The sequence below is a fragment of the Pseudomonas sp. 1912-s genome (assembly GCF_029269205.1).
In the GTDB taxonomy this organism is placed as follows: domain Bacteria; phylum Pseudomonadota; class Gammaproteobacteria; order Pseudomonadales; family Pseudomonadaceae; genus Aquipseudomonas.
The window spans coordinates 1-84,703 of the sequence record NZ_JARIXR010000028.1 but is presented as its reverse complement, the minus strand read 5'-3'; the positions used below and the strand labels follow the sequence as shown (position 1 = coordinate 84,703).

Genomic DNA, 84,703 nt, shown 5'->3' with positions numbered 1-84,703 from the left:
CAGCGGCCTACAGGCCGGCTTGAGTGGTGTGAAGCAAAGGCAACATCAAGATCAAAATCTACAGCGGGCACGGTCAAATGTGGGAGCTGGCTTGCCTGCGATGGCATCAACTGGGTGTACCTGAAAAACCGAGGTGTCTGCATCGCAGGCAAGCCAGCTCCCACAGAAAAGCAGAGCTGCATCCGTTTCAGATTTCGTTTTCGCTCTGGCTTTTGATCTAGCTTCTACCACTCAAGCCGGCCTGTAGGCCGCTGTGCTCTTGCTTTTGATTTTGATCTGGCTCTGACTGCCCCAATAAGCCCGAGGCCGAACGCAGGTGGTGCGGAGCGGGTAAACCGGCAGGACGCCGGTTTAGCCGCGCTGGGCCAAGGATGGCCCATCGCGGCGGCCCGCGGAGCATCGCCGGAGTGAGGGAACACCGAGCCTAGGCGAGGTGCCGACAGGCGGGGCAGAGCCCTTTGCTTACTTTGGGGTTTTTCCAAAGTGAGTCGCTGTAAGAGCGAAACCCTAAGCCGCCGTTACCGCAGCAACGGATATGTACACAGAGTGCTTCACCCCCAACACCCACTGCTGACCCAGTGTTGCTACAGACGCACCCCACCCACCCAGAAAACCCAAAACCCCCGCCCCCATTGGCCCAAGCCCCCATGGCATGCCCGTTGCAGTCCCAATACCAAAAGGTCCCCGCACCTCACGCGACTGACTCCGGAGCACCCATGACCACTGAATTCTTCTGGCGCCTGCCACTGGGCACCGACGGCCCCCAACTCACCACCGACAAACACAACCGGGGCAACCCGGACTACCGCCCCGGCAATATCGCCCCGGGCCGCCTGCCCAACGGCCAACCCGACGACTTCACCTACATCGACTACATCGCCCAGGTCGCCAAGGCCGCCGAACTCGCCGGTTTCGAAGGCGCCCTGCTGCCCACCGGCCCCGAGCCGTGGATCGTCGCCGCCGCCCTGGCCCGGGAAACCCGGCGCATCAAGTTCCTGATCGCCTTCCAGGCCACCTGGACCCTGCCCGCCTACGCAGCCCAACAAGCCGCGATCCTGCAAAACCTCAGCCGCGGCCGCGTGGAATGGAACATCATCACCGGCGGCAACCCCGCCAGCCAGCGCGCCAACGGTGACTTCCTCGAACACGACCTGCGCTACAAGCGCACCGGCGAATTCCTCGACATCATCCAGGGCCTCTGGGAGAACGAAAAATTCTCCTACGACGGCGATATCTACCAACTGGAAAACGGCGCCCTGCCCCACGGCCTGCACCACGAACGCAAGCCCGGCGTGTACTTCTCCGGTTTCTCCGACGCCGCCCTCGACGTCGCCGCCAAGCACGCCGACGTGTACCTGAACTGGGCCGAACCCATCGACAAGCTCAAGCCACACATCGAGCGCGTACGCGAATTGGCCGACAAACAAGGCCGCACCGTGCGTTTCGGCCTGCGGGTCGATCTGTTCGCCCGGGAGACCGAGGAGCAAGCCTGGAAGGACCTGCGCCGCCAGTTCGACAAGCTCGAAGGCAAGAGCAGCCAGGTCGCCAAGGGCTTTACCAGCGGCTCGGATTCGGTCGGCGGCGCGCGCCAGACCGCGTACCACCAGAACGTCGACCGGTTCGACGACCTGATCATCGGCCCCAACCTGTGGGCCGGGTTTGCCAAGGCCAAGCCAGGCCCCACCGTGGGCCTGGTCGGCAGCCACCAGAACATCGCCGAGCGCCTGGTGGAGTACCGCGACGCCGGTTTCTCGACCTTTATCCTCGCCGGCAATCCACACCTGGAAGAAGCGTTGCGCATTGGCCAGGAAGTCCTGCCGCTGGTGCACCAACGCCCGGCCATCCAACCTTTGAAAGCCAGCGCCTGAACGCTGTGGGAGAACCCCTGATGACCCAACCTCTCGATACGCTCTGGTACACCCGCTGCCCCGTGCCCACCGGCCTGGGCATTGCGGTGCAAAAAGGCTGGCTGCAAGACACCGTAGGTGCCCTGGGCACCGAGGTGCAGTCGCTGCGTGAGTCCGATGACAAAGCGGTGCGCGAATCGCACTTCGATCACACCCTGCGCAATTCGGTACGCCATGGCGGGAATATCCCGGCGATCTGGGCCCGCGCCCAAGGCCGGGAAACCCGGGTGATCGGGCTCTCGTGGGCAGATGAAGTGCAACTGATCCTGACCCGCCAGGACAGCGGCATCAAAACCGTCAAGGACCTCAAGGGCCGCACCTTCGGCCTGCCGGACTGGGCCGGCGCACAGATCGACTTCACCCGCGCCCAGGCCCTGCGCGGGCTGGAAAATGCGCTGTCACTGGAAGGCCTGAAGGTCGGCGACGTGAAGCTGAAGAACTTCCGCTACGGCGGCACCTTCAGCGATACCCCGGTGCGCAATATCGCCGGTACGCCGGTCACGCAGAAAGTCAGCGAACGCAACCTGGAGCTGATCGGCCTGCTGCGGGGTGAGGTCGATGCGATCTTCCTCAAGGGCGCCCACGCCGCCCAGCAGGCTCATGATTTCGGCCTGCACACGGTGATCGACACCGGCTCCCACCCGGACCCGCTGATCCGCAGCAACAACGGCACGCCACGCACCCTGGCGGTGGACCTGAACCTGCTGGAAAATCACTTTGACGTGGCCACCGGCATCCTCGATTCGGTACTGCGCGCCGAGCAATGGGCCCACACCCACCCGGAGGAAACCCGGCGCTACCTGGCCCAGGAAACCAACAGCAGTGAGTATTGGGTCACCGCCGCCTATGGCAACGACGCCCACTTGCGCCTGCGCACCGAACTCGATGAACAGGCGATTGCCGCGCTGCAGGACTTCACGCATTTCCTGCACCGCTGGCGCTTTATCCCGAAAAGTTATGATGTGCGTGAATGGATTGATGCACGGCCGCTGGAAGCACTCTTGAACGGCAAAACCGCGCTGGCAGGCTAACCCGTGCAGGAGCCGGCTTGCCGGCGATGACGGCCTTGAATGCGGCAATGACCTTTCGGGCCTCATCGCCGGCAAGCCGGGCTCCTGCAAAGGTTTCCTATTTCATGGATTTGAACGAAGACCCTTATGAGCAAACCACTCGATACTCTCTGGTACACCCACAGTCCGGTTCCCACCGGCCTCGGCATTGCGGTGCAGTCCGGCCGCCTGGCGGAGGCTTTCCTGCCTTTTGGCACCAATATCCAGTCGTTGCGCGAGTCCACGGAGCGCGAAGTTCGCGAAGCGCATTACGACCATCACCTGAAAAACTCGGTGCGTCATGGCGGTAACATCCCGGCGATCTGGGCCTATGCCAGTGGCGTGGAAACCCGGGTGCTGGGGCTGTCGTGGAGCGACGAGGTGCAGTTGATCCTGACCACCGCCGAGAGCGGTGTGCGCAGCGTGCGCGACTTGAAAAACCGGCGCTTCGGCCTGCCGAAATGGGCCAACGTGCAGATCGACTTCACCCGCGCCCAGGCCCTGCGCGGCCTGGAAAATGCCCTCAAGCTCGAAGGCCTGGAAGTCTCGGACGTGGAGCTGGTGGACTATCCCTACGGCGGCACCTACAGCGACAACCAGGTGCAATACGTCTACGGTTCTCCGGCCAGCCTTGGGGTGAGCCGCTTCAGCCGGCGCAACAACGAGCTGATCGGCCTGCTGCGCGGTGATATCGACGCGATCTTCCTCAAGGGTGCCCACGCCGTGCACCTGGCCAACGAGTTTGGCTTGCATGTGGTGGTGGACACCGGCTCGCACCCGGACCCGCTGATCCGTTCCAACAACGGTACGCCGCGTACCCTGACGGTGGACATCAACCTGTTGCAGGAGCACTTCGACGCCAGCGTGAAAATCGTCGACACCGTGCTGCGTACCGAGCAATGGGCCTGGGCGAATCCGGACGAAACCCGGCGTTTCCTGGCCCAGGAACTCAACACCAGCGAGTACTGGGTGACCGCGGCCTATGGCGAAGATGCCCATCGCCGGCTGCGTACCACACTGGACTCACGCTCCATCGAAGCCTTGCAGGACTTCACCGATTTCCTGCATCGCTGGAACTTCATTCCACGGCGCTTCGATGTACGCGACTGGATTGATTTCAGCGTGCTGGAAAAGGTCATCGGCTCCACCTCTCGCGTGGCCGTCTAACCCCTCTGCAGGAGCCGGCTTGCCGGCTCCTGCGGTGCTTGCCTGGCAACACTTCCCCTGCTGCTCCAGCAGCACCCTCCAAGCAACTTCTGCTGAATCTTCGACACGCTTTTCAAGCGGCCTTCGGCTGCGCTTTCAATTGGTCGAAAACGCCCGCTTATTTATTTTTTTAATCGTTATATATCAATACCTTACAATCATGTATCGACCCTGAAATCTGCTTGGCACGATCTCTGCTCTAGCCCCTTCAAGGAAACTTTTCCGGGGGAGATTTCATGCACACACTTAATCCGATCACCAAGGGCCTGTGGCTCGCTTTACTGCTGGCAGGCGGCACCGCCAGTGAACCTTTATTGGCCGCCGAAGCAGCCGAAAACGACGCCAGCAACACCGAGCCGTCGCTCAAGACCGTGACCGTCACCGCACAACACCGGGAAGAAACCCTGCAAGAGGTTCCAGTGGCGGTATCGGCGGTCCAGGGCACCAGTATCATTGCCGACGGCGTACGCTCGATGGGCGACATCACCACCTTTATTCCCAACGCCTCGGCGAAGAACCCCGACGGCGACGGTCGACCACGCTGGTACATCCGTGGCCTGGGCACCGGCGACACCGGCGCGGCCACCGTGTACCCGGTGGGCATCTACGCCGATGACGTGTACCTGAACGCACCGATTGCCGGTGGCGGCCCGCTGTTTGACCTCGAACGCATCGAGATTCTGCGCGGCCCCCAGGGCACGCTGTATGGCAAGAACACCACCGCGGGCGCGGTCAATATCATCTCGAAGAAGCCGACCTTCGACACCGATGGCTACGGCACGATCGGCTTTGGCAGCAAGAACGAGCGCATCGTGAACGGAGCCATCGGTGGCACCCTGGTGCCGGAAAAACTCGCGGCACGGATCTCGCTGTACTCCGAGGAGCGCGACGGCTTCCAGAAAAACCTGATCGACGATCACACCTACGGAGACGTCAACAAGAAGGCCGTGCGCCTGCAATTCTTCGCCCAGCTCAACCCGGACCTGGATGCGCTGTGGAAGATCCACAGCCGCGAGTTCAAGGGCGACGGCGCCAACGGTGCGCTGACCCTCGGGCGTTACTACAACGTGGGCTACACGCGCCCCGCCGGACGCAATATTGCGCTGAACGTGGACGACGACTCCAAGCTCAACCACGACGGCACGTCGCTGACCCTCAACTGGCACCTGGGCGACTACACCCTGACGTCCATCAGCGCCTACGACTACATCCGTGGCCAGTCCAGCGGTGATGCCGACTACACACCTTACGAGGTCAACGGCACCTCCACCGCCGACAACAAATACACCCAGTACTCCCAGGAAATCCGCCTGGCCTCGCCCCAGCAGGAAACCCTGCGCTGGCTGGCCGGTGCGCACTATTTCCATGAAGACCTGGACAGCAGCGCCGGACGCTTTATCGCCCCGGGCCCGACACCCAATGGCACCGGCTCCAACCAAATCAACGGCGCGACAGATTTTCGTGACCTGAACTACAACCACACCACCGACAGCTACGCGCTGTTTGGCAACCTGACCTACGACCTCACCGACAATTTCAGCGTGACCGGTGGCCTGCGCTGGACCCAGGAAAAGAAAGACATCGACCTCAACCTCACCCAGTTGACCCGCGCCACCGCCAACGGCCCGCTGATTCCCCTGGCGGGCGTCGGCACCAACGGCAACCGTCAGGAAGACAAGACCTGGGAAGCCTGGACCTATGACCTGACCCCGGAATACCGGATCAACGACAACGTGCGGGTGTTCTTCCGCTATGCCCACGGCTTCCGTTCGGGCGGCTTCAACACCGGGCTGTCCACCAGCCTGTCGCAACTGACCACGGTGGACCCGGAACAACTCGACGCCTACGAATTCGGCGTCAAGTCCGAGTGGTTCAACCACCGCCTGACGGCCAACGCGAACATCTTCTACTACGACTACTCGGACATTCAGGTCAACCTGCTGACCGTCAACAACGGCGTACTGACCACCGCGCTGACCAACGGCGCCAAAGGCAAGGTCAAGGGTGCCGAGCTGGAACTGGAAGGCCAGCCCACCGACTACCTGCACCTGCGGGCGGCGATTTCGTTCCTTGACTCCGAATACACCGACTTCAAGAACACCAACCCCAACACCGGTGCGGTCACCGGTGACTACAGCGGCAACAGCTTCGTGCGCTCGCCGCGCAACGTGGTGTCCCTGGGTGGCGACTACACCATCCCGCTGGAGATCGGCGGCAAGCTGGTGGCCGGTGCCGACGTGAGTTTCCGCGACAAGGAGTACTTCCTCGCCGACCGCCAGAGCAGCGCCGACAAGGACTTGAGCCAACCGCACTACACCTTGGCCAACAGCCGCCTGACCTGGTACAGCGCCGACGAAAAACTCAGCGTCACCGGGTTTGTGAACAACCTCACCGATCGCCGCTACCAGGTGCATGGCCGGCCAAACGGTGGATTGGGGCAGTACGTGATCACCTATGGCGACCCGCGCACCGTGGGGCTGAGCGTGACCAGCCGCTTCTAACTTCAGCCGCCGGACACTATTCACCAAACGCCGGAGATCAAATGTGGGAGCTGGCTTGCCTGCGATAGCGGTGGGTCAGCCAACCACTATGTGGCTGTGCCGCCATCATCGCAGGCAAGCCAGCTCCCACAGTTGACCTTCTTTGTTTGAACCATAGCGTCCGGCCCGCCATCGCCAATACTCTTCGAAAGGACCTTTCTATGTTCCAACGTACTCCGTTGGCCGGCGCCATCGCGCTGGTCATGGGCAGCCTTGCCGTGCCCGCTGTAGCCGCCGATACGCAGCCCACCGCCAAGAACGACAGCCTCGACACCGTGGTGGTACTCGGTACCCGTCGCAGCGATGTCACCGCCCTGCAAAGCGCCGCGCCGGTGGATGTGCTGAGCGGCGAGCAGTTGCAGCAAACCGGCGCTGCCGACCTGTCCGGCGCCCTGACCGCGCTGTCGCCGTCCTTCAGCTTCCCGCAGTCGCCTCAAGGCGCGTTCGCCGGGTCCATCGCCCAAGGCGCCTCGCTGCGCGGCCTGGCGTCCGATCAGGTGCTGGTGCTGGTGGATGGCAAGCGCCGCCACACCAGCGCCAACATCACCCGCCAAAGCCTCGCCAACGGCCGGGGCGCGGCGGCGGTGGACTTGAGCCTGATCCCGTTGAGCGCGATCGACCACGTGGAGATCCTGCGCGACGGCGCCGCCGCCCAATATGGCTCCGATGCCATCGCCGGGGTGATCAACATCGTGCTCAAGCAAAAGGACGACGGCGGCAACGTCGGCTATCGCTTCGGTGGCTACAACAAGGGCGACGGCATGCAACGCAAGTACAGCGGCTGGAAAGGCTTCGAGCTGCCCAACGACGGCTTCCTGACCCTGAGTTTCGATGCCGGCAGCCAGGACCCGGCCAGCGACACCAACCCGGACAACCGGATCTTTTATCGCGGCGATACCAGCGTCAACACACCGCGCGAACAGAACAACCGCTACCGCACCTGGAACTGGGGCTCCAACAGTGTCTCCGACCAGTACAACTTCCTGGCCAACAGCGAGATGGGCGTTGGCGAGGGGCTGACCGCCTACGGCTTTGCCACCTACTCCCACAAGAACACCGACTCCACCGGTTTCTTCGACCCGCCCACCGCGCTGTACAACAACTACGGCAGCGTTTCCTTGCAGCGCTACCCGGACGGGCGTTTGCCGATCACCCGCTACACCCTGGAAGACTATGCTGCCACCGGCGGCCTGCGTTATGAAAACGAGCAGTTGGGCAAGTTCGACCTGGCGCTGAACCACGGCACCAACATCGTCAAGTCCACCGACTACAACGCGATCAACCCCAGCTGGGGTACCAACAGCCCGGCGACGATCTACACCGGCGAGCGCAAGAACGACCAGACCAACGTGACCCTGGACTGGGTACGGAATTTCCCCACCGACTTGCTGTTCAAGCCATTGACCGTTTCCGCAGGCCTTGCCTGGCGCCAGGAGAACTACCAATTGAGCGCAGGCGCGCCGGCGGCGTCGCAAAATGGCCCGCTGTTCAACACCATCGACCCGGTGACCGGGCGCCGGCTTGCCGGGTATTACTCGGGGATCACCCCGGTGGATGCCGCCTCGCTGCAACGCAAGGTGCTGGGCGCATATGTGGATGTCGAAGGCCAGGTCACCGAGAAGTTCCAGGCCGGCGTTGCAGTGCGCACCGAACACTATTCGGACTTTGGTGACACCACCAACGGCAAGCTGTCGCTGCGCTACGATTTCACCCCGCAGATCGCCGCACGGGCCAGCGCCAGCACCGGCTATCGTGCGCCGTCCCTGGCCCAGAGCGGCATGTCGTCGTTCAGTGTGCAGGTGGTGGAGCAGCCGCCGGGCAGCGGCAACTACGTCGAGGTGCAACAGCGCACGCTGCGCGCCAACAGCCCGGAAGCCCAGGCCCTGGGCGGCACGCAGCTCAAGCCTGAAGAGTCGACCAACTACTCGCTGGGCCTGGTCTGGCAACCGCTGGATAACGCATCGGTAACGGTGGATGCCTACCGCATCAACATCAATAACCGCATCACGCTCTCCGACCAATTACCCGCCTCGGTGGTCTCGCCGATCTTCGCCGGCACGCCTTACGCCAATATCCAGAGCGCGGCGTTCTACACCAACATCGCCGACACCCGCACCGACGGTATCGAGCTGACCGGCAACTACAAACTCAATCTGCAGCAATGGGGCCGGGTGAACTTCAATGCCGGCTACGCGCGTAACCGCACGCAAATCACCGACCTGCGCAACGTCGGCAACATCGCCGGCAACCAGATCATCGGCCGCACCACCCAAGGCCTGATCGAACACGGTACACCGGACTACAAGCTGACCCTCAGCGCCAACTGGGCCTATGAACAATGGGGCGTCACCGTGGCCCAGCGCCGTTATGGCGAATGGAAAAGCCTCAACGCCGCCAACCCCAACCTCGACCAGACCTTCAGCCCGCAATGGGTCACCGACCTGGACGTGTCCTACAACCTCGGCAAGGGGATCAAGCTTTCCGCCGGCGCGACCAACCTGTTCAATACCCACCCGGACAAGGCTTCCGGCGCGCAGTTGTACGGTGTGCCGATCTACTCGATCACCAGTCCTGAAGGTGCGCAGGGTGCGTTTTACTACACCAGTGTGAGCTACGACTTCTGAGGGGATTGCTGATGGGGTGTTGCTGGAGCAGCACCCCATTGTTGGCCAGGCATCATTCGGGCATTCGGATGTACACCCATCCATTGTGGGAGCTGGCTTGCCTGCGATGACGGTGGATCAGCCAGCCTCAATGTTTACTGGCCCACCGTCATCGCAGGCAAGCCAGCTCCCACCTTTGGCCTTCATTGTTCTCCCCTGTTGTGTTCACTGGCACATGTCTTGCGATGCTCACCCAGTACTTCGCTGAAATAAGACCCGCCATGCGCCCCTACCGATTACTGACTGCCCTGACCTGGCTCATCTCGCCCCTGGCCCTGCTCGCCACCTGGACGCTGGTGGCGCACCTCGGGATCTTCCCGCGCAACCTGCTGGTACCGCCGGCCCAGGTCCTGCACACCTTCGAAGAACTGCTCGCCAGCGGCGAACTCGCGGAACACCTGGGCAACAGCCTGTCGCGCCTCGGCCTGGGCTTTGGCATCGGTTCGCTGTGCGGCCTGGCCTTTGGCGTGCTGATGGCCTTGTCCAAGAACGTCGAGGTGTATTGCGCGCCGCTGTTCCACACCCTGCGCCAGATCCCCAGCATCGCGCTGATCCCGATGTTTGTGCTGCTGTTCGGCATTGATGAAACCTTCAAGATCATCATCGTCGCCAAGACCGCGTTTTTCCCGGTGGCCCTGGCCGCCAGCGAGGGGGTCAAGGGCATTCCCCGCAGCTACTTCGAAGTGGCCGACGTGTACCGCCTGCGCTGGCCGACCTTCGTCTGGCGCATCGCCCTGCCCGCTGCCGCGCCGCCGATCATCACCGGTTTTCGCATCAGCCTGACCCGCGCCTGGGTGGTGCTGGTGGCCACCGAGTTGCTGGCGGCCGACAGCGGCCTGGGGCAAATGATCGAGATGGCCCGGCAGATGCTGCGCATCGACGTGGTGATGGTGGGCGTGGTGGTCACCGGGGTGATCGGTTTTGCCCTCGACTTTGGCTTTCGCTCACTGGAACAGCGGCTGTTTCGCTGGCAAACCCGCTAGGAGCCCGGCATGAACCTCTTGAAAAAGTCCCGCGGCCTGTTGCTGCCACTGTTGTTGATCCTCGCCTGGGAATACGCCTCGCGCCAGGACGCGGCCGGCGCGTATGCCTTCGTGCCGCTGTCGGCGATTGGCTCGGCGTTGCTGGAGATGCTCGGCAACGGCGAGCTGCTGGTCAACCTGCTGGCCAGCCTGGCCCGCACCAGCAGTGGCCTGGCCCTGGGCATCCTGTTCGGCGTGGTGCTGGGGGTGCTGATGGCGCTGTCCGGCGTGGCCAACCGTTTGATCGGCCCGTTGTTCCATTCGATCCGCCAAGTGCCGATGCTGGGCTGGATTCCGCTGATTGCCATGTGGTTCGGCAATGGCGAATTTTCCAAGGTGCTGATCGTCAGCCTCGCGGCCTTCTACCCGATGGTGCTCAACACCTACCAGGGCTTCAGCCATGTGGAGCGGCGTTATCGTGAAGTCGGCCAGGTGCTGGTGCTCAGCCCGGTGCAGCAGTTCGTGCATGTGCTGCTGCCGGCGGCGCTGCCGAGTATCGCCACCGGCGTGCTGCATGCCCTCGCCTTCGCCTGGGTCACCGCCATCGGGAGCGAACTGTTCCTGTCCTCCGGCGCCGGCCTGGGCAACCTGATGATGAACGCCGAGGCCGGCTCGCGCATGGAAGTGATCGTGCTCAGCGTGCTGTGCATCGGCCTGCTGGGCTACCTGATGAACCTGCTGTTTACCCGCCTCAGCCGCCACGTGCTGCGCTGGCGCAATCTTCGTTGAAGGCCATGAACATGAACGCAATCGCCCACCACGCCCTCCACACCGCCGTGCAGACCGGCGCCCTGCAGATTCGCGGCCTGACCAAGGCCTACCGGATCGAAGGCAAGCCGCTGCCGGTGTTGCACAACATCAACCTCGACGTGCGCCCCGGGGAGTTTGTCAGCATCGTCGGCGCCAGCGGCTGCGGAAAATCCACCTTGCTGCGGCTGATTGTCGGGCTGGAGGCCGAGTACGAAGGCGACATCCTGCTGGACGGCCAACGCATTGCCGCCACCAGCCTGGAGCGCGGCATTGTGTTCCAGGACCACCGCCTGTTCCCGTGGATGACCGTCAGCCAGAACATCGCCCTGGCCCTGAAAAATCACAAACTGGCCCAGGCCGAAAAGGATCGGCAGGTGGCCGAACACATCGCCCTGGTCAACCTCACCGGCTTCGAAAACGCCTACCCCCACCAGCTCTCCGGCGGCATGGCGCAACGTGCGGCGATCGCCCGGGCGCTGATCAACACACCCAAGGTGCTGTTGCTCGATGAACCACTGGGCGCCCTCGATGCCCTGACCCGGGTGCATTTGCAGCGCGAACTGCAACGGATCTGGGTGCAGCAGCGCTGCACGGTGATCATGGTCACCCATGACATCGAAGAGGCGTTGTACCTGGGGGACCGGGTGATCGTGATGGATGCCCACCCAGGACGAATCAAACATGAAATCCGGGTGGACTTGCCGCATCCGAGGGAGCGCAGCTCATCGGTATTGCAAGGCTACAAAGAGCAGTTGCTGGAGGAGCTGGTCGGGCACTGAAAACCCTGGGCATGCAGCGCTTTACATTTTGTATAGTTCTGGATATTTTATCCAGACAGCAAATGCAATGCGCCCGTGCCCGGTTCATTTTCAGAGGTCCTTTCCATGCAACTGTCTTCGTACCATGACGTGATCAAAGCCGCCGGACGCCTGGAGGGCTTCGCCAACCGCACGCCGGTGTTCACCTCGCGCACCCTCGACGCCGAGACCGGGGCCCAGGTGTTCATCAAGTGCGAAAACCTGCAACGCACCGGTTCGTTCAAGTTTCGCGGCGCGTTCAATGCGCTTTCACGGTTTGACGAGGCGCAGCGCAAAGCCGGTGTGGTGGCGTTTTCCTCGGGCAATCACGCCCAGGGCATCGCGCTGGCCGCGCGCCTGTTGCAGATGCCGGCCACCCTCGTAATGCCCACCGACGCACCGGCCGCCAAGGTCGCCGCCACCCGGGAGTACGGCGCGACCGTGGTGTTCTACGACCGCATCACCGAAGACCGCGAACAGATCGGCCGCACCCTGGCCGAGCAGCACGGCATGACCCTGATTCCTTCCTACGACCACCCGGACGTACTCGCCGGCCAGGGCACTGCCGCCAAGGAGCTGCTGGAATTCACCGGCCCCCTGAACGCCTTGTTTGTTGGCCTGGGCGGTGGCGGCATGCTCTCCGGCACGGCATTGGCCACCCGCGCGCTGTCGCCCGATTGCCTACTGTACGGGGTCGAGCCCGAAGCCGGAAATGACGGCCAGCGCTCCTTCCAGACCGGCAGCATCGTGCACATCGACACTCCCGCCACCATCGCCGACGGCGCCCAGACCCAGCATCTGGGCAACCACACCTTTCCGATCATTCGCGAGCAGGTCACTGACATCCTCACCGTCTCCGACGCCGAGTTGGTGGCGGCGATGAAGTTCTTCATGCAGCGCATGAAAATGGTGGTGGAGCCCACCGGCTGCCTGGGTCTCGCGGCGTTGCGCAACGTGAAGGATCAATTCAAGGGCCAGCGCGTGGGCATCATCGTGACGGGCGGCAACGTCGATATCGAGAAGTACGCGAGCCTGCTACAGGGCTAAGCCTTCCAACAAAAAACAATGAACCCGACTGTGGCGAGCGTGCTTGCCACACGGTTTCCTGCTGCCTGCCATTGCCTGAGCACTGCCGATCATGAAGATTCACCACACACCCACTGCCTCCCAGCCTGCCGGTCACTACGCCCAGGCCGTCAGCCATCAGGGCACGCTCTACATCTCCGGGCAATTGCCGGTGAGCCCGGATGGGCGCCACAACATTGATGCGTCGTTTGCCGAACAGGCTCAAGTGGCGCTGGACAATCTGTTGGCGATTTTGAAGGCCGCAGGCGGCTCACCCGCAGACCTGGTGAAAGTCACGGTGTATGTGGTGGGGGTAAAACACTGGCCTGAATTTGACGGTTTGTACGCCGCCGCGCTGGGGGATCACCGCCCTGCCCGAGCCGTGGTGCCGGTGCCGGAACTGCACCACGGCTACCTGATTGAAATCGAAGCCGTGGCGCGTTCGGCGTAGGTCATTTGGCGTAGGTGTAGACCGCCGCCCGCGAGACACCAAGGTGCGAGGCAACCGTTTCCATGGCCCGTCGAATGTCCATCACGCCGGCGTCCTTGAGTTCTTGCATCAGCAAGCGGCGGTCGGCGGCCTTCAGCGCACGTGGCGTGGTCGCCAGGCGTGCGGCGAACTGGTCGATACGCGCACGAATGGCATCGGCACCGGACGGATCGAGAGACTCGGCGGGCCGGTCGCCGCTGACCGAGCCGAACTGTTCCAGCATGCCCTGCAAGCCACGGAACAACGAGAGGTCGACGTTCATGCACAAAGCCGCGACGTACTTGCCGGTGGAGTCCTTGATACCGATGGAAGTGCTCTTGACCTGGCGGCCATCGGCGAACTGGTTCTGGTAGTTGGCGATCACCTGCGGGTACTCGGGATCGGCAATCCGCGCCAGGCCCAGCTCGGTCGCAGGGTCTCCCGGCTGGCGCCCGGAGAGGTTGTTGTGGATGGCCATGATTGCGTGCTGCGGGTCGCGCAGGTCGTGCAGCACGACCTCGCAAAACGGGCTGAAGGTCTTGCTCAGGCCTTCGGCAATCTGTTCGAGTTGGCTGATCAGGGCCGCTTGTTCGGGAGTGTGTTTTTTCATTCAGACAACATATCCAGTACTGGATAGACCGTCAATTTACCTTTTGGAGTGTGCACGATGGATACCCCGACCGCTTTGCTGGATGTGAGCCGGATGCAGCGCAATATCCTGCATATGCAGCGGCGCGCCGACGACTTGGGGGTGAGCTTGCGGCCCCATGTGAAGACCCATAAATGCGCCGGGGTGGTGGCGGCGCAAATCGCTGCAGGGGCCACGGGGATTACGGTTTCGACGTTGAAGGAGGCCGAGTATTTTTTCGACCTCGGCATTCGCGACGTTCTGTATGCGGTGGCAATGGCGCCGCATAAATTGCCCCAGGCGTTGGCGTTGCGTCGTCAGGGGTGTGCGCTGACGCTGATCACCGACAGCCTTGCCGGGGCCCGGGCGATTGTCGAGTTTGGCGCGCTGCGGGGTGAGGTTTTTGCGGTGCTGGTTGAGATTGACTGTGATGGGCACCGGTCCGGGGTGAAGCCTCAGGATCCGCTGTTGCTGGAGATCGCCAGGCTGCTGCATGGCGGCGGGATGCTTGCCGGGGTGTTGACCCATGCCGGGGAAAGCTACGGGCTGGATACGCCTGAGGCGTTGCGGGCGATTGCCGAGCAGGAACGGGCGCGCTGTGTGGCGGCGGCCGAGGTGATTCGGGGGGCGGGTTTGCCTTGTTCGCAGGTGAGTGTGGGTTCGACGCCGACGGCGCTGTCGGCGGTCAGCCTGGAGGGTGTGACTGAGCTACGGGCCGGGGTTTATGCGTTTTTTGATTTGGTGATGCATAACGTTGGGGTGTGCCGCGTTGATGAGCTGGCGTTGAGTGTGCTGACTACGGTGATCGGCCATCAGCCGGAGAAAGGCTGGATCATTACCGATGCGGGGTGGATGGCGATGAGTCGGGACCGTGGGACGCAGTCGCAGAAGCGGGATTTTGGGTACGGGCAGGTGTGTACCGAGGGCGGTGAGGTGATTGAGGGGTTGGTGGTGGGCAGCGCGAATCAGGAGCATGGGGTGGCTTGGTTCGACGGCGTTTCGGTGGATGTGGTTGAGCGGTTTCCGCTGGGGACGCGGCTGAGGGTTTTGCCTAACCATGCGTGTGCTACGGGGACGCAGTTCGGCAGCTACAGCGCGTTGTTGGAGAACGGGGATGTGCAGGTTTGGGAGCGGTTGCGGGGGTGGTAGATCGGGGGCATATCCGTTATTTGGGTGATGGCTGATATGGGTTCCGCTCTTACAGCGGCTCACTTTTGAAAAGCGCAAAAGTAAGCAAAACGCTCTTGCCCCACCACTCGGCACCTCGCTCAGGCTCGGTGTGCCCTCTCTCCGGTACTACTGCGCGGGCCGCCGCGACGGGGCGTCCCTGCCCCGTCGCGGCTAAACCGGCGTCCTGCCGGTTTACCCGCTCCGTACTACCTGCGTTCGGCCAGCGTGGTTTAACGGGGCGCCCAAGATCAAGATCAAAAGCAGATCAACAGCACAGCGGCCTACAGGCCGGCTTGAGTGGTGTGAAGCAAAGGCAACATCAAGATCAAAAGCTACAGCGGGCACGGTCAAAAATGTGGGAGCTGGCTTGCCTGCGATAGCATCAACTGGGTGTACCTGAAAAACCGAGGTGTCTGCATCGCAGGCAAGCCAGCTCCCACAGAAAAGCAGAGCCGCAGCAGTTTCAGATTTGGTTTTCGCTTTGGCTTTTGCTCTGGCTTCTACCACTCAAGCCGGCCTGTAGGCCGCTGTGCTCTTGCTCTTGCTTTTGATCTTGATCTTGCTCTGACTGCCCCAATAAGCCCGAGGCCGAACGCAGGGATTGAGGAGCGGGTAAACCGGCAGGACGCCGGTTTAGCCGCGACGGGCCAGGGACGGGCCGTCGCGGCGGCCCGCGGAGCAATGCCGGAGTGAGGGAACACCGAGCCTGGGCGAGGTGCCGACAGGCGGGGCAGAGCCCTTTGGTTACTTTGGGGCTTTTCCAAAGTGACCCGCTGTAAGAGCGGAACCATAAGCCGCCATGACCTAACCAACGGATATTCACCCATACCAAAAGAGTATCAAACCATACCAACCCGATATTAGACGAAAGCAAAACCACCAGAGGAAACTACCCGCAATTACAAAAATACCTAAAGAGTATAAAAAATGCCCACCCACTCCTCCTGGATCGTGCTGTCCATCACCGGCCTCTACATGCTGAGCCTGGCACTGATCAGCTACGGCGTCCGCCGCCATTCCCGCAGCGCCAACAACTACACCACCGGCGGTGGCCACTTCCCGGCGTTCCTGATCGGCTTCCTGATGCTCTCCGAATTTATCGGCACCGCAGTCAGCATCGGCACCGCCCAAACCGGTTTCAAGGTCGGCATCTCCGCCGCATGGAACCTGTTCGCCCTGGCCCTCGGCTTCGTACTCTTCGCCTGGCTGCTGGCGCGCAAATACAAGGACCTGGGCGACAACACCATCTCCGGCGTGCTGGCGCGCAACTACGGCCAGCGCACCCGTTTCGCCACCTCGATCATCACGATCTTTGCCCTGGAGATCGTCGCCGTCTCGATCTACGCCAGCGGCGGCGCGGTATTGGCCAGTGTGATGCAAGTGGACCGAACCCTCGCGATCGTGATCGTCGGCGTGGTCTCGGTGCTGTACGTGAGCATCGGCGGCATGCGCTCAGTGATCTACACCAACTTCGTCCACGCCGCCTTGAAGTACCTGGGCGTCGGCCTGGCCCTGTGGTTTGGCTTGAAGCAAGTGGGCGGCATCGGCCAGTTGCAGGCGCAGTTGCCCGCCAGCATGTTTGACTGGACCACCGTCGGCTGGGGCCAGATCGTCGCCTGGATGATCGCCGGTATCGGTTCGATCTTCTCCACCCAATACGTGATCCAGGCGGTGAACACCGTCAGCCATGCGGGCAAGGCCCAGCGTGCGTGTTTCTACGTGGCAGTGCTGATGGTGCCGTTCGGCATCGGCGCGGCATTGATCGGGATGTGCAGCGCGGTGCTGTTTCCCAATGTGGATTCGCTGCAAGCCTTTCCAACTCTGATCGCCAGCATGGACCAACTGACGGCCGGGCTGGTGGTAGCAGGCCTTGCCGGCTCCCTGTTCGGCACCATCTCGGCGGTAAGCATGGGCTCGGCGACGTTGTTGCTGCGGGACTTCTACGAACCCTGGTTCAACCCGGAAAAAAGCGACGCCAAGTCCCTGCGCTTCGTGCGTCTGGCGACCATCGCCGTCGGCCTGTTGCCGATTGCCCTGGCGCTGACTTCTGACAAGGTGCTGATGATCGCCTTCCTCGGCAAGGCGTTACGCGCCTCCCTGGCCGTGCTGGTGTTGATGGTGTTCTACGCGCCGAAATTCGGCACGGCGGCCGGGGCATTCCTGAGCATCATTGCTTCGTTGCTGGCGACCGTGGGCTGGTTCCTCGCCGGTAATCCGTGGGGCATCGACAACGCGTACATCGCCCTGTTTACGCCGCTGATCATCATGGGCATCAGCCATTTGACGCGCCGCAAGACACCGGCCGAACCCCTGGCGGCGGCCGCTCACTGAGGTAGGATGGCAGCCCACCCAATAAGGAAGTTGCGCAATGCTGCCCATCCGCACCCCGTTGATCCTGCACCCCGGCCTGTCCACCCCTACCCGGCGCATCTGGCTGAAGCTTGAGAACCTGCAACCCTGTGGCTCGTTCAAGTTGCGCGGGATGACCACGCTGTGCGCCTACGCGGCCAGCCAGGGCAAGACCACGGTGGTGTGTCCTTCCGGCGGCAATGCCGGGTTGGCCACGGCCTTTGCAGCAAGAGGCCTGGGGTTGCAGGCGCGGATCGTGGTGCCCTCCACCACCCCCGAAGCCACCCGCGCGCGTATCCGCCAGGCGGGCGCCGAGGTGGTGGTGCACGGTGATCTGTGGGATCAATCCAACGAGCTGGCGCTGCAACTCGCCGAAGCGCCGGACGCGTTGTATGTACCGGCTTTTGATCACCCGCTGTTGTGGGAAGGTCACAGCCGCATGATCGATGAGATTCTTGAGGATTGCCCGCAGGTGGGCGCCATCGTGACCTCCGTGGGCGGCGGTGGATTGCTCGCGGGGGTGCTGACGGGGCTGGAGCGCCATGGACGGTTCGACTGCAAGGTGATTGCCTGTGAAACGGCGGGCGCAGCTTCGTTTGCGGCCGCTGTGGAGGCTGGAAAGCCGGTGCGCCTGGCGAAGATCGATACCGTGGCCAAGTCGTTGGCCGCGACCCAGGTGGCGGCGTGGCCGGTTGAACATATCGGCCAGTTTGCCCATCAGTGCGTGGTGCTGAGTGACGCCGAGGCGATGATGGGCGTGGCGCGGTATGCAGATGATTTACGCCAGTTGGTGGAGCCGGCGTGTGGGGTTTCGTTGGCCGTGGCGTATCTGGAGCATGGGGCGATTGCCGGGGTTGAGGATGTGGTGGTGATTGTGTGTGGTGGGGTGAGTATCAGCGCAGAAACGGTTGCTCAGTGGCAAAACACCGCCTCTCTATGATCGTTCCCACGCTCTGCGTGGGAACGATCGGTTCAGGCATCCTGCAGGATAAGATCCGCGCCCTTCTCCGCCACCATCAACACCGCTGCATGGGTATTCCCTGACGTCACGTTCGGGAAAATCGACGCATCGACAATCCGCAACCCTTGCATCCCGTGCACCTTCAGGCGCTTGTCCACCACCGACACCAACGGGTCCGAGCCCATGGCACACGACCCGCACAGGTGATAGATCGAGCCGCTGTTCTCGCGGAAGTACTGCAGCATCTGTTCATCGGTTTCCACCTCTGCCCCCGGCAACACCTCGGCCACGGTCACGCCCTTGAGCGCCGGGGCCTGCATGATCGTGCGCATCAGCCGACTGCCCTGGATCACCTCGTCGATGTCCTTCTGGGTGCTCAGGTAGTTGGGGTCGATCAAAGCCGCATCCCGTGGGTTTTTCGAGGCGATGCGAATCGTCCCGCGGCTGGTGGGCCGGCACGGGTTGAAGCACAGCAGGAAGCCTGAATACGGCTCGGGCTTGAGGCTGGCCTTGTTGTTTTTCGGGATCTGGTACGACAGCGGGTTGAAGTACAGCTGCAGGTTGGGGTGCGCCTGTTCCGCGTTGCCACGGAAGAACCCGCCGGCCTGGTTGACGCTCATGGCCAGCGCGCCCTTGCGGGTCAGCAGGTATTTGAGGCCCAGCTTGAACTGGCCGAACAGCGAGCTGAGCTGGTCGTTCAGGGTCGGGATATTGGCCTTGTAGTAATAGCTGGCGCACAGGTGATCCTGCAGGTTCTGCCCCACCGCCGGCAGGTCCTTGACCAGCGGGATGTTGTGTTCGGCGAGCAGTTGCTTGTCCGCCACGCCCGACAGTTGCAGGATCTTTGGCGTATCCACCGCCCCCGCGCACAGGATCACCTCCTTGCGCGCGGTGAAGGTGCGGACCACGCCGTGCTGGGTCACGCTGATGCCGGTGGCCCGCTGTTGGTCGTCGAACAGCACGCGGTCTACCAGCGCATGCAGTTCCACCGTGAGGTTCGGTCGCCCCAACGCCGGGTGCAGGTGCGCAAAGCTGCTGGAGCAGCGCTCGCCGTTGCGGGTGTTGACGTCGTAGAGGCCCGCACCTTCGAAGTCCGGCCCGTTGAAGTCATCGCTCAGGCCGTAGCCCAACTGCTCGCAGCCCTTGAGGAACACATCACAGATAGCGTGGGTCTGGCCCTTCATCGGGGTGATGCTGATGGGGCCGCTGCTGCCGTGGTATTCGGTGTCGCCCAACGGGTGATTTTCCAGCTTGCGGAAGTACGGCAGCACGTCCTGGAAACCCCAGCCGTCGTTGCCATTGGCCGCCCAGTCATTGAAGTCATGGGCCTGGCCGCGCACGTAGATCATGGCGTTGATCGAGCCGGAACCGCCCTGCACTTTGCCGCGTGGGGCATAGATGGCGCGGTCGGCCAGCTGTTTTTGCGGCTGGCTGTAGTACATCCAGTTGAAGGTCGGGTTGTAGTACATCTTGGCAAAACCGACCGGGATCTTGAACCACCAGGAGCTGTCCTTGCCGCCGGCTTCCAGCAGCAACACCGAATGCTCGCCCGAGGCGGAGAGTCGGTTGGCCAGGACGCAACCTGCGGCGCCGGCACCGGCGATGATGTAGTCGTATGTCATTCACAGTTACCGCATCAGTCGTTTTTTTTAGCCCTTGGCGGGCGAAGTGTCTTTCACGTCAGCCGGCGTAGGCGCCATTTGCAGGTGCAGGCGTTCGCCGGTGTACGGCGTGTGCTTGCGCACCACGTCCATGTTCAGCTCCACCCCAAGGCCCGGCTCGGTGGACGGGATGATGTAGCCGTCCTCCCATTGCAGCGGCTTGGTCAGCACTTCGGCGTGGAAGCCGCCCCAGGTCATGATGCTTTCCTGGATCAGGAAGTTCGGCGTGCACGTGGCCAGCTGGAAACTCGCCGCTGCGCCAATCGGCCCGTTGTACAGGTGCGGGGCGATTTGCGCGTAGTAGGCCTCGGCCATGCTCGCGATTTTCTTGGCTTCCAGCAGGCCGCCGCAGCGCGCCACGTTCATTTGCAGGATCGATGCACCACCGGCCTGCAAGAGCTTGAAGAACTCGTACTTGGTGGTCAGCCGCTCGCCGGTGGCGATGGGGATGGTGGTCTTGGCCGCGACCTGGGCCATGGCCTCTTCCTGGCCCGGTGGCACGGGCTCTTCGAACCACAGCGGGTCGTACTTCTCCAGGCGCTTGGCCAGGCGGATGGCCGACGACGGCACCATCTGCCCGTGGGTGCCGAACAGCAGGTCGCACTTGTCACCCACCGCTTCGCGGATCTTACGGCAGAAGGTTTCGCAGCGCTCCAGCACTTCCAGGGAAATCTGGTGGCCGGAGTACGCGGTGTAGGGGCCTGCCGGGTCGAATTTGACTGCGGTGAAGCCCTTGTTCATGTTCTCGACGGCGCACTCGGCGGCCAGGTCCGGGTCGTCGTAGTCGTACTCGCCCTTGCTGTTGACCGGGTACAGGTAGGTGTAGGAGCGCAGGCGCTCGTTGACCTTGCCGCCCAGCAACTCATAGACCGGCTTGTTGGCGGCTTTGCCGATGATGTCCCAGCAGGCCATTTCCAGGCCGCTGACCACGCCCATCATGGTCAGGTCGGGACGCTGGGTGAACCCGCTGGAATACGCCTGGCGGAAGAAACGCTCGATGTGGTGCGGGTCGTGGTTGAGCAGGTAGCGCTCGAACACGTCCTCGATGATCGGCAGCATGGCTTTGGGGCCGAAGGTAGCGGCGTAGATCTCGCCCACGCCTTCGATGCCGCAGTCGGTTTTGAGTTTGACGAACAGCCAGTACATGCCGCCGATGTGGGGTGGCGGTACGGCGACAATATGGGTTTCAAGGGCGACGATTTTCATCTCAGGCACCTGTCTGGTTGAATTTTTTACGATTGATCCGGGCGCGCAAGGTCAGGGCCGCGAGGGTCCCGAGCACGCCGATGAAGGCGATGTAGCCGAAGTACAGGTTGTAGCCGACCTGCCCCGGGTACGTGTCGGTGAGGTAGCCATTGATCAGCGGGATAAAGGTGTCAGGCAGGTAACCCACCACCGAGACAATGCCGATGGCCAGGCCGGTGATGCGCAGCGGGATATCGCAGCTGTCGAGGATCGCCCAGTACAGGCCGCGAATCGCATAGGTCATCAGGCCGATAAAGATCACCGTGCCGATCAGCAAGCCGAGGCTGCCAATGGCCGGGAACACGATCAGGCCGACCATCGCCAGGGTCACCAGCACCAACGCGACGATGAGCACCGAGATATTCGAAAACTTGTCCCCCAGCCAGCCGCCGCCGATCCCGCCGATAGGCCGCATCCACAGCTTGATGGTGGTGATGGTGCCGGCCATCACGGCGGTCATGCCGCTGCCTTGCAGGTAGTCAGAGAAGCTGTAGGTGGCCCAGAACATGTGATAACCGCAGAACACAATGGCAGTCACCAGCCACAGCTCGGGGATTTTCACCAGGGTGGTGAGGTCGGCGATCAGGTTGAACTTGCCCTTCTCCACCGCCGCGGTTTCCGCCATGGACTTGGGGTCCTTGAGCAGCACCAGCACACAACCAATCGCGATACACACGAACGAATACAGGTACACCACGTGCTTGAAGCCTTCGGCGGCCGTCTGGCTGCGGGTTTCGGTGGCATACGCGAACAGCCCCAGGGCCACGGTGGCCAGCAAGGCTTCCACCAGGCCACGGCCGCCGTCGAGGATGCCGAAGAACCGGCCTTGCTCACTGTGATGGGCAATCATCTTCACCCGCTTGAGCACCGAGGCCCAGAAGGTCAGGCCGGTGGTCAGGCCCCAGCAGCCGAAGATAATCATCAGGCCGGTCATCGACGGCACGGTGGAGTACCAGATGCCCAGGGCACCGGTGGCCACCAGCGAAAAAAAGATCAGGAAGCGCGGCGGCAGGCGATCCGCCAACCAGCCGCTGGGCAGGTAGCTGAGGAGGAAGATCGTGCCGAGCATTGAATACAGATAACCCAGCTGGCTGTGGTTGATCTGGAACACGTCGAGCATGGTGGTCTGGTAGACCTGGCGCAGGTAGAGGATCGGGTAGATCGCCCCGGCGGCCAGCACCAGCAACATCAATTGGAAGTAGCGACTGGCTTTGTCGCTTTTGGCCGCGGACACGGCATCGAAACCCTGGGCAACGGGTGCAGGCTTGGACATCTTGTAGACCTCGGGCACCCGATGCGCGGGTGCCCCGATAATTGTTTTTATTGAGGTAAAGCCGGTGGTCGGTGACTCAGTACTTCATGACCACCAAACGGGTCTGGGTGAACTCAAGCATCCCGTGCTTGCCGTCATCGCCGCCCAGCCCTGAGCGTTTCCAGCCGGCGTGGAAGCCCTGGTAAGGGTCCGCCGGGGTGCGATTGACGTACAACTCGCCGGCCTCAATGGCATTGGCGACTTTCATGGCCGTGCGGTAGTTCTCGGTATAGAGCACCGACGACAGGCCGAACTGGTGGTCGTTGGCCATGGCCAGGGCTTCGTCGATGTCGCGGTACTTGAGCACCGGCAGTACCGGGCCGAAGATTTCTTCCTGGATGATTTCCATGGCCTGGCGGCAGCCACTGAGCAGGGTCGGCGGGTAGAAATGGCCCGGACCTTCGGGGAGTACGCCGCCTGTTTCCAGTACAGCACCGTCGGCGACGGCGCGCTCGACCATGGCGTGAATATTCTGCCGGGAGCTGGCGTTGACCAGCGGGCCCATCAGGCCGGCGTCCGTGGCGCGATCGCCAAATTTTACGGCGCTGATCTTGGCCTTGAGCAGGGCCAGGAATCGGTCGTAGACGCTTTCCTGCACGTACACGCGCTCGACCGCCGTGCACAACTGGCCGCAGTGAGTGGTCTTGGAGGCGATGATGTCGCTGGCGGCCTTTTCCAGGTCGGCGTCGGCCTCGATGATTGCCGGGGTCTTGCCGCCGAGTTCCAGGGACGGCTTGGCGATGTTGGCCTTGCAGTAATCCAGCACGATGCGCCCGGCGTTGACGCTGCCTGTCAGCGTGATCAAGCCCACGGCCTTGTGGGTGCACAGGGCGGCGGCGGTGGCGTGGTCCATGGTCAGGATGTTGATCACGCCGGCCGGCATGCCCGACTGCTCAACCGCGCGGGCGATTTCGAAGGCGGACAACGGGGTGTTATTGCTCGGGCGCACCACCACGGTGTTGCCGGCAATCAGCGCCGGTGCGATTTTGCGCAACAGGGTGTAGACCGGGTAGTTGAACGGGATCAGGCACGCCACGACGCCAATCGGCTCGCGTTGCAGGAACAGGTTTTCGTCCGGGGTGTCGCTGGGGATGATTTCGCCTTCAATGCGGCGAGCCCATTCGGCGTGGTAACGGGTGATTTGTGCGGCGTAGCGGGCTTCGTTGCTGGCGTCGTCGAGGCTTTTGCCGGACTCACTGGCCAGCGCCTTGCCTATGCTTTCAGCGCAGGTTTCGAGGGCGTCGGCGAAAGCCCGCAGGTGTTCGGCGCGCTGGATGCTGGTGAGCTTGCCCCAGGTTTTCTGTGCGGTTGCGGCGGCGTCGACGGCGGCAATGGCCTCGTCGGGGGTGGCGGCGGACACCTGGCCCACTTGAGCCTCGGTCGCAGGGTTATAGACCGCGATCCGTGCGGTGGTGGCAGGTTCGGCAAACTGGCCGTTGAAAAAGTTGCGCTCGATTTGCATGTGGTTTTTGCCCAATCGTTGTTGTTTTGCGAGTGACTTGCAGTTTTGTCATTGGGCGGGGGTTGGACAAATGATTTATTGACGGGGGTAACGTGCGAAAAATGCAGGTTAGTGGCTGATCCGTATTAATGACCCGGGTCTGAGTCTGTATTGTTCCGCCCATCCTTCCTACAGTGCCGCCCACTTGGAACCGTGGGAGGACTAAGCATGCAACCACCATCAACCGCACAGGCCTACAACTACAAGGTCGTGCGTCAATTCGTCATTGCAACCATCGTTTGGGGCGTGGTCGGCATGGCCATGGGCGTGTGGATCGCCTCGCAACTGGTCTGGCCCGAGATGAACCTCGACCTGCCCTGGACCACCTTCGGGCGCCTGCGCCCGCTGCACACCAGCCTTGTGATCTTCGGCTTTGCCGGCAGCGCGCAATTCGCCGCCAGCTACTACGCAGTACAGCGCACCTGCCAGGTACGGCTGTACTCGGACAAGCTCGCAGCCTTCACATTCTGGGGCTGGCAATCGGTGATCGTGATCATGTTGGTCAGCCTGCCGCTGGGCTACACCACCACCAAGGAATACGCCGAGATCGAGTTCAGCGGCGCCGTGTGGATGACCGTGGTGTGGGTCGCCTATGCGATCGTGTTTTTCACCACTGTGGTGCAGCGCAAGACCCAGCACATCTACGTCGGCAACTGGTTCTTTGGTGCGTTTATCGTGGTGATCGCCATGCTGCACGTGGTCAATCACCTGTCGATCCCGGTGGACTGGTTCAAATCCTACCCGGTGTATTCCGGTGCCACCGACGCCATGGTGCAGTGGTGGTACGGGCACAACGCCGTGGGTTTCTTCCTGACCACGGGCTTTCTGGGGATGATGTACTACTTCGTGCCCAAGCAAGTCGGGCGGCCGGTGTATTCCTATCGCCTGTCCATCGTGCACTTTTGGGCGTTGATCACCCTGTATATCTGGGCCGGCCCGCATCACTTGCACTACACCGCGCTGCCGGACTGGGCACAGTCGCTGGGCATGGCGATGTCGCTGATCCTGCTGGCGCCCAGCTGGGGCGGGATGATCAACGGCATGATGACGCTCTCGGGGGCCTGGCATAAATTGCGCACCGACCCGATCCTGCGCTTTCTGGTGCTGTCGCTGGCGTTCTACGGCATGTCGACGTTTGAAGGGCCGATGATGGCGATCAAGACCGTCAACGCCCTCTCCCACTACACCGACTGGACCATCGGCCACGTCCACGCCGGCGCGCTGGGCTGGGTGGCGATGATCACGTTTGGCTCGCTGTACCACATGATCCCGAAGGTCTTCGGGCGCACGCAGATGCACAGCGTGGGGCTGATCAATATGCACTTCTGGCTGGCGACCATTGGCACGGTGCTGTACATCGCCTCGATGTGGGTCAACGGCATCACCCAGGGCCTGATGTGGCGGGCGGTGAACGATGACGGCACCCTCACCTATTCCTTTGTGGAAGCCTTGCAGGCCAGCCATCCGGGGTTTGTGGTGCGCTTTGTCGGCGGGGTGTTTTTCCTCAGCGGCATGTTGCTGATGGCGTACAACACCTGGCGCACGGTGCGGGTGGCGGACTTGAAGGTGGCGCAGCTTGACGCGCAGATCGCCTGATGTGGGAGATCGTGCTGAACCTGGCGGCGGTGATCGGCCTGTATGGTGCGGTGGAGCATTGCTTGCGGGGTGAGTCGAGGGAGAGCCTGGATGAGGCCAGCCTGATGCCGTTCGCCGACGACCCGGAAGTGGCACGGCGGGTGGAGTTGGCCACGGGCAAGCGGGTCAACGCGGTGGCGCCTGAAGAGGCAAAGCCGGGTTGGGGCAATGTCGATATCTGAGAAAGGAATGCACCACCTGTAGGAGCTGGCTTGCCGGCGATGGCATCACCTCGGTTTAGCGGACAGACCGAGTTGCCTGCATCGCCGGCAAGCCAGCTCCTGCAATCATCCGCGTTCGCGGGGAATCAGGCTCTGCAACTGCAAGGCCAGGAAGTTGGCATCGAAGCCGAAGGTGTCCGGGTCTTTCAGGCCGTTGGTTTTCTTCCACAACCAGTCGTTTTTCCCCGGCAGCAGCACCAGGGAAATGCTGCCGTAGCGGGCGGCGGTCAAGCCCATCACCGACAGCGAAATCAGGCCGCCGGCGCCCATTACATCCGGCACGAACTCCACGGGTTTGCCGGCAATATGGATGGTCAGTTTCTCGGTTTTAAAGGTGGAGGTCTCCACCGGTACGCTCGGGCCGGAAGCCACATACGCTTCGCGCTGCACTTCCAGCAAACCGACGGTTTTCACCGGCTCCAGCCACTGCTCGATCTGGCCGAACAGCTCGCCGATCTTCTGCGCCCAATGGGCCGACTGCACGTCGAACTGCTGCTTCTTGTGGGCTTCGCTGTCGGCGTAATGACGAAGCATCTCGCCCAGTTGTTGTACATCGTCCATTGCCGTGTTCCTTGGGTGACCCAGGTTGCGAGCCTTGATCATGGCAGATGCGGCACACCGGCGTATGACTAAAGCACCGCGCTTGGGTAATGTGGTGCCCTCGCCCGTCCATTTCAGGAGCATCGAATGCGCACCATCGGCCTTATCGGCGGCATGAGCTGGGAGTCCAGCGCCGAGTATTACCGCATCATCAACCAGAGCGTGCGCGACCAACTCGGGCCGCTGCGCTCGGCGCAACTGTTGATGTACAGCGTCGACTTCGGCCCGGTGGAGCAGGCCCAGCATGCAGGCCGCTGGGATGACGCAGCGCTGATCCTCGAAGACGCCGCCCGTCGCCTGCAAGCCGGTGGCGCCGAATGCATCGTGCTGTGTACCAACACCATGCATCTGGTGGCACCGCGTATTGAAGCAGCGGTGTCCATACCGTTTCTGCATATTGCAGACGCGGCCGGCGCGGCGGCGGTAGAGGCCGGCACCCTCACCGTCGGCCTGCTGGGCACCGCGTTTACCATGGAACAGGAATTTCTCAAGTCACGCCTGGCGGCCCAGGGGCTGACCGTGCTGGTGCCGGACGCAGAAGAGCGCCAGGCCGTGCACCGGATCATCTATGAGGAGTTGTGTGTCGGGGTGATCAGCGACGCATCGCGCGAGGTGTACCAACGGGTGATCGGGTCCCTGGCGGCACGCGGCGCCCAGGCCATCATCCTCGGTTGCACGGAAATCAGCCTGTTGATCAAACCGCAGCACAGCGACCTGCCACTGCTGGACACCACCGAGCTGCATGCGCAGGCTGCGGTGGCGTTTGCGTTGCAGGACGACTAGGCAGGCTTGCGGATGCGCGCCATGGTCAGGGTGTCGACGAATACGCCGTCACGCACGGCGTAATCCCGCAGCCGGCCTTCGGTCTCGAAGCCGAACTTGTGGTACAGGCGGTGGGCGGCTTCGTTGTCGGCGTACACCGTCAGTTCCACCCGGTGCAGGTTCATCCAGTTGTCCGCCACCTCCAGCGCGGCGCCCAGCAACCGGGAGCCCACGCCCTTGCCCTGCCAGGCGGTGGCCACGCCCATGCCGAACGAACCGACATGGCTTTGGCGCACCCGCAAGTACTGTTCAAGGCCGAGCTGGCCGATCACCTCGCCGGCATGCAGCGCCACCAGCTGTAGCCGCCGCTCGTTGTCCTGCACCAGGCGTTTGCGCCAGGCCTCAACCGACTGGAAAGGCATTTGCAGCACCTGACGGCAGACAGCCGGATCGTTGTAGAGCGCAGTGACGCCTTCAAGATGGGCCTCGGTGAAGCGCGTGATAACGATTTTGGGTTCAGGTGTGTGCATGGTGTTTCGTCCTGTGAAAAACACGTGGCCGACCAGTGTAGGCGGCACAGCGGCTTTTTGGCGAGCACAAATCCAGCCGCACATCGTGCATCTGTAGGATAGCGATCGCCCCTCGCAGCGCCGATACTTCACCCAGGCCCTGCCCCGTTTCGGCCTTCAAACCCTGTGACTAAAACAATAAAAAAGTCCCACAGAGGAACGCCCATGAGCCGCCTTGATCTTCCTGGCCTGTTACAGGCTTTCAGCACCCTGACGCTTGATCTGCAACGCCTGGCCCAACACCAGGACATTGAACAGTTTCATGGCCATGCCCTGACGCGCATCAGCCAGTTGCTGCCTTTCGACAGCGCCTGGTGGGGCCGTGCGGCGATCATTGATGGCCTGCCGGAGGAACACAGCAGCTACCTGCATCACCTGCCCGCCACGTACCTGGCGGACTGGCAATCGATCCGCCATGTGGACGTGACGGTCGGGCTGGTGCACGAAGCGCTCGGCCAGGCGGTGATTGTCGACATGCTCGACCCCGCCAACGGCCCGGGCCAAAACTGGTTGGGGCAGCGCTATGGCATTGGCGAGTTGTTGTGCGTGATTCACGTCGACCCGCAAACCCGCCTCAGCGATCACTTGAGCCTGTACCGCAAGCCCGGCGCGCCCCGCTACAACCAGGACGACTGCCAACTGCTGAACAACCTGATGCTGCACCTGGTGGCGTCGGTTTCGGCGAATCAGATCCGAACCCTGGTGGCCATGCGCGAAACCCTCACCAGCCCGCGCAACCTGGCCCTGGCGGTATGCGACCAGCGTGGGGTGTTGCAGTGTGCCGAACGCGGGTTTGTCGACCTGTTGCTCAGTGAGTGGCCGCAGTGGAGCGGTCCCGCCCTGCCGCTGCCGTTGGATGAACGCGGGCATGAGGGCAAGCACATCCACATCGAGGCCTCGGCCGTGGGTGACCAGTTTCTGTTGGCGGCGCGCATCAACCGCGCGCTGCCCCAACTGAGCCCGCGGGAAAACGACGTGGCCCAGGGCTTTGGCGAAGGCAAGACCTACAAGGAAGTCGCCCGCGACCTGGGCTTGTCGCCGAACACCGTGCGTCATCACATCCGCGCCATCTACAGCAAGCTTGGGGTCAAGGACAAGGCGCGCATCGCGCACTTGCTGCACGCCCCGCCCGACTGATCTCAGCCCTTTATCCATTGCTTTTTTGCGCTGTCGTTTTGACGGCCACGGGCGCCCTTTGCCCATTTTCCGCTGCCATCCATAACAGTCCATAAGAGATGCCTTGCGATGAATCACCCTACCTTGCGTCACCTGGCCATGCTGCTGGGCGGTACCCTGCTGAGCCTCGACAGCCAGGCTGCCGACCTCAACGCCCGGGATTTTTTCGGCGCGCCGTCCGGCACCAGCCTCGGCGTGCTGTACTTGCCCGCCTCACGCTACGATGATTTCCACGGCCCGGCCGACACCACGGGCAAGGCCGACTTGAAGGTCAACGCCGTGGCGTACCGCCAGGTGTTTTTCACTGACGTCTGCGGCACGCTGTGCACCCCGCAATTTATCCTGCCCTTCGCCGACATCAACGCACGCTTGCCCGGCGCCAGCCAGCACACCGGCGAGAGCGGCTTTGGTGATCCGCAGGTCGGCGGCACGCTGTTTTTCATCAACGACCCGGCCTCGCGCACTTACAGCGGGCTGTTGAGCCTGATCACCGTGCCGGTGGGCGAGTACCACAGCAAAAACCCCGACGTGTCCCCCGGCGCCAATCGCTGGGGCGCGACCTTCGTTTACAACTACACCCAGGGCATGGGCGAGAAATGGGTGCTGGAAGCCAACCTCGAAGCCCAGCTGTACGGCACCAATGACGACTATTTCGGCAGCGACCTCAAGCAAGACCCCCTGTACCGCCTGCAAGCCTTCGCCTCCTACGACTTCAGCCCCGCCACCTACGGCGCACTGCGCCTGATCCATGCCGATGGCGGCGCCCTGCGCATCAACGACCAGCGCATCGACGACACCCATAAACGCTACACCCAGGTGGGTTTCGAGGTGGGTCACTGGCTCGACCGGCAGAACCAGCTGATGTTCAGCCTTTCGCAAAACGTCGCGGCGTCCAACGGCTACGCGGGCACCGACGCCCTGCTGCGGCTGGTCCATGTGTTCTGAATCACTTTCCCGGAGCTTGCCCATGAACACTCAGACCCACGCTGCAACCGCCGGCTATTCGGCGCGTTCCTGGCCCTTGCTGGCGGCGATCATCCTGTTCGCCGCCATCACCCCGACCATCCTGATGACCGCACCGGCGGTGGCCGCGCAACTGGCCAGCCAATGGCAACTGAGCCCGTCACACATCGGCGACCTGTTCTCCACCGAGCTGGGGGCGATGAGCCTGGCCACCTTGCCTGCGTTCTGGTGGCTCAAGCGGGTGGACTGGCGCCTGGCAGCGCTGGTGGCCGCCATTGCGTTCATTGCCGCCAACCTGCTGTCGATGCTCGCCGACACCTACGCCACCTTGCTTGCCTTGCGCTTTATGAGTGCCCTGGCGGGCGGGTCGCTGATGATCATCTGCCTGGCCAGCGCGGCCGCCACCGCCAACCCCAGCCGGATCTACGGCTTGTGGGTGATGGGGCAACTGGTGGTCGGCGCCGTCGGCCTCGGGGTGTTGCCCGGGTTGTTTGCGCGCTATGGGCTCGGCGCCTGCTACTTGATTCTTGCGGGGTTGATGACGCTGCTGCTGCCCCTGGCCCGCTGCTTTCCATCCGGCAGCCCGCCGCGCCAGCCAACCGACGCCGCGCCATTGCCGGGCTCCCGGGTTAAGGCTGCGCTGGGCATCGCCGGGATACTGACTTTCTATATCAGCCTCGGCGGCGTCTGGACCTTTATCGGCGCCATCGGCAGCAGCGCGGGGATCTCCGCACAACACAGCGGTGAAGTGCTGGCCCTGGCCACGGTGATGGGAATCGTCGGCGCCGGGTGTGCCTCAGTCATCGGTACGCGGCTGCCGCGCCTGCTGCTGTTGCTGGCCGGCTACGCCCTGATGGCGGGTGCCGTGCTGTTGCTGAGCGGCACGCCGATGCTGATGCGCTTTGCCCTGGCGGCGCTGCTGTTCAAGTTCACCTGGACCTTCATCCTGCCGCTGATTCTCGCCTGCCTGGCTGACCTCGACCGCAGCGGCAAGCTGATGAACACCTCCAACCTGGTGATCGGCGCCGGCCTGGCCATCGGGCCGGCGATTGCCGGGCGGCTGATCGAGGCCAGCGGCGGGTTTACCTCGCTACTGGTGGGCGGCGCCGCCATCACCTTGTTGTCCCTGGCGCTGATGCTCGGCAGCCGCACCCCGCCTGACGCTGTTTTAACCCGCTGAACTGGAGACTCTGATGAACCGATCCACTGCGTTTTTCTTTGATGAACTAAGCCTCTGGCACAGCGCCGGCCCCCACGCCCTGACCTTGCCGGTGGGCGGCTGGGTGCAGCCGCCTGCCGGCACCGGGCATGCCGAGTCACCGGAGACCAAGCGGCGTTTGAAAAGCCTGCTGGACGTGTCCGGGCTGAGCCGTCACCTGCAACAGCACAGTGCCGCCCCGGCCACGGAGGAGGATTTGCGGCGAGTACACGGCGCCGACTACCTGCAACGCTTCAAGGCTCTGAGCGATGCCGGCGGCGGCGAGCTGGGGCCCCAGGCGCCGATTGGCCCGGGCAGCTACGAGATCGCCAAACTCTCCGCCGGGTTGAGCATCGCTGCGGTGGACGCGGTGCTGAGCGGGCACGTCGGGAATGCCTACTCGCTGTCGCGGCCACCGGGGCATCATTGCCTGGCAGACGGCGCCATGGGCTTTTGCTTCCTGGCCAATATCGCCATCGCCATCGAGGCGGCCAAGGCGCGCCGTGGGCTGGGCAAGGTCGCGGTGATCGACTGGGATGTGCACCATGGCAACGGTACCCAGTCCATCTTCGAAGCACGCGGCGATGTATTGACGATCTCCCTGCACCAGGACGGTTGCTATCCGCCGGGTTACAGCGGTGAACAGGATCGTGGCCACGGCGCGGGCCTGGGTGCGAATATCAATATCCCGTTGCCACCCGGCAGCGGCCACGCGGCGTACCTGCATGCGATGGAACGCATCGTGGTGCCGGCCCTGGAGCGGTTCGAGCCCGAACTGATCATCGTCGCCTGCGGTTACGACGCCAACGCCGTCGACCCGCTGGCGCGGATGCTGCTGCACAGCGAGTCGTTCCGCCTGATGACCCGCACGGTGCGTGAGGCTGCCGAGCGGCTGTGCCAGGGCCGCCTGGTACTGGTGCATGAAGGCGGCTACAGCGAGGCCTACGTGCCGTTTTGCGGGCTGGCGGCGCTGGAGGAATTGGCCGGCGTGCGCACGGCGGTGGAAGACCCGATGCTGGAGTTTGTCCAGCTGCAGCAGCCCAAGGAAGCGCTGCTGGGCTTTCAGCGCCAGTGGGTCGACCAACTGGCGCAGGGCTTTGAGGCTTAAACCGCCGAGGCCGCCAGGCGCCAGACCCGGGCGATGTCCGAGGCGCGTTCGCGCAACAGGCGCGGCGCCTCGCTGCAGGCCTGCTCCAGGGTAGTCGGGCCGGACGGCAAGGCGAACGCGGCATCCACACCGTGGGCGTACATCTGCTCATAACCCTCACCCAACGTGCCGGCGATCACGATCACCGGCACGTTGTGCTGTTTGGCAATCCGCGCCACGCCAAACGGGGTTTTGCCCCGCAGGGTCTGGGCGTCGAAACGGCCTTCGCCGGTGATCACCAGGTCGGCGCCGCGCACGGCGTATTCAAGTCCCACCAGTTCAGCGACGACTTCAACCCCGGCACGAAATTGCGCGCCCAGGAACGCCTTGGCGGCGAACCCCAAGCCACCGGCGGCGCCGCTGCCGGGCTCTTCACGCACGTCTTTCGGCAAGACTTTCGCGCAGTGATCGGCGAAATGGCCGAGGGCGGCGTCCAACTGCTCGACTTGTTGGGGATTGGCACCTTTTTGCGGGCCGAAAATCGCGGAGGCACCGTGGGAGCCGCACAGCGGGTTATTCACGTCGGCAGCGATTTCGAAGCTCACCTCGGCCAGGCGTGGGTCCAGTTGTTCCAGGCTGATGCGCGACAGCTTGGCCAGTGACAGTCCGCCCAAGGGCAATGCGGCACCTTCGGCATCAAACAATTGCACACCGAGGGCCAGCATCGCGCCGGCGCCGCCGTCGTTGGTGGCGCTACCGCCAATCGCCAGGATGATGCGCCGGGCGCCGGCATCCAGTGCCGCGCGGATCAGTTCGCCAGTGCCAAAGGTGCTGCTGGAACAGGCATCCCGCTTACCCGGCGGCACCAACTGCAAGCCGCTGGCCTCGGCCATTTCGATGATTGCAGTGTGGCTTTCGGCCAACCAGCCCCAATGCGCATCAATGCGGGCGCCCAACGGCCCTTGCACGTTGGTGCTACGCAGCTCGCCCTGGCAGGCGGCGAGTACCGACTCCACCGTGCCCTCACCACCGTCCGCCATCGGGCACTTGATCAGCTCGGCGTCGGGCCACACCGTGGCCAACCCCTCGGCAATGGCATTCGCCACGCCTTCGGCACTCAGGCTGTCCTTGAACGAGTCGGGGGCGATGATGATTTTCATGGGCTTTCTCCGGTTTTTATAACGCCCATGCTGCCAGTTGGCTCAGGCAATAACGCCGGTCCATTGCACAAGAGTGGCTGGGGTTTGTTGTTCATTTCGACAAAGCCTGGGGCAAGAGCTGCACGCCGAGGTACAACGCGAGCATGCCGTCGAGGGTCAGCGGGTCAACGCCGCTCAGCTCGGCAATGCGCTCCATGCGGTAGCGCAGGCTGTTGCGGTGGATGCCCAGCGCATCGGCGCAGGCCTGGCTTTGCCCGTCGTGGTCGCACCAACTGCGCAGGGTCGCCAGCAACTGGCCGTTGCCGTCCTTGGCCAGCACCTTGCGCAGCGGGTTGAGGAGTTCGTCGAGGGCATCGTCGTTGCGGTGGCGCCAGAGCATCACCGGCAGTCGGTAACGGGTCAGGGTCAGCAAACGTGATTCGGGCAACACATCGCGGCCATAGGCGAGCAGATCGCCGACACGCCGGTAACAACGGCGCAGCCCGGCCAGGCCGTCCGCTTGCCCGCCAACGGCAACCCGCAGGATGTTCCAGCCCAGGCCTTCGAGCTTTTCCAGCAGGCGCGGGTTGTCGACTTGCACTGACGCCGGCCGGCACCACAACAGGGAAAACTGCGCGGAGCTGACGCACCAGCTGTCGGGGTAGCGCGAGGTCAGCCAGGCGCTCAAGGCCTCGGCCGACTGGCCGCTACCCAGTTCAAACAGGTACGGCGTGCGCGCCAATTGCGGCTTGAGGCCCAGTTGCTGCGCTTCGTCCACCAGGCGCGGCGAATCGCCGGTCTCGGCCAGCAGCAGCGCCAACAGATCATCGCAACGCTGGCGGCGCCATTGCTGCTCGGCTTGCTGGTGGCGCTGGCTCACCAGCATTTCGGCGGTCATGCGCACCAGCTGGGCATAGGTACGCAGCACTTCCGGCTCGCCGGTAATGCCCAGTACGCCGATCAGGCGCTGATCGTGCAACAACGGCAGGTTGATCCCGGGCTGCACGCCCTTGAGGTGCTTGGCAGTCTGGCTGTCGATTTCCACCACGCGCACGTTCGCCAGCACCAGTTGCGCGCCTTCGTGGCGGGTGTTGATACGCTCCGGTTCGCCACTGCCCAGAATCAGGCCCTGGCTGTCCATGACGTTGACGTTGTAGGGCAGGATCGCCATGGTGCGATTGACGATATCCTGCGCCAGGTCATGATCCAGCTCGAACATGGGGCTAAATTCCTGAAAAAACGGGTTGTTCATAGGCACAGCGCAAACCATGCCTGACTGTGCGCGAGCACAAAGACATCACCCCTTGAGGTGGCCGAGACTCATTGGGCGATCAACGTTACCCTCGCATCGCGAAAAATCATAATAAAGAGAGACTGCCATGTCACAGAGCGCCGCTGTCACCCAGGCCACCGATGACGATAAAAACGCCGTATACAAGCGCATTACCCTGCGCCTGATCCCCTTCATTTTCATCTGCTACCTGTTCAACTACCTCGACCGCGTCAACGTCGGCTTTGCCAAGTTGCAGATGCTCGACGACCTGAAATTCAGCGAGACCGTGTACGGCCTCGGTGCCGGGATCTTTTTTATCGGCTACGTGCTGTGCGGCGTACCGAGCAACCTGGCGTTGACCCGGTTTGGTCCACGGCGCTGGATTGCGCTGATGATGATCGTCTGGGGTACCCTGTCCACCTGCCTGCTGTTCGTCACCACTCCCACCCATTTCTACGGCTTGCGCCTGTTGACCGGCGCCGCTGAAGCCGGTTTCTTCCCGGGTGTGGTGCTGTACCTCTCGCAGTGGTTCCCGACCTTCCGCCGTGGGCGGATCATGGCGCTGTTCATGTCGGCGATCCCGGTGTCCGGCTTGCTCGGCAGCCCGTTCTCCGGCTGGATCCTCAACCACTTCGCCGCAGGCCAGGGCGGGCTGGCAGGCTGGCAGTGGATGTTCCTGCTGCAAGGCATCCCGACGGTGATCCTCGGCGCCCTCGCCTACTTCCTGCTCAGCGACAGCTTTGCCAACGCCAAATGGCTCACGGCCCATGAACGCGCAGTACTCGAAGCCGACCAGGCGACCGACCTGGCCAACAAGCCGAAAACCACCAGCGACTCGCTGCTGGAAGTGTTCAAGAACCCGGCCATCTGGGCGTTCGGCCTGATCTACTTCTGCATCCAGAGCGGCGTGTACGCCATCAACTTCTGGCTGCCGTCGATCATCAAGAACATGGGTTTCAGCGATAACCTGGTGATTGGCTGGTTGAGTGCAATCCCGTATTTGCTGGCGGCGGTGTTCATGCTGCTGGTGGGCCGCTCTGCCGACTTGCGCAAGGAGCGTCGCTGGCACTTGGTGGTGCCGATGCTGATGGGCGCGATCGGGTTGGTGATTGCGGTCAACTTTGCAACCACGCCGGCGATTGCGATCCTCGGCCTGACCATCGCCACCATGGGCGCCCTCACCGGTCTGCCGATGTTCTGGCCGGTACCGACCGCCATGCTCAGCGCAGGCGCTGCGGCGGGTGGCTTGGCACTGATCAACTCCATGGGCCAGATGGCCGGGTTCCTCAGCCCGTATATCGTCGGGTTTGTGAAGGATGCCACCGGATCTACCGACATGGCGCTGTACTTGTTGGCGGCGGTGATTGTGGCGGGCAGTGTGCTGGCGTTGCGGATGACGCGGACACTCAACGCCTGACATCAGGGTACACCGACGCTGTCGACATCCATGGCGGCGCCGGTGTTTTTATATTCAGAACACCGCCGGACACCCGTATTCACTTCAACGCCAGAGCCAGGTAACAAACAGGCTACAAACCTTACCTAACCTTTACTCTGGCGCCGCGTAATCCCCTCAAAAAGCACTGTCTGAAACGTATGCCCGGGAATATGATTAAAACCGGTTCGATGCATAAGTAGAGGACTTGTCATGATCAGTCGACTCTCAAAAGTGAAAGTAGCCCTCGTGCTGATTGCCACCCTCGCCATCGCGGGGCAGGCAGAAGCCCGTGGCGGGTACGGCTATGGATGGGGTCACGGTGGCTACCGTGGTGGTTGGGGCTGGGGGGGCCCGGCGTTGCTGGGGGCCGTGGTCGGCGGGCTCGTCGTAGGCTCGGTCGTCGCCAACTCCCAGCCGCCGGTCTACGTGCAACAGCCGGTTTACGTCCAGCCGCAGCCGGTGTACATCCAGCAACCTCCGCCGGTGTACTACCAGGCGCCGCCGCCTCCAGGCTACTACTACCCGCCACAACCGGTTCCGGCGCCGCGGTACTAATTCTGCAGGTTCGTATACGACCTCGGGCGTTTCGTATGACGCGCTCTTTGCAGAATTATCAGCTCTATCCAGATGCCCTCTCAGGGAGGGCATCTTGCCAACCTGTCAGTTGGCTATATAAAAACCCCGTTTAACACCTGTCAACTTTGACAGTATCTCGCCTCCTTGGCATTCATTAGGATCGAGTCATCAGATTTCCAATCTGACAGACGAGGACAATCACAATGAATCGGCCCACTCCCTCCCCTGTTATCCCCTTTGCGAAGGGCTCCTTTACTGCCGAGATCAGGGGCTATTTTGCACATGAATTTGATGGCCAGGTTTTTGAGCTGCACCAAGAGCCCTATGCCTGGACCCTCACCGCACGCCAGGTCATCGAGCACCCTTATCAATCGTATACATTCACAATTATATTGCCGCTGGACCTTCCCCAGGATGGGAGCAAACACACCTATCGCTTTGGCGCCTCCGGCGCGGGCGCGATTCTGTTTTCTCAAGGCATTAATTTTCAGGCGACGGAAGGCGAAATAACCGTTTCCCTGAAGAACAACAGGATGAATGCGACTTTCAACTTTTTCGCAACCACCACCCAAAACGGGCAGACCTATACCGTCAACGTTTCCAGGGGCGTTTTTGACGTACATAACGGAACTGGCGAATTTCTCGTGGCGCTGAGCGGCGCGTCCCCTCCCTTTGCTGAATTTCGCGCGAAAGACGTCACTATTGTTTATGAAGATCCTGTAGTTATCCCACCCTACTACCAGGTCATAGGCAGGGAGTTCATCGACTGGCCGCCCGATCAGCACTTCTTTACGGTCTACGTAGAGCAAGGCGTTGCTCCGGGAGAATATAGCCTCGGCGACAATGACGCGAAGGTAAGAGTCATCATCGGCCAGCGCGCAGGCATCGGCATTTACAACGCGTACAGCGGCAAAATCAGCCTGGAATCTTTGCCGGAAACGGGTCATGCCAAAGGCGATTTCAAAGCACAATTCAGGACCGCAGACGATCGCGAGTTTTACGCAGAAGGCACGTTCGATGTCGTTGACCGATAAAGCATGTTGAGCACCCTTGCGGGAGAAAAACACCCAGCCTCAGACGGCTGGGTGCAATAACGCTGGCGACTTTTTTCGACTTACAACAAGCCGCCACCATCCACATCAATCACGCTACCCGTGATAAACCCGTTCTCCATCGCCAGCACATACCCGGCAGCCACTTCTTCGGCCTGCCCCACTCGCCCTACCGGCAACGCCCCGCCGGCCTTGGCAAACATCGCCAGCCGCTGTTCCTCGGACAACCCGGCATACGCATCGGTGTCGATCACCCCCGGGCTGATCACGTTGACCCGACGTGGCGCCAGCTCCTTGGCCAACTGCTTGCCCAGCGCTTCAGTCGCCGCATTGATCCCGGTCTTGATGAACTGCCCCGCCACCGCTCGACGACCCAGTTGGCCCGAGGTCAGGGTGATGCTGCCGTGCTCGCCGAGAAATGGCAGCGCCGCCTGGATCGCCCGCAGCGAACCCCAGAGCTTCACGTTGTAGTTGTCTTGCGCCAGGTTCAGGTCAGTCTCGATCAACGTCTTGGCCTGCACCGCAGGGCCGGCGGTATAGACCAGATGGTCAAAACGCCCCACTGTTTCAAACAGGCGCTGCAACGAGGCGACGTGGGTCACATCCACCTGCTCGCTGCGCACACCGTTCTCCACGGTTGAAGACAAGCGCCGTCCGGCCAGCACCACGTGGGCCCCGCGTGCCACAGCCTGTTTGGCCACGGCTGCACCAATGCCGCTGCTGCCACCGATGACGATGACGGTTTTGCCGTTGAGGGGAGAAGTCATGGAGAAATACCTGGTTGGGAAAATGAGGTTTCATCTTCCCAGCTTGGCAATCGTTGAAAAATCCCGGTAAAACGACAAGATCTTTAAAGGATTTTTACAGATGAGTTCGATCCTCGACCTTGAAGTCTTCGTGCGTACGGCCGATACGGGCAGCCTGTCCGCTGCGGCTCGTAGCCTCAGCCTGACTCCGGCCGCAGCCAGTATCGCCCTCAAGCGCCTGGAAACCCGACTGGGCATCCGGCTGCTGGCGCGCTCCACCCGCAGCATGCGGCTGACCGAAGAAGGCCGGCGCTACCTCGACAGCGTGCGCGTGGCCCTGGAGGCGTTGTCGGAAGGTGAACAGGCGATCAAGCAGCAAGGCCAGAGCTTGAGTGGCTTGCTGCAATTGGCGGCACCCTCGGATTTCGGGCGCAATGTGCTGCTGGGCTGGCTGGACGAGTTCAAGCTCGAACACCCGAACGTGCGCCTTCAGTTGCTGCTCAACGACAGCAATGCCGACCTGTTCCGCGAGACCGTCGACATTGCCCTGCGCTTTGGCGTGCCACGGGATTCCAGCCTGGTGGCACTGCCGGTGGTGCCCGATCACCAGCGCGTGGCGTGTGCCAGTCCTGAGTATCTGGCACGCCATGGCACACCGCGCACGCCCCAGGACTTGGCGCAACACAGCACCCTGCGCTACATGCGCCAGGGCCGTGCGAACAACACCTGGTACTTTCGCCAGGGCGCCCTGCTCCAGGAAGTCGAGGTGACAGGCGACTACCTGAGCGATGACGGCGAGATTGTGCGGCGCTGGGCGCTGGCCGGCCATGGCATCGCCTACAAAGCGCGGCTGGATGTGGCCCGCGATATCAAGGCCGGGCGCCTGGTGCCGCTGCTCACCGATTGGCAAGGCGAGCCGACGCCGTTCAATTTGATGTGCCCGCACCGGCTGCAAGTGTCGGAACGGGTCAAGGTCCTGCACCGCTTCCTGCAACAGCGCTGCGCCGAACTATTACCGCAATAACCGTCGCAGGGCTTGTTCCAGAGCCTTGCTCTCTGGTATTGGGTAAGTACTGTCTCCCCCTTTTGAGGTGTTCACGATGATTTACCGCACACTGGGCCAGTCCGGGTTGAAAGTCAGCGCGCTGACCCTGGGCAGCATGATGTTTGGCGAGCAGACCAACACTGAGGATTCGCTGCGCATCATCGACAAGGCCTGGGACCAAGGCATCAATTTTATCGACACCGCCGACGTCTACACCGGCGGGCGCTCCGAGGAAATCGTCGGTGAAGCCATCGCTCGCCAGCGCCAGGATTGGGTGCTGGCCTCCAAGGTGGGCATCGGCCCGGTGGATGGCCTGCCAAACCGCAGCGGCTTGAACCGCAAACGGATCTTCAATGCGCTCGAAGCCAGCCTGACGCGCCTCGACACCGATTACCTGGACATCTACTACCTGCACCGTGAAGACCACAACACGCCGCTGGAGGTGACGGTTTCGGCCATCGGCGACTTGATCCGCGAGGGCAAGATCCGCCATTGGGGCCTGTCCAACTACCGCGGCTGGCGCATCGCTGAAGTGATCCGCGTGGCCGAGCGCCTGGGGGTGGACAAGCCGATCATCAGCCAGCCGCTGTACAACATCGTCAACCGCCAGGCCGAGGTGGAGCAGATCACCGCCGCTGCCGCGTATGGCCTCGGTGTGGTGCCTTACAGCCCGCTGGCCCGTGGCGTGCTCAGTGGCAAATATGCGCCGGACGTGACACCTGAAGCCGGCAGCCGCGCCGGGCGCCAGGACAAGCGCATCCTGGAAACCGAATGGCGCGTCGAGTCCCTGCGCATTGCCCAGCAGATCCAGCAATACACCCAGGGCCGCGGCGTAGGGATTGTCGAGTTCGCGATTGCCTGGGTGCTGAATAACTCGGCGGTCAGCTCGGCGATTGTCGGGCCGCGCACCGAGGCGCAGTGGGACGCCTACACCGGCGCGCTGGAGGTGAAGATCACGGCGGAGGATGAGGCGTTTATTGATTCGCTGGTGACACCGGGGCATGCCTCGACGCCGGGATTCAATGATGTGAGCCATTTCGTGTCGGGTCGGATTGCACGATAGCCGAGCGGCCTACACCTGCCCTGTGGTGAGGGGGCTTGTCCCCTCACCACAAAACAGCGCAAACATCTCGCCGCAAAAGCACTATATTCCCTCCCTGAAATCTCCCCTCTTTTGTAGCCATCGGTTTTCGCGAGGACAGCGTGTCTAAAGGTGTTGTGTTATCGGTATTGGCCTCGGTGTTGTTTGCCGTGATGTATTACTTCACGTCGCTGCTCACGCCCTTGAGCGGCCTGGAGATCTTCGGCTGGCGGATGCTGCTGACAGTGCCCTGCATGACTGTGTTCATGATCGTCAGCGGCGAGTGGCGCCGCGCCTGGGAGTTGGTTCGGCTGGCCGCAGCCAAACCCGGTTTGATCGGCGGGCTGGTGTTGTCTTCGGCCTTGCTGGGGGTGCAGTTGTGGCTGTTCATGTGGGCGCCGCTCAACGGTCGCAGCCTGGATGTATCGCTGGGGTATTTCCTGCTGCCGTTGACCATGGTGCTCACCGGGCGCCTGGTGTATGGCGAACAGCTGTCACGCCTGCAAAAGGTCGCGGTGTTTTTTGCAGCCTGCGGCGTGCTTAACGAGTTGTACCAGGTAGGCGGTTTCTCCTGGGCCACGCTGGTGGTGATCATCGGTTACCCGATCTACTTCATCGTGCGCAAACGCCTGAAGACCGACCACCTTGGCGGGCTGTGGCTCGATATGGCGCTGATGTTGCCGGTGGCGTTGTGGTTCGTCCAAAGCGGCGAACAGGGCTTTGCGGTGCTCGATGCCCACAAGGGGTTGTACGCCTTGATCCCGATGCTGGGCGTGATCAGTGCATCGGCACTCGTGTGTTACATCGTCGCCAGCCGCTTGTTGGCCTTCAGCCTGTTCGGGCTGCTCAGCTATGTGGAGCCGGTGCTGTTGCTCGGGGTGGCGTTGCTGCTGGGAGAAAGCATCAAGGCCGGAGAGTGGCTGACCTATATACCCATCTGGCTGGCGGTGATGGTGCTGGTGTACGAAGGTTTCAAACACCTGGTTCGCCAGCGCAAAGCCTGATTGCAGGCAAAAAAAAGCCCGGTCGCGGATATCCACGACCGGGCTTTTTTACATCAACCATCAGTCAGCGGTGAGCACACCGCGACGTACCTGGTCGCGCTCGATGGATTCGAACAGTGCCTTGAAGTTACCTTCGCCGAAACCGTCATCACCTTTACGCTGGATGAACTCGAAGAACACCGGCCCCATCAGGGTTTCCGAGAAGATCTGCAGCAGCAGGCGCTTGTCGCCCGCCACCGACGAGCCGTCCAGCAGGATGCCCCGCGCTTGCAGTTGGTCCACCGGCTCACCGTGGTTCGGCAGGCGGCCTTCGAGCATTTCGTAGTAGGTGTCTGGCGGCGCGGTCATGAAGCGCATGCCGATCTTCTTCAGCTCGTCCCAGGTCTTGACCAGGTCGTCGGTGAGGAACGCCACGTGCTGAATGCCCTCGCCATTGAACTGCATCAGGAACTCTTCGATCTGGCCGGCGCCTTTGGACGATTCTTCGTTCAGCGGGATACGGATCATGCCGTCCGGGGCGCTCATGGCCTTGGAGGTCAGGCCGGTGTACTCGCCTTTGATGTCGAAGTAACGCGCCTCACGGAAGTTGAACAGCTTCTCGTAGAAGTTCGCCCAGTAGACCATGCGCCCGCGGTACACGTTGTGGGTCAGGTGGTCGATGACTTTCAGGCCGGCACCCACCGGGTTGCGCTCGACGCCTTCGAGGTACACGAAGTCGATGTCATAGATCGAGCTGCCTTCGCCGAAGCGGTCGATCAGGTACAGCGGCGCGCCGCCGATACCCTTGATCGCCGGCAGGTTCAGTTCCATCGGGCCGGTTTCGATATGGATAGGCTGGGCGCCCAGTTCCAGGGCCCGGTTATAGGCCTGTTGCGAGTCCTTGACGCGAAACGCCATGCCGCACACCGACGGGCCGTGCTCGGCCGCAAAGTAGGAGGCGATGCTGTTGGGTTCGTTGTTGAGGATCAGGTTGATCTCGCCCTGGCGGTACAGGTGCACGTTCTTGGAACGGTGAGTCGCCACTTTGGTGAAGCCCATGATCTCGAAGATCGGCTCCAGGGTGCCCGGGGTTGGCGATGCGAATTCGATGAACTCAAAGCCCATCAGGCCCATTGGGTTTTCGTACAGGTCTGTCATTTTCGGTGCCTCATCATTCTTTTCATTAACGGATGTCGTTAGTTGCCAGCAAGGATGAGGTGGGCAGGCGGCGCACAGGAGATACCCCGCACGCTGCGGGCGAGGAAGTCACCAAAGATGAGGGCGGACCCGAGTAGCTTCATGATTACATCAGTCTCTTACGGGCGAGGCTTGCGTTAGCGCAAGTCCTTATTCTTGTATGCGTAAATCGATTCTACACAGCGTAAACAGATTTGTCCGTACTCTTATCAAATCCCCATTGCCCGGGCGCGCGCAAGGGGTTTGTTGCACAGGTAGATGCCCAGCAGGATCACGACCCCGCCCATCAGCATCGGTGCGGTCAGTTGCTCACCGAGCAGCAAAGCGCCGCAGATGACCGCCGTCAGCGGATTGAGAGCGATGAAAACGCCCGCGCGGGTGGCGCCGATACGGCGCAGGCCATCGTAATAGCCGATATAGGCCAGCGCCGAGCCCAGTACACCGAGGTACAACAAACTCGTCAGTTGGGGCAGATCGATGGCGCCCAGCGCGGCCACCGTCAACCGGCCCGTCGCCAGCGTGGTGATCGTCAGCATCAGCGTGCCCAACAGGATCGACCAGGTCACGGTTTGCAGCGGGCCCAGGCTCTGGTTGAGGTTGCGGGAAAACAGCGAATACACGCCCCACCCCACCACACAGCCAAAAATCAGCAGGTCACCGATCCAGGCGTTCGCGGCGCCCTGCAATAGCTGCGGGTTGCGACTGACGATCACCAGCCCTGCACCGCCCAGGCACAGCGCGATACCCAGCAGTTTGAGCGGCCCCAGGCGCTCCTTGAACAACACCCACGAAGCCAGGCTAATCACCGCCGGGTTCAGCGCCACGATCAGCGATGCACGGGACGCGTTGATGTACTGCAGGCCGAAGAAAAAGCACAGGTTGTAGAAAAAGATCCCGAAAAAGCCGAGGACGGTCAGTTGCGCAAGCTGTGCGTTGGTCGGGCGCACCAGTCGAATTCGCGCCGCGCCCAGGAAGACCAGCAACGCCAGGCTGGCCAGCACAAAACGCACGGTCGCCGCCAGCAGCGGGTCCAGGCCAGCGGCCAGATAACGCCCGGCAACGAAGGTGCCCCCCCAGATCATGGTCACGGCCGCCAGTTTCAGATACGTGAGACGGTCGGAGGTCGGTGTCATCGGATTTCTACTCAAACATTCAGGATTGGCTTATTGTTTGGCTAATCCTTTGTCATCGTAAAATGAGTAAATACTCATGACCCTTACCCAGCTGGAAATCTTCTCCCTGGTGGCCGAGCTGCAAGGTTTCACCAGCGCTGCCAATCGCCTGGGCATCAGCCAGTCGGCGGTGTCCCACGCAATCAAATCCCTGGAGCAGGAGTTGGGAGTGGAGTTGATCCGCCGCCATCAATCCCAGGTCGAACTCAGTGATATCGGCCAACAACTGCTGTTGCGCGCCCGGGCCATGCTCGGGCTGGCCAACACACTGCAACAGGAAGCCGTCGACGCCCGCGGCATGAAACGCGGCACGCTGCGCATCGGGTCGTTCGGGCCCACTTCGTCGATTCGATTGTTACCCAGGATTCTGCAGCGCTTTCGCCAGTTGCATCCGGGCATTGAGGTGCATGTGGATGAAGGGCCGGATCGGCAGGTAATGCAGTGGCTGGAAGAGCGGCGCGTCGACGTGGCGTTCGTGGTCATGCCCGAGGAACGTTTCGATACGTTCCCGTTGATCGAGGATCAACTGGTGGCCCTTCTGCCCGTAAACCATCCTTCAGCCCATCAGCCCTGGATCAGCTTGAAGCAGCTATGCAACACCCCGTTTATCCTGACCCAGGCCGGGTCTGCCGAGCTGGTGTCGCGCCTGTTCCTCGGGGCCGGGCTCAAACCGGACATCCGCTACCGCTGCTCGCAGTTGCTGAGCACGCTGGACACTGTCCGGCGCGGGGATGGCGTGACCATCGTTGCCGAGTTGTCACTGCCGCAGACGAACGATCCAGGTTATTTGAAAAAGCCACTGGCACCTGCCGTCAAGCGCCAGGTGGGGCTGGCGGTGCTGGATCAACGCCAATCGTCTCCCGCCACCCTGGCGTTTATAAAGCTGGCAACCCAACTGGATTACTCATCGGACGTCCATTCGGCTTGATGGCGTTGTGTTGAGCCGTTGTCGTCAATGGTCGTGAAGCTTATCCCGGGCTTGTCCCGGGACCGGTCCGCCCCTGTCAGAAGCACCACCTCGGCTGAATGCGGCGCGATCATCGGCGGGTCGTCGCTACTGCTTTGCGCGCCATTGACGGTCAACACTACGTTGGAAAGGGTCACGTAATAGGCGCTGGGATTGCTGACCCCAAGCCTCGGTTCCGGCCCCGCAAGCTTGCGCCATTTCAGCGCCCGGGCAGCCTCCAGACTGGACATCGACAGCGCCTTGGGCCGCAGAAACAGCTTGATCCGCGTGCGAAACGCCACTTGCACAGTATTGGCGTGGCCTTCGGGGCTGGGAGGAACGCCCAGTACGTTGAGCCAGAATACCGACTCCCGGTCCGTGGGCAGCGCGGCGCCCTCCCTCTCGTTGAACGTCAGTCGCAACGCCTTGCCTTGCCCCGGCTCCATGCGCACGATGGGCGGGCTCAGGCTAAAAGGCACATCGCTGAGTTCGGGTGCCAGCTGCGCATCCCCGTCGTCGATCCAGGCTTGTACCAGGCGCGGACCACTGCTCTCGTTTTTCAGATTGACCGTGACCTCCCGTGCCGGCGCCGCATAGACCACCCGGGTGCGATCAATCACGATTTCCGCGCGGGGCAAGCTCGAAAACAGCAGCAACGCCAGGCCTGATGCAAATCCCGCCGGGTTCAAAATCCCCGGCATCAGCGATAGGCCATGGTGAACGTTGCCACACCGTTTGCCGTGCCTGGGGTAATGCTGGAACCGGTCTGGATATAACGGGCGGTCAGCGGGATAGAAAACGTACCGTTGCCTGTGCTGCCTGCCAACCATTGGTTGGGGTTACCGATGGCCGAGGAGTCGGCGCCATAGCGGATCAGCGTGGGCCCGCGCAACAGTTGCAACGCCACACCGCCGGCGGTTGAGCCTCCGGCCAGGGACAACACGTCGGTACGGTTGGCCGGTTGGGTCTGGTCGGTCACCGTGACGAATACATCGAGCGTGCTGCCGCCACCGCCCCCGCAATTGAGTCGGATGCTTTCGGTGGCACTGCCGGCATGACTGCCGACCCCTTTGAATGCGCTGACCGTCACTTGCCCCAGAGACATTGGCACGGAAGGCTTGGTAACGCTGCAGGTGGGTTTTAGCGGAGCGTTTATAACAACCCCGGGAATGATGAATCGGACGTCATTGTGGATGATCAAATCGAGGGGACGTAGATCAAAAGTTGCTACCTCCTGGGACCTGATGGTTCCTCCGACTGTAGGCCCAATCGCCACAAGAAAGACGCGTACGTTCGCCCCCCAGGCGCCGGGTTTGTTTTGCGTGGTTCCGTAAAGAACGGTGAGTCTGTCACTCAGTGCAACCATTGGACGGTTGGGGTCCTGAGCCGCCACTGCTATCCCCACCCCCGGCACATTCGTGCGATAGACACGTATGCTCAGACCCAACGCGTTAAGGCGAACGAGTGAGTCTTCCCCACCCAAATAGCCCCGCATAACCGACTCAGCATATCTGGGGTGAAATATGTCCGTGTAAGTACAGCGCATCACGGATTGACTGTTGAAGGCATACCCGCTCGTATTACCGATTACCTGCCCGACTGCCGTTCCGGGAGGTACTGTGATGGGCGACGGGATGGAGATAACAAAGTCTCTCGCCCCGCTTGGCTGACAGGTTCCAAAGGCGAACACACTGGACGATGCCACCAGACCGCACAGTATCAATACGCCGCGCCCAAACCGATTCCCTGCCTTGGTCCACGTTCGGCGCCCAAGCTTGGTGACCATTGAACGACAGAAGCGGATGGCCATGTTCCCAACTCTCCAAGAATAATTTGAGTGTTCCAATAAATCGTACATTTTCATATTCCTGTCACCGCGTGCGGTGCCCGCATCACCACGCATTGGCCTTGCAGAAAATCGGTATTGACTTGCCGCTCGCCACTGATTTGTTTCGGCAATTGATAGTCGATACTGCATTGCCCACCCGCCGCATCGCTCCATTTCACGGTAAGCGAACCGCTGTCCGCGATCCCCCGCACAAACGCCTTGCTGGCCTGGCCGACCACGCCCACTTCCCGGCCCTGCTCATCGAACACCTGGGCGGCGAATGGCAGTGGCTGGCCGTTTTTCTGCGTGGCCTTGAGTATCACGGCACGCCCGCTGATGGTTTCGAAGGTGATCAAGGTCACTGCGCCCAACGTCGGCGCCACCGTCTGGGTTGACTCCTTCAGTTCCACATCGAGAGAGGTGCCTTCGGGATCGATTTCAACCACGTTGTTCTGGAAAGCCCTGAGTGACGGCACGACTGCGTAGCCGCTGCTGTCGATACGGGTGCCGCCAGAGCCGCCCAGCATCGCGCCTTCGGCATTCGGTGCATGAACCAGCGTCGAGGCCTCCCCCAGGCTTTGGGACAAGGTCATGCCACCCGCGTGAGCAACAACAGCGCCATCGGCACTGAAGGACAACTGAGAACTGTCCCTGCTCTGGCCATACCCCACCCGCACGTTGGCCGCACGCGTGCGGTAGCCCGCATACGTATTGACGTCGCTGGAACTGCTACCCCCGCTGGTACTGCGGTTAGCCGAAATCCCATAGCTGCCTTCGGCATTTTCCCCGTACAAACCGTTGATCCCCACTTGCTGCTGGGTGGAGCGGGACGAACCGGTGTCACGGGATAACGAGGTATTGATACTGGGCGAATTGAAGTCACTGCCCAATGGCATCGACAGGGACAGCATGAAGCGATTGTCGATGCGCCCCTGTTGCGCAGTCCGCCCGAAAAACACCTCGTCTGCGAGTTCACCATCCGTCAACCGACGGGTGTCCTCGATCCGCGAGCGCTGGGCCGAAACGTTCCAGTTGAGTTTTTTCCAACTCGAACCGTAACCCAGGGTGAACGAGGTCTGGCGCCCTTGCTGCTGCCCCCAGTAATCGACCGAGCTGCCATACAGGCTCAACGTACCGTCCCCGAGTTTCTGGCTGACCGTCACGTCAACACGACTTTTCTGACGGGCATAGCCATTGATGTCTTCGTTCCGGCGCCCGAGATCACGCACGTTGATTGCATCGGGCAAGCTGAGAAAACCGTCCGACGAAAAACGATAGGCCCCCAGCAAAAAATGCGTACCCGAGCTCGGCAAGTTCTTGTTGTAGCCCAGGCCAAAGCTATGGCCGGATAAATTGCCCTGCCCCGGCACACTCGTGCGTGACCCGCTGCCGTCCAGGGAAAACGCGCCAAGGGGCGTACTCACCGCCACGCCGACCTTGCCCTGGTTATAACCTTCAGAAAATGAGCCGCCGCCATACAACGTCAGCTCGTCGGTCAGGCCTCGCTGTAACGTGCCCTGGAACACCGATGGAGCCTTGCCTTCGATTCCCCGCTGCTGCACCTCGCCCAAGGTCGCGCTGTATTGGGTGGCGTCGGCACGCAACAACTGTGGGGTTACGGAGTAAGGCACTACAAAGGTGTTCCGGCGCCCATCCACTTCGGTCACGCTGACGGTCAGGTCGCCACCGGAGCCAGTGGCAAACAAATCACTGATGACAAAGGGACCTGGAGCAACCTTGGTTTCATAAATGGTGTAACCGTTCTGGCTGACCGTGACGGTGGCATTGCTGCTTGCCACACCACGAACCTGCGGCGCATAGCCTTGTTGCGATTGCGGCAACATGCGCTCGTCGGTCGCCAGGGTCACACCGCGTATGCGGACCCCGTCGAGAATCTGCCCACTGCTGAAGCTGTCGCCAATGGTCAGCTGTGACTTCCAGGGGGCGATGCTGCGCTGCACGTAAGTCGCGGTATTTTGATAAGGCTGCAAGCCAGTGCGAGAGTTTTGACTCAGGGCGCCCTGGTGCCGCAAACGCCAACTGCCCAGGTTAACGCCCGTATTGATGCCCAGGTAGGATCGGTCGTCTACGTTGCCCGAGGTGCGGGCCGACGTACTGAAGTTGTAATTGAGCAAGCCGGCGGTGACGCCGTCATCCCAATAGGCCGGATCGACATAATCCCGGGCGGATTGCTTGAGGTAGAGCTGCGGAACGCTGGCAGACCACTCCAGCGTCGAGGCATCAAAACTGCTGCTGGCCAGCGGGATCCATTGCCCCAGGTCGCCGCAGAGCGCGCCGTCCAGCCGCGGGCTGGTTTTCACGTCAGGGCCGGCGTCGCGATCAACGTTGTCCCACGCAATACCCAGCTGGTCCAGCATTTGCGGGGAAAAACAGGGTACGGCGCCACTTTTCGTATCGAGGGAGATAAAGTCGACATCGCGGCGCCCCACGCGCTGACCATTGACGATGATATCAACGCGGTAAACACCCGGGCTCATGACGTTGCCGGTATTGAAACGGGACATGTCCACCGTGGCCGCCGTACCGCCGGAGAACGCCCCCAGATCAAAGGTCGGCGTGGTCGCAAAAGCCATCTCGGAGGAGATCAATACCGCGCCGAACAGCCCGCCAAGCATCAACCTTCCAGGTTTGAAGGGCAAAACCGGGGCGCAACGGTACACCCGTAGTTGAACGTAAGTAGGCATAGTCAGGACTTCAGAAAGGGCGTTAGGGCAATCTGTTTTCAACAGCGAACGGTGGGTGCTGCCATGCAGCCGACGTCAACAGCCAGGTGTTCGCGATCACAATTGCAGTGCGGCGCGCTGCGTGGGCGAAAACGCGCCGTAGTCATTGATGTACTTGAAATGCACTTCGGCATCGGCAGGGATAACGGCCACCGCCCCGCGAATCGGCAGGCTCAGCGTTCCGCGCGGCACGATCATGCCCGCCTCCACCGGGAGTACTCTCGCGCCCGGCTGCGCGCCCATGGACACGGCTATTTCATTGAACGTGACGTGATACGCCGAAGGGTTCTGAACCTGCAATACGACGCCCTTGGCGTTGCGCTGCAGACTGAAGCGCAGCTGTGTCGGCGCCTCATCTGCCTTGCCGGGCAAGCCGGTCGGCCGGAAGAACACCTTGGTACGGATACGGAAGGCAAATTGCAGATGATTGCGCTCACTCTCCTCCGTTGATTTGTCAAACTCGTCAACCCGGGCGGGCACTTCCAGCACATTCAGCCAGAACAAGGACTCCCGGTCGCTGGGCAGTGGCTCCTTGTTGTAGGCCAGGCGCATGGCCTGCCCCTTCCCCGCATCCAGGCGAAAGACCGGAGGCGAAAGACTGAAAGGAACGTCGTTCAGCTCTCGAGCCTGGTGCTGATCACCGGCATCCACCCAGGCTTGTACCAAGCGAGGAGCCTGCTGGTCATCATTGCTCAGCTGGATCGTGATCTCACGGCGCTGCTCTGGATAAATCTGCCGCGTACCGTTGATAACGATCCCGGCACAGGCCACTTGGGCCACCTGGCTCAGGCCGAGCCCCACTACAGCCCACGTCAGAAAACGGCTGAGTGTCGTTGAAAGATCGAACATTGTGTATTCCTTGATAGACAATTGTCTGCACCCGGCAATCACGCCACCGGGTGAGAACCTCAGGCAAAAGTGCCGGAGCAATCAGCCCGGCCTATTCAAGGGAAAGTAACGGAGTACTGCACGCTGGTATTGACCAGGCCCGCACCCGCGGGACCACCCGTGGCGATATAGCGTGCCGAGAAAGGCAAGGTCGCCAAGCCGCCGACGATGGTTGCAGGCGTGGAATTGAGACCGGACCGCAGGTCGATTGGCCTGTTCACAGCACCGTCGACAAGTTGTACTTCAACGTTGGCCGCCGGGGTTGCGGCTGCAACGTTACGCAAGTTGCCGGTGGCTGGATTGATGTTCGGACTGCCAGCCTCGTACAAGACCGCAACAACAGTCCCGTCCGGGCACGTTGGGCTACCCCCGACGTACACATAGAACGGTTTTGCCCCAGCCGTTTGCCCCGCAGTCGAAAGGGCCGAGGTTTGGACCGTCTGCAGGACCACCGGGAAGTTGTTGCCCGAACCCGGCGAAACGCCAGTGCCACCGCTGATGGTGCAAGTCGTGCCTTTCACCTCGCCGGAAATTGTGATGGTGCCGTCTTCGGCAGACACGGCAGTAGCCATTACCCCAGAGGCTGCCAGTAATGCCATCGCCAATAGTTGTTTCTTCATCATCAACGCTTCCTTAATAGAATGGGCTAACGAAAGCTTTCCAAGGCAATGTGGTACTTTGGCCAAAGCTTTCGTAGGTTTACGTGGCGCCCACGTTGAGATTCGATCCATTCACAACTATATCTACATATGTCAAAGCCCTTGGAGGGGCGGACTGGAGAACCAGAAAGGCCCGCGCAGTGGTAAATCGCCGTTTTTTGGCTTATGTGCATGGGAAAGTTGTTTAACGATTTTACGTACCCTTCCCGTCTCATGCCGAAGGCAGCTGCCATGCCCCTGACCGCAAAAAAACCACGCAACCGCTCCACCCGTGTCCTGGTCACCGCACTTTGCGGGGCACTGCCGATCTTGCTGGGTGTGCTCATTCTGTATTGGCAGGCCGAACGCACACTGGAACAAAGCACCGCACAAACCGCCGAAGAAGCCGTGCGCCAGTTTGACTTGATGCTCGACAACACTGCCCTCGCCGCCCAGGAGCTGTTGCCGCTGGCAGGCCACGAATGCGATCTTCCAACACAGTTGGCCTTGCGCGAACAAGTCACCCGCCGCCCCTTCGTGCGCGCCACGACCTTGTCCTGGCAGAGAAACATTTATTGCAGCTCATTGTTTGGCGGCAACTACCAGTCGCCGGTCAACCCTGAAGACTACGTCAACGGGCGGCTCTGGCTGATGAAAGGCAACCCGGTCACGCCCGACACCGCCTTGCTGGTGTATCGCCTCACCGAAGGAGACCGGGGCGCGTTTGCGTCTATCGATGGCTACCACCTGACCAACGCCCTGCGCCTGATCAGCCGCTTTGCCGACCTGGTGCTGCAGGTCGGGCCCAACTGGCTGTCGGCCGATGGCAAGGTTCACAACACGGCGCTGCCGGCCTTTGCCGTGGCCCAGCATCATCTCGATTCCAAGCGGTATACCTACAGCGTGGAAGTCGGGATGCCGGAAGGCGAAACATGGCGCTACATGAAAGACCGGTTTCCGGCGCTGTTCGTCCTGGTGGTGTTTTTTGGCGTACTGGCGGGCCTGCTCGCGCACTGGCTGCAAAAACGCTCGTCAGCACCGACCCATGAGCTGCAACGGGCCTTGGGCGCCAATGAATTCATTCCGTATTATCAGCCGGTGGTGCGTGGCGACAACATTAGCCAGTGGGCCGGCTGCGAAGTGCTGATGCGCTGGAATCACCCCAAGGAAGGCCTGGTGCGCCCGGACCTGTTCATTCCCCTGGCCGAGCATTCCGGCCTGATCGTGCCAATGACCCGCGCCCTGATGCGGCGGACCGCCGCACAACTGGCGCCCCACGCCGAGCAATTTGCTGACAACTTTCATGTAGGTATCAACATCACCGCTCGCCATTGTCACGACCTGGAGCTGGTGGAGGACTGCCGGGAATTCCTCGCCGCCTTCCCGCCGGGCAAGGTGATCCTGGTACTTGAATTGACCGAGCGCGAGTTGATCGAGCCCACCGACATCACCCGCCAGTTGTTCCAGGCGCTGCATGAAATGGGGGTAATGATCGCGATCGACGACTTCGGCACCGGCCATTCCAGCCTGGGTTATTTGCGCAACTTCAATGTCGATTACTTGAAGATAGATCAAAGCTTTGTAGCGATGATCGGTGTTGATGCACTCTCGCGGCATATACTCGACAGCATCATTGAACTGTCCGCCAAGCTCGACCTGGGCATCGTGGCAGAGGGCGTCGAAACACAAGAACAATGCGATTACCTCGCCGCTCAAGGCGTGGATTTCTTGCAAGGTTACCTGTTTGGCAAGCCTGTTCCTTGCGACGAGTTCATTAGATTCCTGAACGGCCATTGAATAGCCAGCCACTTCAATGGAAATATTGTTAATTATACAAAAGACATGATTTACTCATGGCTGATTAACTACTACAATTTTTCCTGCCTGTGCTGAATTGGCAGGAGGGCCACTTTCATTGAGTCGCCTTAAGGCTCTTGGCTTATCGCTTTGTTTGCAGTAGATATCAGCCAAATACACTATTGGAGTATAGATTTTGTCCAGACTCGCCGAATTTCGCGCAGCAGAAAAAGCCCTTCAAGAGCAGCTTGCCCAGCTGGAATCCCTGAAGAACGATGCTGGCTTGAAGAAAGAAATCGAATTCGAAGAAAAGCTGCAAGGGCTGATGAAAACCTACGGCAAAAGCCTGCGCGACATCATCTCCATCCTGGATCCTAACCCGAGCAAGTCCGGCGCTTCCGTCGCCGCCGCACCAAAACAGCGCCGTGCACGTGTGGTCAAGGTTTACCACAACCCGCACACTGGCGAACTGATCGAAACCAAGGGCGGCAATCACCGCGGCCTGAAGGCATGGAAAGAACAGTACGGCGCAGCCACTGTAGATTCCTGGCTTCGCGGCTAATGCCTTGCGACTAGTACAAACGCACTAAGAAAAGCCCTGCACATGCAGGGCTTTCTTGTTTTCGGGCAGCAATATTGAAACAAAATAGTACCGTGGCATCTTCAAAAACGAACTTTAAAAAACATTTCACTTTGTTCAATTCGAATATTTTCTGCCTTGGCTACAGCGCTCAAAGTTTAAGGCTGTCGCGCACCGAACTGACTTCATCCTTGCTGGACTCGTAAGCTTCGGCCTGGCCTGCGTATGAAAAAACATAGGCCTTATCGGTATCAACCGCCCCGACCAACGTTTGCGACAGCACGTGCCGACCGTTCTCGGTGATGACACAGGTAGTTTCCAATGCTTCAAGCCGGCTCAATGTTGTGGGGTGCATCTTGGTGCACACACTTTGATAACCACCCTGGGCAAAGTCCTTCTGGATGGATTTGCGCATTTCCAGCAGCACACCTTGCAGGTTGACCGTATGCCCCACTTCGATCGGGGTGCCCGTCAACTCCATGACCATTAACGTCGCACCATTTTCATCATTCTTTATTGCACGCTGGCGCGACACTGTGGAAGGCTGAGCCGGCGCCTGATCGTCGGGCACCACCTCCTCCACCTGCCAGCCGCTGGGCCAATGAATTTCCGGGTCAGCCGCCCATACGGCGGTGCTGCCCAACAACAGGCCCAGGGTCGTTAACAGCGGTGCGCGAAATCCGATCATTGCGAAAAACACTCAAGGTTCAAGCGACAAAGTTTGGCCCCCCGCACCCGCTGCTCGCAAGGGCTGCGTGACCTTTTTCATTTGGCGCAGCAGGCATGGCTGCGTATCATGGACCGGCTGCAAGGATGCCAGCCGCAAGCCAAGGGATGCTCCAACCGGAGCCACGTTTGCCCCATTCTTCTCTGGAGGGCCCATGAGCCTGCACGAACTGAACACATTCCCGGGCGTCACCGCCCAACCTGACACCGCCACCTCGAACTTCGTGTTCAACCACACCATGCTGCGGGTCAAGGACATCACCAAGTCGCTGGATTTCTACACCCGCGTCCTGGGTTTTTCCCTGGTTGAAAAACGTGACTTCCCGGAAGCCGAATTCAGCCTGTACTTCCTGGCCCTGGTCGACAAGGCCCAGATCCCGGCCGACGCCGCCGAGCGCACCCAGTGGATGAAGTCGATTCCCGGCATCCTGGAACTGACCCACAACCACGGCACCGAAAACGACGCAGGCTTTGCCTATCACAACGGCAACACCGACCCGCGTGGCTTTGGCCATATCTGCATCTCGGTACCGGACATCGTCGCGGCCTGCGCACGCTTTGAAGAGCTGGGTTGCGACTTCCAGAAGCGCCTGAGTGATGGCCGCATGAAAAGCCTGGCCTTCGTGAAAGACCCGGACGCGTACTGGGTTGAGATCATTCAGCCAACACCGCTGTAAGATTTGCCAGGCAATAAAAAACCCCATGATCACTCATGGGGTTTTTCATTTCCGGGCCAGAATTTACGCCGGGGCAGAAGTGCGGATCAGGTGATCGAAAGCACTCAGGGAAGCCTTGGCGCCCTCGCCTACTGCGATCACGATCTGCTTGTACGGCACAGTCGTTACGTCACCGGCGGCAAAAACACCTGGCAGTGACGTCTCGCCACGTGCATCGACGATGATCTCGCCACGTGGAGTCAGTTCCACAGTGCCTTTGAGCCAGTCGGTGTTGGGCAGCAAACCGATCTGTACAAAGATGCCTTCCAGGTCGATCGTCTTGAACTCACCGCTGTCGCGATCCTTGTAGGCCAGGCCGGTAACTTTCTGGCCATCGCCCTTGACCTCACTGGTCAGCGCGCTGGTGATCACGTCAACGTTCGGCAGGCTGTACAGCTTGCGCTGCAACACGGCGTCGGCGCGCAGCTTGCTGTCAAACTCAAGCAAGGTCACGTGGCTGACGATACCGGCCAGGTCGATGGCTGCTTCAACGCCGGAGTTACCGCCACCGATCACCGCGACACGCTTGCCCTTGAACAACGGGCCATCGCAGTGCGGGCAGAAGCACACGCCCTTGGCCTTGTATTCCTGCTCGCCCGGCACACCCATTTCGCGCCAGCGGGCACCAGTGGCCAGGATCACGGTCCTGGACTTGAGGGTCGCACCGCTTTCAAAACGGATTTCGTGCAGTTCACCCGCGTTCTTCGCCGGGACCAGCGCAGTGGCGCGCTGCAGGTTCATGATGTCCACGTCGTACTGACGCACATGGGCTTCCAGGGCGCTGGCTAGTTTCGGCCCTTCGGTTTCCTGTACCGAGATAAAGTTCTCGATCGACATGGTGTCCAGTACCTGCCCGCCGAAGCGCTCAGCCGCAACACCGGTGCGGATGCCTTTACGTGCAGCGTAGATAGCGGCTGCCGAGCCCGCTGGGCCGCCGCCGACGACAAGTACGTCGAACGCATCTTTGGCGCTGATTTTCTCGGCGGCCTTTTCGATGCCGCTGGTGTCGAGCTTGGCGAGGATTTCTTCCAGGCCCATACGGCCTTGGCCGAAGTTCACACCGTTCAGGTAAACGCTCGGCACCGCCATGATCTGACGATCATCGACTTCGGCCTGGAACAACGCACCGTCGATGGCGACGTGGCGGATATTCGGGTTCAACACTGCCATCAGGTTCAACGCCTGGACCACGTCCGGGCAGTTCTGGCACGACAGCGAGAAGTAAGTCTCGAAGCTGAACTCGCCTTTAAGGGCGCGGATCTGTTCAATCACTTCGACACTGGCCTTCGAGGGGTGGCCGCCGACTTGCAGCAGCGCCAACACCAGGGAGGTGAATTCATGGCCCATGGGGATGCCGGCGAAACGCAGGCTGATATCGGCACCCGGGCGGTTGATGGAGAACGATGGCTTGCGCGCATCATTGCCATCGGTTTTCAGGGTAATCAGCGTGGTGAGGCTGGTTACGTCCTGCAAGAGGGCAAGCATTTCCTGGGATTTCGCACCGTCGTCGAGGGAGGCGACGATCTCGATCGGCTGGGTGACCCGTTCCAGGTATGACTTCAACTGAGCTTTAAGATTGGCGTCCAACATACGGGCGATTTCCTATTAATTCGGTTTATTGCAGACAAAAAAACGCCCGAGCGAATCTCGCCCGGGCGTTTTGAGGGCGGATGCAGCTTACTTAGGTGCGGTAACCCGCCCTTGGCATTTCACAGACTTAGATCTTGCCGACCAGGTCCAGGGACGGAGCCAGGGTGGCCTCGCCTTCTTTCCACTTGGCTGGGCACACTTCGCCCGGGTGAGCGGCAACGTACTGAGCGGCCTTGATTTTGCGCAGCAGCTCGGAAGCGTCACGGCCTACGCCACCATCGTTCAGTTCAACGATTTTGATCTGGCCTTCAGGGTTGATCACGAAGGTGCCACGGTCTGCCAGGCCAGCTTCTTCGATCAGTACGTCGAAGTTGCGGGAGATGGTCAGGGTTGGGTCGCCGATCATGGTGTACTGGATTTTGCCGATGGCTGGCGAAGTGTTGTGCCAGGCAGCGTGGGCAAAGTGGGTGTCGGTGGAAACGCTGTAGATTTCGACGCCCAGTTTCTGGAATTCGGCGTAGTTGTCAGCCAGGTCTTCCAGTTCGGTTGGGCAGACGAAGGTGAAGTCGGCTGGGTAGAAGAAGACGACAGACCATTTGCCTTTCAGGTCAGCATCAGTCACGTCTACGAAGTTGCCGTTTTTGTAGGCGGTAGCTTTGAACGGTTTTACTTGGCTGTTGATGATAGGCATCGTTGACTCTCCGTCAGGTTTTGTAGAAGGGCTTAGTAAGTTGATGGGGTGAATCCTACCCACTCTCCCGGCCGATGGCTCATTGGCAAACCTCATGCTGACGATTGGTTTTCGCTATCAAGGGACTGTATTAATAGAAGAAACCTTCAATCACTCGAGGGATGCGCGGGTCATGCCGAGAAAGGGCGTCGCTTCAACATAGCGCATGGCGGATTTCATGTCTTTCCACCCGACGTAAGTCATCAACGACTTCAAGTCCCAACCGCTGCGATGGGCCCAGGTGGCAAAGCCCCGGCGCAAGGAGTGGCTGGTGTATTGATCGGCCGCAATGCCGGCGCGCTCCAGGGCCTGACGCAACAGCGGGATCACGCTGTTGGGGTGCAAGCCCTCCTCACCCAGGTTGCCCCAACGGTCAATGCCGCGAAACACCGGGCCGCGCACCAGCGCCGAGGCACTGAGCCACTCGCTATAGGCCTGGACTGGACACAGGCGTAACAACGCCGGTGTCTGGTAGGTGCGGCCGATATTTTCCCGATCACTCTTACTGCGTGGCAAATACAGGGTGATGCCCGAGCCGGGCACCGCCTGCACGTGCTCGATAGTCAACCGGCATAACTCGTCGCTACGAAAGCCGCGCCAGAACCCCAGCAGGATCAACGCCGCGTCACGCTTGGCCCGAAGCCAGTGCGGATGATCTTCGGCGCTTCGGGCGTCGCTGCCTTCCCGCTCAAGGAAATCAATCACCTGTTCCAGGTGCTGTAGCTGCAAAGGCTCAGCCTGCTTTTCCTGGGCCGGGTGCACGGCCCGAATGCCTTTCAGGACCTTGCGCACCACCGGCGCCTTGGTCGGATCGGGAAAACCCTGGCTGGTGTGCCACTGAGCCAGCGCCGACAAGCGCAACTTCAGCGTGTTGACCGACAGCACGCCCGCATGCGCCACCAGATACCGCGCCACGCTGTCGCTGGTGGCCGGCAGAAACCCACCCCAATTCACCTCGAAATGCTCGATCGCCGCCCGATAGCTGCGGCGGGTGTTATCGCGGGTGGCCGCATTCAGATAACGGTCCAGTTCACTCATACCTGTACTGCCATTGGGCAACATCCACTTCAAAACCCTATCACACGGGATAATAAGCCAATATCCCATCTGTTAAATCAACAATTTAAGACTAAATACAATCATGATATAGTACGTATATACATACTACGTACCACAGTACTAAATCGACGGAGACTCCATGGCTCGCGGCGGCATCAATAAAGCAGTAGTTCAAACGGCACGCCTGGCGATCCTCGCCCGCGGCGAAAACCCAAGCATCGATGCCGTACGCATCGAGATGGGCAATACCGGCTCGAAAACCACGATTCATCGCTATTTGAAGGAGCTGGACGAAAGCGAAACCCGCCAGACCATTACTGAAGCGCCCATCGACGACGAGCTGGGCGAACTAGTGGCGCGCCTGGCCCAGCGCCTCAAGGAAAAGGCGCAGGAGCCGATCGACCTGGCCCTGGCGCAGTTCCAGCAACAGCAAGCCGCCCTGCTCGCCCAGACCGAAGCGCTGGAAGCCGCCCACAGCCAACTCAAGCAACAGTTCGATATCCAGGCGGCCGCCCTGGCCGATGAAAGCGCGGCCCTGCAAAGCACCCGCTCCAGCCTGCAAACCGAGCAAACCCGCAACGCCGGGTTGAGCCAGGCGTGCAGCGATTACGAGCTGCGGATCAACGATAAAGACGAGCAGATTCGCTCACTGGAAGAGAAGCACCTGCATGCACGGGATGCCCTTGAGCATTACCGCAACGCGATCAAGGATCAGCGCGAGCAGGAACAGCGCCGCCATGAAGGACAGTTGCAGCAGGTACAGGCAGAGCTGCGCCAGGCCCAGCAGAGCGCGATGGTGCGCCAGGATGAGATCACCCAACTGCACCGCGATAACGAGCGCCTGCTGATTGAGCACCGGGTGACGGTGAAAGAGCTGAGTGCCTTGCAGGAACAGGCCCGCCAGGACCGCGAACAGCAGCGCCAGTTGAGCGAACAGGTGAATGTGATCGACAGCGAGCGCACCCTGTTGCAGGAACGCTTGCGGGTTGCACAGTTGGAGAATCAGGCACGCCAGGAAGCGCTGGCCGAACACCAGCAGGTCAACAAGACCCTGGAGCTGGACCTGGTCAAAGCCCAGGCCAGCATCGAGGCGCTGCGCCTGGCAGCCGTCATTGCGACGGTGCCAGAGGCAACTACCGAGTGCTGATTACTGCGCCACCGGCGTGCGCATAGTGACGAACTCTTCCGCCGCCGTAGGGTGCACGCCGATGGTTTCGTCGAAATGCTGCTTGGTCGCGCCCGCCTTGAGTGCGATTGCCAGGCCTTGCACGATCTCGCCAGCGTCAGGGCCGACCATGTGGCAGCCCAGGACCTTGTCAGTCTCGGCGTCCACTACCAGCTTCATCAAGGTCTTTTCCTGGCACTCGGTCAGGGTCAGCTTCATCGGCCGGAAGCGGCTTTCGAAAACCTGCACCTTGTGGCCGTCTGCACGCGCCTGCTCTTCGCTGAGGCCCACGGTGCCGATGTTCGGCAGGCTGAACACCGCCGTCGGGATCATCGCGTAATCCACCGGGCGATACTGCTCAGGCTTGAACAATCGACGCGCCACGGCCATGCCTTCGGCCAGCGCCACCGGCGTGAGTTGCACACGACCGATCACATCGCCAATCGCCAGGATCGACGGCTCAGCGGTCTGGTACAGGTCGTCCACTTCGACAAAACCACGCTTGTCCAACTTGACGCCGGTGTTCTCCAGCCCCAGGTTATCGAGCATCGGGCGCCGGCCGGTGGCGTAGAACACGCAATCGGTTTCCAGTACGCGACCGTCTTTCAAGGTGGCCTTGAGGCTGCCGTCGGCCTGCTTGTCGATACGCTCGATGTCGGCATTGAATTGCAGGTCCAGGCCGCGCTTGGTCAGCTCTTCCTTCAAGTGCGTGCGCACCGAGCCGTCAAAACCGCGCAAGAACAGGTCACCGCGATACAGCAGCGAGGTCTGCGCGCCCAGGCCGTGGAAAATCCCGGCGAACTCCACGGCGATATAACCCCCGCCGACCACCAGCACACGCTTGGGCAGTTCTTTGAGGAAGAACGCCTCATTGGAGCCAATGGCGTGCTCGCGCCCCGGGATTTCCGGGATCTGCGGCCAGCCACCGGTGGCCACCAGAATGTGTTTGGCGGTGAAGCGCTCGCCATTGATTTCCACCTGGTGCGGGTCCACCAGTCGCGCATGCCCTTCGTGCAGGGTCACGCCGCTGTTGACCAGCAGGTTGCGGTAGATGCCATTGAGGCGGTTGATCTCGCGATCCTTGTTGGCGATCAGGGTCGCCCAGTCGAAGTTGGCTTCACCCAGGGACCAGCCGAAACCGCTGGCCTGCTCGAAGTCTTCGGCGAAATGCGCGCCGTACACCAACAGTTTCTTCGGCACGCAGCCCACATTCACGCAGGTACCGCCCAGGTAGCGGCTTTCCGCTACCGCCACCTTGGCGCCAAAACCTGCAGCGAATCGCGCAGCGCGCACACCGCCGGAACCGGCACCAATTACATAAAGGTCAAAATCGTAGGCCATTTCACTCTCCTCGGCAGGACAACAGCATACCTGCTTACATGGGGCCGAAAAACGAAAAAGCCACCCGAAGGTGGCTTTCCCAGATCAAGCAGGCAACCGTGAATCAGTAAGCCTTGCCAGTCTTGTAGAAGTGCTCGTAGCAGAAGTTGGTTGCTTCGATGTAGCCTTCAGCGCCACCGCAGTCAAAACGACGACCTTTGAACTTGTAGGCAATCACGCAACCGTCTTTTGCCTGCTTCAGCAGGGCGTCGGTGATCTGGATCTCGCCGCCCTTGCCTGGCTCGGTCTCTTCGATCAGCTTGAAGATGTCCGGGGTCAGGATGTAGCGGCCGATGATCGCCAGGTTCGATGGGGCATCTTCCGGCGCCGGTTTTTCAACCATATCGCGTACGCGGATCAGGCCATCACCGATGTCGTCGCCGGCAATCACGCCGTACTTGTTGGTTTCCTGAGGGTCAACCTCCTGAACCGCGACGATGGTGCAACGGTACTTCTGGTACAGCTTGACCATCTGGGTCAGCACGCCGTCGCCTTCCAGGTTTACGCAAAGGTCATCGGCCAGTACCACGGCGAACGGTTCGTCACCGATCAGCGGGCGACCGGTCAGGATCGCGTGACCCAGGCCTTTCATTTGGGTCTGGCGGGTGTAGGAGAACGAGCACTCGTCGAGCAGTTTACGGATGCCGACCAGGTATTTTTCCTTGTCGGTGCCCTTGATCTGGTTTTCCAGCTCGTAGCTGATGTCGAAGTGGTCTTCCAGGGCGCGCTTACCACGGCCGGTCACGATCGAGATTTCGTTCAGGCCGGCATCCAGTGCCTCTTCAACGCCGTACTGGATCAGTGGCTTGTTCACCACCGGCAGCATCTCTTTGGGCATGGCCTTGGTCGCTGGCAGGAAGCGAGTGCCGTAACCGGCTGCTGGGAACAAGCATTTCTTGATCATATGAGTCCTTACAAAGGGCTGTGCGTACGAAATTCGGCGCAGTCTAATCAGGCCGCAGTCACCTTACAATGGGTCCTGCTGGCGTTGCGATGTCAACATAGAGAAAAAATGTCGGCGTAAGTTCCGCCGGCATTCAATCAAGTGCCTTCGTCGCTGTTAAAAATCGTCGGCTTGCGCCCGTCATTCAAAGGGCTTCAACCTTTTTAGCACGCTTTATCGCGATCGGCACTGACCAGCAACAACTTGCGCCGCCCCACGCCGTTTGGCGCTATCATTGCAGCCTGAACCAAACAACGAGATTGATAGATGTCAGAACCAAAAGGCGTGAACGGCTACCTGATCACCAAGCGAGCGGACGGCTGGCACTTGATCAACTTCCACGGCGACAGCGTTGCCGGGGCATTCGCGAGCGAAGCCCAAGCCATTGCAGTGGCCGAAGTGTTTGTGGATGAAGCAGGCCACGCGTCGAGCAAACGTCCCAAGACCAAGTAAGGCCTGTTTCCGGGGCTGCTTCGCAGCCCAACGGGGGGGGCAAGCCCCCTCACCACAAGACAGTGTCAGCGCTCCCCTTCCAACACCCTGATGACGACTCCTACATGAACAAGATCCTGGCACTGATTGCGGTACTGGCGCTTACGGGTGGTTGCACCACCACCTCCGACACCGTCCTGAAAAACGGCGAACAAGGACTGGCTATCGACTGCTCCGGCGAAGCCAACTCCTGGGCCAGCTGCTATGAAAAGGCGGATGCGTCCTGCGCTGGCACCGGTTACCGGATTGTCGGCACTGAGGGTACGCCGGCCCTGAAAGAAAGCGACAAGACCCTGGGCAAGGATGTCGGCAACTACAAAACCCGCAGCGTGACCGTGGTCTGCAAGTAATTACATGTGAATTTCGGCGAACTTGATGCCCAGGCCGCGAATGGTCTCGATCAAGTCGTCCAGGCGAGAGAAGGATTCGACCTCATCCTGGTCATCTACCAGGAAATAGCTGCGACCGCCGCTCTTCTTGAAGAATACGATCCACTCGCCTGTATCCGCAGGATTTTGAATCACATGGGTCGCAGAAATATGACCCCCTGCATGTCGGTCTCTGACTTGCTCACGCTTCATGACTGAATATCCGAAAAGACAATGCCGCTGATTCAGCGGCATTTTTTATGGGTGATCGACAGTTTAACGGATGCCTTGGCCAATCAGCACGCCATCGACCGTCTGCCCGTAAAGATTGATGCCGTCATTGGCGTGAAACTTCACCCGGGTTTTCTCCACGGAGCCTTCCACCAGGCGCGGGTCCTGAGGCCGCTCGTGGCGATTGACGTAGGCCGCCACGTCCCAGGCCTGTTGGTCGGTCAGGCTGCCGCCCTTGCCCAGGGGCATGTTGTGCTTGATGAAGGACGCTGCCGTGTTGATCCGGTGCATCCCGGCGCCCCAGTTGTAGGAGTCTTTACCCCAGAGTGGCGGCATCACGTAGCTGTCGCCGACTTTCTGGCCCTGGCCCTCGGCACCATGACAAACGGCACATTGGCCCTTATAGACTTCAGCGCCCTGGGCCAGGTCATACCCCTTGCCGGGGGCCGGCACGTCCGGGTAGCCACGCCCCGGCAGTTCGACGCCCAGGGGAGCCTTGCTCGCCAGCCAGTAGGCATACACCGACAACGCAGTAATCTCCGGGCTGTCTGCCGCCGGTGGCGTGCCGCCATTCATGCTGAACTGGAAGCAACCCTGCAGGCGCTCGGCGAAGGTGTTTACCTTGTCGTTCTTTTTTCGATACGCCGGGTACATGGGGTAAGCACCCCACAGCGGCGCGGAGTTGGCCAGGCGTCCCTGGTCCAGGTGGCAGTTGCTGCAATTGAGGCCATTACCGACAAACTGCGGCGCCAGGCGCTTGGTGTCGACAAACAGCGCGTAACCCTGTTTCACCAGCTTGCCGTAGGCGTTGTCCGGCAGCTCACTCTCTTTCGGCGGCAGGAACTGCGCGGCCGCAGGATGAGCGGCAGGCTGCAACTGTGACTGGTCCTCCATGGCGATGGTGGCCGCATGGGCCGGCACACTGATCAGGGTTCCCAGCAACGGCGCACACAAGAAACGCTTCATGGCTTGGCCTCCTGGCCGCTCAGCGACGCGAAATAAGTGGCCACCGCCTGCACTTCTTCAGCGCTGAGGGATTTGGCGACATGCCCCATCAGATCGTTCGGATCGTTATGACGTGTACCGCTGCGCCAGGCGTTCAACTGCGCTGCCAGGTAGGCTGCCGATTGCCCGGCCAAGGGTGGAAACGCCTCGCCGACACCCACGCCGGCCGGGCCATGGCAACTGACGCAGGCCGGAATCTGGCGTTCCCACGCGCCTTGCAGGGCAATCTTTTGCGCAGCGTCAGTTGGCATATTGCTGCGGTGCACCGGGACAGGCGCCGGCGCGAGCATTGCCGCCAGCTCCTCGGTCACGGCGTTGATTTCTTCTTCCGTCAGTGCGCTGGCCAGCGGTTGCATCACGGGACTGTTACGCGCGCCGCTTTTGAAATCCTGCAGTTGCTTGCGCAAATAACCCGCAGGCAAACCGGCCAAGCGCGGAAAACCCGCCGCCGCCAGCCCCAGGCCATCCGCGCCGTGGCAAGCCACACAGGGCGCCGCTCCCGGCTGGGAACCGCCCTGTGTAAACACGTTTTTTCCCTCCAGCGCGTGGGCACTGCCCACTATCAGCAACAACGCGCTACCCATCAGAACTCGTTCCAGAGACATCATCACGACTCCATTTTTATAGTTATATGCTTAGGCGAATTAGGCATAAGCCTACAAATGGTAGGGTAATGATCCGACAGCCACAACACTCAAAACCTACAGAAAAGGACCACACACAAAAAAACATGCACAAAAAACCCGACACTGCGCTGGCAGGTCGGGCTTCCTGATCGGATTCGAAAGTGGGTGGCCTACCGGATTAACCGGAAATGCATGCCTCGCCGGCGGCCTTCACGTCACCCGGGCGAATCGGCACATTGGACATGCTCTCGTAGAGCTTGATGCTGCTGCCGCTGGAGCGCTCTTCAATTTCAAAGATAGCCGACGGATCAGCAGAGAACTTCTGCGGCACAATCACTTGAACACCCTCCTTGTGGGGCTCGATCTGGGACGGCCTGCGGGTTTTGGACAATTTCTGAACCACACACGCCGCGTATTCCTGCGGCTTTTTGCCAGAGATCACTGCCAGCGTCGGTGGGGTCTGCTTGATATCCGCCACCGAAGCACATCCACCCAACGCCAGGGCCAGAACCAACACACTCCACTTCATATAAAAAACCTCCGATAAAGACCCTACGACAGCGAGGAAGGTATTTTTCTCCCGCCCACGTTGGATTTATCCCTGATAACTCGGTAAATAACTGTTTTAAATTGTCGAAGTCGTCGACGACGGTCCGATAATAAACGTGCTGGGGCTGATAAACTCCATCTTAACCTACGTATCGTTCTGATTTTTCAGAAAAAGCCCTTCTGGAGACACCCCATGAAATTCATCCACCAGCGCGAACACCTTAATGAAGGAGATATTGTCGTCATTGAATGCTCGCAAACCTGCAACATCCGCCTGATGAGCGACGCGAACTTTCGCAGCTTCAAGAACGGTGGCCGCCATACCTACCACGGCGGCGCATTTGACAAGTTCCCGGCAAAAATCACCGCGCCGAGCACCGGGTTCTGGAACATTACCCTGGACGTCGTGACCCGCCGTGCCATCAGCGTGACCAAGAAGCCGACCTTGTCCCACAAGATCCGCATCGTGCGCCGCACCAATTCGAAACTGAGCTGACAGGAATGCCCGTGACTACCACCAAATATGTGATCAAGTACAAACTCAACGGTGAGCGCCGCTTCGAGTTCGCCCAATTGCAGGCCGGCAGCCTCGAAGAAGCCAAGGAAGCCCTGGCGAAAATCCACGACGCCAGCGATGAAATCACCGATATCAATGTGAGCAAGGCCCTGTAATTCGAGCGCAAGCATCGGAGTGTCACGCCGCTGACGACTTCCTAGACTGGCAGCCTTTACCCGCTGCCACAGGAACTCGTCGATGCCTCCTACTCCACTGCAAGAACGCCTGGCCAACCTGAACTGGGACGCGATCGAGCGAGACCTCGATCAACAGGGCAATGCGCTGATCCCGGGCCTGCTGGAGCACTGTGAATGCGCAGCACTCAGCAGCCATTATCCCCGACAGGACCTGTTTCGCTCCCACGTGCTGATGGCCAGGCACGGCTTTGGCCGTGGCGAGTACAAGTACTTCCGCTACCCGTTGCCCTCGCCGATCAGCGAGCTGCGTGAACAGCTGTATGGGTACCTGGCGCCCCAGGCTAATCGCTGGAACGAGCGGATGAACCTGCCGATCACCTACCCGGCGCACCATGCCGACTTCATCGCCCGCTGCCACGCCGCCGGGCAGCAACGCCCTACGCCGTTATTGCTGCAATATGGCCCCGGTGACTACAACTGCCTGCACCAGGATCTGTACGGCGAACATGTATTCCCCTTACAAGTGGCCATCTTGTTGTCGCAGCCGGGAGAGGATTTCCGTGGCGGCGAACTGGTACTGACCGAACAGCGGCCAAGAATGCAATCCCGTGCCCATGTCGTACCCCTGAACAAGGGCGACGCGGTGGTCTTCGCGGTCAATCAGCGACCCGTGCCCAGTGCGAGGGGCTTTCATCGGGTCACCTTGCGCCATGGGGTCAGTGTTCTGCACAGTGGCAGGCGCCATACCTTGGGAGTGATTTTTCACGATGCGCAGTAAGAGCAATCCCGGCCCCACCCTCGATCTGTTTGCCGACGAGGCCTTGCGGCAACCCGCGGGGCGCGAGCAAATAGGCGAGCAGTCCTGCGTGCTCAAGGGCTATGCCCTGCCCTGGGTCGAGCGTTTGCTGCCGGAACTGCGGCGCATATTGGCCCAGTCGCCGTTCCGGCAAATGGTCACGCCGGGCGGCTTTACCATGTCGGCGGCGTTGAGCAGTTGTGGGGAGTTGGGCTGGACAACCGATCCCACGGGCTATCGCTACTCCGCGGTTGACCCCAACAGCGGACAACCCTGGCCAGCACTGCCCGAGGCACTGCGCCAACTGGCGACCATGGCGGCAGCAGACGCGGGTTTCGCTGATTTCCAGCCGGATGCCTGCCTGATCAACCGCTACGTGCCGGGGGCCAAAATGTCCCTGCATCAGGACAAGAACGAGCGCAACTACGCAGCCCCGGTGGTATCGGTGTCCCTGGGTTTGCCGGCGATCTTTCTGTTCGGCGGCCATGTACGGAGCGACAAGCCACAAAAGGTCTCGCTGTTCCATGGCGATGTGGTGGTGTGGGGCGGCGTGGATCGCCTGCGCTTTCACGGCGTGATGCCGATCAAGCCAGGCACTCATCCGGTGATGGGGCCGCAGCGTATCAACCTGACATTTCGAACCGCCGGATGAATTTGACCGCAAGCATCGGAGTGATGGGAATGCCGCACGGGACTAACCTGGCATTCCTCAAACAGGAGTCACCACCATGACCGCGCGCCACGCCACCGAACAAGACCCGCGCTGGGCCGCCATCGTCGCCCGCGACGCCAAGGCTGACTTGACCTTCGTCTACGGTGTGAAAACCACCGGCGTGTACTGCCGCCCCAGCAGCTCCGCACGGCGGCCGCGCCCGGAGAATGTCGAATTCTTCGACACCCCGCAACAGGCCGAAGCCGCGGGCTACCGCCCCAACAAACGCTATTCGGGCGACCAGACCCAAGTCGCCGCACGCCATGCGCAACTGGTGGCAAGCGCCTGCCGACACATCGAGCAAGCCGAAACCTTGCCGTCCCTTGAAGCCTTGGCCGCCCTCGCCGGCTTGAGCCCATTCCATTTTCATCGGGTGTTCAAAGCGGTGACCGGCCTGACGCCCAAGCGCTACGCCAGCGCCCATCGCTCGCGCAAGGTGCGTGACGGGCTCAAGGACCAACACTCGGTCACCGACGCGCTGTACGACGCGGGCTTCAATTCCAACAGCCGCTTTTACGAAGCTGCCGACCAATTGCTCGGCATGAAGCCTGGCGACTACAAAGCCGGAGGCACCAACACAGACATCCGTTTTGCCGTCGGCGAATGCTCATTGGGCGCGATCCTGGTGGCGCAGAGCAATCGCGGCGTATGCGCGATCCTGCTGGGGGATGACCCGGACAAACTGGTGCGCGACCTTCAGGACCAGTTTCCCCGTGCCAATCTATTGGGCGCCGATCACGACTTCGAACAATTGATCGCCCAGGTGGTGGGCTTCATCGAAGCGCCGGCCCTGGGCCTGGATTTGCCCCTGGATTTGCGTGGCACCGCGTTTCAGGAACGGGTTTGGCAGGCCTTGCGGGAAATCCCGGTGGGTTGCACCGCCAGCTACGCCGAGATCGCCCAGCGCATCGGCGCCCCAACTGCCTACCGCGCCGTGGCTCAAGCGTGTGGCGCCAACAGCCTGGCCGTGGCGATTCCCTGCCACCGCGTTGTGCGCGCCGACGGTAACCTGTCGGGCTATCGCTGGGGCGTTGAACGCAAACGCCAACTGCTGGAGCGCGAAAGCCCGGCAGAATCCTGAAGACGGTTACTGGAGTTTACGTTTGCGAAACTCCGCCACCTTATGCCGGTTGCCACACAGCGCCATGCTGCACCAGCGGCGCTTGTGCCCCTTGGTACGGTCGTAAAACCACAGCACGCACTCGGGATGCTCACAGGTGCGGATCAACCCGAAATCCCCTTCCACCAGCAACGTCGCAGCGGCTTCGGCAATGGGTGCCAGGAACTGCTCGGCGGTTTGCTGTTTGCGCTGTCGCTCCAGGCGCAACTCGCCAGGTGCCGGCCAAGCCAGCTGCGGGTGACTGACCGCCTTGCGCAAAAATGCATTGAGTGCGCCAGGGTCGCCCTGCTCGCCGGCCTTGCGCTGTTCGAGCAACTGCCGGATCACCTCCCGCAAGCCCCGCGCCGCGCCCAGCAGCGCGCCCTCCTCGAACACCGGCACCGTGCCCTCATCGCACCAGCCCAGCCGCACCAGCCAGCGCTCGACATCGCCATCGCCTTGCCAGAACTCAAATGGCACGCCGTCGACATTCGCCCGGGTATTGAGCATGTCCAGCACCGGATGATCGGCCAGAACATAGGGTTCCAACGGGGGTGGGGTGATGGCGGTCATGGCGAGTCCTCTTCAAGTCCGGGTCATCGTAACCGCTGATTGGGCTTTTGGATAGTTACCAAGCTCACATAAAAGTAACCCTATAAATTAATTTGACAGGTTACTGTTTCGGGTGCAGCCTAAAAACAAGTAACCCGACAAACAACCTTATCCAGTTACAAAGAGGACTCCGATCATGTCGATTTCAACCCCAGTGGTTCGCTACCAGCACGTTGATGCCGATGGCGTGCGCATCTTCTACCGCGAAGCCGGCGACCCGTCCGCCCCCGTGCTGTTGCTGCTGCATGGTTTCCCCAGTTCGTCCCATATGTACCGCGACCTGATCCCGCTGCTTGCCACCCGCTACCGGGTCATCGCGCCAGACCTGCCTGGTTTCGGCTTCACCGAAGTCCCCGCCGAACGCAATTACCACTACAGTTTCGACAACCTGGCGCTCACCGTCGGCCATTTCGTCGACGCCCTGCAGCTCAGCCGCTATGCCCTTTATGTGTTCGACTACGGTGCGCCGGTGGGCCTGCGCCTGGCGGTGGCGCACCCGGAACGGGTCAGCGCGCTGGTGTCGCAAAACGGCAACGCGTACCTGGAAGGCTTGGGTGACGCCTGGGCGCCTATCCGTACCTATTGGGCCGAACCCAGCCAGGCCAATCGCGAGGTGATTCGCAATGCCGTCATCAGCCTGGAAGGCACGCGCTATCAGTACCTGCATGGCGTCCCGCAACCGGAGTTGGTCGCACCGGAGTCCTACATGCTCGACGTGCTTTTGATGCAGCGCCCCGGCAATGACGAGATCCAGCTGGACCTGTTCCTCGACTACCGCAACAACCTGACGCTGTACCCGGCGTTCCAGGCGTTTTTCAAGGCCACGCAAGTGCCGACGCTGGTGATCTGGGGCCAGAACGATCCGTTCTTCATCCCGCCGGGCGCCCATGCCTACAGCCGCGACAACGCCAACGCGGTGGTGGAATTACTCGACACCGGCCACTTCGCCCTGGAAACCCACGCCGCGCATATTGCCCAGCGGATTCATGTGGTATTGGGCCACGCCATCGACTGATGGCCGCGCACGAAACACCGGATTCGTCCAGTGAATAATACAGACTGGCCTGGTGCTGCCTGGCCCTGCTAAAACGACGGAACAGCATTCCACCGTTGGAGAAGCGTCCCATGAGCACCTGGCCAGACACCCGAATTCTTGACCTGCTGGGCATTGAGTTACCGATCATCCAGGGGCCCATGGCCAATGCCACCAGCACGGCGATGGTGATTGCCGTCAACCAGGCCGGCGCTCTCGGCTCGATGCCCGCCGCAGCACTGAGCATCGAGCAATTACGCGAAGCGATCTCTGTTATCCGCCAGGCCAGTTCGCGGCCACTCAACGTCAATTTCTTCTGCCATCAGCCACCGGCGCCGGATGCTGACCGCGACCTTCAGTGGAAGAACCTGCTGGAAACCTACTACCGCGAACTGGGCGCCGACTTTGACGCGCCTACGCCCGTCTCCAACCGTGCACCGTTCAACAATGCCGCGTGTGAAGTGGTGGAAGAGTTCCGTCCGGAAGTCGTGAGTTTTCACTTCGGCCTGCCGGAAAAATCCCTGCTGGACCGGGTCAAGGCCACCGGCGCGAAAGTACTGTCGTCGGCCACCACCGTTGAAGAAGCCATCTGGCTGGAGCAGCACGGCTGCGACGCAATCATTGCCATGGGCGCCGAAGCCGGCGGCCATCGCGGGATGTTCCTCAGCGACGACCTCAATACCCAGATTGGCACCATGGCCCTGGTGCCACAGATCGTCGACGCGGTGAGCGTGCCGGTGATCGCAGCCGGCGGCATCGGTGATGCACGGGGCATTGTCGCCGCCTTTGCCCTCGGCGCCTCGGCGGTGCAGATCGGCACGGCGTACCTGTTTACCCCTGAAGCAACGGTGTCGAAGTCACACCACCACGCCTTGCGCAACGCCCAGGCCAGTGAAACCGCGCTGACTAACCTGTTCACCGGGCGCCCGGCACGGGGCATCGTCAACCGGGTGATGCGTGAACTGGGCGCGATCAACCCGACGGCACCGGCGTTTCCGCTGTCCGGCGGTGCGTTGATGCCGCTCAAGGCCAAGGACGAAGCCGGCTTCAGTAACTTGTGGTCAGGCCAGGCACTGCGCCTGGGCAAAGACATCTCCACCTATGACCTGACACTGGAACTGGCCGCGCAAACCCTGGAAAAACTCGGCCGACGCTGAACCTGAACTCCCGGGACAACTTTGCACTGTACCGGCAGTGGCCAACCGCTATATATTCCCATACATAGCGGTCGCCTCCCTCTGCCTATAACAAGCCGCAAACCCCAAGGAGCTTCTTGATGATGATTCGCGCCTCACGCCTGGCCCCCACGGCCCTCGCTACCCTGATCGCTGCGTTTGCCTTCTCCTCGGCGCATGCCGATGAAGTACAGGTGGCCGTGGCTGCCAACTTCACCGCACCGATCCAGGCGATCGCCGCCGACTTTGAAAAAGACACCGGCCATAAACTGGTCGCGGCCTACGGCGCCACCGGCCAGTTCTACACCCAGATCAAAAACGGCGCGCCGTTTGAAGTGTTCCTCAGCGCCGACGACACTACCCCGCAGAAACTCGAAGCCGAAGGCGACACCGTCAAGGGTTCGCGCTTCACCTACGCAGTCGGCACCCTGGCGCTGTGGTCGGCCAAGGAAGGCTACGTGGATGCCAAAGGCGAAGTGCTGAAGAAGAATGAATTCAAGCACCTGTCCATCGCCAACCCGAAAGCCGCGCCGTATGGCCTGGCCGCCACCCAGGTACTGGCGAAGGAAGGCTTGACCGAGAAGGTCAAGGACAAGATCGTTGAAGGCCAGAACATCACCCAGGCCTATCAGTTCGTGTCCACCGGCAACGCCGAGCTGGGTTTTGTCGCGCTGTCGCAGATCTACAAGGACGGCAAAGTCACCAGCGGTTCGGCCTGGATCGTGCCCTCTTCGATGCATGACCCGATCAAGCAAGACGCGGTGATCCTCACCAAAGGCAAGGACAGTGCAGCCGCCAAGGCCCTGGTTGAATACCTCAAAGGTCCGAAAGCCGCCGCGGTGATCAAGTCCTACGGTTACGAGCTGTAAATGCCGCTGTCGAGTGCCGATTTTTCCGCGATCTGGCTGACCCTGAAGCTGGCGTCACTGACCACGGTCATCCTGCTGATCATCGGCACTCCGATCGCCCTGTGGCTGTCGCGCACCCGTTCGTGGTGGCGCGGCCCCATTGGCGCGGTGGTGGCCTTGCCGTTGGTGTTGCCACCCACGGTGATCGGCTTTTACCTGCTGTTGACCATGGGGCCCAACGGCTACTTCGGCCAGTTCACCCAATGGCTGGGCCTGGGCACCCTGACCTTTAGTTTTGCCGGGCTGGTGATTGGCTCAGTGATCTATTCCATGCCGTTCGTGGTGCAGCCGTTGCAAAACGCGTTCTCCGCCATCGGCACTCGCCCACTGGAAGTGGCCGCCACGTTGCGAGCCAACCCCTGGGACACTTTTTTCACAGTGATTCTGCCCCTGGCGCGCCCGGGGTTTATCACCGCGTCGATTCTCGGTTTTGCCCACACCGTCGGCGAGTTCGGCGTGGTGCTGATGATCGGCGGCAATATTCCGAACAAGACCCGGGTGGTCTCGGTGCAGATCTACGACCATGTCGAAGCCATGGAATACGCCCAGGCCCATTGGCTGGCCGGGTCCATKGTGGTGTTTTCTTTCCTGGTGTTGCTGGCGCTCTACTCCAGCCGTAAAACCAAAGCGGGCTGGAGCTGATGTCGATGATCGAGGTGCGCCTGCAACTGAAGTACTCCGGGTTTGCCCTGGACGTCGACCTGCAACTGCCAGGCCGCGGGGTGACGGCGTTGTACGGCCACTCCGGTTCCGGCAAGACCACCTGCCTGCGCTGCATCGCCGGGCTGGAGCGGGCCGAAGAAGGCTTCGTGCAAATCAACGACGAAGTCTGGCAAGACAGCCGTAAAGGCCTGTTCGTGCCACCGCACAAGCGCGCCCTGGGCTACGTGTTTCAGGAAGCCAGCCTGTTCCCGCATTTGTCGGTGCTGGCCAACCTGGAATTCGGGCTCAAGCGCATCCCGCGCCAACAACGGCGCGTGGAGATGAGCCACGCCACCGAACTGTTGGGCATCGGCCACCTGCTGGACCGCCATCCGCAGCACCTTTCCGGCGGCGAACGCCAGCGCATCGGCATCGCCCGCGCGCTGCTCACCAGCCCGAGCCTGCTGCTGATGGACGAACCCTTGGCGGCGCTGGACAGCAAACGCAAAAGCGAAATCCTGCCGTACCTCGAACGCCTGCACGATGAGCTTGAGATTCCGGTGCTGTACGTCAGTCATGCCCAGGACGAAGTGGCGCGCCTGGCCGATCACATCGTGTTGCTCAGCGACGGCAAGGCCCTGGCCAGCGGCCCCATTGGCGAAACCCTGGCCCGGCTGGACCTGCCCATGGCCCTGGGTGACGATGCCGGTGTGGTGATCAATGGGACAGTCTGCGCCTACGACGAGCACTACCAGCTGCTGACCCTGCAACTGCCCGCCAGCCAATTGCAGATGCGCGTGGCCCATGCACCGCTGGCGCTGGGCAAACAGCTGCGCTTCAAGATCCAGGCCCGGGACGTCAGCCTGAGCCTGCAGGCCGAGGAACACAGCAGCATCCTCAATCGCCTGCCGGTGACCGTGACCCAGGAAATTCCTGCGGACAACGCAGCACACGTGCTGGTAAGCCTCGACGCGGGCGGTACACCGTTGCTGGCGCGTATTACCCGGTACTCCCGGGACCAGTTGCAACTGCATCCGGGCCAAACGTTGTGGGCGCAGATCAAGGCGGTGGCGGTACTCGCCTGAATCCATTGGCACGACCGCAAAAACCTGCGGTCAATCAGAAATACCTGCCAAGGAATTTGCGCCATGCCCGATCCCGCGTTGCTTGCCGACCTGCCCCGCGACCTGCATTACGTCGACGACACCCAGCCCGGCATTTCCCGGAAAAAGCTGCGGGGCAAATTCCAGTACTTCAAGGCCGATGGCACACGCATCAGTGACGCCGACGAAATCAAGCGCATCAACGCACTCGCGGTGCCGCCGGCCTACACCGATGTGTGGATCTGCGCCGACCCGCGCGGCCATCTGCAAGCCACCGGGCGCGATGCCCGAGGGCGCAAGCAATACCGCTATCACCCGCGCTGGCGCGAAGTGCGCGACACCGACAAATACTCCCGGCTGCAACAGTTCGGCAGCGCCCTGCCCAAGTTGCGCAAGCAGTTGGAGGCGCAGATCGCCGCGCCCGGCTTCAACCGTGAGAAGGTGTTGGCCACGGTGGTGCTGTTGCTCGATGCCACGCTGATCCGCGTCGGCAACACCCAATACGCCCGGGACAACCGTTCCTACGGCCTGACCACCCTGCGCACGCGCCATGTGGACGTCAAGGGCAGCGAGATCCTGTTCCAGTTTCGCGGCAAGAGCGGCATCGAACACCAGATCACCGTCAAGGACCGGCGACTGGCCACGGTGATCAAACGCTGCCTGGAGCTGCCAGGGCAGAACCTGTTCCAGTACCTGGACGAGAACGGCGAGCGCCACACGGTCAGCTCCACCGACGTGAATGCCTACCTGCACACCCTTACCGGCGCGGACTTTACCGCCAAGGACTACCGCACCTGGGCCGGCAGCGCCCTGGCGCTGGCGGTGTTGCGCGAGCTTGAATGGCAGCCGGAATCCGATGCCAAAAAGCACGTGGTGGAAATGGTCAAAAACGTCGCCAAGCAGTTGGGCAATACCCCGGCGGTGTGCCGCAAGTGCTATATCCACCCGGCCGTGCTGGAGCATTTCAGCCTTGGCGAGCTGGCAAAGCTGCCCAAGCCACGGGTGCGCAAAGGCCTGAAAGCCGAGGAAGTGGGGCTGGCAATGTTTCTGGAGCAACTGGCCGAGCGCTTGTAGAACAAATCCAAACCGGGTTAACCTGCCCGTCCTTTCTGATCCCGGGATGACCGCTGACGTGAACCACTAAGCCTTCCAACATGTAAACGCAACGAGCCGCCTGGCGCGCTTGTTGGCTTGTGCCACATTGTTTTGGAGGTGCTGATGACTGACGTCAAACGGCTGCCTGTGCTTGTTTCCCTGCAACATGTGTATTTCCAGTTCGCCAATGGCGAAATCCTGCTGGACGACCTGAACCTGTCTTTCGATCGCACGCCCAGCGGGATTGTAGGGCGTAATGGCGCGGGCAAAAGCGTGCTCGCGCAATTGATTGCCGGCAGGCTGGCGCCGTCTTCCGGTACGCTTGAGACCTGCGCCCGGCTGGCCTATGTCCCACAGACCCTGAGCCTTTCTCCCGGGCAAACCGTCGCGCAAACCACCGGCACCGCCGACGTGCTGGCCGCCCTGGACCGGTTGGCCCGGGGCGAAGCGCACACCGACGACCTGGAACGGATCGATGAACGCTGGGACCTGGCCGAGCGGCTGCGCCGGGCGTTGGACGCCGCGGGACTGGCCGACGTGGGTTTCGAGGACCGTGCCGATCAGTTGAGTGGCGGCCAACTGGCCCGCCTGGCGGTGATCGGCGCCCTGCTGGCGAATCCCCAACTGCTGATTCTCGATGAACCCACCAATCACCTGGACAGCCAAGGCCGCGAATGGCTGCTGGGCATACTGGGCGAGTGGCGTGGCGGCTTGATCGTGGTCAGCCACGACCGGCAATTGCTCAACCGCATGCAGCGAATCATTGAGCTGTCGCCCTTGGGCACCCAGGTCTACGGCGGTAACTACGAGGCGTTTCAGGCTCAGCGTGAGACCGAACAACACGCCGCCCAGGCCACCCTCGAACATGCGCGCCTGGTGCGCAGCCGCGAACGCAAGCGCCTCAAGCAAAGCAACGATGACATCCAGCGCCATGCCGCCCGCTCCCGCAAGCACGCCGAAACCGCGAACGTGGACCGTTTCACCAAAGCGCGCTGGAAAGGCGCCGCCACCGAAATCGTCAGCACCGTGCGCAGTGCCCATCAGCAACACAAGGACGCGCTGGATGAGCGGGTGCGCAAAGCCTACGAACAGGTGGTGGATGAGACGCCCACTCTGCTGGCATTACCCGGCACGGCGGTGCCTTGCGGTCGGCAGGTGTTGACCCTGGAGCACACGCAACTGCCCTGGCTGGATCCGCAGCGGCCGACCACCTTCCTCAGTGCCCAGCTTATGGGTCCGATGCGGGTGGCCGTCCACGGGCCGAACGGTTGCGGCAAATCCACGTTGCTCAAATTGCTGGCGGGGCAGTTACGGCCGGTCAGCGGTGACTGCACGGTGCATGTACCGGCGGCCTACATTGATCAGCACCTGGCGCTGCTGGACGACCAGCGCTCGATCGTCGAACAGCTCAACCTGCTGGACACCCCGCTGGCCGAGGGTGAACTGCGCACACGCCTGGCCTTGCTGCAACTGGACGCCTTGCGCGTGACACAACCCGTGGCGCGGCTCAGCGGCGGCGAGCGACTGAAGGCCGCGATGGCAATTGCCCTGTGGCGCAAAACCCCGGTGCAACTGTTGCTGCTGGACGAACCGACCAACCATCTGGACATGCAATCGGTGATCGCCTTTGAGCAGGCATTGCAGGGGTTTACCGGGGCGATGGTTGCGGTGTCCCACGATGCCGAGTTTCTCGCCGCACTCCACCCCAGCCACACCCTGACATGGCAACCTGCGGGCTGGCGCCTGGAACCGGTGTGAAAGGCCTGCGCCAAGTCATTGCAGCCGAACGCAAAGCGCCCTACGGTAGTGGCCGGATAATCTCACCGAGGAACCCGACCCCATGCTGCCTTCATCCCTGAAGCCCTACACCAACGCCGCCCTGTTGCACCGCCACAAATGGCGCGGGCGTGTCGGGCTGATGCTGGTGGCCAGCCTTTCCGTACTGGCGGGGATGACCGACGCCATCGGCTTCATGGCCAGCGGGGATTTTGTCTCGTTCATGAGCGGCAACACCACGCGCCTCGCGGTGGCGATCAGCGAAGGCGACCTGGGACTCACCGGGCGCCTGACGCTGTTGGTGGCGACTTTTATCGCCGGTAACGCGCTGGGCGTGATGGTCAGCCGCATCAGCCGCCGCCATGCCCTGCCGCTGTTGCTGTGCATCGCCACCTTGCTGTGCGGGGCCGCGGCCTGGCCGTTCGAGGATCAGTTGCCGGCGTTGCTGGCGGCGATCATCGCCATGGGCATGCTTAACGCCGCCGTCGAAGAAGTGAATGGATTACCGGTAGGCCTGACCTACGTCACCGGGGCGCTGTCGCGATTCGGGCGCGGGCTGGGCCGCTGGATGCTCGGTGAACGGCGCAATGGCTGGCGCGTGCAACTGATCCCCTGGGCCGGGATGTTTGCCGGTGCGGTGATCGGCGCGGTGCTGGAGCATCACATTGGGATTCGTGCGCTGCTGGTCAGCGGTTTGCTGTCGGCGCTGCTGGGGCTGGTGTCGTTGAAGATTCCGCGGCGCTGGCACCTGGGGTATATGCCACGCTAGAAAAAGACTGCCCTCCCGGCGCTCCGGCCTCGACGTCCCTGTACCGGTAAAGAGCCGTCACGCCGGGTGAGCACGGGAATACTAAGACAATGCCCGCGGGGCTGTCCGCAGGGCATTTCTGAATTTTTCTAACGTAAGGGATTACAGGCAAGTCGCCAGTGCGGCGAGGCGACGCTTGGCCGGGTAGTCATCCTGGGCCGCATAATAGTTGATGGTGGCGCCAGCGCCCGCGCTGCGCACATCGACAAAGTAATCACCCGCCGTGGTGTAGATGGTGAAGCCGCCGGCCTGTGCGGGCTCCATAAAACCACCGGCGTCCAGGCCGAATACGGCTTCGTCCTGCCAGCCGAACTGGATGCACTGGGCAACCACCAGCGGCGCCTTGTCCGAGGCCAGGGTTTTGTAGGGCGTACCGGTACGCGCCTCTTTCATCTTAGAGCCCGCGCAACCGGCCAGCGATGCCAGTACCAATGCGCCAATGACCACCATCCGCATACCGTAGCTTCCTTGGAAAAAACGCGACTGTACCATTAGCAGGCGACACCGAATGATTATTGCGTCACCCTGCCGCCTACTTACGAACCCGCTTTTACCCGGAAACCCCATGACACCCAACGCCGAGCGCTACAACCCCTCCACCGACTACGCCGACAAGCTGATCAGCCGCATCGGCCAAACGCCTTCGTGGATCGCCAAACGCATCGGTGTGACCGACAAGCGCATCCGCTACATCCTCGACGGGATGCGCACCGTCAAGGGCGAGAGCACGCCGATCCAGATGACCTACACCGAGCAGTTTGCCCTGGAGTGCCTGGCGGCCGAGGCCAAGGCCAACAAGAAAGCCGCGGCCCCGGTTATCGAATAGCTGACAGATTCATGAACTTTGTTTCACTGTGAAGGGAGACCTTGCCGCCTATAGTCGGCAGGCTCATTTTTAAGAAGTCTCCCTTCTAGCTCGCCCTCCCGCGGGCTTTTTTTTGCCTGTTTTTCATAGCAGCCAGCGGAACAGATAGAACAGCGCCATGCTCAACAGCACGGTGATCAACACGCTGCGGGTCCAGAACATCAGCGCCACCGCGCTGATCCCGGCCAACAGGTAGGGGTTGCTCACGCTCAGGTTGAGTGTGTGGTCGGCGAGGAAAATGATCGGGCCGCAGATGGCGGTGAGCATTCCCGGTACGGCAAAGCCGAGAAATTCCCGCGCCCCGCGATTGAGGCGCACCGGCAGGCGCGGCTCGATAAACAGGTAGCGGTTGAGAAACACGATCAGGCCCATGCCAAAAATCATCACGAAGATCATTGTTGCCCCACTCCCAGCCGCTTGCAGGCAAACCCCGCGCTCATCCCCAATACACCGGACACCACCACCGCCGATTCCCAATGCAGGTAGCTCAGCCCTACCGAACACAGCAACGACACGGCGACACAAACGATGGTCGGCACGTCGCGCACCACCGGGGTGATCAGGGCGATAAAGGTTGCGGCGATCGAGAACTCCAGGCCCAGCTGATCCAGACCAGGAATGCTTTTGCCGAGCACGATGCCGGCGAAGGTAAACACGTTCCAGATGATATAGAACGTCAGGCCAACGCCCAGGGCGTACCAGCGGTTGAAAGTCTGGCGGTCATATTGGCTGATCAGGGCGAAGAATTCGTCGGTCAGCAGAAAGCCCAGGCTCATGCGCCACCGGGCCTTGAGCGGCGACAGCGTGGGACGCATGTGCATGCCGTAGAGCAAATGCTGGGAGGTCAGCAACAAGGTGGTCAGCAGGATCGAAATCAGGCTGGCACCGCTCTTGACCATGCCGATGGCCACCAGTTGCGCAGCACCGGCAAACACGATGGTCGACAGCCCCTGGGCTTCCAGCGGGGTGAATTGGGCGTCAATTGCAGTGGAACCGGCCAGCAATCCCCAGGGCGCGCAGGCCAGGGACAACGGAATGATCGCAATCGCGCCACGGGAAAAGGCGTTTAGAGGCAGAGCATCAGGCATACACAACGGGCTCATCGACAGTCAGTCGACAAGCATGCCAGCGGTGTCAGGGATTGTCTTGAACGATCGTGCTCACGCCAGCTTGACCGACACCCGCTCCACCGCATCCCGGGCTTCGCGCAGTTCATGGGCGTCCTGGTTGAGCCGGTGGATGGTATTGAGCAGGCGCTGGCGCAGCACTTCATCACTGAGTTTTTCGACGGCGCGCATCAGGTCAAAGGCCGCGGTTTCGTTATTGTCCGCGACGGAATCGAGGGTCTTGCGCAGGTTGCGAGTGGCACGGGTCACACGTTTTCTTCCTTCATCACCAATGGGCAGGCACTTTAGGACATTTGTGTTTCAGTTTAATTTCAACCACTTGTCGTCGATTGTCGGGCCGTTGACGTAGATCAATCGAAACAAGGTTTGACCAATACATATGGAAATACGTATATTCGTATTTCCATATGTATCAAGGCGTCTCACATGGCCGATCCCTTCTCCCCGCCCAACGTCTTCAAATGCCTGGCCGACGCCACCCGCGTCCGGCTGACGCTGTTGATTGTGCGCGAAGGCGAACTTTGCGTGTGCGAGTTGATCCATGCTCTGGACGACAGCCAGCCAAAAATCTCCCGCCACCTGGCGCAACTGCGCAGTTGCGGGTTGCTGCTGGACCGTCGCCAGGGCCAGTGGATTTATTACCGCCTCAATCCGGCATTGCCTGAGTGGGTGACGGCGGTGCTTGACACCACCCTGCAAGCCAACCAAGCCTGGTTAAAAACAGACGCCCAGCGTCTGGACACCATGGGCGACCGACCACAACGGGCCAGCGCCTGCTGCTGACCCTGCGGAGAGCTTTTCATGCTTGTTGCCGTTGCTATCTTTCTGTTCACCATCATCCTGGTCATCTGGCAGCCCAAGGGCCTGGGCGTAGGCTGGAGCGCCACGATGGGCGCGATCCTGGCCCTGGCGCTTGGCGTTATCAGCCTGGCGGATATTCCGGTGGTGTGGCACATCATCTGGAACGCCACCGGCACGTTCGTCGCACTGATCATCATCAGCCTGCTGCTGGACGAGGCCGGCTTTTTCGCCTGGGCCGCCTTGCATGTGGCGCGCTGGGGCCGTGGGCGCGGTCGGCGATTGTTCGCGTATATGGTACTGCTGGGTGCGCTGGTCTCGGCGTTGTTCGCCAATGACGGTGCGGCGCTGATCCTCACCCCCATCGTGATGTCGATGCTGCTGGCGTTGCGCTTTTCCCCGGCGGCGACCCTGGCGTTTGTCATGGGCGCCGGGTTTATCGCTGACACCGCGAGCCTGCCGCTGGTGGTGTCCAACCTGGTGAACATCGTCTCGGCCGACTATTTCAAGATTGGCTTCAACGAATACGCCGCCGTGATGGTGCCGGTAAACCTGGTGAGCGTTGCCGCGACCCTCGCGGTATTGCTGTGGTTTTTCCGACGCGATATTCCGCAAACCTACGATCCGGCAGACCTCGACGATCCCGCCAGTGCGATCCACGACCGCGCGACGTTCCTGGCCGGTTGGTGGGTGCTGGGCATTCTGCTGGTGGGCTGCTTTGCCCTGGAACCGCTGGGCATTCCCATCAGCGCCATCTCCGCCGCTTGCGCCACCTTGCTGCTGGTGATCGCCGCCAAGGGCCACAAGATTTCCACCCGCAAGGTGCTGAAGGAAGCGCCCTGGCAGATCGTGATTTTCTCCCTGGGCATGTACCTGGTGGTCTACGGCCTGCGCAACGCCGGGCTGACCGACTACCTCGCCACCTGGCTCGACACCTTCGCAGGTTACGGCGTATGGGGCGCAGCCCTGGGCACTGGCGTGCTGACCGCCCTGCTGTCTTCGGCGATGAACAACCTGCCGACCGTACTCATCGGTGCGCTGTCCATCGAGGCCAGCCATGCCGTGGGCGTGGTCAAGGACGCGATGATCTACGCCAACGTGATCGGCAGCGACCTCGGCCCCAAAATCACCCCCATCGGCAGCCTGGCCACCTTGCTCTGGCTGCATATCCTGGCGCGTAAAGGCATCACCATCACCTGGGGTTACTACTTCAAGGTCGGCATTGTGCTGACCCTGCCCGTGCTGTTGATCACCCTCGCCGCCCTCGCCCTGCGCCTGAGTTTCTGACGGAGTCCACTCAATGAAAGTCCTGTTCATGTGCACCGCCAACAGCTGCCGCAGCATTCTTTCGGAAGCGTTGTTCAATCACCTGGCGCCAGAAGGATTCCAGGCCATCAGTTCCGGCAGTTTTCCCAAGGGCCAGGTGCTGCCCCGCAGCCTGACCACCCTGAAGGCCGCCGGCATCAGCACCGAGGGTTTGTACAGCAAGGGCAACGACGCCTTTGAAGGCAACCCGCCGGACATCGTGATCACGGTGTGCGACAAGGCTGCCGGGGAAGCGTGCCCGGTGTATTTCGGCCCGGCGCTCAAGGCACACTGGGGGCTGGAAGATCCGTCAGATGTTCAAGGAGATGAAGCTGAGATCGACGCTGCGTTTCACGCCACCCTGGACATAATTGAACGCCGTTGCCGGGCCTTTTTCGAGATTCCGTTTGCCAGCCTGGATCCGGTCGAAATCAAGGCCGAACTCGATCGCATCGCGGCGCTGTAACCGGAGCAACTGATGAGTACCCTGCCCAACCTGAACCACGACCTGTCCAAGCCGCAGCAACTGGACCCACCGCCGCGTATTCTGTTGCTCTACGGCTCCACCCGCCCGCGCTCGTTCAGCCGCCTGCTGGTGGAAGAAGCCGCGCGCCTGTTGCAGCACTTTGGCGCCGAGACACGCATCTTCAACCCGTCGGGCTTGCCGCTGCCGGACGATGCGCCCAACGACCACCCCAAGGTCCAGGAACTGCTGCAACTGATGCAGTGGTCCGACGGCCAGGTCTGGTGTTCGCCGGAGCGTCACGGCTCGATGTCGGCGGTGTTCAAGGCACAGCTGGACTGGGTGCCATTGGCCCTCGGCGCGGTGCGTCCGACCCAGGGTAAAACCCTGGCAGTGATGCAGGTATCCGGCGGCTCGCAGTCGTTCAATACCGTCAACCAGTTGCGGGTGCTGGGACGCTGGATGCGCATGTTCACCATCCCCAACCAATCGTCGGTGCCCAAGGCCTATATGGAGTTCGACGACCAGGACCGCATGAAGCCGTCGGCACTGTATGACCGGGTGGTGGATGTGATGGAAGAGCTGGTGAAATTCACCCTGCTGCTGCGGGATCGCCCGGACCTGGTCGACCGCTATTCAGAGCGCAAGGAGAGCAGCGAAGCACTGTCGAAACGGGTCAATCAACGGTCGATCTGAAGCCCTTTTCCGGCGTATGCTCGCGGGCAACCGTCACTGCGAGCCACCTCAATGCGTTCCATGCAACACGCCTGGCTGGGCAACTACGAAGTCAGCAGCACCTCCTGCACCGGCTTGACGTTTGCCCGCCACAGCCACGATGAATGCGTGATCGGCGTCAACCTGCTCGGCGAGGAGCAGGTGTGGCTGGACCGCCGCACCTTCGAGGCGGGCCCCGGCAGCATCACCTTGTACAACCCGGGGCAAATTCAGGGCGGCGGCGCGGCCGAGGGGCAGCCGTGGCGCTTTGTCAGCCTGTATGCGACCGCTGACCAATTGGCGACCGACCTGGGCCTGGCGCACCTGGAGTTCGACCGTTCGCTGTGCTTCCAGCCGGAATTGGCGATGAAGCTGGCCGGGGCGATCGAAGGCTCGTTGAGTGCCGATCCAATGGCCCGCGAGCTGAGCGAAGAAGCCCTCGTGGTGCTGCTCGGCGAGGTGGTCAGTTGCAGCGGCGTGCGCCTGCCCGGTAGCACCGCAGCGGGTCGCGGGCTGGTGATCAAGGCCCAGGAGCTGCTCGCCGAAAACCTGCATCAGGCCGTTGCCCTCGACACCCTCGGTGATGAGCTGGGCCTGTCGAAATTCCATCTGCTGCGTGCCTTTCAGAAAGAAACCGGACTGAGTCCGCGCCAGTGGGCGATGCAACTGCGCACCCGGCGCGCCAAGGGCCTGCTGCGCTCGGGCGTTGCAGCGTCGCAGGTTGCACACGCCCTGGGGTTCGCCGACCAGAGCCATCTCAATCGGCATTTCCGGGCGGCTTACGGCATCACACCGGGGCGCTATCAAAGCGTACTCAAGGGCTGAAAAGCGCAATCTGGTTCAAGACGCCTCACCTGCCCTCGCGCAAAATGCCGGCCATCACTTGAAGGAAGGCAGGCATGTTGACGATCTTTTTTTCGGCGCTGGTATTTGGTTTTGTGTTTTGCCTTTCACCGGGGGCGGTGTTGGCGGAGACGCTGCGCCGTGGGCTGTTGCATGGGTTTACGCCGGCGCTGCTGGTGCAGATTGGATCGCTGGTGGGGGATGCCGTGTGGGCGGTGATTGGGCTGACGGGCATGGCGTTGTTGATCCAGCATGAGTCGGTGCGGGTGCCGCTGACGGCCGTTTGTGGGTTGTATCTGGCCTGGCTCGGGGTTCGCAGCCTGATGGACGCCTGGCGCTTGCCAGAGGCCGAAAGTGCACCGGCCGGGTCCGGGCAGAATGCGCTGGTGGTGGGGGCGGCTATTTCGTTGGCTAATCCGAAGAACATTGTTTATTGGGGGGCGCTGGGCAGTGCGTTGTCGGGGATAGTCGGGGCGACGCCGAGCCATGGGCAGACGTTGATGTTTTTTGCGGGGTTTATGGTGGCGTCGGTGCTTTCGTGCTTTCTGATTGCGGCACTCGTCAACCTGCTGCGCCAGAACGCGTCACCCCTATGGCAGCGTGTCAGTTATGGGGCGTGTGGGGGGGTGTTGCTGTATCTGGCGATTCTGGCTTTGCGTGCGATTTGAGGGAGGGGTTGGGCGGTGGGCATATCCGTTGCTGCGGTCACGGCCTCCTATGGTTTCGCTCTTACAGCGACTCACTTTGGAAAAGCCCCAAAGTAAGCAAAGGGCTCTGCCCCGCCTGTCGGCACCTCGCCTAGGCTCGGTGTTCCCTCACTCCGGCATTGCTCCGCGGGCCGCCGCGACGGGGCGTCCCTGCCCCGTCGCGGCTAAACCGGCGTCCTGCCGGTTTACCCGCTCCTCAATCCCTGCGTTCGGCCTCGGG

The 84,703-nt window shown here is 61.4% G+C and carries 85 protein-coding genes; 53 read left to right on the top strand and 32 right to left on the bottom strand.

All coding sequences use genetic code 11. The annotated features are described in order from the left end of the window. The first annotated feature begins 716 nt into the window (after positions 1-716). The 10 genes from P3C29_RS27075 to P3C29_RS27030 all read left to right on the top strand — a co-directional run bounded on the left by P3C29_RS27075 (position 717) and on the right by P3C29_RS27030 (position 13,450). The gene (locus P3C29_RS27075) at positions 717-1,868 is read left to right on the top strand and encodes an LLM class flavin-dependent oxidoreductase (protein ID WP_169388574.1); all 1,152 of its coding nucleotides are present in this window, start codon (positions 717-719) and stop codon (positions 1,866-1,868) included. Positions 1,869-1,888: 20 nt separating this feature from the next. Beyond that, positions 1,889-2,938, top strand: a complete 1,050-nt coding sequence (locus P3C29_RS27070) for an ABC transporter substrate-binding protein (protein ID WP_201124250.1) — start codon at positions 1,889-1,891, stop codon at positions 2,936-2,938. Positions 2,939-3,064: 126 nt separating this feature from the next. After that, positions 3,065-4,123, top strand: a complete 1,059-nt coding sequence (locus P3C29_RS27065; RefSeq protein WP_003212534.1) for an ABC transporter substrate-binding protein — start codon at positions 3,065-3,067, stop codon at positions 4,121-4,123. Positions 4,124-4,398: 275 nt separating this feature from the next. Continuing rightward, complete coding sequence (locus P3C29_RS27060) at positions 4,399-6,663, top strand: TonB-dependent receptor (protein WP_010171301.1); 2,265 nt, start codon at positions 4,399-4,401, stop codon at positions 6,661-6,663. Between the two features lie 200 nt (positions 6,664-6,863). Continuing rightward, on the top strand, positions 6,864-9,326 hold the full coding sequence (locus tag P3C29_RS27055) for a TonB-dependent receptor (RefSeq protein ID WP_275965889.1): 2,463 nt from the start codon (positions 6,864-6,866) through the stop codon (positions 9,324-9,326). Between the two features lie 260 nt (positions 9,327-9,586). Beyond that, entirely contained in the window at positions 9,587-10,348 is a 762-nt protein-coding gene (locus P3C29_RS27050) for an ABC transporter permease (protein ID WP_169388577.1), read from the top strand. A 9-nt stretch (positions 10,349-10,357) separates the two neighbouring features. Further along, positions 10,358-11,116, top strand: coding sequence for an ABC transporter permease (locus tag P3C29_RS27045; RefSeq protein WP_010171307.1), 759 nt, complete (start codon positions 10,358-10,360; stop codon positions 11,114-11,116). A gap of 11 nt (positions 11,117-11,127) precedes the next feature. Then, complete coding sequence (locus P3C29_RS27040) at positions 11,128-11,916, top strand: ABC transporter ATP-binding protein (RefSeq protein WP_201124256.1); 789 nt, start codon at positions 11,128-11,130, stop codon at positions 11,914-11,916. Between the two features lie 105 nt (positions 11,917-12,021). Then, a complete protein-coding gene (locus P3C29_RS27035; protein WP_275965888.1) occupies positions 12,022-12,981 on the top strand; it encodes a threo-3-hydroxy-L-aspartate ammonia-lyase in 960 nt (319 codons plus the stop codon). A 91-nt stretch (positions 12,982-13,072) separates the two neighbouring features. After that, complete coding sequence (locus P3C29_RS27030; RefSeq protein WP_010171316.1) at positions 13,073-13,450, top strand: RidA family protein; 378 nt, start codon at positions 13,073-13,075, stop codon at positions 13,448-13,450. A gap of 1 nt (position 13,451) precedes the next feature. Here the strand turns inward: P3C29_RS27030 and P3C29_RS27025 are convergent, their stop codons facing one another. After that, positions 13,452-14,078 (bottom strand): PAS domain-containing protein, encoded by a 627-nt coding sequence (locus P3C29_RS27025; protein ID WP_010171318.1) that lies wholly within the window; start codon positions 14,076-14,078, stop codon positions 13,452-13,454. A 57-nt stretch (positions 14,079-14,135) separates the two neighbouring features. Here P3C29_RS27025 and P3C29_RS27020 point away from each other — a divergent pair, with 57 nt between their 5' ends. The 3 genes from P3C29_RS27020 (at position 14,136) to P3C29_RS27010 (ending at position 18,555) form a co-directional block, all read left to right on the top strand. Continuing rightward, positions 14,136-15,245, top strand: a complete 1,110-nt coding sequence (locus tag P3C29_RS27020; RefSeq protein WP_275965887.1) for an alanine racemase — start codon at positions 14,136-14,138, stop codon at positions 15,243-15,245. A 948-nt stretch (positions 15,246-16,193) separates the two neighbouring features. Further along, positions 16,194-17,597, top strand: coding sequence for a sodium:solute symporter family protein (locus tag P3C29_RS27015; RefSeq protein WP_010171331.1), 1,404 nt, complete (start codon positions 16,194-16,196; stop codon positions 17,595-17,597). A gap of 37 nt (positions 17,598-17,634) precedes the next feature. After that, the gene (locus P3C29_RS27010; protein ID WP_010171332.1) at positions 17,635-18,555 is read left to right on the top strand and encodes a pyridoxal-phosphate dependent enzyme; all 921 of its coding nucleotides are present in this window, start codon (positions 17,635-17,637) and stop codon (positions 18,553-18,555) included. 32 nt (positions 18,556-18,587) lie between these two features. Here P3C29_RS27010 and P3C29_RS27005 read toward each other — a convergent pair whose 3' ends face one another. The 4 genes from P3C29_RS27005 to aldA form a co-directional block, all read right to left on the bottom strand. Continuing rightward, on the bottom strand, positions 18,588-20,198 hold the full coding sequence (locus P3C29_RS27005) for a GMC family oxidoreductase N-terminal domain-containing protein (RefSeq protein WP_275965886.1): 1,611 nt from the start codon (positions 20,196-20,198) through the stop codon (positions 18,588-18,590). Between the two features lie 27 nt (positions 20,199-20,225). Next, a complete protein-coding gene (locus tag P3C29_RS27000) occupies positions 20,226-21,443 on the bottom strand; it encodes a mandelate racemase/muconate lactonizing enzyme family protein (RefSeq protein WP_201124270.1) in 1,218 nt (405 codons plus the stop codon). 1 nt (position 21,444) lies between these two features. Then, positions 21,445-22,755, bottom strand: a complete 1,311-nt coding sequence (locus P3C29_RS26995) for an MFS transporter (RefSeq protein WP_010171335.1) — start codon at positions 22,753-22,755, stop codon at positions 21,445-21,447. 76 nt (positions 22,756-22,831) lie between these two features. Further along, positions 22,832-24,256: an aldehyde dehydrogenase gene (gene aldA / locus P3C29_RS26990; RefSeq protein WP_275965885.1), complete on the bottom strand. Its 1,425-nt coding sequence runs from the start codon at positions 24,254-24,256 to the stop codon at positions 22,832-22,834. 207 nt (positions 24,257-24,463) lie between these two features. Between aldA and ccoN the strand changes: the two genes are divergently transcribed. Next, positions 24,464-25,891, top strand: a complete 1,428-nt coding sequence (gene ccoN, locus P3C29_RS26985; RefSeq protein ID WP_275965884.1) for a cytochrome-c oxidase, cbb3-type subunit I — start codon at positions 24,464-24,466, stop codon at positions 25,889-25,891. After that, positions 25,891-26,112 (top strand): cbb3-type cytochrome c oxidase subunit 3, encoded by a 222-nt coding sequence (locus tag P3C29_RS26980; RefSeq protein WP_275965883.1) that lies wholly within the window; start codon positions 25,891-25,893, stop codon positions 26,110-26,112. The genes ccoN and P3C29_RS26980 overlap by 1 nt, the downstream gene beginning before the upstream one ends. A 105-nt stretch (positions 26,113-26,217) precedes the next feature. Here the strand turns inward: P3C29_RS26980 and P3C29_RS26975 are convergent, their stop codons facing one another. Continuing rightward, complete coding sequence (locus tag P3C29_RS26975) at positions 26,218-26,712, bottom strand: hypothetical protein (RefSeq protein WP_010171343.1); 495 nt, start codon at positions 26,710-26,712, stop codon at positions 26,218-26,220. A 126-nt stretch (positions 26,713-26,838) separates the two neighbouring features. Between P3C29_RS26975 and P3C29_RS26970 the strand changes: the two genes are divergently transcribed. Then, the gene (locus P3C29_RS26970; RefSeq protein WP_201124274.1) at positions 26,839-27,534 is read left to right on the top strand and encodes an aspartate/glutamate racemase family protein; all 696 of its coding nucleotides are present in this window, start codon (positions 26,839-26,841) and stop codon (positions 27,532-27,534) included. On the opposite strand, the gene P3C29_RS26965 is transcribed toward P3C29_RS26970, so the two are convergent. Further along, on the bottom strand, positions 27,531-28,043 hold the full coding sequence (locus P3C29_RS26965; protein WP_010171348.1) for a GNAT family N-acetyltransferase: 513 nt from the start codon (positions 28,041-28,043) through the stop codon (positions 27,531-27,533). The genes P3C29_RS26970 and P3C29_RS26965 overlap by 4 nt on opposite strands. A 204-nt stretch (positions 28,044-28,247) precedes the next feature. Between P3C29_RS26965 and P3C29_RS26960 the strand changes: the two genes are divergently transcribed. The 4 genes from P3C29_RS26960 to P3C29_RS26945 all read left to right on the top strand — a co-directional run bounded on the left by P3C29_RS26960 (position 28,248) and on the right by P3C29_RS26945 (position 32,527). Further along, positions 28,248-29,219: a helix-turn-helix transcriptional regulator gene (locus P3C29_RS26960; RefSeq protein ID WP_275965882.1), complete on the top strand. Its 972-nt coding sequence runs from the start codon at positions 28,248-28,250 to the stop codon at positions 29,217-29,219. 108 nt (positions 29,220-29,327) lie between these two features. Further along, positions 29,328-30,203, top strand: coding sequence for a transporter (locus P3C29_RS26955; protein ID WP_275965881.1), 876 nt, complete (start codon positions 29,328-29,330; stop codon positions 30,201-30,203). 22 nt (positions 30,204-30,225) lie between these two features. Continuing rightward, positions 30,226-31,401 carry an MFS transporter gene (locus P3C29_RS26950; RefSeq protein WP_275965880.1) on the top strand — a complete coding sequence of 392 codons (1,176 nt, stop codon included), beginning with the start codon at positions 30,226-30,228 and terminating at the stop codon, positions 31,399-31,401. A 13-nt stretch (positions 31,402-31,414) separates the two neighbouring features. Continuing rightward, positions 31,415-32,527 (top strand): class II histone deacetylase, encoded by a 1,113-nt coding sequence (locus P3C29_RS26945; protein WP_275965879.1) that lies wholly within the window; start codon positions 31,415-31,417, stop codon positions 32,525-32,527. On the opposite strand, the gene P3C29_RS26940 is transcribed toward P3C29_RS26945, so the two are convergent. Further along, positions 32,524-33,666 (bottom strand): glycerate kinase, encoded by a 1,143-nt coding sequence (locus P3C29_RS26940; protein ID WP_275965878.1) that lies wholly within the window; start codon positions 33,664-33,666, stop codon positions 32,524-32,526. The genes P3C29_RS26945 and P3C29_RS26940 overlap by 4 nt on opposite strands. Positions 33,667-33,757: 91 nt before the next feature. Then, positions 33,758-34,864 carry a sugar diacid recognition domain-containing protein gene (locus P3C29_RS26935; RefSeq protein WP_275965877.1) on the bottom strand — a complete coding sequence of 369 codons (1,107 nt, stop codon included), beginning with the start codon at positions 34,862-34,864 and terminating at the stop codon, positions 33,758-33,760. Positions 34,865-35,024: 160 nt separating this feature from the next. Here P3C29_RS26935 and P3C29_RS26930 point away from each other — a divergent pair, with 160 nt between their 5' ends. The 3 genes from P3C29_RS26930 (at position 35,025) to P3C29_RS26920 (ending at position 37,966) form a co-directional block, all read left to right on the top strand. Next, positions 35,025-36,335, top strand: a complete 1,311-nt coding sequence (locus P3C29_RS26930; protein ID WP_275965876.1) for an MFS transporter — start codon at positions 35,025-35,027, stop codon at positions 36,333-36,335. 231 nt (positions 36,336-36,566) lie between these two features. Then, positions 36,567-36,911, top strand: a complete 345-nt coding sequence (locus P3C29_RS26925; protein ID WP_275965875.1) for a hypothetical protein — start codon at positions 36,567-36,569, stop codon at positions 36,909-36,911. Between the two features lie 224 nt (positions 36,912-37,135). After that, on the top strand, positions 37,136-37,966 hold the full coding sequence (locus P3C29_RS26920) for a hypothetical protein (protein ID WP_201124281.1): 831 nt from the start codon (positions 37,136-37,138) through the stop codon (positions 37,964-37,966). Between the two features lie 80 nt (positions 37,967-38,046). Here P3C29_RS26920 and P3C29_RS26915 read toward each other — a convergent pair whose 3' ends face one another. Further along, on the bottom strand, positions 38,047-38,751 hold the full coding sequence (locus P3C29_RS26915; RefSeq protein ID WP_275965874.1) for an SDR family oxidoreductase: 705 nt from the start codon (positions 38,749-38,751) through the stop codon (positions 38,047-38,049). Between the two features lie 100 nt (positions 38,752-38,851). On the opposite strand from P3C29_RS26915, the gene P3C29_RS26910 reads away from it, so the two are divergent. The 3 genes from P3C29_RS26910 to rarD all read left to right on the top strand — a co-directional run bounded on the left by P3C29_RS26910 (position 38,852) and on the right by rarD (position 41,860). After that, the gene (locus P3C29_RS26910) at positions 38,852-39,754 is read left to right on the top strand and encodes a LysR family transcriptional regulator (protein WP_010171369.1); all 903 of its coding nucleotides are present in this window, start codon (positions 38,852-38,854) and stop codon (positions 39,752-39,754) included. Between the two features lie 76 nt (positions 39,755-39,830). Next, a complete protein-coding gene (locus P3C29_RS26905) occupies positions 39,831-40,838 on the top strand; it encodes an aldo/keto reductase (protein ID WP_169388596.1) in 1,008 nt (335 codons plus the stop codon). A 140-nt stretch (positions 40,839-40,978) separates the two neighbouring features. Beyond that, entirely contained in the window at positions 40,979-41,860 is an 882-nt protein-coding gene (gene rarD, locus P3C29_RS26900) for an EamA family transporter RarD (protein WP_169388597.1), read from the top strand. Between the two features lie 60 nt (positions 41,861-41,920). Here the strand turns inward: rarD and hppD are convergent, their stop codons facing one another. Together hppD and P3C29_RS26890 are read right to left on the bottom strand one after the other, a co-directional pair. Then, positions 41,921-42,997, bottom strand: coding sequence for a 4-hydroxyphenylpyruvate dioxygenase (hppD, locus tag P3C29_RS26895; protein WP_275965873.1), 1,077 nt, complete (start codon positions 42,995-42,997; stop codon positions 41,921-41,923). Between the two features lie 248 nt (positions 42,998-43,245). Beyond that, the gene (locus P3C29_RS26890) at positions 43,246-44,169 is read right to left on the bottom strand and encodes a DMT family transporter (protein WP_275965872.1); all 924 of its coding nucleotides are present in this window, start codon (positions 44,167-44,169) and stop codon (positions 43,246-43,248) included. A gap of 76 nt (positions 44,170-44,245) precedes the next feature. Here P3C29_RS26890 and P3C29_RS26885 point away from each other — a divergent pair, with 76 nt between their 5' ends. Continuing rightward, a complete protein-coding gene (locus P3C29_RS26885; protein ID WP_275965871.1) occupies positions 44,246-45,136 on the top strand; it encodes a LysR family transcriptional regulator in 891 nt (296 codons plus the stop codon). On the opposite strand, the gene P3C29_RS26880 is transcribed toward P3C29_RS26885, so the two are convergent. From P3C29_RS26880 to P3C29_RS26860, 5 genes are all read right to left on the bottom strand, one after another. Next, positions 45,109-45,855 (bottom strand): fimbria/pilus periplasmic chaperone, encoded by a 747-nt coding sequence (locus tag P3C29_RS26880; protein WP_201124286.1) that lies wholly within the window; start codon positions 45,853-45,855, stop codon positions 45,109-45,111. The two genes, P3C29_RS26885 and P3C29_RS26880, sit on opposite strands and share 28 nt — an antisense overlap. After that, the gene (locus tag P3C29_RS26875; RefSeq protein ID WP_275965890.1) at positions 45,855-46,520 is read right to left on the bottom strand and encodes a fimbrial protein; all 666 of its coding nucleotides are present in this window, start codon (positions 46,518-46,520) and stop codon (positions 45,855-45,857) included. Before P3C29_RS26875 ends, P3C29_RS26880 begins: the two co-directional genes overlap by 1 nt. Before the next feature lie 494 nt (positions 46,521-47,014). Next, a complete protein-coding gene (locus tag P3C29_RS26870; protein WP_275965870.1) occupies positions 47,015-49,618 on the bottom strand; it encodes a fimbria/pilus outer membrane usher protein in 2,604 nt (867 codons plus the stop codon). Positions 49,619-49,783: 165 nt separating this feature from the next. Continuing rightward, positions 49,784-50,575, bottom strand: a complete 792-nt coding sequence (locus tag P3C29_RS26865; RefSeq protein WP_275965869.1) for a molecular chaperone — start codon at positions 50,573-50,575, stop codon at positions 49,784-49,786. Between the two features lie 95 nt (positions 50,576-50,670). Next, positions 50,671-51,237, bottom strand: coding sequence for a fimbrial protein (locus P3C29_RS26860; protein ID WP_201124289.1), 567 nt, complete (start codon positions 51,235-51,237; stop codon positions 50,671-50,673). A 267-nt stretch (positions 51,238-51,504) separates the two neighbouring features. On the opposite strand from P3C29_RS26860, the gene P3C29_RS26855 reads away from it, so the two are divergent. Further along, entirely contained in the window at positions 51,505-53,049 is a 1,545-nt protein-coding gene (locus P3C29_RS26855) for an EAL domain-containing protein (RefSeq protein WP_201124290.1), read from the top strand. Positions 53,050-53,245: 196 nt separating this feature from the next. Beyond that, complete coding sequence (locus P3C29_RS26850) at positions 53,246-53,611, top strand: histone-like nucleoid-structuring protein, MvaT/MvaU family (RefSeq protein WP_010171383.1); 366 nt, start codon at positions 53,246-53,248, stop codon at positions 53,609-53,611. Between the two features lie 169 nt (positions 53,612-53,780). Here the strand turns inward: P3C29_RS26850 and P3C29_RS26845 are convergent, their stop codons facing one another. Further along, positions 53,781-54,317, bottom strand: coding sequence for a DUF4946 domain-containing protein (locus P3C29_RS26845; protein ID WP_201124291.1), 537 nt, complete (start codon positions 54,315-54,317; stop codon positions 53,781-53,783). Between the two features lie 193 nt (positions 54,318-54,510). On the opposite strand from P3C29_RS26845, the gene gloA reads away from it, so the two are divergent. Then, entirely contained in the window at positions 54,511-55,032 is a 522-nt protein-coding gene (gloA, locus tag P3C29_RS26840) for a lactoylglutathione lyase (RefSeq protein ID WP_275965868.1), read from the top strand. A gap of 63 nt (positions 55,033-55,095) precedes the next feature. On the opposite strand, the gene ahpF is transcribed toward gloA, so the two are convergent. The 3 genes from ahpF to P3C29_RS26825 form a co-directional block, all read right to left on the bottom strand. Further along, entirely contained in the window at positions 55,096-56,661 is a 1,566-nt protein-coding gene (ahpF, locus tag P3C29_RS26835) for an alkyl hydroperoxide reductase subunit F (protein WP_275965867.1), read from the bottom strand. 127 nt (positions 56,662-56,788) lie between these two features. Beyond that, positions 56,789-57,352, bottom strand: coding sequence for an alkyl hydroperoxide reductase subunit C (gene ahpC / locus P3C29_RS26830; protein ID WP_003173835.1), 564 nt, complete (start codon positions 57,350-57,352; stop codon positions 56,789-56,791). 150 nt (positions 57,353-57,502) lie between these two features. Continuing rightward, on the bottom strand, positions 57,503-58,429 hold the full coding sequence (locus P3C29_RS26825; protein ID WP_275965866.1) for a site-specific integrase: 927 nt from the start codon (positions 58,427-58,429) through the stop codon (positions 57,503-57,505). 160 nt (positions 58,430-58,589) lie between these two features. On the opposite strand from P3C29_RS26825, the gene P3C29_RS26820 reads away from it, so the two are divergent. Continuing rightward, positions 58,590-59,597 (top strand): DNA-binding protein, encoded by a 1,008-nt coding sequence (locus P3C29_RS26820; RefSeq protein ID WP_201124293.1) that lies wholly within the window; start codon positions 58,590-58,592, stop codon positions 59,595-59,597. Here the strand turns inward: P3C29_RS26820 and gorA are convergent, their stop codons facing one another. Together gorA and galU are read right to left on the bottom strand one after the other, a co-directional pair. After that, positions 59,598-60,956 (bottom strand): glutathione-disulfide reductase, encoded by a 1,359-nt coding sequence (gorA, locus tag P3C29_RS26815; protein ID WP_177046421.1) that lies wholly within the window; start codon positions 60,954-60,956, stop codon positions 59,598-59,600. Positions 60,957-61,059: 103 nt separating this feature from the next. Further along, positions 61,060-61,899, bottom strand: coding sequence for a UTP--glucose-1-phosphate uridylyltransferase GalU (galU, locus tag P3C29_RS26810; RefSeq protein WP_003212579.1), 840 nt, complete (start codon positions 61,897-61,899; stop codon positions 61,060-61,062). Positions 61,900-62,205: 306 nt separating this feature from the next. Here galU and P3C29_RS26805 point away from each other — a divergent pair, with 306 nt between their 5' ends. Both P3C29_RS26805 and P3C29_RS26800 read left to right on the top strand, forming a co-directional pair. After that, positions 62,206-62,391 carry a hypothetical protein gene (locus P3C29_RS26805; RefSeq protein ID WP_010171394.1) on the top strand — a complete coding sequence of 62 codons (186 nt, stop codon included), beginning with the start codon at positions 62,206-62,208 and terminating at the stop codon, positions 62,389-62,391. Between the two features lie 104 nt (positions 62,392-62,495). Then, positions 62,496-62,780: a hypothetical protein gene (locus P3C29_RS26800; RefSeq protein WP_003212581.1), complete on the top strand. Its 285-nt coding sequence runs from the start codon at positions 62,496-62,498 to the stop codon at positions 62,778-62,780. Here the strand turns inward: P3C29_RS26800 and P3C29_RS26795 are convergent, their stop codons facing one another. The 4 genes from P3C29_RS26795 to P3C29_RS26780 all read right to left on the bottom strand — a co-directional run bounded on the left by P3C29_RS26795 (position 62,781) and on the right by P3C29_RS26780 (position 65,189). Next, on the bottom strand, positions 62,781-63,011 hold the full coding sequence (locus P3C29_RS26795) for a hypothetical protein (RefSeq protein ID WP_275965865.1): 231 nt from the start codon (positions 63,009-63,011) through the stop codon (positions 62,781-62,783). 63 nt (positions 63,012-63,074) lie between these two features. Continuing rightward, positions 63,075-63,995, bottom strand: coding sequence for a c-type cytochrome (locus tag P3C29_RS26790; RefSeq protein ID WP_275965864.1), 921 nt, complete (start codon positions 63,993-63,995; stop codon positions 63,075-63,077). After that, a complete protein-coding gene (locus P3C29_RS26785; RefSeq protein ID WP_275965863.1) occupies positions 63,992-64,642 on the bottom strand; it encodes a c-type cytochrome in 651 nt (216 codons plus the stop codon). The genes P3C29_RS26790 and P3C29_RS26785 overlap by 4 nt, the downstream gene beginning before the upstream one ends. 196 nt (positions 64,643-64,838) lie before the next feature. Beyond that, positions 64,839-65,189, bottom strand: coding sequence for a hypothetical protein (locus P3C29_RS26780; protein ID WP_010171399.1), 351 nt, complete (start codon positions 65,187-65,189; stop codon positions 64,839-64,841). 213 nt (positions 65,190-65,402) lie between these two features. On the opposite strand from P3C29_RS26780, the gene P3C29_RS26775 reads away from it, so the two are divergent. The 5 genes from P3C29_RS26775 (at position 65,403) to ada (ending at position 68,491) form a co-directional block, all read left to right on the top strand. Then, positions 65,403-65,705, top strand: a complete 303-nt coding sequence (locus tag P3C29_RS26775) for a DUF1883 domain-containing protein (protein WP_003212586.1) — start codon at positions 65,403-65,405, stop codon at positions 65,703-65,705. Positions 65,706-65,716: 11 nt separating this feature from the next. Further along, on the top strand, positions 65,717-65,881 hold the full coding sequence (locus P3C29_RS26770; RefSeq protein ID WP_169385834.1) for a hypothetical protein: 165 nt from the start codon (positions 65,717-65,719) through the stop codon (positions 65,879-65,881). Between the two features lie 82 nt (positions 65,882-65,963). Continuing rightward, positions 65,964-66,680 (top strand): 2OG-Fe(II) oxygenase, encoded by a 717-nt coding sequence (locus tag P3C29_RS26765; RefSeq protein WP_201124295.1) that lies wholly within the window; start codon positions 65,964-65,966, stop codon positions 66,678-66,680. Further along, positions 66,670-67,350: a DNA oxidative demethylase AlkB gene (alkB, locus tag P3C29_RS26760; RefSeq protein WP_275965862.1), complete on the top strand. Its 681-nt coding sequence runs from the start codon at positions 66,670-66,672 to the stop codon at positions 67,348-67,350. The genes P3C29_RS26765 and alkB overlap by 11 nt, the downstream gene beginning before the upstream one ends. Before the next feature lie 76 nt (positions 67,351-67,426). Next, positions 67,427-68,491, top strand: coding sequence for a bifunctional DNA-binding transcriptional regulator/O6-methylguanine-DNA methyltransferase Ada (ada, locus tag P3C29_RS26755; protein WP_275965861.1), 1,065 nt, complete (start codon positions 67,427-67,429; stop codon positions 68,489-68,491). A 6-nt stretch (positions 68,492-68,497) separates the two neighbouring features. Here ada and P3C29_RS26750 read toward each other — a convergent pair whose 3' ends face one another. Beyond that, positions 68,498-69,082 (bottom strand): ABATE domain-containing protein, encoded by a 585-nt coding sequence (locus tag P3C29_RS26750; protein ID WP_275965860.1) that lies wholly within the window; start codon positions 69,080-69,082, stop codon positions 68,498-68,500. Between the two features lie 175 nt (positions 69,083-69,257). Here P3C29_RS26750 and P3C29_RS26745 point away from each other — a divergent pair, with 175 nt between their 5' ends. From P3C29_RS26745 to P3C29_RS26710, 8 genes are all read left to right on the top strand, one after another. Further along, entirely contained in the window at positions 69,258-70,136 is an 879-nt protein-coding gene (locus P3C29_RS26745; RefSeq protein WP_275965859.1) for an alpha/beta hydrolase, read from the top strand. Between the two features lie 110 nt (positions 70,137-70,246). Next, on the top strand, positions 70,247-71,311 hold the full coding sequence (locus P3C29_RS26740; protein WP_010171415.1) for a nitronate monooxygenase: 1,065 nt from the start codon (positions 70,247-70,249) through the stop codon (positions 71,309-71,311). 119 nt (positions 71,312-71,430) lie between these two features. After that, positions 71,431-72,198, top strand: a complete 768-nt coding sequence (modA, locus tag P3C29_RS26735) for a molybdate ABC transporter substrate-binding protein (protein ID WP_201124300.1) — start codon at positions 71,431-71,433, stop codon at positions 72,196-72,198. Further along, on the top strand, positions 72,199-72,879 hold the full coding sequence (gene modB / locus P3C29_RS26730) for a molybdate ABC transporter permease subunit (protein WP_275965858.1): 681 nt from the start codon (positions 72,199-72,201) through the stop codon (positions 72,877-72,879). It abuts the gene before it with no gap. Beyond that, positions 72,879-73,964, top strand: coding sequence for a molybdenum ABC transporter ATP-binding protein (gene modC, locus P3C29_RS26725; RefSeq protein WP_275965857.1), 1,086 nt, complete (start codon positions 72,879-72,881; stop codon positions 73,962-73,964). Before modB ends, modC begins: the two co-directional genes overlap by 1 nt. A 63-nt stretch (positions 73,965-74,027) precedes the next feature. Next, positions 74,028-75,056, top strand: a complete 1,029-nt coding sequence (locus tag P3C29_RS26720) for a DNA topoisomerase IB (protein WP_169388616.1) — start codon at positions 74,028-74,030, stop codon at positions 75,054-75,056. Positions 75,057-75,200: 144 nt separating this feature from the next. Then, on the top strand, positions 75,201-76,835 hold the full coding sequence (locus P3C29_RS26715; RefSeq protein WP_275965856.1) for an ABC-F family ATP-binding cassette domain-containing protein: 1,635 nt from the start codon (positions 75,201-75,203) through the stop codon (positions 76,833-76,835). A gap of 82 nt (positions 76,836-76,917) precedes the next feature. Beyond that, positions 76,918-77,622 (top strand): YoaK family protein, encoded by a 705-nt coding sequence (locus tag P3C29_RS26710; protein WP_275965855.1) that lies wholly within the window; start codon positions 76,918-76,920, stop codon positions 77,620-77,622. Between the two features lie 141 nt (positions 77,623-77,763). Here the strand turns inward: P3C29_RS26710 and P3C29_RS26705 are convergent, their stop codons facing one another. Beyond that, positions 77,764-78,117, bottom strand: coding sequence for a hypothetical protein (locus P3C29_RS26705; RefSeq protein ID WP_275965854.1), 354 nt, complete (start codon positions 78,115-78,117; stop codon positions 77,764-77,766). A gap of 109 nt (positions 78,118-78,226) precedes the next feature. Here P3C29_RS26705 and P3C29_RS26700 point away from each other — a divergent pair, with 109 nt between their 5' ends. Beyond that, the gene (locus tag P3C29_RS26700) at positions 78,227-78,487 is read left to right on the top strand and encodes a hypothetical protein (RefSeq protein WP_010171431.1); all 261 of its coding nucleotides are present in this window, start codon (positions 78,227-78,229) and stop codon (positions 78,485-78,487) included. Positions 78,488-78,610: 123 nt separating this feature from the next. Here P3C29_RS26700 and P3C29_RS26695 read toward each other — a convergent pair whose 3' ends face one another. The 3 genes from P3C29_RS26695 to P3C29_RS26685 form a co-directional block, all read right to left on the bottom strand. Next, on the bottom strand, positions 78,611-78,922 hold the full coding sequence (locus tag P3C29_RS26695; RefSeq protein WP_010171433.1) for an AzlD domain-containing protein: 312 nt from the start codon (positions 78,920-78,922) through the stop codon (positions 78,611-78,613). Then, positions 78,919-79,614 carry an AzlC family ABC transporter permease gene (locus tag P3C29_RS26690; RefSeq protein WP_275965853.1) on the bottom strand — a complete coding sequence of 232 codons (696 nt, stop codon included), beginning with the start codon at positions 79,612-79,614 and terminating at the stop codon, positions 78,919-78,921. The genes P3C29_RS26695 and P3C29_RS26690 overlap by 4 nt, the downstream gene beginning before the upstream one ends. A gap of 72 nt (positions 79,615-79,686) precedes the next feature. Continuing rightward, positions 79,687-79,902 (bottom strand): hypothetical protein, encoded by a 216-nt coding sequence (locus P3C29_RS26685; protein WP_003212603.1) that lies wholly within the window; start codon positions 79,900-79,902, stop codon positions 79,687-79,689. A gap of 177 nt (positions 79,903-80,079) precedes the next feature. Here P3C29_RS26685 and P3C29_RS26680 point away from each other — a divergent pair, with 177 nt between their 5' ends. From P3C29_RS26680 to P3C29_RS26655, 6 genes are all read left to right on the top strand, one after another. Continuing rightward, positions 80,080-80,436: a metalloregulator ArsR/SmtB family transcription factor gene (locus P3C29_RS26680; protein WP_010171437.1), complete on the top strand. Its 357-nt coding sequence runs from the start codon at positions 80,080-80,082 to the stop codon at positions 80,434-80,436. 18 nt (positions 80,437-80,454) lie between these two features. Further along, on the top strand, positions 80,455-81,738 hold the full coding sequence (locus P3C29_RS26675; RefSeq protein WP_010171439.1) for an arsenic transporter: 1,284 nt from the start codon (positions 80,455-80,457) through the stop codon (positions 81,736-81,738). 13 nt (positions 81,739-81,751) lie between these two features. Next, positions 81,752-82,222: an arsenate reductase ArsC gene (locus P3C29_RS26670; protein ID WP_275965852.1), complete on the top strand. Its 471-nt coding sequence runs from the start codon at positions 81,752-81,754 to the stop codon at positions 82,220-82,222. A 12-nt stretch (positions 82,223-82,234) separates the two neighbouring features. Then, the gene (arsH, locus tag P3C29_RS26665; RefSeq protein ID WP_010171444.1) at positions 82,235-82,915 is read left to right on the top strand and encodes an arsenical resistance protein ArsH; all 681 of its coding nucleotides are present in this window, start codon (positions 82,235-82,237) and stop codon (positions 82,913-82,915) included. 51 nt (positions 82,916-82,966) lie between these two features. Then, on the top strand, positions 82,967-83,758 hold the full coding sequence (locus tag P3C29_RS26660; protein ID WP_010171447.1) for an AraC family transcriptional regulator: 792 nt from the start codon (positions 82,967-82,969) through the stop codon (positions 83,756-83,758). 74 nt (positions 83,759-83,832) lie between these two features. Beyond that, positions 83,833-84,444: a LysE family transporter gene (locus tag P3C29_RS26655; RefSeq protein WP_275965851.1), complete on the top strand. Its 612-nt coding sequence runs from the start codon at positions 83,833-83,835 to the stop codon at positions 84,442-84,444. Positions 84,445-84,703 lie beyond the last annotated feature (259 nt).

Bases quoted from the DNA above. Each gene is read 5' to 3' on its own strand.
- P3C29_RS27075 (WP_169388574.1), top strand. From the start codon at position 717: ATGACCACTGAATTCTTCTGGCGCCTGCCACTGGGCACCGACGGCCCC.
- P3C29_RS27070 (WP_201124250.1), top strand. From the start codon at position 1,889: ATGACCCAACCTCTCGATACGCTCTGGTACACCCGCTGCCCCGTGCCC.
- P3C29_RS27065 (WP_003212534.1), top strand. From the start codon at position 3,065: ATGAGCAAACCACTCGATACTCTCTGGTACACCCACAGTCCGGTTCCC.
- P3C29_RS27060 (WP_010171301.1), top strand. From the start codon at position 4,399: ATGCACACACTTAATCCGATCACCAAGGGCCTGTGGCTCGCTTTACTG.
- P3C29_RS27055 (WP_275965889.1), top strand. From the start codon at position 6,864: ATGTTCCAACGTACTCCGTTGGCCGGCGCCATCGCGCTGGTCATGGGC.
- P3C29_RS27050 (WP_169388577.1), top strand. From the start codon at position 9,587: ATGCGCCCCTACCGATTACTGACTGCCCTGACCTGGCTCATCTCGCCC.
- P3C29_RS27045 (WP_010171307.1), top strand. From the start codon at position 10,358: ATGAACCTCTTGAAAAAGTCCCGCGGCCTGTTGCTGCCACTGTTGTTG.
- P3C29_RS27040 (WP_201124256.1), top strand. From the start codon at position 11,128: ATGAACGCAATCGCCCACCACGCCCTCCACACCGCCGTGCAGACCGGC.
- P3C29_RS27035 (WP_275965888.1), top strand. From the start codon at position 12,022: ATGCAACTGTCTTCGTACCATGACGTGATCAAAGCCGCCGGACGCCTG.
- P3C29_RS27030 (WP_010171316.1), top strand. From the start codon at position 13,073: ATGAAGATTCACCACACACCCACTGCCTCCCAGCCTGCCGGTCACTAC.
- P3C29_RS27025 (WP_010171318.1), bottom strand. From the start codon at position 14,078: ATGAAAAAACACACTCCCGAACAAGCGGCCCTGATCAGCCAACTCGAA.
- P3C29_RS27020 (WP_275965887.1), top strand. From the start codon at position 14,136: ATGGATACCCCGACCGCTTTGCTGGATGTGAGCCGGATGCAGCGCAAT.
- P3C29_RS27015 (WP_010171331.1), top strand. From the start codon at position 16,194: ATGCCCACCCACTCCTCCTGGATCGTGCTGTCCATCACCGGCCTCTAC.
- P3C29_RS27010 (WP_010171332.1), top strand. From the start codon at position 17,635: ATGCTGCCCATCCGCACCCCGTTGATCCTGCACCCCGGCCTGTCCACC.
- P3C29_RS27005 (WP_275965886.1), bottom strand. From the start codon at position 20,198: ATGACATACGACTACATCATCGCCGGTGCCGGCGCCGCAGGTTGCGTC.
- P3C29_RS27000 (WP_201124270.1), bottom strand. From the start codon at position 21,443: ATGAAAATCGTCGCCCTTGAAACCCATATTGTCGCCGTACCGCCACCC.
- P3C29_RS26995 (WP_010171335.1), bottom strand. From the start codon at position 22,755: ATGTCCAAGCCTGCACCCGTTGCCCAGGGTTTCGATGCCGTGTCCGCG.
- aldA (WP_275965885.1), bottom strand. From the start codon at position 24,256: ATGCAAATCGAGCGCAACTTTTTCAACGGCCAGTTTGCCGAACCTGCC.
- ccoN (WP_275965884.1), top strand. From the start codon at position 24,464: ATGCAACCACCATCAACCGCACAGGCCTACAACTACAAGGTCGTGCGT.
- P3C29_RS26980 (WP_275965883.1), top strand. From the start codon at position 25,891: ATGTGGGAGATCGTGCTGAACCTGGCGGCGGTGATCGGCCTGTATGGT.
- P3C29_RS26975 (WP_010171343.1), bottom strand. From the start codon at position 26,712: ATGGACGATGTACAACAACTGGGCGAGATGCTTCGTCATTACGCCGAC.
- P3C29_RS26970 (WP_201124274.1), top strand. From the start codon at position 26,839: ATGCGCACCATCGGCCTTATCGGCGGCATGAGCTGGGAGTCCAGCGCC.
- P3C29_RS26965 (WP_010171348.1), bottom strand. From the start codon at position 28,043: ATGCACACACCTGAACCCAAAATCGTTATCACGCGCTTCACCGAGGCC.
- P3C29_RS26960 (WP_275965882.1), top strand. From the start codon at position 28,248: ATGAGCCGCCTTGATCTTCCTGGCCTGTTACAGGCTTTCAGCACCCTG.
- P3C29_RS26955 (WP_275965881.1), top strand. From the start codon at position 29,328: ATGAATCACCCTACCTTGCGTCACCTGGCCATGCTGCTGGGCGGTACC.
- P3C29_RS26950 (WP_275965880.1), top strand. From the start codon at position 30,226: ATGAACACTCAGACCCACGCTGCAACCGCCGGCTATTCGGCGCGTTCC.
- P3C29_RS26945 (WP_275965879.1), top strand. From the start codon at position 31,415: ATGAACCGATCCACTGCGTTTTTCTTTGATGAACTAAGCCTCTGGCAC.
- P3C29_RS26940 (WP_275965878.1), bottom strand. From the start codon at position 33,666: ATGAAAATCATCATCGCCCCCGACTCGTTCAAGGACAGCCTGAGTGCC.
- P3C29_RS26935 (WP_275965877.1), bottom strand. From the start codon at position 34,864: ATGTTCGAGCTGGATCATGACCTGGCGCAGGATATCGTCAATCGCACC.
- P3C29_RS26930 (WP_275965876.1), top strand. From the start codon at position 35,025: ATGTCACAGAGCGCCGCTGTCACCCAGGCCACCGATGACGATAAAAAC.
- P3C29_RS26925 (WP_275965875.1), top strand. From the start codon at position 36,567: ATGATCAGTCGACTCTCAAAAGTGAAAGTAGCCCTCGTGCTGATTGCC.
- P3C29_RS26920 (WP_201124281.1), top strand. From the start codon at position 37,136: ATGAATCGGCCCACTCCCTCCCCTGTTATCCCCTTTGCGAAGGGCTCC.
- P3C29_RS26915 (WP_275965874.1), bottom strand. From the start codon at position 38,751: ATGACTTCTCCCCTCAACGGCAAAACCGTCATCGTCATCGGTGGCAGC.
- P3C29_RS26910 (WP_010171369.1), top strand. From the start codon at position 38,852: ATGAGTTCGATCCTCGACCTTGAAGTCTTCGTGCGTACGGCCGATACG.
- P3C29_RS26905 (WP_169388596.1), top strand. From the start codon at position 39,831: ATGATTTACCGCACACTGGGCCAGTCCGGGTTGAAAGTCAGCGCGCTG.
- hppD (WP_275965873.1), bottom strand. From the start codon at position 42,997: ATGACAGACCTGTACGAAAACCCAATGGGCCTGATGGGCTTTGAGTTC.
- P3C29_RS26890 (WP_275965872.1), bottom strand. From the start codon at position 44,169: ATGACACCGACCTCCGACCGTCTCACGTATCTGAAACTGGCGGCCGTG.
- P3C29_RS26885 (WP_275965871.1), top strand. From the start codon at position 44,246: ATGACCCTTACCCAGCTGGAAATCTTCTCCCTGGTGGCCGAGCTGCAA.
- P3C29_RS26880 (WP_201124286.1), bottom strand. From the start codon at position 45,855: ATGCCGGGGATTTTGAACCCGGCGGGATTTGCATCAGGCCTGGCGTTG.
- P3C29_RS26875 (WP_275965890.1), bottom strand. From the start codon at position 46,520: ATGGTTGCACTGAGTGACAGACTCACCGTTCTTTACGGAACCACGCAA.
- P3C29_RS26870 (WP_275965870.1), bottom strand. From the start codon at position 49,618: ATGCTTGGCGGGCTGTTCGGCGCGGTATTGATCTCCTCCGAGATGGCT.
- P3C29_RS26865 (WP_275965869.1), bottom strand. From the start codon at position 50,575: ATGTTCGATCTTTCAACGACACTCAGCCGTTTTCTGACGTGGGCTGTA.
- P3C29_RS26860 (WP_201124289.1), bottom strand. From the start codon at position 51,237: ATGATGAAGAAACAACTATTGGCGATGGCATTACTGGCAGCCTCTGGG.
- P3C29_RS26855 (WP_201124290.1), top strand. From the start codon at position 51,505: ATGCCCCTGACCGCAAAAAAACCACGCAACCGCTCCACCCGTGTCCTG.
- P3C29_RS26845 (WP_201124291.1), bottom strand. From the start codon at position 54,317: ATGATCGGATTTCGCGCACCGCTGTTAACGACCCTGGGCCTGTTGTTG.
- gloA (WP_275965868.1), top strand. From the start codon at position 54,511: ATGAGCCTGCACGAACTGAACACATTCCCGGGCGTCACCGCCCAACCT.
- ahpF (WP_275965867.1), bottom strand. From the start codon at position 56,661: ATGTTGGACGCCAATCTTAAAGCTCAGTTGAAGTCATACCTGGAACGG.
- ahpC (WP_003173835.1), bottom strand. From the start codon at position 57,352: ATGCCTATCATCAACAGCCAAGTAAAACCGTTCAAAGCTACCGCCTAC.
- P3C29_RS26825 (WP_275965866.1), bottom strand. From the start codon at position 58,429: ATGAGTGAACTGGACCGTTATCTGAATGCGGCCACCCGCGATAACACC.
- P3C29_RS26820 (WP_201124293.1), top strand. From the start codon at position 58,590: ATGGCTCGCGGCGGCATCAATAAAGCAGTAGTTCAAACGGCACGCCTG.
- gorA (WP_177046421.1), bottom strand. From the start codon at position 60,956: ATGGCCTACGATTTTGACCTTTATGTAATTGGTGCCGGTTCCGGCGGT.
- galU (WP_003212579.1), bottom strand. From the start codon at position 61,899: ATGATCAAGAAATGCTTGTTCCCAGCAGCCGGTTACGGCACTCGCTTC.
- P3C29_RS26805 (WP_010171394.1), top strand. From the start codon at position 62,206: ATGTCAGAACCAAAAGGCGTGAACGGCTACCTGATCACCAAGCGAGCG.
- P3C29_RS26800 (WP_003212581.1), top strand. From the start codon at position 62,496: ATGAACAAGATCCTGGCACTGATTGCGGTACTGGCGCTTACGGGTGGT.
- P3C29_RS26795 (WP_275965865.1), bottom strand. From the start codon at position 63,011: ATGAAGCGTGAGCAAGTCAGAGACCGACATGCAGGGGGTCATATTTCT.
- P3C29_RS26790 (WP_275965864.1), bottom strand. From the start codon at position 63,995: ATGAAGCGTTTCTTGTGTGCGCCGTTGCTGGGAACCCTGATCAGTGTG.
- P3C29_RS26785 (WP_275965863.1), bottom strand. From the start codon at position 64,642: ATGATGTCTCTGGAACGAGTTCTGATGGGTAGCGCGTTGTTGCTGATA.
- P3C29_RS26780 (WP_010171399.1), bottom strand. From the start codon at position 65,189: ATGAAGTGGAGTGTGTTGGTTCTGGCCCTGGCGTTGGGTGGATGTGCT.
- P3C29_RS26775 (WP_003212586.1), top strand. From the start codon at position 65,403: ATGAAATTCATCCACCAGCGCGAACACCTTAATGAAGGAGATATTGTC.
- P3C29_RS26765 (WP_201124295.1), top strand. From the start codon at position 65,964: ATGCCTCCTACTCCACTGCAAGAACGCCTGGCCAACCTGAACTGGGAC.
- alkB (WP_275965862.1), top strand. From the start codon at position 66,670: ATGCGCAGTAAGAGCAATCCCGGCCCCACCCTCGATCTGTTTGCCGAC.
- ada (WP_275965861.1), top strand. From the start codon at position 67,427: ATGACCGCGCGCCACGCCACCGAACAAGACCCGCGCTGGGCCGCCATC.
- P3C29_RS26750 (WP_275965860.1), bottom strand. From the start codon at position 69,082: ATGACCGCCATCACCCCACCCCCGTTGGAACCCTATGTTCTGGCCGAT.
- P3C29_RS26745 (WP_275965859.1), top strand. From the start codon at position 69,258: ATGTCGATTTCAACCCCAGTGGTTCGCTACCAGCACGTTGATGCCGAT.
- P3C29_RS26740 (WP_010171415.1), top strand. From the start codon at position 70,247: ATGAGCACCTGGCCAGACACCCGAATTCTTGACCTGCTGGGCATTGAG.
- modA (WP_201124300.1), top strand. From the start codon at position 71,431: ATGATGATTCGCGCCTCACGCCTGGCCCCCACGGCCCTCGCTACCCTG.
- modC (WP_275965857.1), top strand. From the start codon at position 72,879: ATGTCGATGATCGAGGTGCGCCTGCAACTGAAGTACTCCGGGTTTGCC.
- P3C29_RS26720 (WP_169388616.1), top strand. From the start codon at position 74,028: ATGCCCGATCCCGCGTTGCTTGCCGACCTGCCCCGCGACCTGCATTAC.
- P3C29_RS26715 (WP_275965856.1), top strand. From the start codon at position 75,201: ATGACTGACGTCAAACGGCTGCCTGTGCTTGTTTCCCTGCAACATGTG.
- P3C29_RS26710 (WP_275965855.1), top strand. From the start codon at position 76,918: ATGCTGCCTTCATCCCTGAAGCCCTACACCAACGCCGCCCTGTTGCAC.
- P3C29_RS26705 (WP_275965854.1), bottom strand. From the start codon at position 78,117: ATGCGGATGGTGGTCATTGGCGCATTGGTACTGGCATCGCTGGCCGGT.
- P3C29_RS26700 (WP_010171431.1), top strand. From the start codon at position 78,227: ATGACACCCAACGCCGAGCGCTACAACCCCTCCACCGACTACGCCGAC.
- P3C29_RS26695 (WP_010171433.1), bottom strand. From the start codon at position 78,922: ATGATCTTCGTGATGATTTTTGGCATGGGCCTGATCGTGTTTCTCAAC.
- P3C29_RS26690 (WP_275965853.1), bottom strand. From the start codon at position 79,614: ATGCCTGATGCTCTGCCTCTAAACGCCTTTTCCCGTGGCGCGATTGCG.
- P3C29_RS26680 (WP_010171437.1), top strand. From the start codon at position 80,080: ATGGCCGATCCCTTCTCCCCGCCCAACGTCTTCAAATGCCTGGCCGAC.
- P3C29_RS26675 (WP_010171439.1), top strand. From the start codon at position 80,455: ATGCTTGTTGCCGTTGCTATCTTTCTGTTCACCATCATCCTGGTCATC.
- P3C29_RS26670 (WP_275965852.1), top strand. From the start codon at position 81,752: ATGAAAGTCCTGTTCATGTGCACCGCCAACAGCTGCCGCAGCATTCTT.
- arsH (WP_010171444.1), top strand. From the start codon at position 82,235: ATGAGTACCCTGCCCAACCTGAACCACGACCTGTCCAAGCCGCAGCAA.
- P3C29_RS26660 (WP_010171447.1), top strand. From the start codon at position 82,967: ATGCGTTCCATGCAACACGCCTGGCTGGGCAACTACGAAGTCAGCAGC.
- P3C29_RS26655 (WP_275965851.1), top strand. From the start codon at position 83,833: ATGTTGACGATCTTTTTTTCGGCGCTGGTATTTGGTTTTGTGTTTTGC.